The organism is Rickettsia typhi str. Wilmington (genome assembly GCF_000008045.1).
In the GTDB taxonomy this organism is placed as follows: Bacteria; Pseudomonadota; Alphaproteobacteria; order Rickettsiales; family Rickettsiaceae; genus Rickettsia; species Rickettsia typhi.
The window spans coordinates 807,401-922,743 of record NC_006142.1 but is presented as its reverse complement, the minus strand read 5'-3'; the positions used below and the strand labels follow the sequence as shown (position 1 = coordinate 922,743).

Sequence of the window (115,343 nt, the reverse complement as noted above, 5' to 3'; positions counted from 1 at the left end):
ATGATCAAATAGTGCCTAAATCTTCCATTTTAACTTTGCAAAAATTATTTAAAAACTCTAAAATGATAGAAGTAAAGGGTGGACATATTAGTTATTTGATAAATGATAAATTAGATAAATTATTGCAGGAGTATACATTATGACACAACAGGTTTATATAACACATGCCAAAAGGACTGCATTCGGATCATTTATGGGTAGTCTGAGTACAACTCCAGCACCAATGCTAGCTGCTCATTTAATCAATAATATACTGCAAGATAGTAAAATCGAACCTGCTTTAGTAAATGAGGTAATACTTGGGCAAGTAATAACAGGTGGTAGTGGACAGAATCCAGCAAGACAAACTCTGATTTATGCTGGTATACCGCAAGAAGTGCCAGGTTATACGATTAATAAAGTATGCGGCTCAGGTCTTAAAAGTATAGCACTTGCAGCAAATTCAATTATGACATGTGATAATGAAATAGTTATAGCAGGTGGGCAGGAAAATATGTCGCTCGGTATGCACGGTAGTTATATCAGAGCAGGAGCTAAATTCGGTGATATCAAAATGGTTGATCTCATGCAATATGACGGTTTAATAGATGTATTTTCAGGAGTATTTATGGGTATCACTGCCGAAAATATCGCGAAGCAGTTTAATATTAGCCGACAAGAACAGGACGAATTTGCCTTAAGTTCTCACAAGAAAGCTGCTAAAGCACAGTTATTAGGAATTTTACAAGATGAAATCTTGCCTATAGAAGTAACAGTAAAAAAAACTACTAGTTTGTTTGATCATGATGAAACAGTAAGACATGATACAAGCATTGAAATGCTTAGTAAATTACGCCCTGCTTTTGATAAAAATGGTGTAGTTACTGCTGGTAACGCTTCCTCTATTAATGACGGTGCAGCATGTGTCCTGCTTGTTTCAGAAAAAGCTTTGAAAAAACATAATTTAACACCATTAGCTCGTATTGTTTCTTGTGCTTCAGCTGGTGTTGATCCAAGAATTATGGGTACTGCACCTGTGCCGGCATCTAAAAAAGCCTTAAGTAAAGCAGGTTGGAGCGTTAATGATTTAGAAGTTATCGAGGTTAATGAGGCATTTGCAGCACAAAGCATTTATGTAAACCGTGAAATGAAATGGGATATAGAGAAGGTTAACATAAATGGTGGAGCAATAGCAATTGGTCATCCGATTGGTGCAAGCGGTGGACGTATTCTTATAACTTTAATACACAACTTACGAAGAGCTAAGGCTAAAAAAGGCTTAGTGACTTTATGTATCGGTGGTGGTCTTGGTATGTCTATGTGTGTTGAAGCAGTTTAAATATTAATTATTGTTCTATTGAATGTATGAATTAATTACTTTATTTGCTACAGTTCTAATATATCTGATTTTTAATTGCTCTACAATCTAATAAAATGTGTTATTGTATTTTGTATACGTTGTTTACGCTTTTCCGGTACAATAATTAATGAGAGATATTTTACAAGACAAGAAATTGAAAAATTTAGTATATATAATAATGTTCTAATAGAGTAAGTATTTCACGAAGCAGAAGAATATGATATTATCAAAAGCAAGATTTTAGTTAAAACTTTAGATTTTTGATTAATATTTTAGTTCAAAACTTAATAAGTGATAACAAATATCTGTGCTGCAATATGTTAAAGAAGAATTATTATAGTTTTTTCTGAGACCATGAGATGTTGTATGCAGTAATACGGAACAATTTGTGTCTGAATAAGCAATTACCAAATAGCTCGCTAAAGAAGAAAAGTTTGATTATATAGATGTTTTAAAGCATAAAAAGTCGGTATTCACTATTATAGCCATTTATACTGCAATCAGTATGTTGATATGGTTCATTAATTATTTTCTTGCCACTATACAAGACTTTTCCACTTAAACGTTTGGAATAGGTAAAATCACTTTTTTGATTATATAGCAAATATCTATTTAGCTCGTGCTTCAAATGTAGCAGTTTTAGAAGCGCCTAAGTGCAAAATAAACAATCTTAATTAACTTATATACCACAAATTTTTTATCATTAATTATGATAAACTTGTTGTATGATTTGTCTAATCTAATCACAATTCACAATACAAGAAAAATATCGCCATATCGTAAGGCTTCAAACTATTTTCAACAATTTTTATTGGATGAGGAAAAAAAGAATGATAAGAATGATGCAAATCATAAATAATTCAATCTCTTAATCTGTTAGTTAATAATCAATTTCAAGATAAAACACATGTGCGTTACTGTATTATTTCATATGATTATAAATTCGGTAAAAGGTAAAGAGAATTAATCCAGGAAATGGTTTTATACGTGATATATGTAGAAAAAGTAGGATAAAGTAATAATTATAATAAAAGCTCTCAAACACTTGAAATTGATTAGATAATGCAATTATTAATTTTGTTTTAAAATATAATTCTTGCTATGAGTACAAATGAGATTTAATTAAGTTTTAAAATATGCAGAATCAATATAAAAATTAATATTGGGCATATTAAGACTTTAAGAGATTGAAAATTCGATACAATACAAAAGATTAATGATGCGATTGACTAACTAGCTTTTTAATAAAAACTTCATATGAAAATTATTTTTTTGATATGGGATTTGTGTGTTTTTAATATGTGTAATATTGCTTGACACAATTTCTTTATTGTTATACCTGTGGATACCTAGAACTCACTCTGATTAAATGTTTATTATTACCAAATCAAATTATTTATTGATGCATCAGTGCATATCACTCAACAATACGAAACTATTGTGATTTTAAAAATCTGTGAAAGTGTAATTATTCAAGTTGGAATCATAAAGCGCAATGATAGTTGTTTTCATTTATTGGTTTATGAACAAAAACACGATATATAAATATGTAATAAATTATTTTTGCTACTAAGTGTTAGAAAATTACTGTGGTTATAAAAATAAAAGAGCTAAATGTAGATGTCTTGCTCAGACAAATTTACATTATTACATTTATACAGAATTTATAAAGATTATATATCATTATTTAATGTAAAATAATTCAAGAATTTGGATATACATTTGAATTTTAATGAAATGAGAGTTTCATATTTGCTTGATCAATATGCAAGTAATTTAATATGCAAAAGCTAAATTATTAAATGTGTTGTTATTAGCATAGTTAAAAATAATCTTGATATTTCATTTTAAGCTTTGTTAAAGGTTAAATATCTTTGATGATAAAGTTCTAGCGAGATAAAAAGAATTGATTCACTTTTTAGGTTGGCGGAGAGAGAGGGATTCGAACCCTCGATACGGTATAACCCGTATAACGGTTTAGCAAACCGTCGCCTTCGGCCACTCGGCCATCTCTCCTATTATTACTTATGTCTTATATCATCTAATAAGCAAAATTTCTAGAGTTATTTAATAATTTTTCTAACTAAATAGCCTCATTCTACGGTTTTATAGAAACTTCGATAATAAACGCTTTTTTAGAATAATATGTGAATCATTGAAAGTAGATGTACTAATAACTAGATAAACAATCTAAACTAAAAATGTATTATTTTGTAAATTGTGTTATCGTAACAAATATTACAAAACTTGTTCGGTTATGTAAGCAATAGATTTGGTATCCGTTATATTTATCTCATAGCTCCTTATAATATAATTATTATCACTAAAAATACCAAATAGAATTGAATCTTCTCTGAAATAATCTTTTATTTTTAAATAAAAATATTCCAAGTTATTACTTGAATATAGAAATTATTATAATCTTTATGCTTGAATCTAATTTATAATATGTTGTCAAATTAGTATACTAAGTTTCGTTTATCTCTAAATTTTGAATCTACAAAATAAAATTGATAAATTGGATATATATGCTCTATATATTAAAACTGATCATCAGCATGATTTTTAAATATTTAAAGTTGTAAGGTATTAATTTTAGTTTTCATGAGATGCGCTTAATCATTAATTAATATTAAATTTCATTATTATTTAAAAATTATCCCTTAGCATATTTATAATCAAACTGATATGAATATAAGTAATAAGATAAAAGTAGTAATATTATAAATATTAAACTTTTCTATACTTAATCTTGATGTAGCAATTTTACTGAAAAATCATACTTGATAAAATGTCAGTGTATCATTTTTTCTTTAAAACACTAAATTTCAATAACATTCGATTATTAAATAGTGAGGCCAATAGTTAGTGAACAATTCTTACAATTGCTTCCAAAACGCTAAAACTAATTGCTATAAATAATATTATGGAGTTAATTTCTAAACTTTATATTAGATATTAGATGTATTATTTGTTGATGTTATCTAAAAAATTCTTTAGTTCTGCTAAATTGCTAATATTACTTAATTTATATGGATAATTAATTTTTCGTAGCATATTTGTTAGCACGTTTCCTGCTCCTATTTCTACTATATGGGTTACATGTAGCTGATTAAATAGCTTTAAAGTTTCACGCCATCTAACTCGTCCGCATATCTGCAGAATTAAATTTTGTTTTATTTCTAGTGGATTGATTGTGAGTTTTGCTGTGTAATTTTGGATTATCGGTATTATAGGCTTATTAATTACAGCTTTATCAAGAGCTATCCTCATTTTTTCTTCTGCTGGTTTCATTAAACTACAATGAAAAGGTGCGCTAACTTTCAGTTTGATTGCTTTGTAACCTAAATCTTTAATTATGCTGATAGCATGATCGATATCTCCTACTTTACCGCTAATAATTATTTGTCCATCGATGTTATCGTTGGCTATTTGACATGAATTTATTTTTTTTATATCTTCTAATAGTGCTACGACTTTTTGAAGTGGAATATTAATACAAGCAGCCATAGCTCCTACACCTTCAGGGCATGCTGCTTGCATAGATGTACTACGTACATTGAGTAGTGTGGCTGCTGTTTCAAGATTAATACTTTCTGTACTACATAAAGCACTATATTCACCTAGCGAATGACCAGCAGCATAATCGCAAAGACTATCCAAATTTTTACCTGTTTCAGCTTTGATAATATTTATTATTGCCATAGATACTGCCATTAATGCTGGTTGTGCATTAGTGGTTAATGTAAGTTCTGCAGAAGGTCCATTAAAAATTATATCAGTGAGTTTCCGGTTTAATACTGTATCAATTATTTGAAAAGTTTCTTTTGCTGGTTTAAGATTATCGTATAAATCTTTTCCCATGCCGATCAATTGTGATCCTTGACCTGGAAATATAAAAGCTGTTTTCATATTTTTTATTATCACTTAAGTTTATTAATATCAAACTATTTTAAGAATTTAAAAAATTTTTTTATTGTGACGCTACATATACTTTTTTACAAAAGTATTAATTTTTCTTAGCTTTATAACTTAATTATTTTCAACTAGTACTATAAATTAAACTAAGAAAATATCAATCTGGAAATAGTTGTGAAGTTAAAGAATATTTTTAACAACTTAGAAAGTATAATTTGTGATCTGTTGCTTGATAAAAAAGTTATTTGCTAAAGAGGAATTAGAAGCTTGAATATATCAAGCAACTAAGGATATGAAAAGCTATATCAAAAAGATTTAGTTATTTTTAATAATGTTATTGGAATTGAACAAAATGCTCGCTTGCTTGGATAAAAAGTTATTAATTAAAAGAAAAAGACTAAAACTATTAAAATATTATAGCAATAATGTTTATACCAGCTTATTTTGTTTATATATTATAGTGTGATATCCATAAATCGGATGATTACTTTATCTATTTTAGAAATCGCTATTTCAATAAAAATCTTATTAATTATAACAATTTCTTTCTTCTTTAAGATAAAATTAAATACTAAAACTCTATTATATATCTTACATACTTTGTTAATTAAGTATTTTTATCTTCCTTATGGAAATCATTTTTTCTAAAAAATTCAATATGTAAAGACAGTCAAAAAAAATTTTTATCTAATTTTCTTTAGATAAAAAAATTTCTGCATCATCATTTTAAAATAAAAACCTAAAAAGTCATTAAACTGACTAAGAATTATTCTATAGGATGGGATGTAATCAAGAATGAAGTAGTTTATTGCAAGACAAGTTATGCAAAAAAAAGTCACTGCTTCGTCTGAAGTGCTCAAGTGTTAAGCTCAAGATACCTCAAGATACATATAATGATATATTTTAGCACCTAAACAAATAAAGCAATAAGACCACACAAAGCGTATTTAATACTATTATAGATTAAGAAATTGATGTATTGATTTATATATTTTAGTGCAGTTATTTGATAATATGGAGTGCATAATTTTTACATAGAGTAGTTACGGCTCAATTTATTGCTTTGCATTGTTCAGTTAAGAATAATATCTTTCATTATTGTTAGGAAATTGTATAACTTTTTAAAAAGTGCTATACTTAAATTCTTGTTTTTCTTTTTATTATTTGATATAGCAGCTAATAATTAAGCAATTGATTGAAAGTTTGTGTAGCTATTTTATGCCAACAATTTTCAGGTACGTTATCTTTATTACTAAAACCGCATATAATAAGTTGATCTTGTGCTCTAGTCATTGCAACATAGAGTAATCTCATATATTCCTGTAAGTCTTTCAGTTTTTCAGATTCTTTTAGTTCTTGTAAAAATGCAGGAGTATCTTCAGCATTCAGAGAGAAAAACATTTGACCATTATCATCCCAAATAAATTTATTGTTTCTGATAGGTAAAGTAGTAGAATCACATAATATCACAAATGGTGCTTCAAGCCCTTTAGATCCGTGGACTGTCATTACTCTTATTTTATCTGAATGTTCCATATCACGTTTTATATAGATCTCGTTATTTTCAAACCAAGCAATAAAACCTTGGAGTGAATTATCTATAGCATTTGCATAGTCTTTACTTAATGTTAATAGCTCATTTATCATATCATCGTTATTATTACCGTAAATCGCTCGTAAATTTAATCTATTCACAACCAAATCAAAAAAGTCTTCTGCAGATGCTATTTTATAAATTTTAATTATGGAATCTAACTTATTATAGATATCTGTATGTGTAGAAAGTACTTCCCATAAAGTATGATCATTTTTATTTACAAGAAGAGTGTATAATTTTTGCTCACTTATTCCAATAATTGGTGATTTGAGTAAGCAAGCAAGATTTAAATCATCATCAGGTAATAACACAAATTTGGCTGCTGCAATTAAATCTAGTATAGGTAGATTTTCTTTCAGATTAATTCTATCGCTTATCTCAACTTTAAGCTTAGCTTTATTAAGCTCTTTAATTAGATTTTGACTAAATTTGTCTCGTTTCCGTACTAATATCATAAAATCTTTTTCTGATATTTGGCTTGCAGTAGACGGCAATATTTTTTTACTTTCTATTTTCTCTTTTATGAAATTCACGATTTTTTCTATCAGTAAATCGGCAGCAGATTTAGCATTTTTATCATCTTCAGGCAATATCCAAAAAAACTCTTTTTGTTTGTTATTTGTTACTAAGGGCCAAACTGTTACACTACCTTGATGTATACGTAATGATGATATTAAAGGATTGTCAGCAAGGAATAAATTCGGGTAGTTATATTTTATATTGTTCAAAACATTGTGAGTAAATTGTAAAATCTCTGGACATGATCTATATGAATATTCAAGTGTAATATTTTTGAATTTCTTATTAGTGCTTGTAAGGTTTATTTTTAGTTGCTCATTTATTAAGTTGAAATTGTGAAGATTAGCTCCTTGAAATCTAAAGATAGACTGTTTTTCATCACCAACTATAAAAATACTATTATTTGGTTTCTCTGCCGCATTAAACTTTGTTATTAAAGTAGTGATAATATTCCACTGTGTCGTGCTTGTATCTTGCGCTTCATCAATAAGGATATGATTTATCTCATTCTCAAGTTTGTGAAACAACCACTCATGCGTAGTTTTATTATTGAGTAATTTTTCGGTGTAGTAAATTAGATCATCGTAATCGAGTAAATTATTTTCTTCTTTATATGAATCATATTTTTTTAAAATAATATACGCAAGTTTAGTCAGTAAATTTGTATGATATTCTAGTTCCTCTATACGACGCAACTCATCCAAATGATGAATTTTAAAGGTAATTTTTTCTAGCTCTATCAATAATTGAGGATATTTTTTTGTTAATTCTTTTGATAAAAGCCTTTTACGTTTTTCCCCATCTTTGGTAAAAAATAGCTTTTTTGGTTCTATTTCTAAGTCATATGCTGTAAATAAACTTTCTACTTTAGCATATATATTATTTAATTGCTTTAACGCGAATCTTTTATTAGATATTTGTTTAGGAATTTGCTTATTTATAAATAATTTTTTGAATTTAATTTTCTGCTCAATGATTTCAGTAAAAATATCTTGTAGTGTCATTTCATGAAATCGGTTAAGCAAAATTTGAATTAATTTATTATGCTCATCGCTTAAGTAGATTTCATTTTTGATCTTTAGGAAGATATCTTGTAATTTAGTTTCTTCAAGAATTTTAAATTCTGGTGTTATGCCTGCTTCTAATGGAAAAGTTTTAAGAATTTTTTGACAAAAAGCATGAATTGTATAGATATTTAAAGGTTCATGGCTATTTAATAATTTATAGTATAAAGTTTTTGTGTTTTCTATTTCTTGTGCTAACGGTTTATTGCCGCTCATTAAAAAGAGTTCATTTGCTAATTTTTCTGTATCACAAAGCGCTAGATGTTTAAGTTTGCTATTAATTCGTGCTTGCATTTCTATTGCTGCAGCATTAGTAAAAGTAAGACATAAAATATTTGTAGGTTCTGTACCTGTTATTAACAGACGCAAGAATCGATCGATTAGTATTTTTGTTTTACCAGTACCTGCTGATGCCGATACCCAAACAGAAGTATTAGGATTGGATGCCTGTTGTTGTAGATTACTCATTTATGTATTGATTTTTTACTATTAGCTTAGTCCATTTTATTAGTTCGTTCAGTTTTTTTGATCTAGCGATTTAAGTTACTTATTAACATGCCATAGTCATATCACTACTATAAATCATATATATTACGATTAAAGTAATAGCTAGACCAAACAAAGTTATTGCATATTCTAAATAGTCATTTTTGATCGATGCTAAATGATTTCTTCTGCAATAATATAAAAATTCTCTAGATTTAACTCTAAAGCTTTAGATACTTCTTTTAGATCTAATGTTAGTAATACATTATTTTTTATATCAATTAGCTGGTAAGTAGTTGAGTGTTTTTTCAGATGGCATAATAACTTCGATAATTTCATCTCGCTGATCATTTGTAGCATTCATGATAATATTTTTATTGCGATTACTAAACCAACCTCATACTATAACTTGATCTGCTATAGTTTTAAAATGAGTAACTAAATAGTATCCGTCTTTTTTCATAGACATTAATCTTATACCATATAAGTATATGTCTTTATTAGGTAAAAATTTATCTGTGATTTTTATTTTATGATAAAGTAAATTGTATTGCATTTTTTCTGAATTAATTCCATGTAAGATTATACGCGATTGCATTGAGTTCAAAAATAATTTTTTCTTTTAAACGACTAAGCTGCCAAAATCCTAAAGAGATGAGTATTATAAAAGTTATTAGTATAAGGCAATTTATTTTCATAGAGTAAAATCTAAATCGTAATTGTTATTGCATTACAAGTAATTTACGAAACCATATTGTGCAACATTGATACACTTGTTATAGCCATTTTATAGTGTCACAATAACGTTTTTTAGTCGCAAGCTGTATTTTATATTAAGCCTGTATTAAAATCTTATCTATGAACTCTTTATGTTTTTGTAATTCTTCTTTAGTAGGCTTAACCACAATACTTCTTTTTATTTTCTGAACCTCTATACACTTAACTGTTAAGTTGTTTATTTCATTAGGTTTATCAATCATCTTAAAAGTAGATTGTCTACCTCCTGTGAGTGCCACATACACTTCTGCAAGTAATGCTGCATCTTTTAAAGCTCCATGAAGTTGCCGACCTGAATTATCAACTTTAAATCTTTTACATAATGCATCAAGACTATATCTTGCTCCAGGAAACATACTCCTTGCCATAACGAGAGTATCTATAGTATTCGTTAGTTCCAAAAATTTAATTTCGGTTCTCTTTAATAAAGATAATTCATGATTTAGAAATTTAATATCGAAAGGAGCATTATGAATAATAAGTGTACTATCTGCTATAAACTTTAAAAAATCATTGGCTATTGTATGAAACAGAGGTTTATCTTTTAAAAATTCTCCTGAGATACCGTGAATCTTATAAGCTTCGAAAGGCATATCGCGTTCAGGATTAATATAACAATGAAAATGCTTGCCTGTTAATACCTTATTCACCATCTCAATTGCACCGATCTCAATGATGCGATGACCTTGTTGCGGATCAAGTCCCGTAGTTTCAGTATCTAAAATTATTTCTCTTAAACTTGACATTCTAAATTCTTGATTAGCTTTGTTATTTGTTTTTCCAAATCTAACATATCAACGCCGCTATTTATAGCAAAATCTGCTTTTGCAATTTTACTATCTTGTGAGAGCTGGATTTCTTTTATTTTATTATAAATATTTATATCAAATGAAGCCCTTGTTATGGCTCTCTGCATTCTTATTTCTTCAGAGCAATATATTGTTACTACAAAATCAAAATATTGATCAAATTTAGCTTCATACAGCAGAGGTATTTCAGAGAACACAAATTTATAATTAGTATTTTCTTTTTTAAATAAAATGAGTTTATCTATTAGTAATGGGTAAATAAAATTTTGTAGTTTTTCTCTAGCTATGTCATCGTTATAAATTAAATTACTGATTTTTCTAATATTGAAATACTTAAGTTCAGGGAGTAATTTTAAAATCTGAGTTTGCAAAACTATATCTTTATATAGTTCCTTTATACAGTTATCTGCACAAAAAGTTTTATATCCTTTTTCTGATAAATAATTTAAAATAAAAGTTTTACCTGATGCATAGCTACCTGTAATACCTATTGCTAACATTTTGTTATAAAAATTTTATGTTTATTAGCAAGTTTTATAGTTAATTCTTCTTCGACTATAATTACTTTGTTTTTTTGAATTGCTAAGCCTTGATAATTATATTTAGCAAGATTCTTTATAGTATTAGGACCGATTGTTGGCATATCTAATCTATTATCTTGACCCAATTTTGGTATTTTTACTAATACACCACCATGAGATTCCCCATGAGATTTGTTACGTAAATCTGCACATCTCACTATTAAATTATCTGTCCCTTCAGCAGCCTCTATACCAAGTATATAGCCATTTTTAACTATAACAGATTGGGCGATATCAAATAGACTTAGATGATTTAATACTTTTATTCCAAGCTCAATATCATTTTTATCTGAACTTGTAAGTGTGGTATTGGTTATAATATTTGAGTTACATTGTTGATTTCGATATATTTCATTACTTGAAATTACTTTAAAACCATAACTTTCAAAAAACTCTGCTACTATTTTTAATAAACTATCATCGCCTCGAATTGTTTGTCCAACTATTTTAAAAAGTAATAATCCACCTATTTTATCTACAGCTAAATTTTTAAAATTTGGTCTATTAATTCCTCCTATAAAAATAATATTTTTTACATTATGATCCTTAAAATATCTTATAGCTTCACCAACCATACCAATTTTGAAAATTTTATATTCAAAATCTTTGATCTGTTTTATATTAGTTTCGTCTTTAATGGCCGCTATATAACACTTGCCACCTTGCTTTATATAGTTATATGCTATTAAGTGAGGTAGTGAACCTCTGCCAGCGATCATTCCAAGATTTGGTAGCATAATTAAGTTTTAAATTTAGCATTCTAAACATTTATTATAAGCTAATTTTTAATATAAATCTAGAATTCTTATTTTACCTTTACATTTTAATCAAATTCAGTAATAATATTTGGTGCTAATATAGCTATAGTAATAAACGTAATTTAGAATAGAGGTTGCGGACTCGGGGGCAGTACCCGACGCCTCCACCAATATTCGATGAACTCCAAAAATTTGCTGCGTCATTTTATTAAGTGCTGTGGTCTTTATGTGTTAAGTAACTGCTCACGCTTTTTGTAGTTGATCTATATATGTATGATTTTCGGTTTAAATTGAATTTAATTTTGAGAAATGCGCGAAGTTTACAAATGAATATATGAGCTATGAGCATCACGAACAATTGATAAAATGAAAGAGTAATATTAAATAAAGTAAAGATAAGTAGAATTTTTTGGGGGCGAAATAGGATCGACGTGCCTAATAAAAAAATTGCTTTTACTCGGTATGATCCCACCGATGGCTTTTGCCATATGGGTCAAAACAAAGAAACGCAAACGATAATAAGCGTTATGTAGGTGTTGCCGCTTTAGCTGCAGCTTAATCCTACGCGGCTTGGGATTTGCCGGGCAACAGAAAAATCCCATGCGTATACCAGTGTAAAAATTATATTGCATAAAAACTCTTGGTATAGTCATTGTGAGCTAACGTATAGAACATAGCAATCTCATAAGGTAGTGCTTTTGAAATTGTTTAATCACAAATTATAGTTTTTGTTCGCAATGACCTAAACTGTTAAACTTCGTTTACCTATTTTTTTACTAACTATGAATATTGAATATAAAAAATTTGTGAATGAATATATGCTAGAATTTGTGAAAAAAATTCTAACAAAAATTCAGTATGAAAATTTATATTGGGATCAATTAATATACATATCGTACAGAACTGATAACCCTGCTGTAATTTTACCTTCAAAAGTTAAACAGGCATACCCAAAGAAGATCACAATAGTATTGCAATATCAGTTTGAAAATTTAATAGTAAAAGATAATGGTTTTTCTTTAACGGTGAGTTTTGACGGTGTTAAAGAAATAATTTACATACCTTTCGATGCACTTATTAGCTTTGTTGATTCCAATAATAATTATAGCTTAACTTTTAATCAGTCATTAAATATACAAGAACCGCAACAATATGAAAAGGCAATAAGTAATAATAAAAGTTATAAAACTTCATTATCTTCAAATCCAAATGTTATAATGTTAGATAAGTTTCGTAACTCTTCTAAACCTAAACCTAGTTAATATCGATAATATGGATTCCAAAGTAGTTATATATACTGATGGTGCATGTTCAGGTAATCCTGGTCCGGGAGGATGGGGAGCTTTATTAAAGTTTAATGATGCTAGTAAGAAAATATTTGGATATGAGTTAGTTACGACTAATAATCGTATGGAAATGACTGCAGCACTTGAAGCGTTAAGGGTGTTAAAAAAATCTTCTATAGTTGAGATTTATACAGATAGCAAGTATTTGCAACATGGTATTACCGTTTGGATTCATAATTGGATGAAAAATAATTGGTGTAAAAATAACAATGAACCCGTTAAAAATGTTGATTTATGGCAAAAACTATACTCAGAATTGAGTAAACATACTATTATGTGGAGATGGGTCAAAGGACATGCAAGTAATAGCGGTAATATTGCTGCCGATAAGCTTGCAGTGCAAGGACGAGAAACTGCTATGGAAATTTTAAAATGTCGTGGATAGATAAGTTTTTTATTACTTTTTTTTATACAAAAGTAGGTGAAGATGAATTTTTGAATCAATATTATGAAAGCAAGAATAATATTGATTATTTAGGGCGTTCACGGAGGTGTGTTATTTATAAAAATATCAATGAATCGACAAAAATTCCGCCAAGTTGGTACGCTTGGTTACATCATTTAGTAAATGAGATACCTAAAAATGTTCAGCTTTTTCCATGGCAACAAAATAAAAAAATAGTTAAGAAGCTGCCTAAAACATCAAATCTTAAATATAATAGATGGCAACCATAATGAATTAATAATATATAAACAATGCAACAGAACATCGTTGAAACAATTGTCGGCTTTTTAGTCTTAATTATTGTCTTACTATTTTTAATTTTTGCATACAAAACAGGGACGTCAATAATTAGCTCAAAAGGTTATCAGGTAACTGCTAATTTTCAGAGCGCAGAGGGGATAGCAGTAGGAAGTGATGTAATGATCTCAGGTATCAAAGTCGGTAGTGTCACGAAAATTACTCTAGATCCAGATAGATTTTATGCGAGTGTATATCTAAATATTAATGATGATGTTAAAATACCTAAAGATTCTAAAGCACAAGTAGTAACTAATGGATTACTTGGCGGTAAATATATTGCAATTATTCCGGGTAATGGAGATGAAAATTTATCAGCTAATGAAGAAATAAGATATACACAATCAGCAATTAATATTGAATCATTAATTAATAAAATTGTTTATTCATTTGGTAATAAATAGTGTAGTAAAGTGCATTTGACAAAAGATAATAATAGTTAAAAGTATCAGTCCACTATATGGATCAAAAATTGATGTATTTTCATTAAATCAATTTGTTGTTTCGTAGAATCAAATCAGTGGATCTTTAGTTATAGTGTAAATAACAACTGATATGATATCTAGTATGTTGCCACGAATATATGTAACAATTACTTTATGTCAAAGCTTGGATGAAATAAAAATATGCTGTATTATGTGTAAGTAGAAGTAATACACAATAAAAAGACATTATAATGTAACCGCATCTAGTTTAGATTCGGTTTTTTTATTATTTAAGCTATTGTAAAGTTTTGATAATAGTAGTATCGTATATTGTAGGCAAATAATTTGTTTAGTAAGTATAAATAATAAAGGAGTAAATTATGAAAGCATCAAACTCTGTTAAAGAAGATGTCGAAGGTATCAAAAAAGATATTGAAAGCTTAGTTTCAAGATTATGTGATTTAAAAGGTAAAACCGGAGATATTCTAGATGAACAATTAGGTAATTTATCATCTGTTCTAGAACATTATAAGGATAAAGGCATAGAGAAAGGAAAAGCTAATTTAGCTGATTTATGTGAATCGACACGTAATAACCCCTTGCGGAATCTCGCTTACGCTTTTGGTGCAGGCGTATTGCTAGCTATTCTTATGAAATAGGTAATTTAATGTTAAAATCTATAATATATGAATTATTAAAAAGTAGCATCAAGCAAGAAGAACAATCTTATAGCAAAACATTTTTCTATTTTTTAAATATTTTAGGTTTAGTTTTAATCATTATTGCTAATTATTGCTATAGTTCAGATAGTATAAAATTTTATTTTCTGATGCAGATCGGAATAATTTCGATTATATCTTCTATGGTCATTGAAGCTGTTCGGTGTTATTTAAAATACAAAAATAGATGTCGTTATTTAGATTGTTTAAGATCAAACAGTAGAGTGTTTGTAGGCAGTATAAGTAAAACCTTGATTGACTTAGTCTCAACTAAGACCTTAATAAGGTATTTGCCTACTATAATTCGCTATGTTCCCAGTACTGTAATAACTTTTTTAATATGTACATATATTAAGCGTAAATTCTTAAAAAATTTTACATATACTCGATGAACTTCAAAAATTAGGTATGTCATCTTATAAGTTGACATATTAAGTATAAGATTTATTGCTCGACTTAACTTTGTTTTTTTGAAATGCATCTTATCACACTATTGATTTTACTTGGAATATGTCTTGTAAATTTATTGAGATTAAAAGTAACTTTTGAGTTTTAAATAACACTAACTTAATTAATAAAGGAAGTTTTATCGTTAAGTTCACTCTTAAATCAATTATTGATTTTTCTTAATTTTTAGAAAAATCTCTTTTAAAGTGGATGAAGTGTTTAAGCGTGCTTTATTGTTTTGGTATTATGTAAGTAAGATAAGTTGTAATATGTAAGCATTTTAATAATTATTATTATGTCCATTTTAGAACTCAATGCTTTATTCATGGGTTTTTATCAAATCATCAAAAATAGTTGAAATACTTTTTCAGTAATGAGTAATGCGTTTAATTGCTCCTCATTGTTAAGTAGAGCTTTGTATTTATATAATATAATAAGCATATAATAAGCATTTTGAATAGCTATTTCAGTTATTTGAATAATAATATTTTTTGATCCAGATATCATTTTTAAAGCCTTATTAATAATTTGTTCTTTGTCATAAGATAATGGACAAAATGATAGCGGTAGCATGTAAGACATGCAATTAAGATAGAGTATGAATTTAGTGATTGAAATATTTTAAATATTGTAGCATTGGTTATATAGTATTTTGCTTTTTAATCTATACCTTATTACTATATTGCTATGAAAGTTGATGTGTTGTTCTAATAAATAATTCAATGCTTTTTTGTTGTAAATTCTAAGATTTTTGAAGTGTTATTAACTATTCTGTTTTAGAATCTTATTCATTTGACAAAGAATATTATTAAGTTGTGCTTCATTTTCGTATTTAAAACACTAATTTCTATTGACTTTTATATAAAACAGTATCTGATTCTTTACAATTTGATTTTTTGTAAAGAATTTATGATAAAACAGTGTGCTTGTTTATGAATATGCACATTGAATATTTAAACTAATGCTTTATGTCTGTCTTCTGATAGTACAAATGAGCTTAAAAAACTGCTCGACATATAGTACAAATTCTATCCCTTTTCTTTTTATCTTTTATATAATCATAATTTACAATACAATCATCTACCTAGTACATCATTGCAATTATTTATTATAAAATCTTTTGTGATTATTTTTGGGTTTTGTGCTATATTCTAGCACTTTCAATATTTCTTATTCTGTTCTAATTTGGTAAATGTTACATGCTTTATATGTGTGTAATGACTTTTTTGGTTTAACTTTAAGTATTATTTTAAATTATGGTAAATAGCAATTATTATTCCTACAGAGCTTGAATGAAAGCAGTATCCTTTTATATTTAAAAATATTTTTCATTGATCTTTTATTTGAAAATAAATAGATAAGTGTACAATATAGCATCTTCAATAATTTGATAAGTGTAATAATTTTTTTATTTGATAAATAGATTTTAGTGTCCCTTTGCAATGATTTTCACCTAATGTAGTTCAACCTTATATTTTGTTATTTCTTTGTATATCGTTTCTTTAATTAATTCTAGATCTTCACTATGCACTAAGCATTATTGATCATGTAGAGGGGTGAATGTTTGCGTGTAATACAAACTCTGAAAGCATAATTGTTATCTGAATTTTGTAAAAATTAGTAATGGTTGCATAATTGATACATTTGATCATATGCTATTTTAGCGCGTGGCGCATTCTTTTTGATTGCATACATCAGTATTTTTTACTGTATTGTTTCAATATTGAAGTTTATTAATTAGTTTTAGCACGCACTAAAATTGGCAACTTTTCTTTCCAAGAGTTTATCTCTGCTATAAAAATTAGCTTTGTTTATATTAAGTTTAAAAATTGTAAAATAATTTTTTAACTTTCAGAACAATTACTTAGTAACATTGTATTAAACAAAAATTCTGTTTTATTATTTGTTATTGCTGTAATTTATGCTGATTTTCATTCCAGTTCATAGAATAGTAAATTTATTAATATTTTAGCTCTGTTCTTGCATTTTAAGCTGTTCAATGCTTTTCATACTCTTCATCTATAATTAAATTTAGAAAGTTTCTTGTTCTTTTCTCGATTTCAATTCTTGAGCATCAGTATATCTACATAACAGAGCGCAATTATTATTTAAGAGAAGAATTATTAACAACAAGGCATACCTTATGTACAAAGCAACAATATCAATATAATTTAGTGAAAGCTATTTATAAAATTTTAAATAGCAATTCTCTTTTACAGGAGTTGATTAGTGTATATAAATCTCAAGGACCAATTACTATTTTTCAGCAACTCTTTATATAGACTCAAATTAGTTGCAACAGCAACATATCTTAGTTAATATATCCATATTATCAATACTTTTAATTTATCACTATTAAGATCTTTAATCTTGATTGTTATATTTTATATTACAGGATAAATATTAGTATGCTAAGATATTACTTTTAAAAATATTATTACTGGTGTCAAAATTTTCTTTTACTATTCATAGTAACTATAAAAAAGCTAGAAGTGGTGTGATTACCACTGCTCATGGTAAAATTCGCACACCAACTTTTATGCCAGTTGGGACTAGAGGTACAGTTAAGGCAATGTTGACTGAATCGGTAGTTGAGACCGGAGCAGATATATTACTTGGCAATACTTACCACTTAATGTTGCAGCCAAGTGCTGAGCGTATAGCATATCTTGGTGGTTTGCATAAATTTATGAATTGGGATAAGCCTATACTCACTGATTCCGGTGGTTTTCAGGTAATGTCGTTATCGAAGTTACGCAAGATAACTGAAGAGGGGGTAAGCTTCAGATCTCATATTAATGGTAATAAATATATGTTAACGCCTGAGTATTCCACTGAAATACAATATTTACTCGGTAGTACAATAACTATGGCACTTGATGAATGCACGCCTTATCCTTCAACTTTTGAAGAAGCCAAAACTTCTATGAATCTTACGACTAGATGGGCAAATAGATCACGTGATGCTTTTGTTAAGCGCGAAGGCTATGCACAATTTGGTATTATTCAGGGCAGTGTTTATAAAGAATTACGTGAGCAATCGGTGAAAGATTTAGTAAAATTCGATTTTGATGGTTATGCTATAGGAGGGCTTGCAGTAGGTGAGGGGCAGGAACTTATGTTTAAAGTTCTTGATTATGTTTCTGATTTTTTGCCACAAAATAAACCACGTTATTTAATGGGAGTTGGGAAGCCTGCTGATATTATTGGTGCAGTTAGTAGAGGTATAGATATGTTTGATTGTGTAATCCCAACTCGTTCAGGTCGTAATGGTCAGGCTTTTACAAAATATGGTACAGTTAATATACGCAATAGCAAATATGCTGAGGATAAAGCGCCGCTTGAGTATGATTGTAAATGTCCTGCTTGCACTAATTACACGAAGGCTTATTTGCATCATTTAGTTAGAATCCGTGAGATACTTGGTCCTATGCTAATGACATGGCATAATTTAACATATTTTCAAAATCTCATGAGTCGTATTAGAGCATATATTAAACTAGGTAAAGATTTTGATTTTGTAAATTAAAATAAAAGTAAAAGTGTTTGTTTTATCGTATGATTTAGCATAACTTGTTTTATGTCATTCTTAAATTGCATTGTTGTGCAGTAAAACCTACTGTATTACACTTTGTAACCAAGTTATCAATTAAAATAATAATATTAATCATTATGCAAAATATTGATTTAATATCTGAAAAAGAAGCTAAAAAATTATTAGAAGAACTCGCTGATAAAATAGCGATGTATAATCATGCTTATTATATAGAAGATAATCCGTTAGTCTCAGATTCGGAGTATGATCAGCTATTTAATCTCAATCTTAAATTAGAGAATACATTTCCTCATTTAGTTTTAAGCAATAGTCCTAGCAAGAAAATAGGGGCGAAAATCACAAATAAATTTGCTAAAGTTATACATCAAGCACCTATGCTATCTCTTAGCAATGCTTTTGATGAAGAGGATATAAGAGATTTTTTAGAACGTATAAAAAATTTTTTACGCATTAATGAGTTTACTCCTATATTTTGTGAACCTAAAATAGATGGTTTGTCTTTTTCTGCTATTTATAAGCATGGGTTGTTTATAACTGGAGCAACAAGAGGTGATGGATATGTTGGTGAAGATATAACGATTAATATCAAAACAATAAAAAATTTCCCGCATAAAATAGATAATGCTCCTGAGTTTTTAGAAGTACGCGGTGAAATTTATATTGAGAAACAAGATTTTGTTAATCTCAATAAAGAACAAGAAGCGCAGAACAGAGGGAAATTTGCTAATCCTCGTAATGCTGCAGCAGGGTCTATTCGTCAACTTGATGTTGCTATTACAGCTCAAAGACCGCTAAAATATTTTATATATTCAGGTGGGGTAACTGAGAAGAATCTTGCGTCTACACAAGAGCAATTACTTGCAAAATTGAAGGCGTTAAGTTTTAGCGTTAACGAAATATCTAAACTTGCAAGCTCTGAAGAAGAAATTTTTGCTTTTTATGAATATCTCAAAACAAATAGGCATAATTTACCTTATGAAATTGATGGGGTAGTATATAAGCTCAATAATTTTGCAATGCAAAATAGAATGGGATTTATTGCACGATCTCCACGTTTTGCTATTGCTCATAAATTTCCTGCTATAATAGGACAAACAAAGCTGCTTTCCATTACGGTGCAAGTTGGTAGAACAGGTATGTTAACGCCTGTAGCAGAACTTGACCCTCTAGAAATAGGTGGGGTCGTTGTTAGTAGAGCAACACTACATAACTTTCAAGATATTGCACGAAAAGATGTGCGTATTAAAGATTATGTATTTTTGCAACGTGCTGGTGATGTTATTCCTCAAATCACAGGCGTTGATATAAGCAAACGTTCGAATGATACTGTAAAGTTTGATACTCCTGTATTTTGTCCATCATGTAATTCTAAATTGCGTTATGTGTCTGAAGATATTATTATACGCTGTGATAACGGTCTTAACTGTCCTGCTCAGAATTATGAGCGTATCTGTCATTTTGTATCAAAGAATGCCATGGATATTGCAGGACTTGGACGTAAGCAAGTCGCATTTTTAATAGATAAGAGGTTAATTAGTAATCCACTTGATATTTTCTTTTTAAAAAAGAAAAATGAAACAAACTTAATTAGACTAGAGAATATGGATGGCTGGGGTAAGAAATCAGTAGCAAATCTTTGGCAAAATATAGAAAAATCACAAAAAATTAGCTTGCAACGGTTCATATATGCTCTAGGTATTAGGCATATCGGTGAACAAAACGCAAAATTACTTGCTAGAGAATTTGTGAGCTATAATAATTTTATAGCTCAAATGGAATTGCTGAGCAAAAACGATTCTGATGTTTATCAAAAGCTAAATGATTTAGAAGGGATCGGTGATAAGATGCTAGTAGATATTATTGATTTTTTTTACGTTAAAGAAAATATACAACTTATCAAAAAACTTGGTGCAGTATTAAATATCGAAGATTATAAAGAGACTAGAGAACAAAATATTTTAACAGGTAAGATATTAGTATTTACTGGTAGTTTAAAAACGATATCTAGAGTCGAAGCTAAAGAAATAGCTGAAAAGCTTGGTGCTAAAGTTGCATCTAGCGTATCATCAAACACGGATTTATTAATAGTAGGTGTGAACGGGGGAAGTAAGCTTAAAAAAGCTAAGGAGCTTAATATTAAAATTATTGATGAAGCAGAATGGCTTGCATTCATAAAATGCTTAGAAAAAGAAGTTTAGTATAAGATAAGAATCAATTAATCTGAGAAGTAATTATAATCAGAAACTAAGACATTATTAGATTATCAAGATTCTTTCTAAAGAAAGAAAACACGTATTAGTAAAGTCAATTACTTTAAGCGACCAATCCTGTTCTTTTTTATAAACCTGTTATAAATAATAATAGTTACGAGCCACTAATTAGGTTTATTTTTTATAATTAGAAAATTATTCAGATCAAATTATCTATTAATTGTATTCGTTATGGTTCTAAGCAATTAGAAGTCTTATAAAACTATTATCAACTCTAAAATCTTGATGTATATTAGTGCTATTAAAGATTTGATGTCCTTTAAGAGAATAGGGGATTGATTTTTCTTGATACGCCTTTTGATATCAAGCATGAGTTATTGAAAGTACTTACAAAAATTAAACTACGAGTTCTTAATAATCACGTCTTAATTTGCTATCACTATCATTATATTTGCTCAGTCATTTTTGCCACAATTGCAAAAAAAATCGTATTTAAAAACTATGATGGAATATGTGCTTTTAAATAGTATTTAAAATATGATTAAGTATGGATTAATGTTAGTCAACAATCAAATGTGATATCACGAATTAATAGAAGATTTAAGCGAGATTTTAAACTTTAAATGACATATATTTATCTTTAATATTTTCTATATCTTTTTACTGTTTATAATTTTGCTTATTCAAGGTCGTAGCAGTATTAAATAATACTACATTATTTTGTAGTACTGCATCAAAATGAAGGAAAAAATATAAATCAGTTATGCGGATTGAGTAATATAATATCGCTTAACAAACAAGAATAGCAAATCTATAATATGCTAAAAACTTTAATAATGAAAAGATTGTGTTGCGATAATTCTATAATAAAAATCCACAAGATTTCATTAAGCAGCAGTAATAAAATAGCAAGAATAAAGGTAGGTGTAACAAAACTCAATTCAAAATATAAATTTTTTCGCAACAGGCCACTAGCTATTTGGTATAAAAGTAAACTCATATATATAATATCTTGGCATTTTAACTAAGCTTGATAAAATAATTAGTATGATACCTCTTATGATGATGGAATATAAGCCAGAAATTACTAGCAATTATGGAATTATGAAACGCAATTATAAAAAGAAAAGAAAAAAGAAATGTTCCAATAGAGGTATTGATTTACAAGCTAAAAAAGCAACTTAGCTATTGTAGCAGTCAATGAAATTATTATAAAAGATGCAAGTAGTTTGTATTATATGTTTGACTTTATTTTCAATTGCTGTAAATCATAAACTATGATCAAACTTTTATATCCTCAATTTTGGCAGGAGCGAAATATTATAGCTTATTTGCTTTTGCCTATAAGCTTAATATATCAATTTTTAAGTTATTTACGAACTAGTTTAGCATGTCCGGTTATATTACCTGCTAAAGTTATTTGTGTTGGTAATTGTAGCGTAGGAGGCACAGGTAAGACTCAGATAGTAATTTATCTAGCTAAATTACTAAAAGCTAAAAATGTATCTTTTGTTATAATCACTAAGGCTTATGGCAGTAACATTAAAAGTACAACTATAATACAGAAATGGCATACAGCATTAGAGGTAGGAGACGAAGGTATAATGCTCGCAAAGTATGGAACAGCTATTGCAGCTAAACATATTAAAGATATTTTACCGTTAATTAATGAGCTTAAACCTGATGTAATAATAGTTGATGATTTTTTACAAAATCCTTACCTTCATAAAGATTTTACTATAGTCTCAGTAGATAGTCAAAGACTTTTTGGTAATCGATTTCTAATTCCTGCTGGTCCTTTAAGACAAAATCCAAAGCAAGTCCTTGATGCAGCGGATTTAATTTTTTTAGTAAGTAGTAACCAAGATCAAATACCAAATGAACTTACTCCTTATATAGATAAAGTCATAAATGCTCAAATAGTACCTTCAAATAATATAGACAAAACTAAAAATTATTTTGCTTTTAGCGGTATTGGTAACCCGCAGCGTTTCTTTTTAACTTTAGAAAATTATAGATTAAATATAGTAGGTCATAAGACTTTTCCTGATCATTATAATTATTTACAAGCAGATTTAGAAAATTTATATTCATTAGCTAAAGAGCATAATGCTATCTTAATTACTACAAGAAAAGATTATGTTAAATTTAATTATTTAAATAATAAGATTATTTGCTTAGATGTCGAATTATCTATCAACAATCCTGATTTATTAAATGAAAAAATTTTTAAAAAAGCTTAGATACTTAATTGAGTATTTTATCGTTATTATATTCCTGAAAGTAATAGGAATATTTGGTATAGATAAAGCGTCAGATATTTGTAGTTTTATAGCAAGAAAAGTCGGTATATTATTCGCTGTTAATAAAATTGCTAAACGTAATATTAAAGCAGTATTCGGTGATATGTATGATGTTGAAAAAATCATAGATCAAACTTGGGATAATTTTGGTAGGTTTATTGGTGAATTTACATATGTTGACAAAATGGATGAATCTGAGTTAGAGCGTAGAATCGAAATAATAGGTAAAGAAAATATTCAGAAACTTGAAGATCAACCTTTTTTACTATTTAGCGGTCACTTTGCTAATTGGGATATTAGTCTTAAGGTTCTTAAGAAATATTATCCGAAAGTGGCTGTAATTTATCGGAAAGCCAATAACCCATATGTTAATAAGTTGGTTAATGAAAGCCGTGCAGGTGATAAATTGAGACTTATACCAAAAGGTTCTGAAGGGATCAGAGCTTTAGTTAGCGCTATCAAAGAGGGTGAATCTATTGTTATGCTTGTTGACCAAAAAATGAATGATGGCATTGAAGTACCATTTTTAGGGCGTCCCTCTATGACTGCAAGTGCTATTGCTAAAATTGCTTTACAGTACAAATATCCGATTATACCTTGCCAAATCATTAGAACTAAAGGAAGTTATTTTAAAGTAATAGTGCATCCACAATTAAAGTTTGAGCAAACCGGCGATAATAAAGTCGATTGCTATAATATTATGTTTTATATTAATCAAATCCTAGGAGAATGGGTGAAACAAAATCCTGCTCAATGGTTCTGGTTTCACAATAGATGGAAGAAATAATATGGGATGTATTACATAACTTGGTATTATCGTTCTACAAGAGATGTAGTGTACAGCTATTAATAGCTCTACTCTTTATTTTGTAAATTTCTTGCGCTTAAAGTTGATCTGTATATTATTAAACTTCATTTCACTTTCAAGTGTTACTCTATACTACAGTATGTAATTTTTTTCTTGATGGTATTTTTAGCATTTATTAGATGATAAATCTGCTTAACTAATCAAGTAAAAACGTAGTTTTAAAATTTATCTTTTGATACTCAGATAATCACCGTATTAAATCTATCGAATATTGGTTTTAGTTTGTTAAAATCTTGTTCTGCAATAGTACATCCATGTGTATCGTATTTCAGATAATATTATGTATTTTCCTTTTAAATCAAATAGTCTCATGACTTTTTACATATGAAGAAATTTTTTTCGATATGTAATAACATACTTTAATTTATTTGATACAAAAATATTTAATTTCTGAAATTGTTTTTCATCATTATTTATGATAACTTACATATACTAAGTTTAGTTTTAGGTTTTATGAGAACTAATCACTACAGTGTCAGTCAAAGTTTTCATACAATTCTTTCAATTATTACTTCAGAGCATTAATATTTCAGATTAAATAAAAAATCTCATTAAGACGTCGTCTGTTAAAAGTAATAACTTAGAAGTTAAGGATAGTGAATACCAAAAATAGTAATATTAAAATTTAATAAAGGAATTTAAAAGGTGATAAGGTATATAGATAAGTTCTTGTAAAACACTTGATGATTTCAAGTAAGAAAATATAACATTGAACATTAAAAATATTTAATAAAAATGTTACCGTTACTTTTTGAAATAGTATTTTTTCGATTCACATACCAAGAACTTGATAAAAGACAGTGAGGTGCAAACTAGATAAATTTAATAAGACCTGATACTTACTATCAGGTAGCACAAAGCGTTGTATAGATAAAAAGGAAAGATCAGAAGTGGACAAAAATTTATAGCTTATAGCTTTATGTAAAAGTAAAAATTGAAAATGCAAAAATGCATTAACGCTTAGTAGAAAATTAGTAACAATATTATTATGTGATTTATTAACGGAATATTCTAATTAACATTTTAGTTCTGGATACATAAACAATATAAGGTATAATAGGTATTATTTATGACTATTACAAAAAACAAAATTTCACTTATGTTAAACTCAAAATTGGGTTTTTCAAATAATTTGTGTGAAGAAATAGTTAATACAGTTTTTTCGAATATTTTAGAAATAGCAAAAGTGCAAAAATTAACTTTAAAAAATTTCGGTAGTTTTGAAGTTAAACAAAAAAAACAACGTCCTGGCATAAATTTCCATACTAAGTCGCCAGTAATGATAGCATCAAAAAAGAATTTGCGTTTTAGTCCTTCTGAAAAATTAAAAGCTTTAATTAACAAATCTATGCGATAACGATAAATTATTTAGTATGATTTGAACAACTTTATTTTTATATCAGTGTATTAGCGTAGATGTGAATTGAGTTAATATTATTATACCATAAACTTGATTACGTGATCTATAGAATTTGTTGTATCAGATTTGGATGTCAAAACACGTTGTGACACAACGAAAAACTTAATATGTGCTTAGCTAGGTGATCTATATAATAACACATGTATTTAAGAGTATATGACAAACAATAAGCTCACAAAAAAATATTATGCTGCTAGTGAAGTGATCAGGATTTTAAATATTGCTTTACATAAATTAAGATATCTAGAGACCAAAATACCGAATTTATCTCATTATAAAATAAATAATAGAAAATATTATACTGTCCATGATATTGATCTTCTTCAAAAATTTTTGTTTTTAAGCAGAAGAGAGAAACATTCAGAAGTATGTGGGTATTCAAATATACAGTGTGCTTCAGACAGGTCTCGACAAGATAAATTTCAAGGTAAGTCTGCAGAGTTTATATTAAACTTACCTGTTCAGCAACAGCAAGACTCGCGCAATGCGTTTATGTTGAGCTTGATTGATAATACTGTATTGAGTAGAATCGACATATTACTTACAAACTTTCATAATTTATCTATTCAAATAAAAAAAATTTTGTTGATTCCTTGATGACTTTATAGTATTCGCTATATCATAATTTAAAGGAGGTTGTGATGAAAATAAGACAAACAGCAAAGCCCGTAATTATAGGCATATCTGGGTCTGAATTAACCGATGCTGAACGAGAATTATTTGAAGCGCATAATCCTTTAGGTATCATTTTATTCCGTCGTAATATTAGAAAGAATGAGAAAGGTGAACAGGATAAAGCAGCGCTTATAAAGCTTATCGAAAATATAAAAGAAGTATTAGGTGATAATACTATCATTGCTATAGATCAAGAAGGTGGTATGGTAAAAAGGCTTATCGCCCCAACTTTTTATGATGCGCCTGCAGCTCAAAGTTTCACTGAATTACAAACATGTAAATACAATTATAGCACAATAGCCAAAGAGTTAAGAGAAGTAGGTATTAATCTCAATTTTGCACCAGTAGCGGATTTAATCCACGATGGAGCAGATAATATAATTAGTGATAGAAGTTTTGGCAAAGAGCCGGAAATAGTCGTACCTTTATGTTTATCTGCTATAGAAGGGTTACAAGAAGAGAAAGTAACTGCTTGTATCAAACATATTTCAGGGCATGGTAGAGCTACGGTAGATAGCCATATAGAGTTACCTATTATTGATACCAGCCTAAAAACACTAGAAGATACAGACTTTAAAGTATTTAAGGAGTTAGCGAAGCACGATTATATTAAGCTTGCTATGACTGCGCATATAATTTATACATCTCTTGATCCTGACAATCCTGCGACTTTATCCAAAATAGTTATTGATTATATTAAAAATAATATTTGTTTTAAAGGGATTATTATTTCCGATACAATCGAGATGCACGCTTTGAGCGGTAGTATGACAGATATTACTAAAAGAGCTTTAGATGCGGGAGTAGATATAGTACTTGAGTGTACTGTGGAATTTAACAAAATGTCTGAAGTTTTAGGTAGTGTTGCAGAAAATTCGATAGATAAATTTTCTGATTTATTAATTTTTTAATGCTATTTATTTATTGCTAAGAGGTATTGTGGCATAGATTGGAAAATGGCATTTGTATTAATCTAGTAACTTGTTTATTTAGTCCAGTAAATCCAAGGTTAATATTAGTATTTTAAAATGGATTCCATGAATAAATCATAGAATAATATTCAAATATTTAAGAGATGGTCGTACGTACAATTATCTTACAATAGTACTTCTAATATAATCTAAGTTAAACAATTTTATGAAGTAACTATTAATCTGTTTTATAATTTTTAGTTAAAGATTAAATTGTTTGCATAGTTATGCACAGTCTTTGAGATTTAAGTTCTAAAAACTATAGGAATATAGGCATATTATAGAATTTTATGTGGCATGAGGTGGATGTGATTTGCGATATTATGAATCTGCTGAGCAAAGATTTAGATAAAGCAGATATAGAACATGAGATATATATGCGTCTTAAAGAACCTTATTCTGTTTTAAAAAAGATGAAAAGGAAAGAAGTACATATTTATTCATTGAAAGACTTGATCGCATGTAGGATTATAGTTAAATCTAAAGATCTATGTTATAATGCTTTGGATGTAGTTAAGAATTCTCCGTATTTAGATTGTTTATACACCAAAGATTATATTAATAGACCAAAAAGCAACGGATATCAGTCTCTTCATAATATAATGCAGCTTTTACACTCTAAACGTACGGTTGAAATACAGATCAGAAGTAGAGATATGAATCAATATGCTGAGTTTGGTAGCGCAGCTCATTTAAATTATAAAGAAGAACAAGACCGTCATTTTAAAAAAGCTTTTGACATTACTAATGATACAATGCTTTCTAAAGCGCGTCAAATGCTGAAGCAATTTGCAGGATTAGAAGAGCAAATTGTAGAATATGAAAAAGAAATTATGTGTATTTGGCTAAATACGATGAAATGGTGAAATGGCAGAAATAGAAGTGCTAATAATAAGGAGTATAAGGTTTATTATTGTGATAAGCTGTGATTGTGTAGATTAGTAAAACTATTGTATGTAACCTAGTGTGTTTAATTACTGGAGTTAGTTCTTGGTATAATTCTTGCACAACTTTATTTCATTCTTTTGTATGCAGTATTAGTAAAACTCGGAATCTATCTTTTTTATTTAAAATTTATTTGTTATTATGGTGTTGTAACCCTAGATAGTAATTTGTGTTCGTGCAATAAAATGCTTGATCCCGTGTTCAAGATACATGATTACATATGTAAAATTGATACACAATGGTAACTCATTATCACAATAATCAACTATATTTTAACACAAATGTGATAAAAATATAACATTTATTAAAACTTTATAAAAAAACTACTGTGATGCTTGTAATTATGTACAATATATAGTACAATTAGCCCGTAGTTTAGAAACTATTAAAACAAAATATTTAGGTTATTTCCTTATCAAATGTGGGATATCTTGACTCATATTTGATTAATTTGTTTTAATACTAGATACTAAATTTTAACTTAAATATGGGAAAAAATTATGGCTCAAAAACCAAATTTTCTAAAAAAAATAATTTCCGCAGGATTGGTAACTGCTTCCACGGCTACTATAGTTGCTGGTTTTTCTGGTGTAGCAATGGGTGCTGTTATGCAATATAATAGAACAACAAATGCAGCAGCTACAACTGTTGATGGTGCAGGATTTGATCAAACTGGCGCTGGTGTTAATCTTCCTGTCGCTACAAATTCGGTTATTACTGCTAATTCTAATAATGCTATTACTTTTAATACTCCAAACGGTAATTTAAATAGTTTGTTTTTGGATACTGCAAATACTTTAGCAGTAACAATTAATGAAAATACTACCTTAGGGTTTGTAACTAATGTTACTAAACAGGGTAACTTCTTTAATTTTACTATTGGTGCTGGTAAAAGTCTTACCATAACAGGTCATGGTATTACTGCTCAACAAGCTGCTACTACAAAAAGTGCTCAAAATGTTGTTTCAAAAGTTAATGCTGGTGCTGCTATTAACGATAATGATCTTAGCGGTGTAGGATCAATAGACTTTACTGCTGCGCCTTCTGTATTAGAATTTAATTTAATAAATCCTACAACTCAAGAAGCTCCTCTTACACTTGGTGATAATGCTAAAATAGTTAATGGTGCTAATGGGATATTAAATATTACTAATGGGTTTGTTAAGGTTTCAGATAAAACTTTTGCTGGTATTAAGACAATTAATATCGGTGATAATCAAGGTTTAATGTTTAATACTACTCCTGATGCCGCTAATGCTTTAAATTTGCAAGGAGGTGGTAATACTATTAATTTTAATGGAAGAGACGGTACTGGTAAATTAGTATTGGTCAGTAAGAATGGCAATGCTACTGAATTTAATGTTACAGGAAGTTTAGGCGGTAATCTAAAAGGTGTTATTGAATTTGATACTACAGCAGCAGCTGGTAAGCTTATCGCTAATGGAGGTGCTGCTAATGCAGTAATAGGTACAGATAATGGAGCAGGTAGAGCTGCAGGATTTATTGTTAGTGTTGATAATGGTAATGCAGCAACAATTTCCGGACAGGTTTATGCTAAAGACATAGTTATACAAAGTGCTAATGCAGGTGGACAAGTCACTTTTGAACATTTAGTTGATGTTGGTTTAGGCGGTAAGACCAATTTTAAAACCGCAGATTCTAAAGTTATAATAACAGAAAACGCAAGCTTTGGTTCTACTGATTTTGGTAATCTTGCAGTACAGATTGTAGTGCCTAATAATAAGATACTTACAGGTAATTTCATAGGTGATGCAAAAAATAACGGTAATACTGCAGGTGTGATCACTTTTAATGCTAATGGTACTTTAGTAAGTGGTAATACTGATCCAAATATTGTAGTAACAAATATTAAGGCAATCGAAGTAGAAGGTGCCGGGATTGTACAATTATCAGGAATACATGGTGCAGAATTACGTTTAGGAAATGCTGGCTCTATCTTTAAACTTGCTGATGGCACAGTGATTAACGGTCCAGTTAACCAAAATCCTCTTGTGAATAATAATGCGCTTGCAGCTGGTTCTATTCAGTTAGATGGAAGTGCTATAATTACCGGTGATATAGGTAACGGTGCTGTTAATGCTGCGTTACAAGACATTACTTTAGCTAATGATGCTTCAAAAATATTAACACTTAGTGGGGCAAATATTATCGGCGCTAATGCTGGTGGTGCAATTCATTTTCAAGCTAACGGTGGTACTATTCAATTAACAAGCACTCAAAATAATATTTTAGTTGATTTTGATTTAGATGTAACTACTGATCAAACAGGTGTTGTTGATGCAAGTAGTTTAACAAATAATCAAACTTTAACTATTAATGGTAGCATCGGTACTATTGGCGCTAATACTAAAACACTTGGAAGATTTAATGTTGGGTCAAGTAAAACAATATTAAATGCTGGAGATGTTGCTATTAACGAGTTAGTTATGGAAAATGATGGTTCAGTACACCTTACTCACAATACTTACTTAATAACAAAAACTATCAATGCTGCAAATCAAGGTAAAATCATAGTTGCCGCTGATCCTATTAATACTGATACAGCTCTTGCTGATGGTACGAATTTAGGTAGTGCAGAAAGTCCACTTTCTAATATTCATTTTGCTACTAAAGCTGCTAATGGTGACTCTATATTACATATAGGTAAAGGAGTAAATTTATATGCTAATAATATTACTACTACCGATGCTAATGTAGGTTCTTTACACTTTAGGTCTGGTGGAACCAGTATAGTAAGTGGTACAGTTGGTGGACAGCAAGGTCTTAAGCTTAATAATTTAATATTAGATAATGGTACTACTGTTAAGTTTTTAGGTGATATCACATTTAATGGTGGTACTAAAATTGAAGGTAAATCTATCTTGCAAATTAGCAGCAATTATATTACTGATCATATTGAATCTGCTGATAATACTGGTACATTAGAATTTGTTAATACTGATCCTATCACCGTAACGTTAAATAAACAAGGTGCTTATTTTGGTGTTTTAAAACAAGTAATGGTTTCTGGTCCAGGTAACATAGCATTTAATGAGATAGGTAATGGAGTTGCACATGCTATAGCAGTTGATTCCATTTCTTTTGAAAATGCAAGTTTAGGTGCATCTTTATTCTTACTTAGTGGCACTCCATTAGATGTGCTAACAATTAAAAGTACCGTAGGTAATGGTACAGTAGATAATTTTAATGCTCCTATTTTAGTTGTATCAGGTATTGATAGTATGATCAATAACGGTCAAGTTATCGGTGATCAAAAGAATATTATAGCTCTATCGCTTGGAAGTGATAACAGTATTACTGTTAATTCTAATACATTATATGCAGGTATCAGAACTACTAAAACTAATCAAGGTACTGTTACACTTAGCGGTGGTATACCTAATAACCCTGGTACAATTTATGGTTTAGGTTTAGAGAATGGTGATCCAAAGTTAAAGCAAGTAACGTTTACTACAGATTATAACAACTTAGGTAGTATTATTGCAACTAACGTAACAATTAATGACGATGTAACACTTACTACAGGAGGTATAGCCGGGACAGATTTTGACGGTAAAATTACTCTTGGAAGTATTAACGGTAATGCTAATGTAAAGTTTGTTGACAGAACATTTTCTCATCCTACAAGTATGATTGTTTCTACTAAAGCTAATCAGGGTACTGTAACTTATTTAGGTAATGCATTAGTCGGTAATATTGGTAGTTCAGATATTCCTGTAGCTTCTGTTAGATTTACTGGTAATGATAGTGGTGTAGGATTACAAGGCAATATTCACTCACAAAATATAGACTTTGGTACTTATAACTTAACTATTTTAAATTCTGATGTAATTTTAGGCGGTGGTACTACTGCTATTAATGGTGAGATTGATCTTTTGACAAATAATTTAATATTTGCAAATGGTACTTCAACATGGGGCAATAATACCTCTCTTAGTACAACATTAAACGTATCAAACGGTAATGTAGGTCAAATAGTTATTGCTGAAGGTGCTCAAGTTAATGCAACAACTACAGGAACTACAACCATTAAAATACAAGATAATGCTAATGCAAATTTCAGTGGTACACAAACTTATACTTTAATCCAAGGTGGTGCCAGATTTAACGGTACTTTAGGAGCTCCTAACTTTGATGTAACAGGAAATAATATTTTCGTAAAATATGAATTAATACGTGATGCGAATCAGGATTATGTGTTAACACGTACTAACGATGTATTAAATGTAGTTACAACAGCTGTAGGAAATAGTGCAATTGCAAATGCACCTGGTGTACATCAAAATATTGCTATATGCTTAGAATCAACTGATACAGCAGCTTATAATAATATGCTTTTAGCTAAAGATTCTTCTGATGTCGCAACATTTATAGGAGCTATTGCTACAGATACAGGTGCTGCTGTAGCTACAGTAAACTTAAATGATACACAAAAAACTCAAGATCTACTTGGTAATAGGCTAGGTGCACTTAGATATCTAAGTAATTCTGAAACTGCTGATGTTGGTGGATCTGAAACAGGTGCAGTATCTTCAGGTGATGAAGCGATTGATCAAGTATCTTATGGTGTATGGGCTAAACCTTTCTATAACATCGCAGAACAAGATAAAAAAGGTGGTCTAGCTGGTTATAAAGCAAAAACTGCTGGTGTTGTAGTTGGTTTAGATACTCTCGCTAATGATAACCTAATGATTGGTGCAGCTATTGGTATCACTAAAACTGACATAAAACACCAAGATTATAAAAAAGGTGATAAAACTGATATTAAGGGTTTATCCTTCTCTCTATATGGTGCCCAGCAGCTTGTTAAGAATTTCTTTGCTCAAGGTAGTGCAATATTTACCTTAAACAAAGTCAAAAGTAAAAGTCAGCGTTACTTCTTCGATGCTAATGGTAAGATGAACAAGCAAATTGCTGCCGGTAATTATGATAACATAACATTCGGTGGTAATTTAATGTTTGGTTATGATTATAATGCACTGCAAGGTGTATTAGTGACTCCAATGGCAGGGCTTAGCTACTTAAAATCTTCTAATGAAAACTATAAAGAAACTGGTACTACAGTTGCAAATAAGCGCATTCACAGCAAATTTAGTGATAGAATCGATTTAATAGTAGGTGCTAAAGTAACTGGTAGTGCTATGAATATAAATGATATTGTGATATATCCAGAAATTCATTCTTTTGTAGTGCACAAAGTAAATGGTAAGCTATCTAAGGCTCAGTCTATGTTAGATGGACAAACTGCTCCATTTATCAGTCAGCCTGATAGAACTGCTAAAACATCTTATAATATAGGCTTAAGTGCAAATATAAGATCTGATGCTAAGATGGAGTATGGTATCGGTTATGATTTTAATGCTGCAAGTAAATATACTGCACATCAAGGTACTTTAAAAGTACGTATAAATTTCTAATCATTATTGATGAGTTTAGTGAGTTTATAACTTGATCAAGAAAAAAGCCCATTTTTTTTAAACTGGGCTTTTTTCTATTTACTTATGTAATGAGGTCTTACTGTATACGTAGTATTGCAATCATTGATACTAAAGTCTCTTTCATTGTCAAAGTAATATTGCAATCTAGAGAATAATTTAACAAAATTGTTTTCCACATTACTTTATACTGCAATATAGTAAAAACTACTCCAGACAATAATATTTACTCACATATTATGTCATCTAGGGCACTTGAGCTTTACATTTGTTAATTAATAATAAAAACTAAATATCTTAAGCTATTAATACTGAAGTGACATTAATGCTGCCTTTATAGAGGATATGGCTGATGCAAGTGTTAATCTCTAATCGGTTAGGTTTATGTTATCTTATCGAAGATCTGAAATACTCAAAAAAAAGCTAAAACAATTTTCTTTAATGATCTAACTAGAGCTAGTAATAAAAAGCATCTATTCCTGCATTGGGTGTACTCGTGTTACTTAATAAAAACAAGTATGATATATGTTTATGAAACTTCTGAATATATTGTATGCAAAAATATGTAAAATGTGTATATAAGTAATATGTACTTTGACTCTATTAAATTTTGCTTTACCTCAGTAGAAATGCTGTAATAATTAGATAAGAAAATTTTGAGCTAATCATCTTATCAAAATTTTTAATCTTAAATGAAATTAGTCAGAACTTTTCCTGATTAATGCAATAACAAAGCCGGCAGTAGTCAAAATAACTCCAATCCAAATAAAACTAATCATTGGCTTATAATATATTTTAGCGTGAATTATCTTACCATCTATATTACTTAAAACGGCGTAAAGATCATATAATAAGTAAGAATATATATCACTTTCTTGTGATAAGTTTTGCTCTATTATATAGAATCTATTTTCTGGTTTTAATATAGTTATATTATTCTTATGATCTTCAAGCCAAAATTCAGCGATTTGTCTATAATAATTTTTACCTTGAGCAAACTTAATATTTTGTAATGTTACTTTGAATTCGTTGAAAGTTTCACTTGTGCCGACTTCTCCGATGAAATCCATTACACTTTGTAATAATGAATTCATGGTAATGCTGAAAGCAATGAGCGCAACACCAAAATGCCCAAGTATCATACTAGTGCTACTCGCTTTGAGACTTTTTCTAAAGTAATTAGTTTTAACCAATAGATAATGAACATTATGAAGCATCAAAAATATAGATGTTATTATAGTTAAAATCGATATAATGCTAAATTTTACTTTTAATGATATTAAATAAGTAATTATGAGAGATAATATTAGAATTATAATATGTTTTTTAATAGAGCTATTAGTAGTAAATAATCCTATAGTACAAAGAATAGGGATAACAAATATAATAAAATTATTAATAAAAAATGCTTCATTAATAATAATTGATTTATCATTAAATAAAGCGTAAATTGTGGGGTAAAGTGTAGCACATATTAAGACGATAAGACTAAAGAGAAAGAATATATTGCCTATGAGTATAGCTTTTTCTATTATTGTCATCTCGCAGTTTGAGTGTGTGCTACAGTTAAAAGTATTATAAATTGTCTTTTCAATACTGCAATTAAACCGTAGGATAACATATAGTCCTCCAATTCCTATAATCAAAAATATCCAAAGTAAGTATATTACTCGCTCAGGTGAGAATGCAAAAGAGTGGATAGAATTAATAAAACCGGAACGTACTAAAAAAGTGCTAAATATTACTAATAAGAAAGTGATTATAGATAACATTATAGTCCAGTGTTGCATTCTATTTGTTTTGGTAGTCACTATGATGGAATGATGTAACATAATGCCTGATAACCAAGGAAATAGTGAAATATTTTCTACCGGATCGAAAAACCATAATCCACCCCAATTGAGTTCTCTATATGCCCACCACGAACCAATGCTAATTCCTATAGTAGTAAATAAGATACCACATCCAGCAAATATTTTGAGAAGACGTATAGATGTAATATGGTAGCTTAACTGCGTTCTCTTGTAGAACGTGTAGTATCCTGAAAGATCATTATCACGTCTCGATATAAAAGAAATGAGAAATATAGCACAAACAATAGTAAATGGTACGGCGTAGCTAACATAGCCTAAATAAAGTATAGGAGGATGGATACTCAAAGCAATATCTTGTAGCATTGGGTTTAAACCTAATCCTTCTTTAGGAACGAAAGAAAACATATAAAATGGGTTAGAAGTAAAATAAATAAAACTACTAAACAATAATTGTATAGCTGATAGAATAATAATAGATGAAAATTTCAGCATCTTATCTTCAAGGTAGAATATATAACAGCAACTAACGATTTGTAATAAACAAAACCATAATAACATTGAGCCTTCATGGCTTGACCAACTACCTGATATTTTATATATTAAAGGTTTTAAAGTACTAGAGTGTAAAAAAACATTTTGTAGTGAAAAGTCAGAAGTGATAAAAGCGTATACTAAAGTAGCAAATGCAAGTATAGAACATAATGAACTTGCGTAAAAAGCGAGAGCTTGTGTCATACCTTGGCTTATGCATTGTATCCATGGAAAAAACTTAATGCATATATTATTGCGATGTTTTTTTTTGATAAAGTTATTAATCCAAGGTATGATTAATAGTGTTGATATTCCACTTAAGCACATTGTTGTTAGTAGTAAAAAATTACCAATTTTACTCACTGTTTATTGTGCCCTCAGTCATAGGTAATACAGTAATTTTGACGCTATCAATCTTATTCGCAATTTTCTTTAAAATAATTATTTTCAAGTTAAATATTTCAATAACTTCTCCTTGATTTGGAATTCTAGCAATTTTATGGATTATTAATCCTGCTATAGTATTTGCATCTTCATCCGATAAATTCCAATCAAGTTCTCGGTTAATATCTCTAATAGTCGTAGTACCTTTTATAATGAACTCTGTATTAGATTTCTTAATAATTTCATTATTCAGTCTATCATGTTCATCGGTAATAGGCCCTACAATTTCTTCTATAACATCTTCTAGAGTAATAATACCTAGTAGAGTACCATATTCATCTACAACACAAGCGAAATGATTATTACGTTCTCTAAAGGCGTGTAACTGGTCTACTACAAGTGCATTATCCGGGATAAACCAAGGTGGAGTTAGAAGTGTATTAATATCAACTTTTTTATCATCATTGTTATTTTCGTATAATGCTTTAAGCAAATCTTTTAGATTGAGAATTCCTATTATATTATCTCTATTATCTTTCCACAAAGGTATGCGTGTATGTGCACCAGATAATAAAGTTTTAATGATTAGTTCATGAGGTAAGTCTATATTCAGAGCTATAATATTGCTTCTGTGTGTCATAATTTCTGATACCGACATATTGCGTATATCTAATATCCCACCAAGCATATTACGCTCGGATTTATAAACTCCACCTTCTTGATGGTAATGCTCGATTACGCCTCTTACTTCTTCGGTACTTGAGATTTGAGGATTTAAGTTAATACGGAATATAAAACAAAATATTTTTGTAATGTAATCAAGAGCAATATTAATAGGTTTGAAAAGCTTTAAAAATATTACTATCGTTGAAGCCATTTTTAATGCTAGTTGTTCAGGTTTAGCAACTGCTATTGCTTTTGGTACTACTTCGGCAAAAACAATAATTATGAAAGCCATAACTCCGGACGCGACTATTGTTCCGTTATTACCGAGTAAGCTAATAAAGAGAGTCGTCGCAATAGTAGTACAAATAGTATTTATTAAACTATTACCTATTAATAAAGTGCCTATGACTTTTTCTTTTTTCTTAAGTAATCCTAAAACTGTTTTAGCACGCTTATTACCAGTGATTTTAAGTTTATGTATCTTCCCTGGGGAAGAAGCGGTAATAGCAGTTTCAGTAGCTGCAAATAAAGCAGATAGGGAGATCATTATTATAATAACAATCACAAGTATTGTAGTCATTCTTTGTTAGAATATAAATTAACTATAAATAATTATATTAATAATTATAGATTTTTCCTAATATTTTTTTAACTTATACTAAGATGTATTGTAATACGTAATCCTATAAAAGCTGCGGTACTTACATATTCAGTATATACTCTGCTCATGTTCATTTCTCATTAAAGTATATTACTGCTTTTGATACGAGTATATTTACTCATCTAGAGTTATCATTTATCTTATAATACTGTACTAATGATTGTACTTGATTTTTTGTGCAGCATTTGTTTTTAAAGTGCTCATGCTTTTTGTACTTGTTATTCGTCTCATCAGTAATGTATTAGTTTTATACTTGCTTAAATTTCTACATTGTTCTTTTAGATTTTTTTAGTAGTTAAAATTTAACCTTTAGCAAATTTTATTGCAGTAGCTCATACTAAAGCTTTGCAAGCATTTACTGATTGTTTAGTTTTTAGATCTCTATTCTTACAAGAAAATAAACTTCATAAATATTCTGTTGCTTTTGAATTGAATGATTAACTATATTCATCATTCAAAAAAAGTGTAAACTACTTTGCTTATCTTTACTGTAATTTATAATTTGTATCTTGTATGCAGCGGTCTAATTATAGATTGATTATTTATTAATCACTAAGTTTCATCTAGCATGAAGATTATCTTTTAGTATACTAGACTTTTCTCAATATGCTATTTTTTATCTCATCAGTGTATAAATATTTGTTATAAATATCGGTTTGGCATTTTAGTGCCTTACGTATTTAACGAGTGATGTTTTGAGTGCTATTAGTGGTTTAATTAATTATTTTTCACTTTTGTATAAATGCTTAATTACATATTTTGATTTTTAGACTGCTTTATTAGTATTATTAACGAAAGTTTGTTGCTAGAAGATATAATAGTCAGTTATTGTTCTTCTTGTATTATTGGCTTTGCGTACTTAATTTAAATTATTGATTCTTGAGCTTGAGATTCAAATTTTTTACTAATGTTACTTTTTATCTTTAAAATAGTTAAAGATTTTTGCAAAAAATCCTTGAGATTTTGGTTGTTTTTCTTTAGGATGTGCATATGATATTGTTTGTTCTACTTGTATATCCTTATTGTTATCATTTATCACTTTCTGTGTATTGAAATGAAAATCAATATAATTTTTCTCAGCTTTACCTAAATCTTTGTTAAATTGTCTGGATATTTGTGATACATATTTTTTAAAGTTTTCAGCAGCATTATTGGGATCTTTTAGTATTTCGTGAATTTCAAGTTTCAAACTGTAAATGTGATCTTCAGAAGTAATGCCGAATTTAGCAGTGATAAGATTTGTTGCTTCATCTACAGAAAGAGGCCAAGTTTCTATAATTACTCTATCATCTTGGTTTTTGGCTATTTTTATTAATTTGTCTAATTTTGCTTTTTTAGGTATTGTACCGGAGAGCATATGATTAGTTTCATGTACAAGATTATTAAAAACAGATGTTACTAAACTTATATCTGTAATTGTAGTGGTTTTATCTTTTGGTACGATACCATCGGCTATAGATAAATTTTGATCTGCTTCATTTGTAAAAAAAACATGATCAACTTTTTCTATAATTTGTTTCCAATAAGATTTTAGTGCAGAATTTTGTGGTAATGCATTATATTTATCAAAAGTAATAGTAGTTTTTATATTTAAATTTTGTGCATTAATTAAATCTTGTGTACCAAAAATTGGTTTTACATTATTATTACTAATTTGAATATTAAAAATTGGTATTTTACACTCTTTGCATGATTTTTCTAAGATTTCTGAAAAAATACGTTCTTTATCTGATATATTTGATTCTTTGTTTACTTGAAGTGGGATAATATGTAGCTTATTCAGAGCTTTTTGATTGTTTATTTTATCTAATATTTGATCTTTATTGCCAAATAAAAGAGTAAATATAATAGGCTCAGACATGACTAACCTTTATTAAAAGAATATGCATTTCTATCAAAATTGCTAATTAATTTATTATTTTGAGATACTTTGTATAAGATTTTTATGGGATATTATCCATATCTTAACAAAACCTTAGAATTGGGAGCAAAAAAGTCAGATATTAAATCTTTTTAGCAATTTTTAAAGACTATATTTTTAATTATTAAAAGTTTTGAGATTTAAATCAAGCTATATTTAATAATCCATTCTTTAGATTATATAATTTATCCATTTTATGTGCTAACTCATGGTTATGTGTTACCATAATAACTGTAGTATTTTGTTTTTGTGCAACTTTTAAAAATAAATTAAATACTTCATTTGTGCTTTTTGGATCTAAATTACCTGTTGGCTCATCAGCTAAAATAATTCTCGGCTTATTAATTAAGCTGCGAGCTATAGCGACCCTTTGTTGCTCTCCTCCCGATAATTCTCCAGGCATATTATAGAGTTTTTTCTCAAGTCCTAAATCATCTAATATCTTTGTTGCATCTCTTATTGCTTCTTTTTGATCAAGACCTCTAATCAATCTTGGTATGATAACATTTTCAAGAGCAGTAAAATCTTTAAGTAAATGATGTTGTTGATAGATAAAACCTAAGTAATAAAGACGAATTAGATGGTATTTTTTATACTTGCTATTTGGTATTATGACTTGACCGTTTGTAGGCTTATCAAGTAAGCCTGCAATATGTAGTAAAGTTGATTTGCCACTACCTGAAGAACCGATGATAGCGATTAATTCACCTTCATTAGCAGTTAGATTAAGATCATCTAGTACTTTAACAATAGTGTTGCCTTGTTTATAATGTTTTGAGATTTTTTTTAAAATGAGGACTGTATTATTCATATCTTAGGGCATCCACAGGTTTTAATTTTGAAGCTCTATAAGAAGGATAAATTGTTGCAAGAAAGCACAATATTATAGATAAAGAGGTAATTAAAATAATATCATCAGTTCTGACTTTTGAAGGTAAACTATAAAGAAAATAAATAGCTGCCTCGAAAATTTTGGTACCTGTGATATGCTCCAAATAATTTTTGATAGTTTGAATATTATAAGAAAAAGTAACACCAAGGATTACACCTAATGTTGTACCAAGTAATCCTATAAACATCCCGTTATAGATGAAAATAATCATTATTTGTTTGGTACTTGCTCCCATAGTTCTCAGAATTGCAATATCTGAAGTTTTATCTTTAACAAGCATAAATAAGCTTGAAATAATATTAAATGCAGCAACCGTAATAATGAGAGATAGAATAGTAAACATAGCAGTACGCTCAACAGAAAGTGCACTTAAAAATTGTGAATTTAAGGTTTGCCAATTAAATACATATAAATTTGGGCCTAATAATGATTGTATTTTATACGAATATTGAATAGCTTGATCTGGGTCTAGACTATTAATTTCAATTGAATTAATATCATTACCAAGAGATAAGAAATTTTGTGCTGCAGTAAGCGGCATTAATATCGTTGTCAAATCATAATCATACATACCGCTATTGAAAATTGCAATGATTTCAAATTCTTTTGATCTTGGTATACTTCCAAAGGCAGTAGAAACTGAATTTGGTGAAATTAATCTCAACTTTTCCCCAACAGTTACACCTAAATTGCTTGCTAATTGTTCTCCAAGTGCTATTACGTTTTTGCCATGAAAATTATCAAAACTACCAAAATTTACATTTTTAAAAATTCCATTTCTTAAACTTAAATCATTTAATTTTATACCTTTAATGAGCACACCGCTATTATTACTCTTACCCAGAGCTAGTGCTTGACCGTGCGCAATGTATGTTACATGCTTTATATAATTTTGTTTTAAAAGTGTCGTTTTAATCTCTTCATAATTATCAATATTACCACCTTGCCGATTTATTATTATATCCCCATTTAACCCGATAATATTTTTAGTAAGTTCTAGATGAAAACCATTCATAACAGACATTACTACTATTAATGCTGCAACGCCAATCATGACTCCTACTAAGGAAAAGGCAGAAATAATAGAAACAAACTTTTCATTTTTCTTAGCTCTAAAATATCTCAAAGCTATATTGAAGCTAAAATTATTATTGATCATTTTTGTTATACAATGGTTTATTAAAAGGATCTATTAGTTATTTTATGTTATATTTCTGGGCTATGCAATTAGTCTAAGTCGTAACAGTATATTCTATAATTGCTACACTATCTCATAAATTTCAAAAATTTTATCGTACTTAAATAATTGATTTAATGTTACTAACCCAAATAATGTCACTATGGATATAGTAATGCCAATAGGAGTAAAAGTACCGTTATATAAAAATCCTACTAGTTGCAGCCCAAATGCAGTTAAAATCAATCTAGCTGCAGTAAAAATAGCCGTCATACGAGCTTTGCCGTCTGCAACAGCTTCTAAAAGCAACGGCCATAATATGTTAATCGGATATATCACACCAAGAGATAATAATAAAGTAACTATTGTTATAGTTAAAGGATTATTAATATTATATACAATTAATATGCTATTTCCTAGTAAGAATAATATTATGAATATAACTCCAAAATAGAAACAATTTTTAATACCGAATTTTTTAAAGCAATAACCACTTGAAAAGCTCATTATTGAGAATAAAGCTGCCATTGCTCCTTGATAAAGTCCGAAATATTCTAGAGTTACACCTAAATCTTGCATGTATAAAATGGGTGCAATTCCGATAAATATCCAATATCCTTGTGCAAGAAATATCATTGTAAGTATATAATATATAGCTTTAGGTGATTTAAAAATAGGTATATATTCTTTTAACGAAATACGTGTTTTTTTATTAACTTGTCCTTTTGGAATAAAAAATATACCAAGAATTAAACTAATCAAACCAACTGAAAGTAATAAAATAAAATTAGCATGCCACCCCCAAAATAAATTAACATAGCTACCTATAACAGGTGCTACTGCCATAGAAAGTGCAATAGTACCATTTAAAACGCCCATTAATTTTTGCTGTTCTTGTATCGAATAAATATCGGCGAGTACGACGTATACGAGTACTGCAACTGATGCTATCCCACATCCTTGAAAAAATCTTCCAAATAATATAGTTTCATAATTATTTGCAAATACACAAAATAAACTACCAAGATTAAAAATTAGTAAACCGAGTATAATAATTGGTCTGCGTCCGTATTTATCTCCTAAATTACCGACTATAAGTGAAGTAATACAATAAGCGATTAGATTCACACCGAGTAGTAACTCTGTCATAAAAGTTGAAAGGTTAAATGTATCTTGTATTTCAGGAAAACTTGGTATAAATAAATCTATTTCTGATCCAGCCAGTATTTCCATGATGATTACAGTAATAAGTAATTTCATAAGTTGTTGTTAATTTTATGTTAAAGATTATTGTATCAAAAAGTCTAATCGATTTCATCTTCATCTATGTTATGCATTATTAATTTTTATGTTATCTTCTTCTCTTCTGAGCCTGTGTTGTATCAAAAATAAAAGTATTTTTATTATTTTATTATGGACCGTCTGAGCAAGTTATATCATGATACATTAGATTTTATCAATAATACGCAACAATCGCTTAGTAGTCATGATAGCAAAGCAACACGACACATTAGTTTTTGAGATTCTTATAACACACAATAATTTTAGTGTATTCTTTTCCGTAAAATAAATGAATTATAGTTAATTATCTAACAATTTTTATTTATTAGGAGTATATACATGATACTGTAACAGGAAGACTAAAGGGAAGTGAAAGCAGAAATTTTTAGTGATATATTAGAATAATTACTCTTAACATGCGAGACTATTAATTAAATAAATTTTAAGGTTAATTAAACTTACTTCCTTAACAGTCCCATGTCAATCTTAAAAATTAATAATATATTATACTACTGATTAATCCCCAAAGCTTGTTTTTGAGCATCAGTAGCATTTTCCATTACCCACTTTTGGACATCAGGACTTAACATATTATACTGACTTGCTGTTAAACTAGCAACCCAAGCTTGTTGATCATTAGTACTCATAGCGTGTATTTGGGTTGTGGTGACTGAAGCCGGGTCAGGTATTTGCATTGATGAAGCAAATATTGGGCTTGCAAAAGCTATAATTAATAAAATCTTGAATAAATTTTTCATTTTATAAACCTTTTTGTTTTGTGTTTGTGGTATTAATTATAACAAAGCTATAGTAGCTTTCAAGCTAAATTACATTAAAATTTAAATTTTTTATATTATGGCGCTTTGATTGTAACAAATATATCAATTATATATAATATTGATACATTAATGTGTACATTATGTTCTTAGTCTTATGCACCACTCAATCTTTTTTCACTGCTCTTTATGTATCTAGATATATGTCATTTTATATAGTTAACTGCTCTCGACAAATATTGCGATAGATTTCTGAGTTTTTAGATAAATCATAATGTGATCCTGCAGTAACTACCTTTCCTTTATCTATTACTAGAATATAATCAGCAGATTCTATGCTACTAATCCTGTGAGCAATTGATATAATAATGTTTCCTTTCATTATTTTTTTTATAGCGTTTAATAATTTCTGTTCGCTCATTGTATCTAAAGCGCTCATTGCTTCATCAAGAAGTAAAATTTTCGGTTTACGTAATAATGCTCTAGCGATAGCTATCCTTTGTTTTTGCCCACCTGATAATCTAACGCCTTTTTCACCTATTTTTGTATTGATGCCATCATGAAGTTTATTAGAAAATTCTTCTATTCCTGTTATTTTTATTATCTCATTTATTTCATAGTCACTTGCTTTATTATTACCGAATATAATATTTGATTTTATAGTGTCGGAAAAAATGCTAGCTTCTTGTGGTACATATGCAATGAATTTACGAATGTCAGTAGGATTTATACGAGAGATATCTTGATTGTTAATAAGAATAGTACCATTGTCTTGACGATAAAAACGAAGTAGTAACTGTATCAAAGTACTTTTTCCTGCACCTGATCTACCTACAATACCAACAAACTTATTGGCATTGATCTTCAAAGACATATTATTGATAATTTTTAAATTAGGTCTTGAATTATAGGTAAAATCTACATTTTTAAATTCTATTGATACTGTATCAGGATTATTTAATGCATAATAATTATTATGTACTATGGATATCTTATCTATAATTGTTATTATTCTCTCAAGTGCTGTAGTAGGTAAATGTATTTCACTTAGTAGCTCAAAAATACCGCCAGAGCTAACCCCTGCAATAATTGCATAATAAATAAATGATATAATTTGTCCTGCGGATAAATCTCCTTGGACTATATCCGAGGCACCAATCCAAACAATTAAAGTAATTGTGAGAAATATCACAGCTATTGAAATTGCAAAGAATAAAGCACGAATTTTTAAACGTATTTTGCAGTATATTAAATAGCTTTGTAGTTTAGTATCAAAATCAGAAATTTTGTTTATTTGATGATTAAAAGCATAAATAACTCTAATATTATTAAAAGTTTCATCAATATCCGAGACTAAAAGTGATTTAGATTCTAGAGCTTTTTTCGACAAAGACTTAACATGTTTACCAAATTTAATTAAAGGAACTAATAAGATAGGAATGGTAACAATTACTATTGAAGCAAGTTTAAAGCTTTCAAAAAACATTAAAGTAATGCCACCGATTAACATTACAGAATTACGAATAAAAAAAGATAAGAAATTCACTATGAGCGTAGCTATTTGATCTATATCATTTGTAAGACGTGAAATGATGTCGCCAATTTTTAATTCTTCATATTCTTCAATTTCATAATTAATTAAATTACTATAAGCTTCTTTACGTATTTGATTAACTATCTTTTCAGCAACATTATTTATGAAATATGAGCGAAAAAAACTAGCGACACTTAAAATAACAATTAATAAACAGATATATAATATAGATTTATTAACCGATAAAATATTATCTTCAGCTAAACCTTTATCAATTAAATTTCTAAACACACTACCGATGAGCAATAATGAAGCTGATACGCTAAGTAAGGAGATCATAACAATGATCAAGTCTTTTTTATAGAACCTTAAATATTTAGCTAGTCTATATAAAAGTTTGATATCCATAAGAAACTATAGGTCTATGGCTCGTTTTTTTTTGTTATTTTCTTGATACTGAACACAGAATGAAAAATAGTATTTTTCCAAATCTATGAAATAATTTCTGTTCACAATTATTCTATATTAGTCATCAAATAACAATTGCAAAATATGGGGCGAGTGACGGGATTCGAACCCGTGGCCCTCAGAACCACAACCTGATGCTCTAACCAACTGAGCTACACTCGCCATAAAATTAACAATGTTAATCTAGATTATCAGAAGTATTTAGTCAAGAATATTTATTCTATTAACTTATATTTGACTGTATCATATAGGCATTAGGATAACAATCCTAAATGATTAGGTTTCTCTCATTGCAATTTATATTACTAAAACTTTAAAACAAAAGGAAGTTTACAAAATTTGTAGCGCGATAAATATATATGTTTTTTAGCAATTCACATGAAAAATATTGTAAGAATTAAAAGAAGCTTAGACTTTAATGAAAGAAAGTTATATAAATAGTCATTAATGTATTACTTTAGCAAAGTCTAGGCAATAGTTTCTTGTCTATGTTTAGCGTTTCTAAGTGTGTGCATTAAACTTTAGTGTTTGAAGCACTTAGAGCATAATTTTAGCGGTCAATAATGAAAAAATCAGTTAATTTGCTTAGTGGCGGAATAGATTCTGCTACGGTTCTTGCAATAGCGAGTGAAATGTGCTATGAAATTCATGCTATGAGTTTTAATTACGGGCAACGTAATCATGCAGAATTACAGAAAGTTAAAGAGCTTATAAAAAAATATAATGTTAAGCAGCATAAGATTGTTGATATAGATTTACGAGCTTTTGGAGGTTCTGCTTTAACAGATGATAATATAGATATCCCGCATTATCATAGCATAAACGAATTGCCGGAAATTGTCCCGGTTACTTATGTTCCTGCACGTAATACAATATTTTTAAGTTATGCGCTCGGTTTTGCAGAAGTAATAGGAGCACAAGACATTTTTATAGGTGTTCATACAAGTGATTCAGCAAATTATCCTGATTGTCGCCCTGAATATATTAAATCTTTTGAAAAAATGGTAAATGTAGCAACAAATATGGGAATACAAGGTAAAAAAATTACTATTCATGCGCCTTTAATTGATATGACTAAGGAACAAATAATTAGAACTGGTCTGAAGCTTGGTGTAGATTACAAAAATACTATATCATGTTATACACCTACTGAAGATGATTTATCTTGCGGTAATTGTCTTGCTTGTATTATAAGGCTTGATGCTTTTAAAAAGAATAATATACAAGATCCAATTAAATATGTATGATAAATATCAGATATTTGCATACCACTTTTCCTGTGTTTGATTTAGACAATATAGTACTAAGGGAATTAGCAGAAAGTGATGTACAAGATTATTTGTGTTATATGAGTAGGTCAGAAATGGGTCTTTATATAACCGAGAGTAATAGACCTAAAGACTTAGAAGAGGCGAGAAAAGAAATATGTTATTGGTCTAGTTTACATGCACTTCATAGGAGTTTTTATTGGGGGATTGCACTTAAAAGTGATAATAAATTAATAGGTACTGCTGGTTTTAATATAATAAATCTAGAGCATCATAGAGCAGAAATAAGTTATGATCTAGATCCTAATTTTTGGGGGCAAGGTATTATGTTAAAATCTATAAATAATATTTTAAAATTTGCAGATTGTATAGGTATTATAAGAGTCCAAGCAACAGTAATTACAGATAATTTTCGTTCGGTTAATCTTCTTGAGAGATGTGGTTTTTCTAAGGAAGGCATCCTTAAGAAATACGAAATAATTGCAAATGAGCATAAAGATTATTATATGTATGCAAGAGTAGTATGAATCATATTTTCATTCCACTACTTAGTGGTTGGATCTCAGGATGTAATTTTTAACAACAAACTCCCACCAAATACGTGGGATTACAATAGGTATAAACTAAAAAAAGAAAATTAATGGTAGTAGATGCTGATAAAAAAGAATTAATTTGTTCGTTTTGCAGTAAAAAACAACATGAAGTAAAAAAACTGATAGCAGGTCCTGCAGTATTTATTTGTGATGAATGTATAGATTTATGTACAGATATTATGAAAGAAGAGAGCAAAGTTGCGTTAAAGCAAATTACTGCTTCAATTCCAACGCCGCAAAAAATATGTAAAATTTTAAATGATTACGTAGTTGGGCAAGACAAAGCTAAAAAGATTTTAGCAGTAGCGGTTTATAACCATTATAAGCGACTTGAATATGTACAGTCTGGTAATAATGATGTCGAGCTTAATAAGTCAAATATCTTACTGATTGGTCCTACTGGTTCAGGTAAAACTTTACTCGCTCAAACGCTCGCTAAAATTTTAGATGTGCCTTTTACTATGGCAGATGCTACTTCTTTAACGGAAGCGGGTTATGTTGGGGAAGATGTTGAAAATATATTACTACGCTTATTAATATCAGCTGAATTTAATATAGCAAAAGCACAAAAGGGTATAATTTATATTGATGAGGTTGATAAAATAGCTCGTAAATCGGATAATCCTTCTATTACGCGAGATGTGTCAGGTGAAGGAGTACAACAGGCATTACTTAAAATTATGGAAGGAACAGTTGCTTCTGTACCTCCTCAAGGTGGTAGAAAACACCCACAACAAGATTTCGTACAGTTAGATACTTCAAATATCTTGTTTATTTGTGGTGGTGCTTTTATGGGGATTGATCGCATTATTAGATCAAGAACTAATCATAGCTCTATAGGATTTGCAGCTAACATAAATATCGATAAAGAGAAAAATAATAATGAAGTTCTTAAATCTCTAGAGATTGAAGATTTAACTAAATTTGGTTTAATTCCTGAGTTTATCGGTAGGTTACCAATTGTTACTACTTTAGAGGAGTTAGACAAAGAATCTTTAATTACAATTCTAACTAAACCTAAGAATGCTATAGTAAAGCAATATCAAAAGCAATTTGAGCTTGATGATGCTGAGCTTGTAATTGAATATTCCGCTCTAGAAGCTATTGCTGAAAAAGCTTTAGTTAAGAAGACGGGTGCAAGAGGTTTACGTTCAATACTTGAACATCTTTTATTAGATAGTATGTATAAGGTTGCTGAGCTTAAAAAACAGCGTGTTACTCTTACAAAAGAGGTAGTAGATGGCTTAATAGAACCAGTTATGACATCTATCATTTCTACCAAATTAAATAAAAAGCAACAGATGATTGAGGATATACCGGCGTAAAGATTATTTTTTCTCTATGTCATGCCTTTGAGATATTGTTAGTGAGATAGTACAATACATTTGTCCTTTTAGTATTTTTGTCTCATATTTAAGTGAGCTAGAATGATAGCTGTAGAATTAACACTAATTTATGAGACAATTTATCATCATCTAGTATTGTAAATAAAATTATTATGAAAAAAAATAATAATTAAACTGAAATAATAGTACGCGTCGGTAGACTTTTTGAATACTTCAAGTTCTATATTGCGTCATTGCATTGTAATCAATATAACTAGAATCCATAAACAATATCGCATTATGTATCCAAGGTAAGTTTAGATAAACCATAAATTCGAAAATTATCACTAAGTATATTTAATAAGTGCAAGTTATATATTTCTTTTCTTTCAAATCACAGGTTTATTACATAAAAATACAATACAAGTTGTTAGTGCCTATAAAATGGGCAAGCTACATAGTTTTGATAAAAGCTATTATTTAATTCTATAGCAATTAATATTAAGATAAGCAATATATTGAATATTGTTTAAATATCGGACCAAGTGTATCTAGCAATAATATTGGTGTAAGATATGTTAATAGTAAGTATAAGCTAAAAAAAATTTGTACACTAATATTGTCATACTTATTTTATTTTTGATAATTAATAGAATGCATATTAAAGTAGCTTGCACATTAATATATTAATCCTTACATACTAGCATCATAATCAAAAGTATTCGGAATAATTCTGACCATAAATATTCATAAGATATTTTTCTTTTTCGTATGACCTAGCATGCATATATATAATGGTTTCAGGTTTAGTTGCAAAACATTGTTACAAGTTTCTAGGGATTATAGAAATAAGTAGGATAAAATCTTTTTTATCAGCAATATTAGATTTAAGAATGATATGCAAGAGAATGTATTAAAAATCCCATAATTTAGCTATCCTAATATAGAGACATTTTCTCAATCAAATTTAAATTTCTTTAATTGTAACTATTCTTTGTCCAACTATAATTTATTTATTTTCTTTTGCTATTTATATTTAGTAAATAATTACTTAAATCATCAATGATTAAACTAATAAAGTACGGTTTATATTAACATAAATAGAGATCAGATTCTGATTTTTTGTATTTTAAAATTTTTGTAAATATCAACTGCTTTTTTAGTTTAAGTTTAAGTAGTGTTTTTCTGATCTATCCCTAGAATTTATACTATATACAGTACAAGACTGAAATGCAAATTTCAATATTATTAGCATTATAATACACCTGATACTAATAATGTTATTTAGTCTATGTTTTCTAGTTCTGTAGTGTCTAGATTTCACAATATATAACTTTTGGTGGTAGTTGTTGTAGCTTCAGAATTCTCAGTATATTACTTATCATCCTTCTCTAATAATTTGAGCTAATATATAATTAAATAAATATTTTCTACTGTTATTAGTATTATCATTGACATGATTCAGATGCTGAAATTTTTATATCATTAATTAAATAATATTCTAAAATATGTTGTGTCCATAACTATGGTCATTATTTTTGTACTAAAATACTATTCTAATAATAAAATAGCGTGGTACTAGTGTGCTTTTAATGTTATATCATAATAAAATTATTATAAATACTTGTATATAAAAGGATTGAAAATATATTAATATGCTTGTATATTCCGTATTTTAACTTAATTTTATTTTAATTAATTGAATAATTGAAATTATGAATAATACACTAGAAGTTGTTAGTAATAAACTAGAAATAATAATTAAATATTATCATGATATATCAAATTTAGGCATAAGATTATATAAAACTACTAAAGCACTCGTGAGTTTTGATTTAGGTGAGGTATTTAAAATATGGTTCTGTGATAAAAATTTTAAGGATTTAAAGAAAGTAGATCAAAGTGTTTTTTATACTCAATATTTAGAAACAGTATTAAGTAAAATAGCTGCTACAGGGAAGTATCAAGATAAGAAGATCAGTCATGAACAATGGCTTAATTGTTTTGAAACGATAAATAATCAAGATGATTTTTTACATACAAAGCTAAAGCAGTTAATAGGAGTAGAAAACAAAAATATAATTGATTCTATGTTAGATGGTATCGGTGATATAAAGTCGCTAGAATTTAATATCATTTTTACTAAAGTCCAAGTATTTTTAAGCGATAATTTAGATAAATTTGAAAACTTGGTGAAAGTAGCAAAAAAAATTGATTCTATTGTATATCCTCTAACTAGAGAGTATTTTTTATACCGCTATTTAGCTAAATCAATATTAGTAGCAAAGACTTTAACTTTACATTCATCTTATGAAGCCGAATTTAATATAGTCAAAAAAACTCATTTAAATTTTGCAAATTATCTTAATGCATTAGAGCAAAGTCTTACTAAAATAGAGCAAGCTACTGATAAATATAATGAAGAGCACAAAATTGCTTCTTGGTTAACTGCTAAATCAGTTTTAGTGGGCAACCATTCAGGTAAAATAGCAGCTACTTATGCTAGTCTTGTAGGTTGTGTAATCGCGTTACGTTCGTATGTAATTGATGAAAAAGATCCTTGGTATGAATTATGTGCTTTACCTCCTACTATTCTTGCTATGCTACAAATTTTGTCATCTTTTCCTGGCACAGTCTTATCAAATAGACAAACTAAAGAGATTAATAATAATATGTTTCAGGAATTAAAGAATAGTGACCAAAATGCACAGGATATCAAATTTTTATTTGATTGCACTCCAAGTTTTGCGAATGATGCTATAAATACAGCTGCGAGTTGTTTTAGATATGCTTCTAATTTAGGTTTACAGCCTATTGATTTATTAAATAATGATATTGTTAATCGTATAATTTTATATACGGCTTTACGATGGTCAGCAGTTGCAGGAGTAGTGGAAGAACAAAGTAAAGTTACAAATTTTATGCAAACTAAATTAATTAAATTTTTGCATCATGAAATTGTACCTGCTTTAATTGAGAATAAGAAATTTACATCTAAAGAAATTGAACCATATTTTTATTTACTATATAAGCATTCTGCACAAGATAGTGATACGCAAATAAAACTGCAAACAATATATCATAAGCTTACTAACAAAGATATAGATTTTAACAATATTAAATTAGATATTAGCACCTATCATGGATGGAAGAGTGTTGTTATGTGTTCGGCAGTGGCAACACTTATTTTAGATTATATCTGTTTTTATTTTCGTAATCCAGAATTAGAATTTTATGAAGATCCAATGTTTTATGCATCTACTTCTGTTAAATTTATGCGCCTTGCTTCTTTATTAGTATCAACACATTTTGGCAATAAACTTATAGAAAATATTACAAGTGAAAAATTAGCTAATGATATATTTTTTCAAAAGTTTTACTATAATGATGCAGCAAGATTGACTGTAGCGATAGTACCATTAATAATGTTTGAGTCAATTAAAGATTTAAAAATTTTAAGTCTTGCAACTTTAATAGATGTTTTAACAACTGCTATATCAGATTTAAATGTTGGTAATGCGATTAGTAGTGCAGGCAAGAATATTGCTGAGAAAACTGCTACTACCCTTACTTGGCTTAATAAAATTGCATCAGGTGCGAACGATGATATAGTTATTGATATTGCACATACAGAAGAATTACAACCACTAGGTTGTGTAGATCAGTTTGATTGATTGGCTCTTTTGCATGCTTTTTAGAGAAGATGAATAAGATTTTTTGTATGAAATACGCAGCATAGAATACGTAGCAATATTATAATGGAGTAAAAAGTTGAACAGTTCAGTTATCCTCTATGGAAGTAGATCTTTCACGTAAGTATAATGTACCCTCACAATTCCAAATATAATTGTATCTTCAGAATGCAGTGTTTAATGTATTTAAAAGCTGAGGTGAGCTATGGTTATACTAATATTTTGCGTATATTCAAAACGTTTTTGAGTACTTTTAAAAAAGTGTATTAAGTAATAAGTAGTTTTTTATAAACACTACACTATGGCATATCTTCTTTAAATACATATTATTGTAAATATAATAACAATATTTTTTAATATGTTGCATTATAGCTTAATAAAGCTATAAAGTGTATTAACTTTTTTTCTAGTGTGATATAATGATTTTCTAAAGTTTGTACAATTTGATTGTAATATGCAATAATCACATTTATCAATCTTATTCTAAATCTTTAGTTATATTACCTTATGATGTTTGACCTATTTGATATTTATCTACCTAATATTACTATGTAATAAATAAGCTTGCAAAAGTTTTGCGGTAATATCTCAATATATGTTTGCTTTTGAAAAAGTAACAACAGGGCGCTACTAATGAGTTTTTCATTTTGGTATAATTGTAGATTTAGTATTGAGATTATTTTTGCAGTTTGATGCTTTTGATATAGAGACAATTTATTAGATTTCTTGTTATGTAGCACATAGTTTTTTCATACAGTGACAATGAAAGACACAAAATGCTGTTGTTTTGTTTGGTATATTCAAGGTATTCTTATTTGTTAATGACTAACAGTTCTCCTATTCATAACACAATAATCATATCATTATTATTATGATCGCTATATAACAATTTTTTGTACGTTTTTATGTCTAAAATATCAGTCCATAGCTTAATTAAACTTACACATGATAACATGTGTATTGTCTTTTTTAGGAGCTTTCATTGTAGATATACATCAAATAATGTTTCGATATATTTAATTACATATTATTCTTCTATTTGTGCTGGTTTTCTACATCTACTTCAATAATTTCTGATTTCGCAGAAACGATCTGATAACGCTCTAGGGTCGCAGGTATTATTTTATTTCCTGAATCAATACCAAGTTTTTGAATACTTTTCACTCTTGACATTACATTACGATTAAATGAAGCAGCGAATTTATCATAATTGGTCACCATGTTTTGTAGGTTATAACCAATTTTTTTGGAATAATCAGCGATAGTACCTATAGAACTTAACAATTTTCTCACTTCTTCAATTATTACCTTATAATTTTCTGAACGACGATTATCGGTAATTTGAAATTTTGCAAATGATAACATATTCATCAATCCTGCAGGACCTACAGGAAAAATATTACATCCCCAAGCTTTTTGTAAAAATTCAGGATTAGCTGCAATGACTTTCTCAACCGCTTGTTCAGTCGGCAAAAACATTAAAGTAATAACATTGTTAAAGTTTTGAGTCTTTTTGTTTAAATTAGTTAAAATATTTTCAGCATAGTCTTTATTAGTTAGAGTCTTCAAATGATAGTTCATAGTTTTACTAAGATGTACACTATTATCCTGAGAGTCTACTAGAAACTTTGAGGCTTTGGAATCAATAACCATTAAATTACCTGAAGGAAGAAAAATGATTGCATCAGGTCTTAGCTTGACACTATCTGATGTAGTGAGACTGTATTGCATTATAAAATCTAAATTAGGACGTAATCCTGAAGATTTGAGGATATTCTCAAGTGTAATTTCGGAAAGTAACCCTGCCCCGATAGGAGAAAGTAGTGATTGTTTGATCAAATCAACTGTACCTTTTGATTGCTCAATATCTTTATTTAATGCTCCTACCATCGTAATTAATCGTTCAAGCTCAGTATTAAATTTTTGAGAAGCGGTTTCGATATTTTTCTCGGCTAGCTCTCTTGTTGTATTATTTTCCATTTTATGAATTTCGATTAATTGTTTAGATAAATCCTTACCCAAATCAAATAATGCAGCTTTAGCTGAGGCAAATGACTCTTCTCTTATTTTCTCTGAATCCTTGATCATTCGCTCTTGATACTCTAATTTACACTTTAATTGTTCAATTTTTTGTAAATACGTTATTTTTTCTTGATTCAGTAATTGATTATTATTGTTAATTTCTAGGTTTTGTTCTGATAAGAATTGTAACTGCATTTTGAATGTTTTAGTTTTTATATAAAAGCAAATTATTAAAGCGAATAAAATAAGTAGCATAGTCGTAGTGAGCAGTAATAAACCAGGCATGTGTTTTGTAATTTATATGACAATTTTTTGTTATAAGTATTAGAATAGTTATTATCAATTCAACATTTAATGATAATCCATATCATTATAAATATTAGCTGAATTCACTATATTTACTTTATCTTTTAAAGGTCCAAACGGTTGAGCTGGCTTTAACAATTCTGGAGTAAGTATAAATTTAGTCTTTTTTTCAATATTCGATAAAAAAAGTAAATGAAAACTATGAGGACTGTATATTATTGCATATTTATCCCATTCTGGATATTGTCTATTTAGATTTCCTATAGGATCAAATGGACCATAAACTTCTATATTACCAAACTTATATTTTTTTAAAGGATATAACTCATTCTCATAAAAAAAGTCATTTGGATATTGATCATATAAAATATGAACAAACTTATCCTTTTCCTTATGAAATATGAAAATATCTAAGCATCTTTCTCCGCAAATTACATAAATTTTATTATGTTTGATACGATATCCTAATTGCTTAAATTGTGGTAATATTTGTTGAAAATGTATTTCATCTTCATGCATAATACCGATATCTAAATCATCATCAAAAGGAATGATGCCTTGATGTCTAACAGCTCCAAGCAGAGTACCGCTTTCTATCCAATACTTAATATTATTCTTAGTAAGTAACTCATGAGTATCTTTCATTAGCTGATAAAGGCTAAGTGCTTTTTTTTCACTAATCCTATATCTTTTTACTTGTGCATCACTTAAGGTTACATATCTCCATTCATGTTGTAATATATAAGCATAAAACAATACCCCTGCAAATATAATTAATATTAAGCCTATAATGTTTTGCAATGATAATAGATTTTTTGTATCACTTATTCCTAAATGGAATTTAGACGTGGATTTGGTACTTGAATCATCAAATACGTTTTTGTATGCAGACGTTCTGCATTCCTTATATCCTTTAAATCCATCTTTATTCGCTATATTATACAAAAAGTTTAATATTGACTTTAATTTTATCATCTTTCATCTCAAATTGTATTGCTTCTGCTGATGTGACGTTTTTTAAATCTTCTACTAATTCTGTAGATAATATTATACCGCTAACTTCAAGCAATTTTATTGGTGCTTTTATAGATAGATTGTACTCAGCTTTAAATTTTCTGACGATATCTAGTATTGTAAGCAGTCCTTCTGGTCCTTGTACATCGATGTCATAGTTTAAGTCACCATAATTAACCCAGTTACCTTGAATGTGAATAGAATTTTTGCTATATAATATTTGGTATAGTTCTTCGGTAATATGAGGCATGAAAGGAGCAAATAGTTTCAGTAAGGTTTGCATCACATGATATGAAGTTAATATGCTACTATATTGTCCTTGTGGGTTTTTATTCCCTTCGTCATAGCTTCTTGTTTTGCTTATTTCTAAATAATTATCACAAAATATAGACCAAAAGAATTTTTCTGTTAGATAAATCGCGTTTGCATATTCGTAATTTTGTAGTGCATTTGTAGCTAGTTTAACTAATGCTACTAGCTTATTAATTATCCACTGATCAAACTCGTGAGTAATTTTCTCTTTTATAGCACACAAACTCACTTTTTTATCTTCACTTGTCAGTTTATCAAAATGTATAGAAACAAATTTAGCGGCATTCCATAGCTTGTTTACAAGTCTTTTTCCATTTTTCATTATGTCTTCTGAGTAAGCAGTATCAGCTCCAAGCTTTGAATTTGCTGACCAATAACGTATTACGTCAGCACCATATCGTTCTAGCAATTTTTCAGGGACTAAAACATTCCCCTTCGATTTTGACATTTTACTGCGATCTTCAGCTAAACACCAACCACTTACCATGATATTTTTCCATGGTAAAATATTTTGATGTAAATGCGATTTCAGGATTGTATAAAATGCCCAAGTCCTAATAATTTCATGCGCTTGTGGTCTTAAATCCATTGGAAATAATTTATCGTGCCTTACTTTATTAATTGCGAAATCTTCAGAGATACCATAGGTAGAAAGTTGAGGTGAAACAGAACTTGTTGCCCAAGTATCCATAACATCTAAGTCAGGATCTACTTCCTCCTTGCTATAACCTATAGGTAAATCTTTTAGTGGATCAACAGGTAGTTGTGAGATATCAGCATATAAAATTTTACCTTCTTCACCAATCCTTTTAGAGTACCAAATAGGAAACGGTACACCGAAGTAACGTTGGCGACTTATGCACCAATCCCAGCTTAGAGAATTAATCCAATTCTCTAAGCGCATTTGCATATTTTTAGGATACCAGTTTAGTTCGTTTGTTCTTTTAAGTAATGCTTCTTTATGAGTTATTGTTTTAATGAACCATTGTGTAACGGTTAATATCTCAAGAGGAGCACCTGACCTCTCTGCACATTTTACAGTTTGTGTAATTTCTTCTTGTTTAGTAAGTAAATTCTGTTCTTTTAAAATATCTATTATTTTTGTACGTGCTTCTTTAATTGTCAAACCATCTAAATCAATTTTATGAGGGAAATTTATTGTACCTTTTTTAGTGATAATGGTTTTTAAAGGTAGATTATGTGATTTCCACCATGTAATATCTGTTTGATCACCAAACGTACAACACATTACTAGTCCTGTACCTTTATCTTGTTGTACTAAAGGATCAGCAAGAATTGGAACTTTCTCATTAAAAAGTGGTGTTATAGCTGATTTATCTGCTAGATGCTTATAACGTCCATCATCAGGGTGATAAAATACTGCTACACACGCTGGTAATAACTCAGGTCTTGTAGTAGCTATAGTAAGCTTGTCTCCTTGCTCAGTTTTAAACATAATATAATTCATAGAAGAGATTTTCTGCTTATCTTCAATATCGGCTTGGGCGAGAGCAGTACCATCTACCGTATCCCATAAAATCGGTTGATTAGCACGATAAACTTCTCCTTTATGTAGTAAATCAAGAAAAGACATTTGTGATATTTTCCGTGATAATGGACTGATAGTCTGGTACTCTAAACTCCAATCAACCGATAACGCTATTTGTTTGAATAAATTTCTAAACTTTGCTTCTTCATTCTGTACAACCTCTTGGCAAATTTTTATAAATTCGTCTCGCTCCATATTATAAGCTTTAATCTGCTTCTGCTTTTCAACAAGTCTCTCGGTTGGTAGCCCATTATCGTCAAAACCAATAGGATAAAAGATATTTTTACCTATCATACGTTGAAAACGTACAATAAAATCTGTTTGCGTATAGCTATAAATATGTCCGATATGTAATTGCCCTGACACAGTAGGTGGTGGTGTGTCCACTATGTATATTCCTTCTTTTGACATATTTGGATTATACGCATAAATTTGTAGCTCTTGCCAAATGTGCTGCCACTTTTTCTCATTTTCGATAAAATTGTAATGCTTTGGAAATTCTTTCATATTTTTTATTCGTGTTAAGAATATTATTATAAAGATTATGTATGATTATTACAAGATGTGTTGTTTTGCTTTGATTTAGAGATTTAGCATTTGTACATCAGGTCACTGTAATTTTAAAAATTACTTATTTTATATATTGAACAGATAAAAGTTTCTTTAATATCTCTAACCTAATCAATCATAGAAAATTTAATCCTTTTAGTCCTTGATCTTTGACTTGAGAACACATCTGTTTTGCTATATTACTACTTTGTTATGAATTTTCTTATTTTATACCATGACTCCTTGCAGCATATTTATATGTATAGGAGATAGTTTTCGTAATAGTACACTTTTGCGGTAATAGATGTTGATTAAATACTTCTACTCATTCTGATTGTTTGTTAAGTATTATGTATAATTAAAATGATCTAAGTTAAATATGACTTTTTCTTGCGCCAATACTTTAGTATGTCTAAATACTTATTTCGTAACAATTTCATGATCTGAAATAATAAATAAATTCTCAGCTCAAGTAATTTATTTCTTTGCTATTGTCTTATCAGTAAATAAATCCCTCAAAATTTTTTTGCAGTTGTAAGTTAACAACAATATTGTCACCTATTCTTATTCTATAATAATTATATTAGCATATAACCTCAAAACCATCTAATAATCAATTCTTAATTGTAATCTTTGTATTAATTTATATTCTATTACACTATATCTTTTGAAGATTTCTATGTATAATTGTTGTACTCTATTAATCATACTTGAGTTTTTAGTTATAAAGATTTAGTAGATTTATTTTTGTTGTGTATTTTAATTCTCTATTTTTATTTAAACTTAATATGCTAATTCTAAATAAACTTTTAATTATCTTTAAATTAATGCGTGCAGATAAGCCGGTGGCTTATTTGCTAGTCTTTTTCCCTGCTTTATTTGGGTTATTGCTAGCAAATCCTGCTAACATGGAGTTCTCTTATTTATTACCGTTATTTATTTGCGGTAGTATAACGGCTAGAAGTAGCGGATGTATTATTAACGATATATTTGATCGCAAATTTGATAAGTATGTTGCAAGGACTAAAAAGCGACCTTTGGCTAGTGGTACTGTATCTGTATCTTATGCTATTTTTATACTATCGATTCTTAGTATTCTCTCACTTTGTATCTTGCTACTTTTAAACAAAACAGCCATATATACTGGATTCTTTGCAGTAATAATGATTATTCTATACCCATTAATGAAGCGTATTATTTACTTTCCGCAAATCTTTCTAGGTTTTACATTTAAACTAGGAGTATTAGTAGCTTATGGAGCAGTCCAGGACAAACTTGATATGGCAGCAATTATTATGTATTTAGCATGTTGCTTTTGGGCGATTGGATATGATACGATTTACGGATATATGGATATAAAAGATGATAAGAAAATAGGAGTAAAATCTTTAAGCATATATTTAGAGGATAAGAATCCTAAGTTTTGGCTTTATATATGTTATATAGGTTTTATATTGTTATTTATTATAGCAGCAAAAATTGCTAACTTTAATATCGATTATTTACCTGTTGCAGTTGCTTTAATTTTACTAACATTGCAAGTAGCAACTCTTGATATCAAAAATCCTGTGAATTGTATAAAAAGATTTAGCGCTAATAATTATGTAGGTGTACTTTTAATTATGGCGTTTTGTTAAATTCTTATTGTGATAAGTTTGATAATTTTCTTATAAAATAAGAATCCAATTTTTATATGTTTGGATTATTGTTTTTGTCGGACGTTGTAGCTACTCTGCTAACTGCCCATAAGGTTATCATTGAGACTATCGCTATATAAATTCCAATTGATAAGGAATTTCTCGTTATATGCCATAGCATAAGGCAAATTGATGGTGTAAGGCGTCCTATTAGTGAAGAACCGATACTGCTGCCGATACCTACCAACATGTATTTGTCGTTAGTTTTAAATAGATTATTGAGCCAGCAGTTTAAAGGTGCTAAGAAGCTTACGCCAAGTATTATAATCCAAATACGTACAAAATGAACGTACCATATAGATGCATTATTCAAGAATAACCATAAAGGAATTATGCTTAAACTCATCATAATAAGAGTGCCATTTAGTATTTTATGATAATTTAGTTTTTTTGTTAGATGACCTATTATTGGAATCATAAGCATATCAAAAATCAGAAACTCGGTATTAAATTTTATCATTTTTGCAATAGATATATTCGTAATAAGTGGAATAAAGCTATTCATAAAAATGAAAGGCACGCTGTAGCTCATATATGAGAACCCTACAGCAACACTAATACGTAAGATACTTAGCTTGTTGTTCCAAATTGTGGTGAGATCGTTTAAAAGTTTTATTTCTGTAAAAGCACGCATCATCATAATATTATCACGTGGTTTGATCACGAGCTCAAGATTATTTATTAATTTGTTAGGTTCTGTAATTAAGTCGAAACTTGTCTCACTCTTTCTTAGAAAAGAACCTATGAATCCTGTAAGACCACCAAATATAAAACATAACCGCCAATATTCATTATATTTTACATTTAAAACTATGCTACTAATAAATGAAGCAAGAATAATACCTAACATAGTTGAGGTTTGATAAAGGTATGAAGCTTTAAACGCTTTTTTTTCTTCTTTATTTTCTAAAATAACTAATTGAGCAATTGCGCATTCGCCCTCAGAATATATTCCTTGTAATATCCTAAGCACAACTAATAATAGTGGAGCACACCATCCTATTTGTGCATGAGATGGTATCAAGCCTATCAAAACAGTAGTGAACGCAATTCCGATTAATGAATGAGATAAAGCAAAAATACTCCCATATTTTTTAGCAATAACGCCAAAGAAATAAGACCCTATAGGGCGTGTAAATAAAGATGTAGCAAGTACACTATAGGTAAGAATTAAGGCAACAACTTTATCATGATTCGGGAAAAAAAAACTTGCAAGTAGTGGTGCTAGAAATCCATAAAGTGCAGTATCGAAATGATCCATAGCATTACCGATTATGATGGAAAAATCCCTTTTGGTTAACGAATTGCTCATTATAAATAGATCACTAAGTGTTTCAGTATGTTTTAAACTTCTTCATACCCATAAAGTAATAATCAACAATTGTAGTGCAAAAATGTTATTAATTTTATTCCAGTGATATTTTAAAAAGAAAATCATCAATAATATGCATTACTGTAGTCTTCCATACTAATACGTCTGTTCCTTTAATATCTTTATCTAGTTTATACATAATTAAGCGTTCTTTATCAAAATATTTAGTATAAAGTTTTTTAAATTATATTAAATTAAGTTTTAAATGTAATACTTGATTAGGAGAAGATATATCTAAGCCTTTTACTTATTCTTGTTAGATTTTGATTGATTCTATAGTTAATTTTTTCTACAATGTTTTCTTGTATTAAAATTCATGATAGTATCATTATTTATCAGTGATATGTTAGTAGTATATATTTCAAGTAAAATATTTGTTATCTATGCTTGCTCTAATAATTAAGTAGTTATTCAAGTAAGTATATTGTGCAATCAAAAAATAATAGTAAATATTTTTTAAAAAGATATGATTATGCTTTAGTTTTTAAAATAGCAATTTTTAATGAACAAATTAACACAAGGCAAGTTTATTACCTTTGAGGGCATGGATGGGATAGGAAAATCTACCCAATCTAAAATGCTCTATGAGTATTTAAAATCTCAAAAAATTCCTGTTATTTTAACTCGTGAAGTTGGTGGTACTTTTGTCGCCGAAAAAATGCGTGAAATTTTAGTACATGAGGAATTATTACCGATGTCTGAGTTATTACAGGCTATGGCAGCACGTTATGATCATATGGTACGTAAGATTATACCTGCTCTAAAAGATGGATATATAGTAATATGTGATAGGTTTATTGATTCGACTGCTTGTTATCAAGGATTAGAGCTAGAAAACGGTATAGATTTAGTCTATAGTTTGCACACAACTTTGATGCCTTCTCTTATGCCAGATATTACATTTTTTATCGATGTAGAGCCAGATACTGCTATTAAGAGAGTGAATTCACGGAATATGAGTAATAAATTTGATAGAAGAAGAATAGATTTTTATAAAAAAATCTATTCTTGCTTTCAAGAATTAAGTCATAGATTTCCTGAGAGAATCAAAACAATTAAGGCTTCACATTTAAACCCACTTGAAGTACACGAGTTAATACAAAAGCATTTATGAAAAATACTTACTATATTACTACCCCTATATATTATGTTAATGATGTTTCCCATATTGGTCATGCTTATACTAGTGTTGCAAGTGATGTGATTGCCCGTTTTATGCGTTGTTGCGGTAAGGATGTAATGTTTTTAACAGGTACTGATGAACATGGACAGAAAGTAGAAAAAGCAGCTATTAATAAAAATATTGATCCTCAATCATTTACTGATAAGACATCACAAAATTTTCGTGATCTTATGGTTGCAATGAATATTTCTAATGATGATTTTATTAGGACAACTGAAAATAGACATAAAAAAGCTGTAGCAGTTTTTTGGCAGAAATTACTAGATAATGGTGCAATCTATGAAGGATTTTATGAGGGTTGGTATTCAGTGCGTGATGAGGCTTTTTATGATGAATCAGAGATCACTGAAGATAAATTAGCACCGACTGGAGCACCTGTTGAATGGGTTAAAGAGCCAAGCTATTTCTTTAATCTTGCAAAATGGCAAGATAAATTACTTGAGTTTTATGAGCTAAACCCTGATTTTGTCAGACCAATATCAAGGCGTAATGAAGTGATTAGCTTTGTTAAATCAGGTCTAAAGGATTTATCCATATCACGTACTACTTTTAATTGGGGGATCAAAGTTCCAAATAATGAAAAACATGTGATTTATGTTTGGCTTGATGCGCTTGTTAATTATATTTCAGCACTTGGTTATCCTGATCAACAAAGTAATTATAGTAAATTTTGGCCTGCTAATTTACAAGTAGTAGGTAAGGATATCTTGCGTTTTCACGCTGTATATTGGCCTGCTTTCTTAATGGCTGCAGAAATTTCACCGCCGAAGTCAATTATGGTTCATGGTTGGTGGACTAATGCGGGACAGAAGATTTCTAAATCTCTTGGTAATACCATTGATCCGATTACATTAATCGATGAATTCGGTGTTGATCAGGTGAGGTATTTTCTTATGCGTGAAGTAATTTTTGGTGCAGATGCTAATTTTACTCGTAATAATTTAATTACACGTATTAATAGCGAACTTTCAAATAAAATAGGTAATTTATTACATCGTATTGTATCTTTTGTGTATAACAATAATGATGCTAAAGTGCCTTTGATTAAGTCAGGTGTTATAGATAAAATATATGAGCTCCCGATTTTAAAAACCGCAATGAAATTTGCTCAAGAGAATATTTTATTGATGGATAAAATAGAGATTAATAAAATTCTTGAAAATATTATTAATTTGGCTGAAGATGCAAATATCTATATTGCTAATGAAGCGCCTTGGAATTTAAAAAAAACTGATTATGATAAGATGTTAGAGGTGTTATATACTCTGCTAGAAGTACTACGTTATGTTGCAATAATGCTTCAGCCTTTTGTACCAAGTTCCGCAAATAAAATGCTAGATCAGTTAGGGGTTGCTAAAGAAGAGAGATTATTTAAGCATCTAGTACGTGATCATGCTTTAAAAGCAGGTAGTAATATTTTAGAGCCTAGTATAATTTTTCCAAAAATTTAACTAGTAATATTACGGTTTACGGTTTGTACATGGTATCAAAAATACTATTTAAATCGCTAATTTATTGTCTGGATTTAGATATCGTAGTAAAGCCATGGTATTACCATTATTAATTGTATAATATGTTAATAGATTCACATTGTCACCTTAATTTACTTACTAATTTTTCATCTTGTGATTCGATCATGATATCTAGTAAAAATATTAAAACAACTAATGCTAGTTGTCTTTTTGATACTGAAATATATGATGCGGTATTTTTAGATTCTTGCATTCAAAGAGCATTAGAAAATAATGTACAGTATATACAAACTATCTGTACTAAGCTTGAAGATTTACCTTGTATTTTAAAAATAGCTGAACAATATAAAAATGTTTTTGCAAGTGTTGGTGTGCATCCATGTGAGGTTAATGAAAAGAAAAGACTAGTTACAGCTTTAGAAATAATAGCACTTACCAATTATAAGAAAATTATCAGTATAGGTGAAACAGGACTTGATTATTATCATAAGCCTTATAATAAAAAATTACAACGCGATTCATTTATAGCACATATACATGCATCATCAGCTACTAATCTACCTATTATTGTTCATACAAGAGAAGCGGATGAAGATACTATTGATATTTTAACATCAGAAATGCATAACAGCAACTTTCCAGGTTTAATACATTGCTTCACCTCGTCAAAGAATCTAGCGGCAAAAATGTTGGATATAGGTTTATATATTTCAGTCTCAGGGATTATAACTTTCAAGAATGCAACAGATTTGCAAGAAATAGTTAAATATATACCACTTGATAGGTTATTAATAGAAACAGATTCCCCTTACTTAGCTCCTACACCTATGCGTGGCAAACAAAATGAACCAGCATTTGTTAGATATGTTGCCGAGAAAGTTGCTGAACTCAAAAATATCACTTCACAAGAAGTAGCAAGTGTTACCACTCATAACTTCAAAAGATTATTTTCAAAATTTGCAAAGCATGCTAGTTTAATTTGAAAAATTTGCTACGTTGTTTCTTACTGTTAATCCAAATATACTAGTGTGTATGCTGTTGATATAATCTGAAGATGAATTGTTATTTTAAATTAAATTACACCTGTCTTCTCTGCTAATTTACTACTAAATCATCAAGATTGACAATTTAAAGTTACAAATAACACATATAGAATCATAATATTAGTTATTAATTTTAAATATTGTGAAATGGAGATGATATAGTTTTATTTTAATAGTTCATGCTTGTTAGAAAAAATTAGAAATTAAAATATGTCTTATAGCTTATTAGCAGAAATATTTTTAATATTGACACATTTTATAAAAACTAGTACTTGCTTTCATATTAATGCACGTGTAACTGAATTCTTTAGTAAAACAAAAATAATCTTTTACATATAGACCATTATTATCACGTATCTATAAAAACTTAGTTGTGAATTCTAAAATTAATATTACTAAATGAATTTTTGATGTTAAACTAAATATTATTAATTATTTTTAGATTTGGAGATTATTATGCATTGTGATTTAAGTACTAATTATACATATTATATTTTAGAGTGGCTTAGAGCACAAATTGCTCCAATGCATTTAGGTATAAAAATTCTAAAAGAATTATATGAACATGAGCATCTAGAAGATAACGGTTTTGCAAGAATTATACATGCGTATTTAACGCTTTGTGAACGCATGACTAGAAAATATTCAAAACCTGAATTTAATATTCTTGAAACAATTATTGGTGATAAAACCTATAATATTAATGAACAAGTGATTTTTAAAAAACCTTTTTGTGAACTAAGGCATTTTCAAAAAATAGGTCTTAAAAAAGAACTGCCTAAATTATTAATAGTAGCACCTATGGCAGGACATCATGCTACTTTACTTAGATCAACAGTACATGCATTATTACCGTATACTGATATTTATATTACAGATTGGACAGAAGCCAATTATGTTCCGCTTGAAGCAGGGCATTTTGATATGGATGATTATATTGACTACCTTATTGAGTTTATAAATTTTATAGGACAGAATATTCACGCTATGGCAATTTGTCAACCTACTGTTCCACTACTTGCGGCCATTAGTTTAATGTCAGAAAGTAATAGTCCAAATGTGCCGAGTTCGATGATTTTGATTGGTGGTCCTATCGATGCTAGAAAAAATCCAACTGCAGTTAATGAATTTGCTCTCAGTAAAAGCTTAGAATGGTTCTGTAAGATGCTTACAATGCAGGTGCCGCCAAACTATCCAGGATATGGTAGAAAAGTATATCCAGGTTTTCTCCAACTCGCCGGATTTATAAGTTTAAACTTATTACGTCATATAGATTCACATTTAGAATTATGGCAAAGTTTATTAAATTCTGATTATAAAAAAGCTGAGCATATTATTAAATTTTATGATGAGTATTTATCAGGTATGGATATGCCAGCAGAATTTTACTTACACACTATAGATGAAGTATTTCAACAATTTTCATTAGCAAGAGGTAAATTTATTTCTGAGAAGCGTCCGATTGATTTAAAACATATTACTCAATGTGCTTTACTTGGCATTGAAGGAGAATTAGATGATATTGCAGCAGTAGGTCAAACAAAAGCTGCTTTAAAACTTTGTGCAAATATATCTGAATCAATGAAAAGATACCATTTACAAAATGGTGTAGGGCATTATGGAGTATTTAGTGGAAGTAAATTTAAACAGTTTATAGTACCGATTATTAAAGAGTTTATCTATGATTTTGATAAAACTAATGTCCAGAAATTGAAACTTAAGTAAATATAAAAATAGTTATTGTAAGCAGATATTATATGCGTGGATCAATAAAAAACAAAATATGTTACTATACATGTCTTAACAGCATAGTATCACAGTTTTAACACCTCAATGTCATGTAGGTAAAAGTATTAATCTATATCTATGCTAAAAAAGCTTAATGTGTAAGCTTCTTTATGATATTAGTCCTTTTAGGATAATTCTTGAACCGTAAAAGCGCTTGATTTACACTGTTGCTACTAAGAATGATATGGAAAAAACTCATATGTTACTATAGTCCTGATCACAGGATGGTAGCAGCGACAACACAGTAATAACATAATATATAAATCTATATATAAATAATGCACCAAACAAATTTTGGCTTTAATAAAGTAGATTACACTAAAAAACAATGGTTAGTAAATAACATTTTTTCTAGGGTAGCTGATAAGTATGATTTAATGAATGATTTAATGAGTATTGGACTACATCGTCTGTGGAAAAATGAGTTTATTATGCAAATTCCAAATCTTAACTCTAATATATTAGATGTTGCTAGCGGTAGTGGTGATATTGCTTTACAACTCGCTAAAAAAGCAAAAGCTCGAGGTAATAATATTTCTCTAATTTTAAGTGACATAAATGAAGAGATGTTAAATAATGCTAAAAAGAAATCAATTGATCTAAATCTATTCCAGAACATGAAGTTTATTGTAGCAAATGCTGAAGAATTGCCATTCTTAGATAATAGTTTCGATTATTATACTATAGCATTTGGTATTAGAAACGTACCTGACATTAATAAAGCTTTAAAGGAAGCTTATAGGGTATTAAAGCCTATGGGGAAGTTTATATGTCTTGAGTTTTCAAAAGTAAAAGAAGGCATCTTAAAAGATTTTTATAAATTCTACTCATTTACTATTATACCTAGTATAGGTCAAATAATCGCACGCAATAAAGAAGCATATGAATATTTGGTTGAAAGTATAGCTTTATTTCCATCACAAGATGATTTTAGAATAATGATTAAAGCATCTGGTTTTGAAGAGGTACATTATAAAAATTTGAGTGGTGGAATAGTTGCTATTCACAGTGCATATAAAATATGATAAGTAATTTTTTAAATTTAATACGTATTTTTCGTATAATCAGTAAAAGACAAATTCTTATTGATTCAAGAAGTCCTAAATATTTTAGATTTATAGGTTATATATTAGCTTTGTTTTTTGCTCCAAGCTCATTAATAAAAAAATCACGTGAAGATTACGGTAAACGTTTAACAGCTTGTTTAACTGATCTTGGGCCTATTTATATAAAATTTGGACAAACTCTTTCAACAAGAGCAGATTTAGTAGGAGCAGAGATAGCATGTTACTTAAGATTACTGCAGGATAAACTACCTCCTTTTGATGGAGTGGTGGCTAGAAAATTGATATATAAATCATTCACTCCTTATTGTAAGGAGCAACAAAGCGCTAATGCGGTCATCTTGTCACACAAACAAAAGGTTGAAACGCATTCTACAAATACTTGTAATGCAGCTCTTCCTTTCCGACACTTCGACAATAATCCAATCGCTGCTGCCTCAATCTCACAAGTACATAAAGCGCAACTTATCACTGGTGGATATGTAGCATTAAAAATTCTGCGTCCTGATATTCGTAAAAAATATAATAGAGATATTAGATTACTATATTTTTTTGCAAAAATTATCTCAAAATTTTCTAAAGCAAAAAGGCTAAAACCTATTACAGTAATCGATAAATTTCATGAAACTATGAAATTTGAGCTTGATTTGAGGTTAGAGGCAGCAGCCGCTTCTGAGCTTAAGGATAATATGCGGAATGATATTAATGTTATAATCCCTAAAATATATTGGGATTTAACGTCAGAAAATATACTAACTACTGAGTGGTTGGATGGAATTTCTATATATGATATTCCGCTACTAAAAGGAATGAACTTAGAACCAAAAAAAATAGCTCAGGATTTTGCTGTAATGTTTTTCAATCAAGCTTACAGAGATGGATTTTTCCATGCAGATTTACACGCAGGTAATATTTTAGTGAATAACCAAGGGAAGATTATTCTGCTTGATTTTGGAATTATGGGTAGACTTAAAGAAAAAGATCGTTTATCAGTTGCAGAAATTCTGTTTGCCTTTTTAAAACGTGATTATAAATTAGTCGCTAAAGTACATTTAAGAGCAGGTTATATTCCTGCAAATACTGATTTAGATTTGTTTGCTAGAAGTTGTAGAGCAGTCACTGAACCTATAGTAGGAATACCAACAAAAAATATTTCAATTGGCAAGTTGTTGACGCATTTATTTAAAATCACAGAAGATTTTGGTATGGAAGTACAGCCAGATTTATTGATATTACAAAAGACTTTAATAATGGTGGAAGGGATAGGAAGGCAGTTAGACAGTAATGTTAATATGTGGCAGCTAGCTGAACCTTGGATTAAAAAATGGGCAGTAAAAAATCTCAGTCCTGAAGCGAAGTTATTACGTTTGATCAAGCACTACTTTAACAGTATAAATGATATTACTTAAAATATAAAATCATTAATAATCATTAATATTATAATTTGATATTTTAAGAAATTATTATAAATCTCATAGATTGATTTATTAAGTATCTTTTTTTATTGATTGTAACAATGATAAATTTATATTGCCTACAAATCAAGAATAATAAGACAAAAGTATGCTAAAAGGTAATATAGAATAGGTAGAGTTTGAAAAATTAATTGCTGCAGATATTCTGTTCAATACTACTAACTTTTATTAAGAGAAGAGATGGTCAAAATATCTTTATTTATGAATTAACGATAGTAGTTGATTGTTTTATTATAATTATAATCTATATAACTAATAGTGAATTAAATCAATTTTGTATTACACCCAAAATATATTATATCGGTAATGTAGGGTGCAGGTAGGTTTAAAACGTGAATATAGTGTCTGTACTAGTAACAATCTTTTTATGATTACAACTAGATTTAAATATATCTATTCTGATATAGAGCCTAGATAATCATTTTATTATTTGTAGATCTTCACATGAGATCTTTAAATTGGCTTAAGTTAATAATTATAGTTACAAAACCATTACAAGATAGTGACTTGTACTTGTAAATGTAAAAATTCTTTTGCAATAAAATTATTTTAGCTCACTCTTATTTAAATAGCTTCAAGATATATCATTTAGTGTTACTAAAATATTTAACTTTATACATAAGGATTTTTGTTTTTTACATAAGTAAATCTGATAGGAATACCATGCATATCAAAAGTATCGCGCATATTATTTACTAAATATCTGGTATAACTATCAGTAATTTTTTCTGGATTATTAGAAAATAGCTTGAAAGTAGGTGGACGTGTTTTTGTTTGTGTCATATATTTTATACGTACTCTTCTGCCACATTTTTGTAGAGGTAATGTATGTACTTTTGTAGTAAAATTAAGCCATTCATTTAATTTTCCAGTCGTTATTTTCTTATTCCAAATTTTATAAATTTTAAGACAAGCATCTAGAACTTGCTCGATATTTTGTTTATTTATAGCTGAGATAAATAGAACTGGGACACCTTTAATTTGCGGTAAATGAGTATTTATCTGATAATAAAATTCTGCCTGAAACGCTTCTTTTTCAGATTCTTCAACTAAATCCCATTTATTAACTACTATAATTATACTTCTTCCCTCATTTATAATATGGTTTGCAATATTTAAATCTTGCTGTTTTAAATGAGCTAAAGCATCAATCATTAAGATTACGGTATTAGCAAATTTAATAGCGTTAATAGTATCTGATGTTGATAATTTTTCTAAAGATGCTGTTATGGTAGATTTTTTACGTAGTCCAGCCGTATCAATCAATTTAATATGAGTATTTTTATATTGCCAATCAATTTCAATCGATTCACGCGTAATTCCTGCTTCAGGACCTGTTAATAATCTTTCATCATTAATAATAGCATTTATAAAAGTAGACTTCCCAGCATTAGGTCTGCCACTAACTACTATCTGCAAACAATCTCCCCTGAACGGATCTGCTATATTTCGCTCAATTGATTCTTTTATAGATAATTTAGCAATAATTTCGTCATATAAATCAATTAATCCTGTGCCATGTTCTGCAGAGATAATTACAATACTATCAAACCCTAATTTGTAGTACTCTTTATCAAAATCAAAAGCTTTTTCACACTTATTAACTACCAATATACAATGCTTGTTGTATTTGCGAACAAAGCTACTAAGTAGCTTATCATCAGGTAATACTCCACTTCTACCGTCAACCATAAGGCAAATTAGATCTGCCTCTAAAATTGCTTGAGTAGTTTGTTCCATTAACCTCTTTCCCATATTATCAGGATTCTCTTCCAGTCCCGGGGTATCAATTAACAAAAATTTAAAAGAGCCAATTTTGCCATCGGTATATTTTCTATCTCTAGTTACACCTGGCAAATCATGAACTATAGCCTTTTTACGTATGCTTAATCTATTGAAAAGTGTTGATTTGCCTACATTAGGACGACCAACTAAAGTAATGATTTTTTTAGTCATTATTAATATATTATTATGGTTAAGAAAAGAATGAATAATGCTCTGATAAAACCTACTACATTTGCTATTATAATATATGTATTTATTATTAATATGTTGTATATAAGCCAACTACAAAGAATACTAATACTTATAGTGCACGCTAGTATAGAAACGGAATTTGAATATGTGTAAGCACAAATCTTATAAATCTGTACATAAAACATAAAATTGCCAATTGTACCGACAATAGTTATATATTGTCCATAAAGTTTTCCTGCCGTATATTTTGTTACAAAAAATGGTCGATGTCATACTCTTGTGTGTAGTGCATGTCCCAAAAACAAATTGTTTAGTGTTGCCTAGTGCGATTATACCAATATTGTTTATAAACAGAATAAAAATAAATACTGAATAATTTTAGTATTTTATACCGGATTTAGTGGAGAAGCTACTACAAAAATTTGCAATTATCGGTATATGATCTGAAGGTTTTTTTTGAGTCCTAAAATTATAATCCATATAGCATTTTTCTAAATAGTCAATTGTATTATTACAACCAAGAATCATATCAATTCTCATACCTTTATTTTTTTCAAAACAACCTGCTCTATAATCCCACCATGAAAATTCTTGTTTATTCGGATGCATTAATCTATACAAATCCTCAAATCCAGAATTAAGAATAGTACGTAATTTTTTTTGTTCAACCTTAGTACAACAGGTAGTTTCAGTTAGCACCTTAGATGAATATACGTCTATATCGAACGGAGCAATATTGAAATCACCACCTATGATAGTTTTTTCGTAACAAGATTTTTTAGTGGATAGATAATTGATAAAATTATCATAAAATTTAAGCTTTTCTACAAATTTATTGCTACTGACAAATGAACCATTAGGAGCATAGAGTGAGATGATATTACTATATCCTATAGATAATGATAATTTTATTTCTATGAATCTTGCTTGATCACTGCAGTAATTATTCTGAAAGTCCTTAATGATTTTATCAGCTGGAAATTTTGAAATTATAGCAACGCCGTTATATGATTTTTGTCCATGAACATAAAAATGATAAGGTAAATCAGATAATTCATCAAAAGGAAATTTTTCTGTTTCGCATTTTATCTCTTGTAATAATAAAATGTCCAGATTTTCTTTAGATAAAAAGTTACGCAATAAATTAAGTCTTGTTTTTATGGAATTAATATTCCAAGTAGCTATTTTCATTTTATTTTTGTATCTTTTAATTTTTAATTATAGCCTTTCTACTCAAGAAGATCAAAATGATAGTCTAAGAGACTAGTAATAAATGCTCCAGATTACTACAATTATTGAGTATTTTATTGTATAATAATTACTATCGTAGATATCTAATAATACGCTAAAAGCTATGTGCTATAATACAGTTATTAACCACTCTTAATATTCTCTTAATTGAATGTGCATTAATAATAAAATCTCGTAATATTGCACTGAAATTAGCAGTAATGAAAGAAAAAAATAGCCTAAAACAAGTTATAGGTTTAATTTTGTAGATAATAACCATGGCAACTCCTAATAATTATAAAAGTTGCTTGCCTAAATGAACTGCAAATTGCAACTATATTATTTAATAATTGTTCTAGATAATTTTTTCCGTGCACTGTTTATTATAATAGTTTAATCATTTAATAATTGTAAAACATAGTAACACTACTATAAATTATAAAGATGCAATAGAAATAAGAAGGAGTATAATATCGATTTAACTGTAAATGTCCTATATCGTGTTTTAAGACCAAGTCTAGTATTATACAGTTACTAATAGACGGTAACAACGCAAATCAAAATGTACCGAACAACGTGCTATTTTTTTCTAATACTCAAGATAATTCTAGAAAAAGCCAAAGCAAGGCAACTAAATAAACTTATAATATATAAACCAACACTAATCTATAGATTTAGATAATAGAATATTATTAGGTATGTCTTAATAATTTTTTTATATTCGTTTCTTTCAGAAAATCATCTATAGCAAAATTAAATTGTTCAACTATATTTAAAGATACAGTTTTTTTCTGAACATTAAGTAGTGGAATTTTACATTTAATGGTATTTCTAATATATCACTAATTTATTGTACTTCCTAGAAGGATTAATTATACTGAAAATTCCATCACTAATGAAACCGTCAATTTCTTGATTGATTATTCCGTTTATCAATTCAATATTATTTTGATATATTCGATAATATTTTGATTTCTTTCATTATATAAAAACCTCGTACTCGTAAATTTAGGCACTCCGTATACAGTACATTGTACTATCACTAACTGAAGATTAAATATATTTGTGCTGTTAATACATGAACATTTTAGAAATTTAACTTTGTGCTATAAGTGATTCAATAATAAATAATGATAATTCTTTAAGCCAATAAGGCTTTAAAAATAAGCATAATTACTACTATCAGTAGTATAAATGTCTCTTGCTATCGTGTCAGCATTGTATCTTTGAGTATCTAATTTACATTGATACCAGTTATTTTGATTGTATTCAATATTGATACCTATTTTTTTGCAATAGCATTCATTAATTCTATGTCCATATCAGAAACGGTAATATGGACCCGTTTTAAGGATGTGAAGTATTGGTAATGCTGATTTACATACCATGCATTTATCAAGGTTTTTCTTTTTCCACATATTAAAGTTGCTTGCTGTTCATGTTCATTTATGTCAATGTTTAAAACATGAAAATTTTTAGTAATTAGCAATAATTTGTATTGTATGTATTTTTTAAAACAGTATATTACTAAATAACTTTAACTTAACTGGATCTCGCATTCAAGTCGTGGGATGATAATACTACATTAATTTCACCGTCAAAAAATTTAATATTTAGACTCTGCTCATTTGTAGCAGTAGATTTAGAAGATAAGAAATTTCCTGCGTCTCCTGTAACTATAGCAAAACCTCGTTTTAATACGTTATGATAATCCAGGCTTGCAAGTAATGTACTGTTTAATTCTAATTTATATTCAAAGTTTTTCAAAGTATTATTTACAGATTTTAATAGATAAGCTGTTTGATGTGTTAATTCTAATATTTTGTAATTGATGATTTTAGCATAATTGATCCTTTCTTTAGCAAAAGATTTAAGCTTTGTTTCTTTGAGAGCAATACAGCGTATTAAAACATCTAGCAAATTAAAACCGGTTTCGTCTAGTAATTGTTGCCTATTATTTATATAATATGCGAAATATCTGTGTATTTTATCGTAATTTACTATACTTTGTTCGTGATATTTAATTAATCGGTTAGTATTATTCAATAATATTTTCTCATAAGATTGGATAGTATTATTCAAAATAGATCGTACAGGTACAGCAAATTCTGCAGCAGCAGTAGGTGTTGGGGCTCTTTTGTCTACTGCTAAATCTATTAAAGTATAATCTGCTTCATGACCTACTGCAGAAATAATAGGAATTTTTGAGTTATAAGCAGCACGTACTAATATCTCATCGTTAAATGACCAAAGATCTTCTATAGAACCACCACCTCTAGCAACAATTATCACACTTGGTTTATGTATCTCTTCTAAATTGTTAAATCCTTCAATCGCTTCAGCCATTTCATGGCTAGAATTTTCGCCTTGCACGCTAACCTGCCATATTATTATCCGAGTTGGACAACGTTCACGAATACGATGAATAATATCTTTAATAACAGCGCCTGTTATTGAAGTGATAACGCCTATTTTATCCGGTAAAAAAGGTATAGGAATACGTTTCTTATTAAATAGTCCTTCTTTTTCTAAACGAATTTTGCGTTCATTAAGAATTTGTATCATAGCTCCAAGCCCTGCGGGTTGCAAATTATCTACCGATAATTGATAGCGTGAATTACCTGAGTAACTTGAGAGTTTACCACCAATGACTACTTCCATGCCATCATTTAAAGGAAATTTTATTTTAACAAGAATAGGACGCCAACAAGTACAAGCTAAAATGGCAGTATTTTCTTTTAAGTTAAAATAAGCATGACCTGAGCTAGATATTTTTAAACCAGAAATTTCTCCTTTGACCTTAATATGGCCAAAATTATTTTCTATTAATTCTTTAATTTTATTAGAAATCTCACTAACTGAAAACTCTTTAGGTACTTGATTTGCAATGTCATTGTCTATCATGGATATTATTTCATCACGTGAGTTTATTTATATGAGTATTGTATTACATATTTTGTATAAGATGCTATGATTGTGTTGTGGATATTACATAATACTTAATACATAAAATAACCTTCCACTGTAAAAGAGCAAGTAAAATTTTTAAATATTTGCTATATTAATAATAGCTTGCTATTATTTCGTACTATTGAATATTTAGATAACATAATAAATGTAAATGCGACTAATATACCTAATTATTATCGTACTATTTCCTCTAGTTAGTTTTACTCAACAGTTTAAGCAAAATCAAAGCGTTAAATATGATCTAATTGCAGACTTCGTGTTCGTAGAGTATAATGAAAGTAAGAATTTGATATATGCTAAAGGTAATATAAAAATTATTACTGATGAGTATTTATTGACGACAAATAATTTACTTTATGATGTAAAAAACGATATTTTATGGGCAGAAAATATTCGTATTAAGGATAAACAAAACAGAATAATAGAGGGTGATAAAGCAGTTTTAAAAAATGAATTTAAGCAAGGTATTATATCTGAATTCATTTGTCTGGCTGGTGATAATAATCTCTTAATTGCTAAACTTGCAGAAAGAATAGATGAAAATAACCTTAAGTTGTATGATGCCGAATTTACCCCTTGCGATGTTACTTGTAATAGCAAACCTATTTGGCAAATTTCAGCTCATGATACTTATATTCAATCAGCAGATCATAGAGTAGTTTATAAAAACGTATTTTTTGAAATATATGGTGTGCCGGTTTTTTACTTACCGTATTTTTTCCATCCGACTCCTACTGCGCCTGCAACTTCGGGATTATTAGTACCTGATGTGAAAAATCAAGGATTTGGTATTCCAATATATCTGCGTGCAAAGCCTAATATTGATTTTACTCTTACTCCAAGAATTGTTAGTAAATATCAAACTTATGAGTTAGAAGCGCGTTATCGTCTGAATGATACTGATAATATGAGCTTTCAAGGTAGTTATGGGCAGTTACCTTATTTGCTCAAAAAAGACGGAAGTGTAGTAAAAAATAGAAAAGTATCTTCTTATCATTATATAGCAAGTGGTAATTTTATTAGTAGAGATCAAATTTATGATTATGGTTTTAGAATCGAACGTACATCAGATAAAGCTTATTTAAAAAATTATTATAATAACTACTCTTCATATTTAACTTCTAAAATATTTTTATATAAAATTCATAATGCTGATTATTTTACGATGGAAGTATTAAGTTTTCAAGGATTGGGTAGTAATGATAGTAAATATACTGATCCGTTAGTATTCCCGAAAATCAATACAAAAAATGTGATACATCTTGATGATAATGGTGACAGCTATATCGTTGTTGAAAATAATACGTTAATGTACAAAGCAAGGATAGGAAACCAAATTGCTCGTACATCTTTACAATTATCATTTATACATCATGTACTAACTTCTTCAGGACAAATTTTAAATTTTATAGCAAAAGATAGAGGTGATTTTTATCTTGCTAGGAGTGTTTATCTAGATAAACAAAGAAAAAATCAAGCATTTCACAGGAATATACCGGAATTGCAAACTTTATGGCGTTATCCGTTAGTAGGTAATATTACAAAAACGATAAATTTACTTATTGAGCCGATCGTTTCTTTTAGTATTGGACGTAAATTATCTAAGCAAGATAAACAATTTGTTATAATTGATCCTGTTAAGTATGAATTATCAGAGAAAAATATCTTTTTATCAAATCGTTATAGTGGTATTGATTGTCATGATTTCGGTAATAGATTAAGTTATGGCGTAAATGCTAGTATTGCTCAAGAAGACAATTATTTAAAATTATTTTTAGGTCAGTCCCGTAATATACGGTATAGTATAGATTTGCATACTGATGATACAGAAAATGTAGGGCAGATACTAGGTAATCTTTCTAATAATTTAGAAGTGTTTTATAACTTCCGGCAAGATAGATATTTTCGGCCTATTAGAGATGAAGTTGGCGGTAATTTTAACTATAATAAAATAAACTTTTTAGGTAGTTTTATTCAGCTTACCAATCTTAAAAAATATTATTCTGTAGAAAATATAAAAGTGTCAAATAATAGAGTGCGACAATTTTATGGGGAAATAAATTATCAGCTAGCAGAAAATTGGAATATAGGCTTTGCAACACGCATTGATCTCTCTAGACGTTCTCCAAATCTATTTACTCGAACTATTAGGGTGACATATGCTAAAGATTGTGTTAGAATCACTACAAAGATTTATTCCGATTATCTAGCTGATGGGAGTAGAGGAATCAAAAAGACTACATCTTCTCCTACTGTTGCTGTGAGTTTAAAGGTTTTGAATATGTGAGTTTAGCATTGTGTTTGTGTGGATAGTTGTTTTTGTTGTTATTGTCAAGAGTTAAGAAATGTTGCAATCAAGAAAAAGTAATATAAAGTGCTATTTAGAAATTTTGAACTGGATTGTTTCGTTAATTATTGCGTAATTTTCAATATGTTGCTATCCATATTAAATCTATGTTAATTATTACGTTATGTGAGACGAGAAATATGCATAAATTATTATTAATCATTACTGTTTTTTCCACTTTTAATGTAGCGCAAGCATCATTAACTAGTATAGTAGCATCAGTAAATGATAAACCTATTACTTTTAATGAGTTCCATGCTAGAAAAAAAATGATCATGGTACTAAATAATGTAGAAAATTTAACTTCTGATCAAGATAAGCAACTGAGTGACTTAGCAATCAACAGCTTAATTGATGAATCTTTACTTTTTCAATATGCAGGCGATAGAGAAATCCAGCAAGACGAGATAGATAACGCTATTAAATCTATTGAAGATCGTAATAAAATGCCTCATGGTTCTCTTCTTCAGTATCTAAAAAATAAATCTGTAAATCCTGAGAGTTTTATTTTTCAAATTAAATCTGAGTTGATTAAAATGAATATTTTATCAAGTTTATCACGATCAGTACAAGTAAGTAATAAAGAAATAGATGTAGCAATTTTATCTAGTGATCAAAAAGATGTAGAAATTTTAATGCAAGTATTCAGATCTAAAGATGGTAGTAATAAAGCATTTACAAAGATGAATTATTTAAAAAATCGGTTAAAAAAATGTTCTGATGTTAAAAAAACTCTTTACGATAAATTTGCTACTATGCAACTTATTACAAGTAAGCTTAGCAAGCTAGGAGGAGTAAAGCAAACTATTGTAAAGGATTTAATACCTGATAAAGCTAGTAATGTTTTTGAGGTAAATAATAAGTTCGAAATAATATTAGTGTGCAGTAAAAAAATCTTAAATGTTACTGTAGATGAAAATAATTATGTAGTAAACTTCCTAACAAATAAAAAGATTTCGCAAAAAGCACAAAAAATATTTAAAAATATGCGCAAAAAAGCTGCTATAACTATAATGTTCCCATCTTAGGTTATTGTCACAACAAAAGTAATAGTTATTTTTATAATGGATTGCATTATCTTGCCCCATCAAGTTGATAATGAGTCTTGTTGTTCATGTAAACGTTTAAAATAAATCCATGCTTCCTTCAATCGCAAAACATGCTGCATCTCATCAAATTAATCCTCTAAAAAAACATGGACAAAATTTTATTTTTGATAGTAGCCTATGTGATAAAATTATACGTGCTAGTAACATTTCAGAAAATAGCAAAGTGATAGAAATAGGACCTGGCGTAGGAGGGTTAACTAGGTCAATTTTACATAAAAATCCTAAATCCTTAACTGTTATAGAAATCGATGAGCGCTGCATACCACTACTGAATGAGATTCAAGGATATTATCCTAATCTCAATATTATTAAACAAGATGTCCTTAAAATAAATTTAACTGATTTAATTTATGATAAAGTAACTGTAATTTCTAATTTACCATATCATATAGGTACTGAGTTAGTGATTAGATTGTTGAAAGAAGCGAAACTAATTACTAATATGATATTAATGTTGCAAAAAGAAGTAGTAGAACGTATTTGTGCTATGCCTTCAACTAAAGCATATGGTAGATTATCGGTAATATGTCAGATCGTAGCTAAAGTTGAAAAATGCTTTGATGTCGCACCTACTGCTTTTTATCCACATCCTAAAGTATATTCTGCGATAGTTAAAATAATACCTTTAGAAAATCCACCGTCTATTGCTTTGATAAATAAAGTTGAGCAAATAACAAAACTTGTTTTTGCAGGACGACGTAAAATGATCAAATCTTCACTAAGAAATCTTGTACCTAATATACATGAAGTATTAACTCAGTTGAAAATTAACAATAATGATCGCGCTGAAAATCTTACTCCTAAAGATTATTTAAGAATTGCTATGCAGTTATAAGCAAATTTAATTTATAATTAAAAGCTTTTTAGTGAGAATTAATAAGATTTTTTAGGAATAGTTATTCATTTTGCAAAATATTCTTAGAATTTATAGCAAAAAAGAATTAAATTATCGGTCTAAATTTGTTTACTCATAACCTAAGATATTATAAGCTTCAATTATTCAGCTTGATCTAATTTTTTTGGTTCTACCTCTCGCTGTAATTTATACTCTGCTGCTTTCTCTTCTATATAGTTAAAGAAGAAATAACAAAATGTTAAAAAGCTAGTTAAAATGATTGTAAAAGTTATTAATATTAATTTAAGTTCTTGTTTAGAGTTTTTAGCTTTTAATTGTCTTCTTTCCTCTTCATCAATTATAAACTTAGGTAATATATTGGATTCTTCTTTATTTTGCATGTGTTACCTTATATTCAGTTCATTAAAAATTAATGATAGAGTAATATCATTTTAGTAAATTACGATATTAAGATACTTAAAATATGTCAACAATTTTTAATCATTAGTTGTGATTAAATATCATATCAACAATTGATTATTTACTAACAGATCAAGTTGTAATTATTGATTTTTCTTAATTTTTAGAAAAATCTCTTTTAAAGTGGATGAAGTGTTTAAGCGTGCTTTATTGTTTTGGTATTATGTAAGTAAGATAAGTTGTAATATGTAAGCATTTTAATAATTATTATTATGTCCATTTTAGAACTCAATGCTTTATTCATGGGTTTTTATCAAATCATCAAAAATAGTTGAAATACTTTTTCAGTAATGAGTAATGCGTTTAATTGCTCCTCATTGTTAAGTAGAGCTTTGTATTTATATAATATAATAAGCATATAATAAGCATTTTGAATAGCTATTTCAGTTATTTGAATAATAATATTTTTTGATCCAGATATCATTTTTAAAGCCTTATTAATAATTTGTTCTTTGTCATAAGATAATGGACAAAATGATAGCGGTAGCATGTAAGACATGCAATTAAGATAGAGTATGAATTTAGTGATTGAAATATTTTAAATATTGTAGCATTGGTTATATAGTATTTTGCTTTTTAATCTATACCTTATTACTATATTGCTATGAAAGTTGATGTGTTGTTCTAATAAATAATTCAATGCTTTTTTGTTGTAAATTCTAAGATTTTTTTGAAATTTATTGCAAGAAAGGTTTAAAAATTAGTTTCTTTCATATTATGCTTTAAAATATAAATATGAGATAATTAAAAATTAATGTGCTTGCATTAAAGCAAAGATCGATGATGTAGTTCTGAGTTATATTTATGGTACAATCATCGGTGAAATTAATTTGCTTTAACAATTTCGTGATTAATTATTGTAAGAAGATCAAAGCAATGTGTTAATTTGTTTATTGTTAATGTTTATAAACTATAATGGAATACTATAAATATTGATACAGTACAGGATGTAGTGATATTACACTGCATTATCTCGAAGAAAGTTATTGTATATGATGTGAAAATTTATTACATAATATTTATGTATTCCAAAATAATACAGAAAAATATAAGCTCTAGCACAATGCGAGTAAATAATATTTAGATTTTTGCCTATCTAATATTCCTTGTTTTTCCATTTTGTGGTCAAGTACGTTATTACAGCTTTTAAATTTTGCTATAGTGCATACTTATATAGTATGAGTATTATCAGGTTTTGATTTTATACAATTAAAGATTTGAGAATAAAATGATATTTATCTTTGTTAAATAAAGATTATACCTAATATTGTAATGTGCTTGATATTATTTAATAGAGCGATAATAAGCTTCAATTGCAATTTAATAATAATTAAAAACTATACACACTTTACATATTCTTTAAAATAATCAGGTTTAAGTTCAGGTGCTTTATTGTAAGTTGTAAGCAACGTGTCATAATGACAAATATTCTTCAATAGATTTACAAACAATACGAAAATGATTTTTTATCAAAATACAAACCTTAAAATTTTTAAAAGTGTTTAAAATATTTAACAGTATGTAATTATCACTCAAGAAATTTATCAAAATTATATAATTTGCTTCAAATTTTGTTGCAGCACAAAAGAAAATAATCGCAATAGACTCAATAGGTATGTTACAGAAAGGCAGAAATAACTTTTTATAATAGAAACTGGAATATTAGAACTTCTAAAGCAAGATTTAAATTTTACTATTAAAGTAGAGCTAAATTATATTAGATCAAAATTTTATAGCTAATATAACAGTCCATTCTGATATAGAACAGTAACTATTATTAAGTGATAAAGATGTAATATAGTACCAAAAAGTTATCTTAATGTTTCAAAATGCAAAAAGCCAATGTAGTATTTTATCATAGCAAACGCCTCCTTAAAATAAGGAAGCTTTGTAGACACTGAATATGTTTATATTGAATACACATACTACCTACAGTTTTTCAAGAAAAAGTGCAAGTACTTATAATAATAAGGGGTCAAAAGTGTTATTTGTACTGTATTATAGGCAATAAATTATTATCCCAATGTTTTATTGCAGAAGAATTATTTGTATACTGAACATTAGTAATGAAAAGTACTTTTTAAATGTAAAAATTAGTAGAATATAATGATTGAAACACTCAAAAGTGAGTATCTAATATTGAGAATATAAGACAATTTTAAGGTGTTTATATAGAAAAAGGTAGTAGCAACATTTGTAAAAATAGTATTTGAGCAAAATATCTTTGCTTTATGCATCACTCAATATATTTTGAATCTAAAACTTTTTAATTAGGACTAAATACTAAACTGTTAGAAGAAATTAAGAATACGAAGAAGATAAATATAAACAACTTACCACTCATGTTATAGATTGTAGAGCTTAATAATAAGTTTTATCAAAGAAATGATAAAGCTACGACTTAGATGCGAATTTATATTAATCATTGTGTTGGATGCTAAGATTAAACGTGTGTACTAGTTTATTCATTAGTAAATTTGTCTAATTATAGGCTTTTAATGGTACCCACGGCCGGACTTGAACCGGCAAGAGTTTACACTCCACGGATTTTAAGTCCGTTATGTCTACCATTCCATCACGCGGGCAATTGTTGATATTAAGACTGCACTTGCTCAGTGGAGAGATTAATAAAAAAAAAATAAAAAAGCAAGTACTTTTATCATTAATTATTAGTCTGATATAAAAAAGTTTTAAAGCTAATGTACAATAGTGAGTTTACTCATGAATTTATTAGTTAATTAACTTAAATAGTGACAAAATAGTAATAATATGATAGATTAGATTGAGAAAGCAATACTTTCTATTGCATGTTATTGACATGTTTATTGACAAATACCTTAAGGTAAGGTAGTTTTGCATAATGAATTTATCACCTATTATATTAGGTGAGGCTTAAAATTTGAGTTTCAGTTATTATAAGTGTGTATTTAAGTTCAAATAAGTAATTTCTATCGAATAAAGGTTTTTATGGCTACAAATATAGTAGGTAAAGTTAAATGGTATAATTCTACAAAGAATTTTGGATTTATTGAACAGGATAATGGCGGGAAAGATGTATTTGTACATAAATCAGCTATAGAGGCAGCAGGTTTGCATAGCCTTAAAGAAAGGCAAGAAGTAATTTTTGACATTGAAGAAAAACAAGGCAAAGCCTATGCTATTAATCTCAGAGTTAAATAATACTAAAATCAGTTATCATAAATTGTTTATAATTTGTGATATCTTATAATTATCTTTATCAATATAGTATGTCTTATAATAACCTAATAATTATTAGTAATGGCATGAATATGTCTTTAATCTCATATATCATGCTGGTTTGAATAAAAATAGTTTCATTATCGTTTTATATATTTAGTTGGTATCTTGTAATCTAGTTTAAGCATATCTTTTTTTTGATTCAGGATAATTATATGTAGTTATTTTACTAATAACTAATTTTTTCTATAAATAAATCTTATGGGATCATCATTTCTACTTTTCCTATGAGAGGGCATTTCCTATGTCCTGTTCTCGTTAAGCAATGTAGTATGTAAGAGTTCTCATCAATAATATGCATATTTTGATTTAAAACTATATTGGATTATATAATGAAAAATTTTAATTTATCTGAAGAATTAATTATTGCTCTTGAGACAATGAATATCACTGAGCCAACTGAAATACAAAAGCAATCTATCCCGGTTGCAATGTCTGGGGCAGATATACTCGCTTCTAGCCAAACAGGTTCAGGGAAGACCCTTGCTTATTTATTACCTTTAATTGATGCATTTATTAAAAACAAAACCACTGCTTTAATTCTCGTTCCGACTAGAGAATTAGCGACGCAAATACACAGTACTTTAAATAAAGTAACTATAGCCTATAAAATTAATAGTGCAGTTTTAATAGGTGGTGAACCGATGTTTAAACAATTTATGCAATTAAAAAAAAATCCGAAAGTTATTATCGGCACACCAGGACGTATTATCGAGCACTTAAATAGGAGAAGTTTAAAAATTGAGCATATAGGTATAATAGTACTTGATGAAATGGATAGAATGCTTGATATGGGTATGAAGGAACAACTAGAAGACATCAATAAATTTTTGCCAGAAAAAAGACAAGTGTTAATGTTTTCTGCGACTATGCCAAAACATATTATTGCTGTTTCTCAAAAATATTTAAACAATCCAGTACGTATTATGGTAGGCGCTACTAATAAAGCAGCAGCAGAAATAAAACAGGAATTAATGCATGTTTCTAATAAAGAAAAATTTAGTGAATTAACTAAACAACTTGGGAATAGAGTAGGATCGGTAATTATTTTTGTGAAGACTAAACGCTCTGCAGATCAATTGGCTAAAATGTTAAAATATGAAAATCATAAAGCAGAAGCTATACACGGTGATTTAAGTCAGAGTCAACGTGCAAGAGTAATTTTATCATTTCGTAAGTTAAATCATAGAATAATGGTAGCAACTGATGTAGCAGCACGTGGACTTGATATTCCTCATACACAGCATGTTATTAATTATGATTTACCTATGTGTCCTGAAGATTATTTACATAGGATAGGTAGAACTGGTAGAGCAGGTGCTATCGGGCATGCACTGTCTTTTATTTCTCCTGATGATGTTGTGAGATGGCGTGCAATTGATCGTTTAGTCAATAAAGGTGAATCTACACCACGTAGTACGTTCAGAAGTGATAAAAAAAAACGCAAAAGATCATTCGATAAAAGAACTAGTATTGGTGACAATAAGAAATTTAATTCTTTTGATAATAATTGTAGAAGAACCTTTGACTGTAACAGGTATCGTAGTACGATTTGATTTAATGCATAACTGTTATATTACTCACAATTTTATTTTTACTTTTGTTATAATTCATTTTATATAAGGAGGATCAATTCATAAATTTTAAGTGTGTACAATTTCAATCTATATTTAATATTTTATTTATATTAATAATTTCTTTTCCTGGTGGTTTAATTTATTTACTTACTGGTTCAACACTTTCTTTTTGGCTTCGAGAATCCGAATTTGATAAAATTACTATTGGGCTTTTCGGTTTAGTTAATTTTATTTATATATTAAAGTTTTTATGGGGCCCTTTACTTGAAAAAATAAGTTTTTCCACTTTAAGTAATAGAGGTTACAAGTATTGTTTAGTCATCACGCTGATTAATTGTATTGTTTGTGTATATGTTTTAACAAGTTTTAATCCTAATACTAATTTTACACCTTTTGTTTTGTGCTTAATAGTTTTAGCGTTTTTTTCCTCTATTTATGATATGTTAATTCAATCTTCGCAAATGTTATTGATTACCGATAAAAATTGGGGCATAAGTGAAGCAGCTTGTACTACTGGTTTTAGAATTGGTATACTTATATCTGGTTCTGGAGCTTTATATTTGTCCACTATTATATCTTGGCAGGATGTTTATCGCACGATGGCAATTTTATGTATACCGTCGTTACTGTTAATTATATTCTATCCGCTTAAATTTAAAGATAAGATGATTGCTAATGATTTTGATAAGTTTTTTAGTGCTTTTTATGACTTTATCAAGAAACCAAAATGGATAGTAATTATTAGTTTCATGCTTTTATATCGTCTTCAAGATAGTTTTCTTTCAATTATGCCTAATATGTTTTATCTCGATATTGGTTATACTAAACAAGATTTAGCTATTGGTTATAAAGCATTTGGTATGTGTGCTGCTATATTTGGTGGTGTTATAGGTGGATTTTTATGTCGAAAATATGAATATTCTTACTTACTGAAGAGAGTATTAATATATCATGCTTTATCTAGTCTATCTTTCATATATCTTTATTTTTTGAACCAGGATATTATAAGTCTTTATATAGCTGTTTTTTGTCAAGAATTTACTAAAGGTCTTACTATGTCACCATTTTTTTCTTATCAGCTAAAATGTTGTAGTTCTAGATATTGCATAACTCAAATTGCTTTAATTACATCTATTACCAATGTTGGCACTATATTGATAGGTAGTATATCAGGATATGCAGCGACTTATCTTGGATGGAGTTATTTTTTTATCGTAGCAGGATTATGTTTTATTCCTGCTTATATATTAATTCTATATTTACCTAAAACTATAAATAGTGTATAATTTAAATTATCATTTATTAACAAATTTATTATTGTAATTATGTTTATTCAAACTGAAGACACTCCAAATCCTGATGCAATAAAATTTTTCCCTGGACAGGAAATAAGTATTGATCAGCCGGTGTTTTTTAGTGAGCTTGCTGAAGTTAAAGGAAGAAGCACACTTGCAGAGTCGCTATTCCATATTAATAATGTGAAATCAGTTTTTTTTGGTAGTGATTTTATAACAGTCACGAAACACGCTGGAGGTAACTGGCAAGTTATAAAGCCTGAAATTTTAATGGTTATTATGGATCATTTTATTTCAGGATTTCCTGTATTTAACGAAAACACTAAAATAGATAATGAAAAACATAATATTGATATGCTTTCAGAAATAGAAAAGCAAATCATCGAGACTATTGAAACTAGAGTGCGTCCATTCGTTACTCAAGATGGTGGTGACATAATATATAAAGGTTTTGAAAGCGGTGTAGTAAAATTAGCACTTCGTGGTGCATGCCTTGGATGTCCTAGTTCTACTATTACCTTAAAAAACGGCATTGAATCAATGCTTAGACATTTTATACCAGAAGTGCAAGAAGTTCAGGCTGTAGAAGAGGATTTTGAGTAATGATAATCTATTCATTATTTAGTAATACCTTTAAAAAAATGTTTAATATCAATAATATAGCATAAATACTCTAATTTAAACTTGCAATCTCTAAATTAGGCTTATTATTTAAACTAAAAACTTTCATAAGAAAACTTTTTATTATTAGGTCATCTATATTACTAATCCGTTGCTGAGTTTTAAAAAATGATATTGATTATAAGTTCCTATTATTTAATACATCTATTGTCATGTGTTCTTTAAGCTTTATAATTTTAGAATTATGTGATTATTTTGTATATTTGAAATAAAAAATAGTTTGATTTATTATAAAATATATCTTTGTTTCTGTATTAATTACAATATATTTTATAGCTATATTTTTATCAAAAAAAAGTTAGATAGAGTTTCTATTAAATAAGATAGTGTGTACTAAAACTTGCATTTAGTACATTGTTTTGATTGAAATCTAATTCGGTATAATATGTTATTCTGTTAATATCTAAAGCATACATCCAAATAGCTTTTATACCTCTTATAAAATTTTTATGTGTCTGCTTAAGATTATAGTATCAATTTAACAAGATAAAGCATAAATTTTGGTATCTGCATCATTTGTGATGCTATTATAAATAATACTTATACTATTTTGAAATTATATTATCATTGAGGTTAATCTAATCGCGTTTTTTTCTCAAAAACGCTGGTATGTCATGTATATCAGACTCTTTATTATCTTGATCTAGAGTGTTCACAATGACGTTTTTGCGTTCTAAAGTTTGATTATTTGAAGCACGAAGCGAACCCCATATCTTCCATAAAAATGATGATTTTTGTGAGTTATTTTCAGGTTTATTGACAGCATTTACATGCAATCGTAGTTCTTGTTCATTTTCAGTATAATTTTGCTTTATTGAAGAGTCGGTAATTTCAATATTTTCAGTACTGTAGTTATTAAACGCAGGAATTTCTTCTATTTGTGTATGTTGTATCATAGATTCATTATAAGTTTCTTTAGGCACTGTATTGGTATTTTCATCTATTGCGAGTTTATATTTTGGCACTTTATCGGCATCAATACCTGTTGCAACAACTGATACTCTGATAATACCTTTGAGTTCTGGATTAAATGTTGAACCAAAAATAATATTAGCGTCAATGTTATCTACTTCTTCTCTAATTCTATTCGCAGCGTTATCCACTTCAAATAATGTCATGTCAGGACCGCCAGTAATATTGATTAATACACCTCTCGCACCGCACATTGAACTATGATCTAGTAATGGATTTGAAATTGCAGATTCTGCTGCTTTAATAGCTCTATCTTCCCCACTATCTTCACCTGTACCCATCATTGCTTTACCCATTTCGCTCATTACTGCTTTAATGTCAGCAAAATCAAGATTAATCAGTCCAGGCATAATCATTAAATCTGTAACTCCTCTAACGCCTGCATGTAATACATCATCTGCCATTTTGAAAGCATCAGCAAATGTTGTTTGTTCATTAGCAATACGGAATAGATTTTGGTTCGGTATTACAATTAAAGTATCAACGAATTGCTGTAATTCAATTAGTCCTTTATCAGCCGTTTTCATACGATGACCACCTTCAAAATGGAAAGGTTTAGTTACTACCCCAACCGTAAGAATTCCTAGTTCTTTAGCAATGCGTGCAATAATTGGTGCAGATCCGGTACCTGTACCACCGCCCATACCTGCTGTAATAAATACCATATTGCTATTTTCTAGTGAACTACGAATTTCGTTTTCTGATTCTTGAGCAGCAAGTGCGCCAACCTCAGGTGATGCGCCTGCTCCAAGACCTCTAGTAGTAGAAACGCCTAATTGTATTTTGTTAATGCATAAAGAATGTTCAAGGGATTGTGCATCAGTATTCGCTACCACAAAATTAGCGCCTTGTAGATTAGCATGAATCATATTATTGACTGCATTACTACCTGCACCTCCGACACCAAAAACAGTAATAGTCGGCTTTAATACTATATTTTCAGGAGCTTTTATATTTAAAATCATTATAATTTTTATATAATTAATTTTTAAGTATAATCAAAGATGAAGGCTGTGTGAAGAAAAATTTAATTAATATATACATATTATTTAGAAAAAATTGCTTTAAAATTTCCATGTCTTTCCTAGCTAAAAGAGTACATTAAAAAAACTCAATAAATTGCGCTATTGATTTTACAAACTTATTGTATATACACTTTGTATTACTTGATTTGTGCAGTAAAATGTGTTATGTGTTATTAGTGTCAACGCCTTAGCATATTATGCAAATTCGTAATTTGTTACAAGTCGTGTATACATATAATGACATTATATTAATATTAATAGTTTAAAATATCTTTAGTCTCTAATATTAAGATTAAGAAATCATTTTTTCAGGTATAACTATTTTATCAAATTCTTCTTCTGATAAAAAATTGAGTTTTTTAGCTGCTTCTTTTAAAGTGATCCCATACTTATATGCTTCTTTAGCAATTTTTGCAGCATTATCATAGCCTATATGTGGATTAAGCACTGTAACAAGCATTAGAGATTTATCACGTAAAGCATTAATGCGTTCTATATTTGGCTCTAATCCTTTAACACAGTGTGTAACAAAACTATTTACGCTATCAGATAATAGTTCTATAGATTGTAGGATATTGTATATTATTACTGGTTTAAATACGTTAAGTTCAAGATGCCCATTTGAGCCGGCAATAGTCACAGTTACATGATTACCCATCACCTGAGTGCACACCATTGTTAATGCTTCAACTTGTGTAGGGTTTACTTTACCTGGCATAATAGAAGAGCCCGGTTCGTTTTCTGGTAAATGTAGTTCACCAAGACCGCATCTTGGACCGGAGCCGAGGAGTCTTATATCATTTGCTATTTTCATTAAGCTAACTGATATAGTATTAAGAGTTCCTGAAAACTCTACTAATGCATCATGTGCGGCTAAACTTTCAAATTTATTAGGAGCAGTCTTAAATGGTTGTTGAGTAAACTCTGCAACTTTTTCAGCAAATTTTATATCAAAGCCTATTTTTGAGTTAATACCTGTACCGACTGCTGTTCCACCTTGAGCAAGTAGATAAACTTTTTTTAGTGCATCTTCTATGCGTTCTAAAGCATACTCTATTTGTGTAATATATCCTGAGAATTCCTGTTTAAGAGTTAAAGGAGTTGCATCCTGCAAGTGAGTGCGTCCTATTTTTATTATTTTATCCCAATCTTTTGACTTGTCTTGTAAATATGTAAGTAAATTATTCAAAGCTGGTATAAGCTGCTGTTTAGTTGCAAGTACAGTTGCTATATGCATAGCTGTTGGAAAAGAGTCGTTGGAAGATTGCCCTTTATTAACATGATCGTTAGGATGTACTGGAGATTTACCACCTTTTTTACCAGTTAATTCCTCATTAGCAATAGAGGCAATAACCTCGTTCATATTCATGTTTGTTTGTGTACCTGATCCTGTTTGCCAAACTACTAAAGGAAAATTATCTTCAAATTCGCCTGCTAAGATTCTATCAATTGCTTTATCTATACTTGTAGCTATTTTATATTCTAAATCACCAAATTCATAATTCACCTGTGCAGCACATTTTTTTAAAATAGCAAGAGCATGAATTAAAATTTTCGGCATTTTTTGCTTGCTTATTTTAAAATTGTTTAAAGATCTTTGAGTTTGAGCGCCCCAATAAAATTTTTCTTCTATTTGAATTTCTCCAAAAGAGTCACTTTCGATTCTGTAATTTTTCATAAATTGTGCAATTTTTTATCTATTGTGTTATAAAATTATTACTTACTGCATTCAAGTCTAATTTCTTAGCTAATTTAGCAAAGCTGTAATATTCTCTGTTAAAGAAGCTGTTTAGATTCTAAGCATAAAGATTCGATATACTTATTTATCATAAGATTAAGATTAAAACTATAAATTTTTGCTAATATAGGTTATATAGGTACAGAAAACCCTATATAATCGAAATATATAGGTTTAGTAATTAATACTTACCTTATGGTATCATTATTAATCCTGCATGAAGTTTATTAATTGTCAAAGAAATTGTTTAAGATTTTAGGCGTTGTTATTATTTCTGCTCTAAGTACATTTATAGATCTGTCTAATTAGTTCAAAATTCTCAACAATTTTTATTGTATCACTTTATGATGACTTTTTCCTTAAATTAATCGATGTAATAAAATAATAAAAGTTTATAATTTCAATATTTAAATTGAAGTCTTAAAAAGATTTATGTAATGAATGAAAAATTATAGAAGCAGCATTTGCAACATTAAGACTTTCTACACTCTTCGAAATAGGTATTTTAGCTAAATAATCACATGTTTCTTTAACTAATCTTCGCATACCTTTATCTTCTGCGCCAAATACTAATGCTATTTTGTCGGAAATGAATTTATCAGTAAAGTATTCATTCGCATAACCTGTTACTCCGATAATCCAAAAGCCACGTTTTTTAAGATAATTCATATATGAGCATAAGTTAGTTACCTTAATGATAGGTATTAATTCTAAAGTGCCGCATGCTGCTTTCGCAATGCTACCGCTTTCATTTGGAGAATTATCTTGAGGTAATATTATAGCATTTATATAAAAAGCAGCTGCACTGCGAATAATTGCTCCAATATTCTGTGTATCTGTTATTTGATCTAAAATCACAATTTTACATTGAGGGTTATTGATATCTATGTCGTCTAGATTATAAGAAAAAATTGGTCTTACTTTTGCAGCTATGCCTTGATGCGTTTGGTGTTTCAGTAATTTAGATATAATATAGTTATTAACAATTTCATAAGGTCTAGTACCTATTAATTTTTTATTTATATCAAAAATTTCCCTAGTGCATAAAATATTTTCAATTTGACGTTTTGGATTATTGATCGCAGAAAATACAGGATGTTTCCCATACATATAATAACTATTTTGATAATTAAGCTGTTTATTTTGCATCTTATTGAACACCATCATTAATTTGTTCTTGACAGAAATTACTATTTATTATAGAAAGTTACAACTAAATAAATGTGCAAGCTGCTATTTGTTTATTTGATGATTCGGCAAAGTTTATTAAGTCCTAATACTATATTTGTATTTTACAGTAAATTACTCTATTTAATACAGTAAAGTTTTTTAGGAGGGGTGGCCGAGTGGTCAATGGCAGCAGACTGTAAATCTGCCCGCGTAAGCGTTCGAAGGTTCGAATCCTTCTCCCTCCACCACTTAATGGTTTAGGGAAATATATCTATTTAACAGATATATTAATTTATATGTTATTTTTTTATAAATGAATTATATTTATTAATAGTGTCCAAATGCGGGTGTAACTCAATGGTAGAGTTCCAGCCTTCCAAGCTGGCTGTGTGGGTTCGATTCCCATCATCCGCTCCAGAGTAGTGGTAACAAATAAATTTAGCAAAGAAATGCACTTTAAAACTTGTATTAAACCTAAAAATTGTAGAGAGTAATAACTATGGCAAAAGCAAAATTTGAACGTACTAAACCACATGTTAATATAGGTACTATTGGTCACGTAGATCACGGCAAAACTTCCTTAACCGCAGCAATCACTATAATACTTGCTAAGACAGGTGGAGCAAAAGCGACAGCGTATGATCAAATTGATGCTGCTCCTGAAGAAAAAGAAAGAGGTATTACTATTTCTACTGCACACGTAGAATATGAGACTAATAATAGACACTATGCACACGTAGATTGTCCTGGACATGCTGATTATGTAAAAAATATGATAACCGGTGCCGCTCAGATGGATGGTGCAATATTAGTGGTTTCTGCTGCTGATGGGCCTATGCCTCAAACTCGAGAGCATATATTACTGGCAAAACAGGTAGGTGTACCTGCTATGGTAGTATTTTTGAATAAAGTGGATATGGTTGATGATCCTGATCTATTAGAGCTAGTCGAGATGGAAGTACGCGAATTATTATCAAAATATGGTTTTCCTGGTAATGAAATACCTATTATTAAAGGTTCTGCACTTCAAGCTTTAGAAGGAAAGCCTGAAGGTGAAAAAGCTATTAATGAGTTAATGAATGCAGTAGATAGCTATATACCTCAGCCTATAAGAGCTACAGATAAACCTTTTTTAATGCCAATAGAAGATGTATTCTCTATTTCAGGCAGAGGTACTGTTGTAACTGGTAGAGTGGAGTCAGGCATAATTAAGGTAGGGGAAGAAATTGAAATAGTAGGTCTAAAAAATACGCAAAAAACGACTTGTACAGGTGTAGAAATGTTCAGAAAATTACTTGATGAAGGACAATCTGGGGATAATGTTGGTATATTATTACGTGGTACAAAAAGAGAGGAAGTAGAAAGAGGACAAGTACTTGCAAAACCTGGTAGCATAAAACCGCATGATAAGTTTGAAGCTGAAGTGTATGTGCTGAGTAAAGAGGAAGGCGGACGTCATACCCCGTTTACTAATGATTATCGCCCACAGTTCTATTTTAGAACAACAGATGTTACCGGTACAATAAAATTGCCTTTTGATAAGCAGATGGTTATGCCTGGAGATAATGCTACTTTTTCAGTAGAATTAATTAAGCCGATTGCTATGCAGGAAGGGTTAAAATTCTCTATACGTGAAGGTGGTAGAACAGTAGGAGCCGGTGTAGTCACTAGAATAAATAATTAATTTATTTTATAAATACCTATTATTTAAAAATAATAGGTATTTATATTTTACTATCTAAAAAACATCTTGCTGTTTAAATATTAGGTTTAATGAATGAAAAATAAAATCAAAATTCGTTTAAAGTCGTTTGATCACCGTAGTCTTGACCAAGCTACAAAAGAGATAGTTAGTGCTGTTAAAAGAACGTTTGCTACTATTAATGGTCCTATTCCTTTACCTAGAAAAATTGAAAGATTTACCGTCAATAGATCTCCTCATGTACATAAAAAGTCAAGAGAGCAATTTGAAATTAGAAAGCATAAAAGATTATTAGTTATAGATGATCCGAATCCAGCGGTTGTTGATGCGTTAAGTAAAGTTGATTTAGCAGCAGGTGTTGATGTAGTGATTGAATTAGAAAATGGGGAATAAATGAGAACCGGTATAATTGCTCAAAAAATTGGTATGACTAGTGTTTTTAATGATAAAGGAGAACGCATCTCTTTAACATTAGTAAAAGTTGATGGTTGTCAAGTGGTAGGGCATAAAACTCTAGCAAAACATGGATACAATGCTTTGGTTATAGGTGTAAAAGATCAAAAAATATCTAGAGTTACTAAACCTATGAAACAAGTTTTTGCTAATGCTAAAATATCTCCTAAAACTAAATTAAAAGAATTTAGAATTTCTGAAGATAATTTCATTGATATCGCATCAATTCTAGAAGTAGACCATTTTAGTGTAGGGCAATTTGTTGATATAACTGCAACTACTATAGGTAAAGGGTTTGCTGGTAGTATGAAAAGACATAATTTTAGAGGTCTTGAGGCTTCACATGGTGTTTCTATATCACATCGTTCACACGGTTCTACAGGACAAAGGCAAGATCCAGGTAAGGTTTTTAAAGGAAAAAAAATGGCTGGTCATATGGGGTGTAATCAAGTTACTATCCAAAATTTAAAAATATTTGCTATTGATACAAATCGTAAGCTGATTATGATTCAGGGTAGTATACCTGGTCACAAAAATTCGTATCTTTTAGTAAAAGATGCTATAAAAAAGGCTTCAATAACTATCTAATGAATATTTAGAGATTGTGATATTGTGTGAATGTAAAAGCTTTTTTATCAATAAGGTATTTACATGAATAACTATGAAAAAATATTTTATGATTTATAGTATAAAAAATTATCAGAAGATTATTTAATAATAATTTCTTAGATATATTTATTGAGATTGAGGATTTAAAATTAACAAAGCGCCATGCAATATTAAATGATATAACAGTTTTGTATAAAACTGCATAAGGTTAAATAAAGATGAAAACTAAAATATTAAGTCTTGCTAATGAAGAAGTTGGTGAGATTACTTTAAATAAAGATATATTCGCTGTTGAGTTTATCAGAGATGATATAATAAAGCAGGTTATCGATTGGCAGAGAGCTAAAGCAATGTCCGGTAACCATAAAACTAAAACAGTATCAGAAGTATCAGGCACAACAAAAAAACCTTTTAAGCAAAAAGGTACAGGCAATGCACGACAAGGTTCTCTTAGGTCTATACAGATGCGTGGTGGTGGTATATCACATGGTCCTAAGGTACGGAGTCATGCAATAAAATTACCTAAAAAAGTACGAAAACTTGGTTTAATTCATGCTTTATCTGAGAAATGTGCTGCAGGAAAATTATTAATAATAAATTCTTTAAAGTTAGAGAAGCCTAAAACGTCTGTTCTTGTAAATTTATTAAATAAATTTCAAGGTCAGAGTTTTTTTATAATTGATGGAAATAAAGTAGATACTAATTTTTCTTTAGCTACAAAAAATATTTATAATACGTTGATTGTTCCACAAATAGGAGCGAATGTTTATGATATCATACGACATGAGTATGTACTCTTATCACAAGAAGCTGTGAGCTTTTTAGAAGAGAGGTTAAGATGAGTGTATATAAATACTACGATTTAATTAAAAAACCTATTATTACAGAAAAAACTACAAGTATTTCTGAGCAAAATAAATATACTTTTTATGTAAATAAGTTTGCTAAAAAATTGACCATTAAAAAGGCTATAGAAGCAATATTTAAAGTAAAAGTAAAAAAAGTAAATATTTTAAATATTCAGGGTAAGAAAAAAAGATTTAAAGGAATTATAGGGACTCAAATCAATCAAAAAAAAGCTATTGTTACATTAGAAAAAGACCATAATATAGATTATGCTGGAGGAATTAAATAAATGGCTTTAAAAAATTTTAATCCAATTACTCCTTCTCTTAGAGAGCTAGTTCAAGTTGATAAAACTAATTTATGGAAAGGTAGACCTTTAAAATCTTTGACTAAAGGTATGTCAAAAACTGGTGGACGCAATCAGCAAGGAAGAATTACTTCTTGGCATAGAGGTGGTGGGCACAAAAAATTATATCGTGTTATTGATTTTAAAAGAAAGAAAATAGATATTTTTGCTGTTGTTGAAAGAATAGAGTATGATCCTAATAGGACTGCTTTTATTGCTTTAATAAAATACGATGATGGAGAATATTCTTATATTTTAGCACCGCAAAAATTATCTATAGGTGATAGAGTAATTTCAAGTCAAGCTGCTGATATCAAAATAGGCAATTGTTTACCTTTAAAATCCATTCCGATCGGCACTACTTTACATAACGTTGAAATGAAAGTTGGCAAGGGTGGACAGATTGCACGGTCTGCAGGTACTTCAGTAGAATTAGTTGGTAAAGATTCAGGATACGCTCAGATTAAATTAAGATCAGGTGAATTTAGACTAGTACCTTTAGATTGTAAAGCTACTATAGGTAGTATATCTAATCCAGATCAAAAAAATATTAATTTAGGCAAAGCAGGTAGAAATAGATGGCTTGGTTGGAGGCCACATGTTAGAGGTGTAGCAATGAATCCTATTGATCACCCTCATGGAGGTGGTGAAGGTAAAACTTCAGGAGGTCGTCATCCTGTTACTCCTTGGGGATTCTCAACTAAGGGTAAAAAGACGCGTAAAAATAAGCGCACTTCAAAATTTATTGTAAAAAAAAGAAAATAGATTTTAAATTAATTAGGTATTAATATGGCACGTTCAATATGGAAAGGGCCTTTTGTGGATGGTTATTTAATAAAAAAAGTTCAAAAATTAATGAAATCAGGTAAATCTGAAATGATTAAAACTTGGTCTAGAAGATCAACGATTTTACCTCTTTTTGTAGGATTTACCTTTTCTGTCCATAATGGAAATAAATTTATCCCGGTTTATATAAATGAAGAAATGGTTGGAAGAAAATTAGGTGAGTTTGCTCCTACTAGAACATTTCATGGTCATGGAGCTGATAAAAAAGTTAAAAGAAAATAAAGATTTGTATGATACAGGAAAATAAAAATTTTGCTACAGCAAAAGCTAAGTCTATTAGAGTAAGTCCAAGGAAGCTTAATTTAGTTGCCTCCTTTATTAGAAATATGAAAGTATCTGAAGCATTAATACAATTAACTTTTTCTCCTAAAAGAATTGCAAAAATTGTAAAAGATTGTTTACGATCTGCTGTTGCAAATGCTGAAAATAATTTAGGTTTAGACATAGATAGGTTAATTATTACTAAAGCTACTGTAGGTAAGTCGGTCGTAATGAAAAGGATTATGCCGAGAGCAAAAGGAAGAGCAACTAGAATAAATAAGTTTTTTAGTAATCTTGATATAACTGTTACAGAAAAAGAGGATAATTAAAATGGGGCAGAAAGTTTGTGCGCATGGTTTTAGAGTTGGACCTACTTTAATTAAAGATTGGGATTCAATCTTATATGCAGAAAAACATTATAAAACTCTTTTTATACAAGACCTCAAAATTAGAGATTTAATAAATAAGTGGTTTAATCAAGCGCAAATTAGTAGAGTTTTAATCGAACGTCCTTCTAACAAAAGTATTATAATTAATATTAATGCAAAAAAACCAAATATTATTATAGGTAAAAATGGTAGTGAGATTGATAAGCTAAAAAAAGCTATAGAGAATATGACTTTTTTAAAGGAAGTTTATATAAATATTCATGAGGTTAGAAAATTTAATATAGATGCTGCTATAGTAGCTCAAACTATAGCAGCGCAGCTTGAAAAAAGAGTTTCTTTTAGAAAAGCTATGAAAACAGCAATTCAGGCTTCATTTAAGCAAGGTGGACAGGGTATAAGAGTAAGTTGTTCAGGGCGCCTTGGTGGTGCTGAGATTGCTAGAACTGAGTGGTATATAGAAGGTAGAATGCCATTACATACTTTAAGAGCTGATATTGATTATTCAACAGCTGAGGCTATAACAACTTATGGGGTTATAGGTGTTAAAGTGTGGATTTATAAAGGTGAATATAAAGAAAATAAAAGATATAATTAATTTTAAGTATTCAAATGTTAGCTCCAAAAAAACAAAAATTTAGAAAAGCTCATAAAGGTAGAGTTATGTCAAAAGCAAAAGCAGGGATGACACTTGCTTTTGGATCATTTGGCCTCAAATCTATAGATGGTTGGCGTGTTACTGCAAGACAAATAGAAGCAGGAAGAAAAGCTGCTACTAGATGTATGAAAAGACAAGGTAGATTATGGATTCGAATTTTTCCGGATGTGCCAGTTTCTAAGAAGCCTGCTGAGGTAAGAATGGGTAAAGGTAAAGGTGCACCTGAATTTTTTGCAGTTAGAGTTTCGCCTGGAAGAATTATGTTTGAAATTGAAGGAGTAGAAGAAAATATTGCACTTAGAGCTTTGGAACTTGCAAGTGCCAAATTACCTGTTAGAACAAGGATAGTGAGACGTTATGAATGATTTAAAATTATTAAGGAGTAAGTTATCTACTGAAACAATAGAAGAGCTTTATAAAAACCTTAATCTTTTAAAAAAAGAATTGTTTAATTTAAGATTTCAACAAGCTTTAGGAGAATTAAAAAATACTAGTAGGTTTTCGTTAGTAAAAAAGTCTATAGCACGTATTAAAACTGAGTTAACAAAAAGATCTAATAGTGAGGAATATTAAAATGCCGAAAAGAGTGTTACAAGGCGTGGTTATAAGTTCAAAAACTGATAAGACAGTTACAGTAAAAGTAGAAAGAAAGTTTAAGCATCCTATTTATAAAAAATTTGTGAAAGTATCTAAAAAATATGCTGCTCATGATATAGAAAATAAATATAGAGAAGGAGATAAAGTTAGTATAGTTGAAAGCCGTCCTATCTCAAAAACAAAAACATGGGTAGTAGTAAATGTGGAATAACCTTTGACTTAATAATGTAGATTGTTTATTTTAACTCTCGTGTATAAAAGGAAGTAGTTTATGATTCAAATGCAGAGCATTTTAGAAGTTGCAGATAATTCTGGTGCTAAAAAAGTTATGTGTATTAAAGTTTTAGGTGGTTCTCACCATATGATGGCAAAGCTTGGTGATGTTATAGTCGTGTCTATTAAAGAAGCTATACCAGGTGGTAAGGTTAAAAAAGGTGATGTTTATAAAGGTGTGATCGTTCGTACAAAGACAGGAGTAGTAAGATCTGATGGTAGTACAATAAAATTTGATAAAAATGCTTTAGTGCTTTTGAATAAACAAGATGAACCTATAGGAACCAGAGTGTTTGGCCCTGTTACAAGAGAACTTAGAGCGAAAAAATATGTTAGAATAATGTCGCTTGCAGAGGAAGTGTTATGATTAAATTAAAAGTAAAAAAAGGTGATGAAGTTATTGTTGTTACTGGAAAGTACAAAGGGAAAAAAGGTAAGGTATTAAAAGTTTTTATAGATGAAAATACAGTAATTGTTTCTGGAGTAAATTTAGTAAAAAAGCATACTAAACCTAATAAAATGAGTGAAGGTGGGATAATAACTAAGGAATCACCTATACATATCTCAAATGTTGCACACATCGATCCAAAAACTGGTAATCCTACTAAAGTAGCTTTTAAATTCTTAGAAGATGGGTCTAAGGTTAGAATAGCAAAAAAATCAGGAGAAATTATTGGGAAGGTAGGTAATGATGTTAAGATTTAAAGAATTATATAAGAAAAAAATTATTGAAAGCTTAAAAAAAGAATTTTCTTTTAAAAATCAACATGAAATACCGCAAATTAAAAAAATTGTTATAAATATGGGCGTAGGTGAAGCAATAGCAGATTCCAAAGTAATTAATAATGCACTAAATGATCTTACTTTGATTTCAGGTCAAAAGCCGATTGTAACTTTAGCAAGAAAATCTATTGCAACCTTTAAGTTACGTGAAAATATGAAAATAGGTTGCAAGGTTACATTACGTAAAGATAGAATGTATGATTTTTTAGAAAGGTTAGTAATTGTTGCATTACCGCGTGTTAAAGAATTTCGTGGCTTTTCTTATAAGAGTTTTGATGGTAAAGGGAATTTTACTTTTGGATTAAAAGAGCAGATAGTTTTTCCTGAAATTAATTACGATAAAATCGATACAATAAGGGGTATGGATATTACAATCGTTACATCTGCTAAAACAGATCAAGAGAGTAAGTTTTTATTATCTGGATTTAATTTACCTTTTTATAATTAATTTTTAGGATATATATAATGGCAAAAGTAAGTGCTATACAAAAGAACAAAAGTAGGCAAAAAAAATCACAACGTTTACATAATAAACGTTCAGCACTAAAAAGTAAAATTTATGATAAAAGTCTCTCATTAGAACAACGTTTTTCTTTGATAATTGCACTTGCACAATTACCTAGAAATTCATCATCTACTAGAATACGAAATAGATGTGAGCTTACAGGTAGACCAAGGGGTGTTACAAGAAAATTTGGTATATCAAGGAATAAGCTTAGGGAATTAATTGGTAGAGGTTTAGTCCCTGGTGTAGTTAAAGCAAGTTGGTAAAGTGGATAGGTAAATAATATGTCAATGACTGATAATGTAGCAGATATGTTAACTAGAATTAGAAATGCTTATAAAAGTAAATTAATAAATGTTTCGTTTCCAAGTTCTAAAATTAAAAATTCGATTTTAGATGTGTTGCAAAAAGAAGGTTATATAAAAGATTATGTGATCACTCAAAAAAATAATATCAGTTATACTAAGGTGGCTTTAAAATACTCTATAAATGGTGAGGCTTCTATATGCGAAATTCGTAGAGTGTCAAAGCCTGGAAAAAGGGTATATTCTGCTATTAAAGATTTGAAAGGATATTATAATAATATGGGAATATATATTCTTTCTACTCCTTACGGTGTTATGTCTGATAGAGAAGCTCATATTAAAAATGTTGGTGGTGAAGTAATTTGTAAAGTATTTTAAGGTAAAAAATGTCACGTGTTGGAAAATTACCGATTACTATACCTGAAGGTGTAAAAGTTGGTTTAAATGATTTAGAAGTAAAAATATCCGGTCCTAAGGGTGAATTATCAAAAACTTTTAAAGGTAATATAGCTATTATAATGGAAGAAAATAAGCTTGTTGTAAAACCTTTAGCTGTAAACAAAAATGCACGTTCTATGTGGGGTACTGCAAGGAGCATAATATATAATATGGTCACTGGAGTTAAAGAAGGTTTTAAATTAAAGCTTGAAATTAACGGTGTCGGTTATAGGGCAATGGTAAAAGGTAAATATTTAAATTTGATGCTTGCTAAAAGCCATAATACAAAAATTGAAATACCATCAAATATTAAAATAGATCTGCCTAAGCAGAATATTATTCTTCTTGAGGGAATAGATAAAGAAAAATTAGGCCAATTTGCTTCAATTATTATAAAACAGAGACCACCTGAGCCTTATAAAGGTAAAGGAATTAAATTTGAAAATAAATTTATACAGCGTAAAGAAGGTAAGAAAAATTAAATTTAAGAGTAAAATATGCGTAGTGCTAAGTTAAAATTTGAAAAAAGGAAAAGTAGGATAAGACATAAAATATCAAGAACATCTAATAGAGTTAGATTATCGGTATTTAAATCGGGTCGACATATATATGCACAAATTATTGATGATTCTAAGTCTATAACAATTGCGTCTGCTTCAACTTTAGATAAAACAATAAAAAAAATAAAGAAATCTCATTGTAATGTTGAAAATGCTATCAAAATTGGTAGAGAAATAGCAAAAAAAGCTAATTCTGCAGGTATAAAAGAGGTAGTATTTGATAGAGGTGGGTATAAGTATCACGGTATTATAAAAGCTTTAGCTGATGCAGCTAGAGAGAAAATAACATTTTAGGTTATAGGTTGTAATAATGTCTAAAGTTAAAAAAAATGAAGAGGCTTTAAGCGAGGTTTTAGTTGATGTCAATAGAGTTACCAAGGTAGTAAAAGGTGGTAGAAGATTCGCTTTTTCTGCTTATGTAGTTGTTGGTGATAAAGCTGGAAGAGTAGGAGCTGGACACGGGAAAGCTAAAGAAGTAAATGAAGCTCGAGGAAAGGCAAAACAAGCTGCTAAAAAGCGAATGATGAAAGTCCCATTATATCAAAATAGGACTATTCATCATGATGTTGTTGGTAAAAGTGGAGCTGCTAAAGTAATTTTAAGAAGAGCTAAAGCAGGTACAGGCGTTATAGCTGGCGGGTCTATGAGAGCAATTTTTGATTCTTTAGGTGTACATGATATTGTTGCTAAATCAATAGGTTCAACTAATGTTTATGCAATGATTTCTGCAACATTTGATGCATTAAATAAGCTTGCCTCACCAAAATCTATTGCTATAAGAAGAGGTAAAAAAGTACATGAAATATCTGTCAAATCTTATATTCAAGTTAATAAATAAATTTAATGAATAAATGTTTCATAAGTAAGGCTAAGTTATGAATAATAAGGTTAATAATATAAAAATTACTCAAATTAAAAGTGCTATAGGCTGTAAGTATGATCAAAGATTAACATTAATTGGGCTTGGTTTAAATAAAATTAATAAGAGCGTTATTCTTGAAAATACTAATTCAATCAAAGGAATGGTTAAAAAAGTAAAACATTTATTAGAAATAAAAAATATGTAATTAGAGTTTTTAAATGAAATTAAATGAATTATATAATAATATAGGTGCTAAAAAAAATAAGAAAAGAATAGCACGCGGTATTGGTAGTGGTAAAGGTAAAACTGCTGGTAGAGGAATTAAAGGTCAAAAATCTAGATCTGGTGTTGCAATAAAAGGTTTTGAAGGTGGTCAAACACCTATGATTAAAAGGTTACCTAAAAGAGGATTTAAGTGTATTTCAACTAAAAAATATAATATAATAAATATTTACAATATTGAAAAAGCATTGACCGATGGTCGTTTAAGTACTAATAATATTATTACTAAAGAAAAGTTAATAGAAATTGGTTTAATTAATAATAAAAATTTAGTAAAGTTATTATCTATTTGTAGTGATGATTTTGCTTCTCCTTTATCATTAAAATTAGATGCTTATTCTTCTAAAGCGAAGTATTTAATTGAGAAAGCAGGTGGACAATTATTATAATAATATGGGGCAAAATTTTTCTAAAAAATCCAGTAATGATTTAGTTAGTCGCATTATTTTTACTATTTTTATGCTAATCATATGTAGAATTGGATCTTTTATACCTATACCAGGTATAGATTCAATTGCTTTAAATAGTGTGGCTGAAAAGAATCAATTTGGAATACTCGGAATGTTCAATATGCTATCTGGTGGGTCGCTAGGTAGAATGTCTATTTTTGCTTTAGCAATTATGCCATATATTACCGCATCAATTATTATCCAATTAATGTCGGTTGCATATAAACCTTTAGAAAATTTAAAAAAAGAAGGAGAATCTGGTAAACGAAAAATAAATCAGTTATCGAGGTATTTAACAGTTCTGCTTGCTTCTTTCCAGGCTTATGGTGTTGCTCTAAGTTTAGAGTCGATGGTTACAAATACAGGTCCTGTAGTAATTTTAGCTGGGTTTTTCTTTAGAGTTACAACTGTGATTACTTTGGTTGTAGGTACAATGCTATTGATGTGGTTAGGTGAACAAATTACACAACGTGGAATAGGTAATGGTACATCTCTAATTATATTTATAGGTATTATTTCTGGAGTACCTAGTGCTATTATTAGTATGTTTGAATTATCAAGAAAAGGAGCATTGTCGCCTTTAATAGCAATAACTGTTTGTATCGGAGTAGTTTTATTAATCGCTATAATTATTTTCTTTGAAAAAGCACAAAGAAAATTATTAGTTCAGTATCCTAAAAGACAAGTAGGCAATAAAATTTATGGAGGAGAAGCAACTCATATGCCTCTGAAATTAAATACTTCTGGTGTAATACCACCAATATTTGCTAGTTCAATTTTACTATTTCCTACTACACTTGCTAATTTTTCTAATAGTAATTCAGAAACTATGAGTATGCTTTCTTATTACTTAGGGCATGGAAAACCAGTATATATTTTATTATATGTAGTACTAATTATGTTTTTTAGTTTTTTTTATACTGCAATTGTATTTAATTCTGAAGAAACTGCTAATAATTTAAGAAAATATGGTGCTTATATTCCTGGTAAAAGGCCCGGGAAAAATACATCTGATTATTTTGATTATATACTTACAAGACTTACAGTGATAGGTGGGCTATATTTAAGTATAATATGTGTAATTCCGGAGCTATTAATGAATAAATATGTAATTTCTCTTTCTTTAGGAGGTACAAGTTTTTTAATTGTAGTGAATGTGGTACTTGACACTATGACTCAAATTCAAACTTACTTATTTAGTAGTAAGTATGAAGGTTTAATGAAGAAAATAAAATTAAAAAATTAAAAATGAGCTTAAATAGTGATAGTAATTTTTTTAGGTCCTCCAGGAGCTGGAAAGGGAACACAGGGCAAAAAGATAGCTAAAAAAATTGATTTACCACATATAGCAGTTGGTGATATATTTAGAACAATTATTAAAACATCAACTAGTGAAGCAGAATTAATTAATAATTATGTTAAACAAGGGGCGCTAATCCCTAATGAAATAGTTAATCAAGTAATCAAAATTTTTTTATTATCCTCTCAATATAAAAATGGCTATATATTAGATGGATATCCACGTAATTTAGAGCAAGCAAGATTTTTTGAATCATTTATAAAAAAAGCACAAATTAAAATAATATATTTTGATGTTGCGGATGAATTATTAATTAAAAGAGTCTTGGGAAGATATAGTTGCAAAAATTGTGGTAAAATATATAATGTCCATTTCTTGCAGCCTAAAACTGATTATGTATGTGATGTCTGCAGTTCTAATGTATTTGACTATAGGAGAGACGATAATGAGGAAGTAATAAAAAAAAGAATTGAAGTATATAAAACTGAAACATATCCATTAATAGATTATTATAAAAATAGTGGTAATTTTTATATAGTTAATGCAAGTAAAGATGAACAAGAAATAGAAAATGATATACAGAAAATACTAAAAATAAATTGACTTCATTAAAGATTTTTATATTATTTTCTAGTTATTAGTAAAATTTGGAGATTATTTGTGGCAAGAATTGCAAGTGTTAATATTCCTGATAATAAACGTTTAGTTGTGAGTTTAACTTACATTTATGGTCTTGGTTCAACTATGGCAGCAGAGATTTGTAATAAAGCAAAAATATCGAGAGATAAAAAGGTTAAAGTACTTACTGATCAAGAGTTAATACGCTTACGTAATATTATTGAAAATGAGTATAAAGTTGAGGGTGATTTAAGGCGAGAAGTTACGCTGAATATTAAAAAGAAGAAAGATATAAGATGTTATCAAGGGCTTAGGCATATACGTAAATTGCCTGTTAGGGGGCAGAATACGCATTCTAATGCTCGCACTAGAAAAGGTAAAGCTATTGCGATAGCTGGAAAGAAAAAAACTGTTAAATAATAGTTTAAGTATAGAGTATAAATAAATGAATCAGACTATTAAAGTTAAAAAAAAGAAAAAAACTATTACTCTTGGTGTTGTACATATCCGAGCGTCATTTAATAATACTATAGTAACATTTACTGATATCCAAGGTAATACTATTTCTTCTGCATCAGCAGGTGGCAATGGTTTTAAGGGGGCAAGAAAGGCAACTCCTTATGCAGCTCAAGTCACAATTGATAAAGCATCTGAAAAAGCAAAAGAATGTGGTTTAAAAACTATTTCTATTAGGATTGGCGGTCCTGGAGCACAGCGAGAATCAGCAATGCGTGCTTTATTTGGGCAAAATTTTGTAGTTACATCAATTTTAGATGTATCGTCTATTGCTCATAATGGAGTAAGACCGCCAAAAAGAAGAAGAGTATAAGAGAATCATAGGTATTAAATGTTATCATTAAGTAAAAATTGGAATACTTTAATTAAGCCGAATAGAGTCACGTATGAAAATTTCCCTGAAACAAATAATAAAGCTAAAATTATAGTTGAGCCTTTAGAAAGAGGTTTTGGTTTAACTCTTGGTAATGCTATGAGAAGAGTATTACTATCTTCTTTACAAGGAGCTGCTATTACTTCTATAAAGATTCCTGCTATAGAGCACGAATTTTCTTCTATACCTGGTGTACAAGAAGATGTATCAGAAGTGATTTTAAACATTAAGGGTATTGAAGTAAAAATGCATGTTTCGGAAAAACGTATCATGAAATTAAAAGCAACAGGACCTTGTGTTGTAACAGCAGGTATGATTGATACAGGGCATGATGTAGAAATACTGAATCCAAATCATGTAATTTGTAATTTAGCTAAGAATAAGCAGCTTGAAATGGAATTAACATGTAAAGTTGGTAAAGGGTATGTACTTAGCACAAATAGCTATGAGGATAACTTACCTATTGGTGAAATCGCTATAGATGCTTTATTTAACCCAGTAAAGAGTGTTACTTATAAGGTTGAAAATACTAGGGTTGGTCAAGTTACTGACTATGATAAGTTAATTATATTTGTAGAAACTAATGGTGATGTATTACCTGAAATGGCTGTAGGGTTAGCGGCTCGTATTTTACAAGAGCAATTACAATTATTTATTGCTTTTGAAGAGCAAGAAGAAGATAAGCAAGTAAAAACTGATTCTTTACCATTTTCGCCATATTTACTTAAGAGAGTTGATGAATTGGAATTATCAGTGAGATCTGCAAATTGTTTAAAGAATGATAATATAATATATATAGGAGATCTAGTAAAAAGAACGGAATCTGATATGTTGAGAACTCCAAATTTTGGTAGAAAATCTTTAAATGAGATTAAAGAAATATTGGCAAAGTTTAATTTAAGGTTCGGTATGGATGTGCCAGATTGGCCACCGGAAAATATTCAAGAATTATCTAAACGTTATGAAGATTCTTATAATTAAGGACTAATAAAAATGCGACATAGAATTAAAGGTAGAAGGTTAAATGTAACGAGTAGTCATAGGCAATCAATGCTTGCTAATATGGCTGTGGCACTTGTAATGCATGAGCAAATTAAAACTACTCTACCAAAAGCTAAGGAATTAAGACCTTACATTGAAGCTATAATTACTAAAGCTAAAAAAGCTGATTTAACAGTGAGAAGAAGCGTTTTATCAAAAATAAAAGATAAAAAAGCAGTAGAAAAGATTATAAATATTTTAGGTGTCCGATATAAAGATAGACCTGGAGGTTATACTAGAATAGTAAAGTCTGGATTCCGTTATGGTGATTTAGCACCGATAGCGTATATTGAATTTGTAGATAGAGATATTAATGCTAAAGGTAAAAAAATGTATCAGGATGCTAGTGAAGAAATTAAAAATTAAAATATAAATGGACTAGGTAATGGCTAATCATTCTTCAGCAAAAAAAGTTGTTAGACAAACAATAAAAAGAACGCTAATTAATAAAAAAAGATCTAGTGCAATAAAAACTTTTATAAAAAAAGTTATGTATGAGATCAGTCGTGGTAATAAAGAAGATGCCAATCTAGCTTTATCTGTTGCGCAGTCTAAGATAATGCAAGGTGTAAAAAAAAATATAATTAAATTAAATACTGCTTCAAGAAAAATTAGTAGATTATCAAGACAAATAAAAAATTTGCACAAAAGTGAATAATTTTTATTTAATTTGATATTAAAATTTACATTTATAAATTATCAATAATTTTTACTAAAAACAAACATGGGCGATTAGCTCAGTTGGTAGAGTATCTCGTTTACACCGAGAATGTCGGCGGTTCAAGTCCGTCATCGCCCACCAATTGAAAATTTTTAGTATATCAATGGACACATCATTCAATGTATAAAGCTTAAACTCAAGCTTCTCAAGCTTAGAAATAGTTCAATCTATTAAATAAATAGTATTTTTGCATAGTGGTATTTTAAACTAAGTACTATTAGTTAGTAATTTAATGTCATTATAAGAAAATGATAAAGTAATTAATGAGATAATTTGTAATCCTAGAGTTGTAGCAAATTTAATCTCAATTTAATCATGAATTAGTATTGATAGAGGGAAATATATAATATAAACAGACTAAAAGTTATTGTATTATTAAAAAATTCATATATAAAAAATACAAAGTTATTTACTAATTATTATGTCCATTATGTCCAATACATCTAAGTTAGAAAATCATTATAATAAGTTGTTAAAAGATATCATGCTTAAAACATTAGAGCAGAATAAAACTGTAGAAACCTATTTAATACAACAAGATTTTAGTAGTGCTTTAGATGAACTCCAACAAATAAACGAAAAGCTTGCAGAATATTGTAAAGTTTTTACATTGCTTGAAATCATTAAAACTGAACTAGATGAAGAAGATAAAGTATATAACTAATTTTAAATGTTAATCTAGAATCGCTTATTGTATTAAGTAACTAGAATTAAAAAAAGTATTGGTAAGTATATGCTTTATATTAATATTTATGTACTAAATAGAAGAAATTGTTACTAATTAAGTTTGAGTTAAATGTTAGTGTGATTAATAAGTAAAAAATTTGTCTGTATTACTGATATATATACACTTATAAGCAAAATAACTCAACATTAGTTATGTTAATGAAAATAGTATGATATTTTCAGTGTTAAAGCAATCTAAGTTAGCATACACCACACAAATATAAATGTTACAATAGGCAAGAGTTTAGTAATTTAGATACTTTTCATTAAATATAATCCTGTTATTACGATTGTTTATATAGATATAGATGACATACATGGTACTCTATAATTGTGCCTATTAAAACGCAATGCATATGACTTACTTTTGCATAAGGAGAAATAGCCATCATCATATAAGAAAAGGAAATTTTAATAGTAGTATCATGATTTTATATTGCTAACATATATTATCTTATATCAAACCTAGTATATTGAGATATTTGCTCTCGAAATAAAAGTATAGAGCAAAAAGAAAAAGATAAAATACGTTAACTAATATCCTATTTCAGCAATCACAGTGTATCGCGTACACAAAATTAAAATACTCTCACAAAGTTCATACAGATTGTAAGCCTATAGTATGTTTTTGTGACCTATTGATTTTTTTATATTCCTAATCATATTTTGTTCTTATAGTTATTTAAAACTTCTTTTACTAATGAAATTGTTATTTTTCTTTTAGAAATTAAAGCAAAATAGTTAATATTTTCTAATATTTCTATGATTTTAGAATATTCCCTAGGCAAATTTACTAAAAGCAAATCTATTATTTGTCTTGATATTGTTACTGAAGAAATGGAAAAATGCTTAAATATTAAGATTTTAATTAATTCATCGTCAGGTGAATTTAATAAAATACTCAGTACTGATTTGATACGTGAAGATAAATCTGGTAAAGTAAAATTATCATTTTTATCTGATGAGGTAAGTAAAAGATATTTTTGTTTTTCATTAATAATATTAAATATGTGAAGCAATGCTGGTTCTTGCCAGCTTTCAATGTCTTCAATAATAAAAGTATTATTCTTTTCTAGAATTTCTTCATTTAAAAAAATATCTTTAATAATATATGCATTGCTTAAATTTTGCCAGATTTTGGTTAAATAAGTTTTACCTGATGAAGAAGGTCCTTTAATTAATAAAGTAAATTTATAAGGATTTACGCCAAAGCAACACTGCCAATTTTTTATAATATTATAAGCTTGAGCATTAGAACTAGACACGATAAATTCATCAGGATGATATTTATTAGAAGTAGTAAAACGAAATATATATTGCTGCACTATATAAGAATTTTTTAGACGTCTGTTCTATAGAACTTACTAGATTTATAAAATTTAATGAGATTCAAGAGTAAAATCTTTGTAATGCCTGCAATTGGTATAGCAAAAAATATTCCAATAATTCCAAATAAACTGCCGCAAGCAAAAATCGCGAATATAATCCAAAGAGGATGTAAACCTATTTTATCTCCGATAATTTTAGGGGTTAAAATATAAGATTCACCAATATTCCCAATTAGATAAATTATCATTATATATAGTAATTTGCTAGTGATGCCAAAAGTTAAATAGCCAATAATTAGAGTTAAAAGAAATGATATAAAAGTACCAAGGAAAGGAATAATAACTAAAAATCCTGTTAAAATACCAAGTAAAAGAGCAAGATCAAGACCTATTACGGTAAATGCAATGCTATAGTAAGTAGATAATAATAAGCAAATATTTAGTTGTCCCCTTATGTAAGAAGATAATAAATTATTAATTGCCGATAATATTTCTAGGATTTTTGGTCTCGTTTTTATAGGTAATAATGATTTCATATTTGCAATAATTTTATTCCAATCACGTAGGAAATAGAATAATATTATAGGTATAAGTAAAAATAAAACAAATATGTTAATCGTAATAATGGTGTAACGCCAAAAATTATTAGCAATACTGCCAAGTATAGTAAATATACTATTTATAAAATTACTCAAAGAATGCTTGATTTTATCAGCGATATCAGGTTCAATTGAATAAATTTTTTCCATGATTGGAGGTAATATTTCTGATTGTAAATAATCTTTATATTTTGGGATATTATTGATCAAAGTAAAAATTTGTCCATAAATTATTGGGACTAAGATAGTGAATATTAAGAAAAATATGCTTAAAAATATCAGATACATTATGCTTGATGCAAATTTATTTGATATTTCAAGTTTTGATTCAATAAAATATATAGCAGGTTGTAGTAAGTAAGATATTATAAATGCAATAAAAAATGGTTTTATTGTGTCTGGAATTAGCATAAAACTGCTTATAGACAGCGTCAAGAAAACTAGCAAAAATACAGCGGTTCTATTCATATTATTCTTCTCATTTTCTATATAAAAGATCAACTTCAAAAAGTGCCAAGAGTTTACAATACAAGGCATGCGATATACTTGTTAATACATGGGTACTTCAGTTTTTGTAGAACTAAAACACAAATTCTTGAAGTTCTATCTTAGTATTAAGGTTTTTTAACTACTTGTACTGTAGCAGGTCGAAGTAATCTGTCCCTAATTTTATACCCTGATTGCATTAAAGTAATAATACTATTTGGTTTATGATCAGGATGCTCTATATGGGAAATTGCATTATGTACATTATAGTCGAACATTGAACCTATTTCTGGCTTGATTTCTTCAATATGATGCTTATGAAAGATTTTATCTAGCTCATCTTTAGTCATCTGCACACCGGAAATAATATTCGTGACTTCTACATCAGCATTGGATGGTTTATGTGCTAATGCTCTTGAAAGATTATCACTAACATTTAGTAATTCTTTAGCAAATGTCGCAATTGCGTAATCTTTTGCTTCGTCACGTGCTTTTTCTAACCGCTTTCTTGTATTATCTATTTCTGCAGTAGTCCTAATGAGCTTATCTTGTAGCTCTTTAATCTCGGCTTTTAAGAGTGCTATTTCTTCGTTTGCTACTACTTGAGTTTCTATGTTAAGATTTTCTTCTTCTATATTATTGTTTTCTATATTATCGTCTTTCATAATATTTTATATTAGTGTTCTTTTTTAAGATATATATAGATATAATAAAATTTTTTTCAACGGTATAATCGTTTAATTTGAAAAATTTGCTACATTATTTTATTTTTATTCCTTGCTTACTAAATATGTATGTTGCGATCAATAAACAATTTTGCTCTTTTTCAAATTTCCCTTCGTGTACCGATTCTTTAATATTAGGAGTATAAATTATATTATGAGACAGTCAGGAAGAAAAAGCAATCAATTACGCCCTATTTCATTAGAATTATCTCCTCTTATTCATGCAGAAGGGTCATGCCTTATTAAAATCGGTAATACGCATGTGATGTGTAGTGCTACTTGTGAAACTACTGTACCGCCATTCTTAAGAGGGCAAAATCGAGGATGGATTACTGCTGAATATGGTATGATTCCAGGTTCTACATCAAACCGTATAAAAAGAGAAGTGGCACTCGGGAAACAGGGTGGCAGAACTCAAGAGATACAGCGTTTGATAGGTAGGGTGATGCGATGTGTAATTAACTTGCAAAAACTCGGTGAGAGGCAAATTATCATAGATTGTGATGTTATTAATGCTGATGGTGGTACTAGAACTTCAGCAATAACAGGAAGCTACATAGCATTGCATCTAGCTATTAGATTGTTGATGAAAAAGAGGATTTTAAAAGTAAACACGTTAATTAGTCAAATTGCAGCTATTTCTTGCGGTATATATAGGTAAAATGTAGTTCTAGATTTAGATTCTTTAGAAGATAGTGATGCGGAAGTTGATAGTAATTTTGTGTTGGCATGTAATGGCAATTTAATTGAAGTACAAGGGACTGCAGAGAAAGAACCGTTTTCTGAAGAGCAGTTTTTAGCAATGTTAAAACTTGCTAAAAGTGGAGTTGTAGAATTATTTAAATTGCAAAATCAAGTGCTGATCGCGGCTGAATAATATGGTTTTTCATTTCCAAATTGTAAAAATATGTTATACATTACATTTTAACACTGGATTACTTAGTCAATATTGTATACTTCTCTTAGAGTAAGACTACTACTTGGTCTTAAGATTACTGATCACTACCTATTTTCAAAACGTGATGTATTGATTAGCTACAATTATCATTTGATTTTAATATTTCTACTGTTTTGTACAAGGAGTATCTTTATATTTAATATGTATTTTAAATTTTCAAATTATTACCAAAAATTTCATTCTTCAAAAATCTCATTTTTTGCTCAGTTTATAATTTAGTATACTTAAAATTTTTGAAAAGTAATTATTCTTATATACTGATCTTATTTAGTGAATGGTTATTTGTATATATGCAGATGCTACTGTAATCAAGTCTCATAATGAAATATGTGCAATCGCTTCACAAAACAATGCAACATATGAGATTGTAGCTCTAAGAGCTAAGTATTATAAGTATTTTCAATTAAAAATGCTAGTAGAGCTTTACTTATTTATAAAGTTTTAGTGCCATTATATGAAGAATTAAGTAAGTGAATGTCACTAAAATATTGCATTAATTCATTACCTACAAAATAAGCTATAAATTATCATCGATATGATAATTATCTAATAATTAATCCTAATATAATATTGTCTTAGTTTAATAAGATACTTGTCCTAAAAAGTAACCAAGTACTAAACCAATGTTCATCATTATATTCTAGTAGAATATAATGATGAATGATAAACATAAACCTTAATATTTAAAGTCTTAATAAAACTTTTTTCTAGAATATGCTTGTCTTTAAGCTAAGCTCAATCTCAATCACAATGAGAATATTTTTCCAATATTAGTTATAGTTTAAATATATCTGGCAAGAAATTAAGTTTGCTAAAACTGTTTACCAAACGGATATATTAGATAATCTTTGTAGATGTGATGCTTATATTAATGTCATAGAAGGTGCAGCACTTTGATATGATTTACTCATATAACTATAATAATCATTTATTCTTGATTCCGATATCATGGAAGAAATACTGAATCATTGATATAATTTGCTAACGATCACATTGGATTAATGTAAACATTTTTTATATTTAAAGTATAATCAATATTATTATTTTAATAATTTAAATTTGTATTGGTTCATACTACCAATTATTGCAGTATGTACTTTCCTTGTATTATTGTTAGGAATCCAATAATTAATTATATGATTTATTAATGGTATTTCTCGGTTTTATATCTTTATGAGTAATAATCTGTATATATAAGTAATTAAAAGTTAGAAAGTAAAATTGCAAAATTAAAATAACTTTTATAGTGTATTACTGTTTTACACTGTATAAAGCCGTATTTATAATAATTTTTGGTACTTTCAAATAGAAGTAAAACTAAATAGTGGATTAGTTTAGAGTATTTTGAAAAAATATACCTCTAATAAAAAAATTTTCTTTCCCCCCTTGAACTAACAAAAATAAAATATATATAGTATGTACATTTAAAGATTTAATAATTGGAGGTTAAAATGTCTTTTAAACCATTACATGATAGAATTGCAATAAAGCCTATCGAAAATGAAGAGAAAACTAAAGGTGGAATTATTATTCCAGATACAGCAAAAGAAAAACCAATGCAAGGTGAAATAGTAGCTGTAGGTAACGGTGTACTTAATAAAAATGGTGAAATTTATCCTTTAGAATTAAAAGTAGGTGATAAAGTTTTATACGGTAAATGGGCAGGTACCGAAATTGAAATAAAAGGAGAGAAACTAATCGTTATGAAAGAAAGCGATGTATTTGGTATTATTAATTAATTATTTAGGAGAAAAAAAATATGACAACGAAACTTATTAAACACGGTTCAAAAGCCCGTGAACAAATGCTCGAAGGTATTGATATACTTGCAGATGCAGTAAAAGTGACTTTAGGTCCAAAAGGTAGAAATGTACTTATCGAACAATCATTTGGTGCACCGAAAATTACAAAAGATGGTGTGACTGTTGCAAAATCGATTGAGTTAAAAGATAAAATTAGAAATGCAGGAGCTCAGCTATTAAAATCAGCTGCTACAAAAGCTGCAGAGGTAGCAGGTGATGGTACTACTACTGCTACGGTACTTGCGAGAGCTTTGGCTCGTGAAGGTAATAAGTTGGTTGCAGCAGGCTATAATCCTATGGATTTAAAGCGTGGTATGGATTTAGCAGTAAATGCAGTAGTAGAAGAAATTAAAAGATCTAGTAAAAAAATCAATAGCCAAGAAGAAATTGCGCAAGTTGGGACTATATCTTCAAATGGTGATAAAGAAATCGGTGAAAAAATTGCTAAGGCAATGGAGGAAGTCGGTAAAGAAGGTGTGATCACCGTTGAAGAGGCAAAGAATTTTAGTTTTGATGTTGAAGTTGTCAAAGGTATGATGTTTGATAGGGGTTATTTATCGCCATA

The 115,343-nt window shown here is 28.9% G+C and carries 95 protein-coding genes, 6 tRNA genes, 1 other RNA gene and 6 pseudogenes (2 of these 108 running past the window's edge); 73 read left to right on the top strand and 35 right to left on the bottom strand.

The window, feature by feature from the left end; genetic code table 11:
- Positions 1 to 143, top strand: the end of a protein-coding gene (locus RT_RS03565; protein ID WP_011191156.1) for an alpha/beta hydrolase family protein. It extends 877 nt beyond the left edge of the window; only the last 143 of its 1,020 coding nucleotides appear in the window; its start codon lies off the left edge, out of view; the stop codon is at positions 141 to 143.
- The gene (locus tag RT_RS03560) at positions 140 to 1,318 is read left to right on the top strand and encodes an acetyl-CoA C-acetyltransferase (protein ID WP_011191155.1); all 1,179 of its coding nucleotides are present in this window, start codon (positions 140 to 142) and stop codon (positions 1,316 to 1,318) included. The genes RT_RS03565 and RT_RS03560 overlap by 4 nt, the downstream gene beginning before the upstream one ends.
- A gap of 1,945 nt (positions 1,319 to 3,263) precedes the next feature.
- On the opposite strand, the gene RT_RS03555 is transcribed toward RT_RS03560, so the two are convergent.
- From RT_RS03555 to RT_RS03520, 7 genes and pseudogenes are all read right to left on the bottom strand, one after another.
- A tRNA-Ser gene (locus RT_RS03555) sits at positions 3,264 to 3,355 on the bottom strand.
- Positions 3,356 to 4,306: 951 nt separating this feature from the next.
- Positions 4,307 to 5,251, bottom strand: a complete 945-nt coding sequence (fabD, locus tag RT_RS03550) for an ACP S-malonyltransferase (RefSeq protein ID WP_011191154.1) — start codon at positions 5,249 to 5,251, stop codon at positions 4,307 to 4,309.
- Between the two features lie 1,182 nt (positions 5,252 to 6,433).
- A complete protein-coding gene (locus RT_RS03545) occupies positions 6,434 to 8,905 on the bottom strand; it encodes a UvrD-helicase domain-containing protein (protein ID WP_011191153.1) in 2,472 nt (823 codons plus the stop codon).
- Positions 8,906 to 8,987: 82 nt separating this feature from the next.
- Positions 8,988 to 9,621 (bottom strand): annotated as a pseudogene (locus RT_RS04500) (SURF1 family cytochrome oxidase biogenesis protein).
- A gap of 135 nt (positions 9,622 to 9,756) precedes the next feature.
- Positions 9,757 to 10,446 carry a DNA polymerase III subunit epsilon gene (gene dnaQ, locus RT_RS03530; RefSeq protein ID WP_011191152.1) on the bottom strand — a complete coding sequence of 230 codons (690 nt, stop codon included), beginning with the start codon at positions 10,444 to 10,446 and terminating at the stop codon, positions 9,757 to 9,759.
- Entirely contained in the window at positions 10,434 to 11,009 is a 576-nt protein-coding gene (coaE, locus tag RT_RS03525; protein WP_011191151.1) for a dephospho-CoA kinase, read from the bottom strand. The genes dnaQ and coaE overlap by 13 nt, the downstream gene beginning before the upstream one ends.
- Positions 11,003 to 11,827 (bottom strand): LpxI family protein, encoded by an 825-nt coding sequence (locus RT_RS03520; protein WP_011191150.1) that lies wholly within the window; start codon positions 11,825 to 11,827, stop codon positions 11,003 to 11,005. Before RT_RS03520 ends, coaE begins: the two co-directional genes overlap by 7 nt.
- Positions 11,828 to 11,901: 74 nt before the next feature.
- On the opposite strand from RT_RS03520, the gene ssrA reads away from it, so the two are divergent.
- From ssrA to RT_RS04440, 7 genes are all read left to right on the top strand, one after another.
- Positions 11,902 to 12,451: a transfer-messenger RNA gene (ssrA, locus tag RT_RS04340) on the top strand.
- Positions 12,452 to 12,630: 179 nt separating this feature from the next.
- Positions 12,631 to 13,110, top strand: coding sequence for an SspB family protein (locus tag RT_RS03515; RefSeq protein ID WP_011191149.1), 480 nt, complete (start codon positions 12,631 to 12,633; stop codon positions 13,108 to 13,110).
- Between the two features lie 10 nt (positions 13,111 to 13,120).
- The gene (rnhA, locus tag RT_RS03510; RefSeq protein WP_011191148.1) at positions 13,121 to 13,579 is read left to right on the top strand and encodes a ribonuclease HI; all 459 of its coding nucleotides are present in this window, start codon (positions 13,121 to 13,123) and stop codon (positions 13,577 to 13,579) included.
- On the top strand, positions 13,567 to 13,869 hold the full coding sequence (locus tag RT_RS03505; RefSeq protein WP_011191147.1) for an NADH-ubiquinone oxidoreductase subunit NDUFA12 family protein: 303 nt from the start codon (positions 13,567 to 13,569) through the stop codon (positions 13,867 to 13,869). Before rnhA ends, RT_RS03505 begins: the two co-directional genes overlap by 13 nt.
- A gap of 21 nt (positions 13,870 to 13,890) precedes the next feature.
- Positions 13,891 to 14,340, top strand: a complete 450-nt coding sequence (mlaD, locus tag RT_RS03500) for an outer membrane lipid asymmetry maintenance protein MlaD (protein WP_011191146.1) — start codon at positions 13,891 to 13,893, stop codon at positions 14,338 to 14,340.
- Positions 14,341 to 14,741: 401 nt separating this feature from the next.
- Positions 14,742 to 15,020 carry a hypothetical protein gene (locus RT_RS03495; RefSeq protein WP_011191145.1) on the top strand — a complete coding sequence of 93 codons (279 nt, stop codon included), beginning with the start codon at positions 14,742 to 14,744 and terminating at the stop codon, positions 15,018 to 15,020.
- A gap of 8 nt (positions 15,021 to 15,028) precedes the next feature.
- A complete protein-coding gene (locus RT_RS04440) occupies positions 15,029 to 15,472 on the top strand; it encodes a hypothetical protein (RefSeq protein WP_011191144.1) in 444 nt (147 codons plus the stop codon).
- Positions 15,473 to 15,863: 391 nt separating this feature from the next.
- Here the strand turns inward: RT_RS04440 and RT_RS03490 are convergent, their stop codons facing one another.
- The gene (locus tag RT_RS03490) at positions 15,864 to 16,100 is read right to left on the bottom strand and encodes a hypothetical protein (RefSeq protein WP_014419457.1); all 237 of its coding nucleotides are present in this window, start codon (positions 16,098 to 16,100) and stop codon (positions 15,864 to 15,866) included.
- 1,870 nt (positions 16,101 to 17,970) lie between these two features.
- Between RT_RS03490 and tgt the strand changes: the two genes are divergently transcribed.
- The 5 genes from tgt to RT_RS03470 all read left to right on the top strand — a co-directional run bounded on the left by tgt (position 17,971) and on the right by RT_RS03470 (position 24,383).
- Positions 17,971 to 19,056: a tRNA guanosine(34) transglycosylase Tgt gene (gene tgt / locus RT_RS03485; protein WP_011191143.1), complete on the top strand. Its 1,086-nt coding sequence runs from the start codon at positions 17,971 to 17,973 to the stop codon at positions 19,054 to 19,056.
- A 143-nt stretch (positions 19,057 to 19,199) separates the two neighbouring features.
- Positions 19,200 to 21,281: an NAD-dependent DNA ligase LigA gene (gene ligA, locus RT_RS03480; protein WP_011191142.1), complete on the top strand. Its 2,082-nt coding sequence runs from the start codon at positions 19,200 to 19,202 to the stop codon at positions 21,279 to 21,281.
- A 1,059-nt stretch (positions 21,282 to 22,340) separates the two neighbouring features.
- Positions 22,341 to 22,478 (top strand): hypothetical protein, encoded by a 138-nt coding sequence (locus RT_RS04535; protein WP_014419463.1) that lies wholly within the window; start codon positions 22,341 to 22,343, stop codon positions 22,476 to 22,478.
- Positions 22,479 to 22,570: 92 nt separating this feature from the next.
- Positions 22,571 to 23,536 (top strand): tetraacyldisaccharide 4'-kinase, encoded by a 966-nt coding sequence (gene lpxK / locus RT_RS03475; protein ID WP_011191141.1) that lies wholly within the window; start codon positions 22,571 to 22,573, stop codon positions 23,534 to 23,536.
- Positions 23,511 to 24,383, top strand: a complete 873-nt coding sequence (locus tag RT_RS03470) for a lipid A biosynthesis lauroyl acyltransferase (protein WP_011191140.1) — start codon at positions 23,511 to 23,513, stop codon at positions 24,381 to 24,383. The genes lpxK and RT_RS03470 overlap by 26 nt, the downstream gene beginning before the upstream one ends.
- Positions 24,384 to 24,646: 263 nt before the next feature.
- Here the strand turns inward: RT_RS03470 and RT_RS04610 are convergent.
- Positions 24,647 to 24,782 (bottom strand): annotated as a pseudogene (locus RT_RS04610) (peroxiredoxin); the annotation flags it as partial.
- A 751-nt stretch (positions 24,783 to 25,533) separates the two neighbouring features.
- Between RT_RS04610 and RT_RS03465 the strand changes: the two are divergent.
- The 5 genes and pseudogenes from RT_RS03465 to ompB all read left to right on the top strand — a co-directional run bounded on the left by RT_RS03465 (position 25,534) and on the right by ompB (position 33,913).
- A complete protein-coding gene (locus RT_RS03465; protein WP_011191139.1) occupies positions 25,534 to 25,821 on the top strand; it encodes an HU family DNA-binding protein in 288 nt (95 codons plus the stop codon).
- Between the two features lie 219 nt (positions 25,822 to 26,040).
- Positions 26,041 to 26,268: pseudogene (locus RT_RS04605) on the top strand (hypothetical protein); the annotation flags it as partial.
- 257 nt (positions 26,269 to 26,525) lie between these two features.
- Entirely contained in the window at positions 26,526 to 27,470 is a 945-nt protein-coding gene (locus RT_RS03455) for a glycoside hydrolase family 3 N-terminal domain-containing protein (protein WP_011191137.1), read from the top strand.
- Between the two features lie 368 nt (positions 27,471 to 27,838).
- Positions 27,839 to 28,410, top strand: a pseudogene (locus RT_RS03450) (bifunctional (p)ppGpp synthetase/guanosine-3',5'-bis(diphosphate) 3'-pyrophosphohydrolase).
- Between the two features lie 565 nt (positions 28,411 to 28,975).
- Entirely contained in the window at positions 28,976 to 33,913 is a 4,938-nt protein-coding gene (gene ompB, locus RT_RS03445; protein ID WP_011191135.1) for an outer membrane protein OmpB, read from the top strand.
- A gap of 716 nt (positions 33,914 to 34,629) precedes the next feature.
- Here ompB and RT_RS03440 read toward each other — a convergent pair.
- From RT_RS03440 to RT_RS03400, 9 genes and pseudogenes are all read right to left on the bottom strand, one after another.
- Positions 34,630 to 36,480 carry a heme lyase CcmF/NrfE family subunit gene (locus RT_RS03440; RefSeq protein WP_404814608.1) on the bottom strand — a complete coding sequence of 617 codons (1,851 nt, stop codon included), beginning with the start codon at positions 36,478 to 36,480 and terminating at the stop codon, positions 34,630 to 34,632.
- A 151-nt stretch (positions 36,481 to 36,631) separates the two neighbouring features.
- The gene (locus RT_RS03435; RefSeq protein ID WP_011191133.1) at positions 36,632 to 37,906 is read right to left on the bottom strand and encodes an HlyC/CorC family transporter; all 1,275 of its coding nucleotides are present in this window, start codon (positions 37,904 to 37,906) and stop codon (positions 36,632 to 36,634) included.
- 1,000 nt (positions 37,907 to 38,906) lie between these two features.
- Positions 38,907 to 39,848, bottom strand: a pseudogene (locus RT_RS03430) (hypothetical protein); the annotation flags it as partial.
- A 205-nt stretch (positions 39,849 to 40,053) separates the two neighbouring features.
- Entirely contained in the window at positions 40,054 to 40,719 is a 666-nt protein-coding gene (locus tag RT_RS03425) for an ABC transporter ATP-binding protein (protein ID WP_011191131.1), read from the bottom strand.
- Entirely contained in the window at positions 40,712 to 41,959 is a 1,248-nt protein-coding gene (locus RT_RS03420; RefSeq protein ID WP_011191130.1) for a lipoprotein-releasing ABC transporter permease subunit, read from the bottom strand. The genes RT_RS03425 and RT_RS03420 overlap by 8 nt, the downstream gene beginning before the upstream one ends.
- A 102-nt stretch (positions 41,960 to 42,061) precedes the next feature.
- Complete coding sequence (locus RT_RS03415) at positions 42,062 to 43,237, bottom strand: multidrug effflux MFS transporter (protein ID WP_011191129.1); 1,176 nt, start codon at positions 43,235 to 43,237, stop codon at positions 42,062 to 42,064.
- A 530-nt stretch (positions 43,238 to 43,767) separates the two neighbouring features.
- Positions 43,768 to 44,016 (bottom strand): DUF2673 domain-containing protein, encoded by a 249-nt coding sequence (locus tag RT_RS03410; protein ID WP_011191128.1) that lies wholly within the window; start codon positions 44,014 to 44,016, stop codon positions 43,768 to 43,770.
- A 229-nt stretch (positions 44,017 to 44,245) separates the two neighbouring features.
- Positions 44,246 to 45,976, bottom strand: a complete 1,731-nt coding sequence (locus RT_RS03405; RefSeq protein WP_011191127.1) for an ABC transporter ATP-binding protein — start codon at positions 45,974 to 45,976, stop codon at positions 44,246 to 44,248.
- A gap of 145 nt (positions 45,977 to 46,121) precedes the next feature.
- A tRNA-His gene (locus tag RT_RS03400) sits at positions 46,122 to 46,198 on the bottom strand.
- A gap of 401 nt (positions 46,199 to 46,599) precedes the next feature.
- Between RT_RS03400 and queC the strand changes: the two genes are divergently transcribed.
- The 4 genes from queC (at position 46,600) to RT_RS03380 (ending at position 52,896) form a co-directional block, all read left to right on the top strand.
- Positions 46,600 to 47,283 carry a 7-cyano-7-deazaguanine synthase QueC gene (queC, locus tag RT_RS03395; protein ID WP_011191126.1) on the top strand — a complete coding sequence of 228 codons (684 nt, stop codon included), beginning with the start codon at positions 46,600 to 46,602 and terminating at the stop codon, positions 47,281 to 47,283.
- Complete coding sequence (locus RT_RS03390; protein WP_011191125.1) at positions 47,280 to 47,831, top strand: GNAT family N-acetyltransferase; 552 nt, start codon at positions 47,280 to 47,282, stop codon at positions 47,829 to 47,831. The genes queC and RT_RS03390 overlap by 4 nt, the downstream gene beginning before the upstream one ends.
- 113 nt (positions 47,832 to 47,944) lie before the next feature.
- Positions 47,945 to 49,222 carry an ATP-dependent Clp protease ATP-binding subunit ClpX gene (gene clpX, locus RT_RS03385; protein WP_011191124.1) on the top strand — a complete coding sequence of 426 codons (1,278 nt, stop codon included), beginning with the start codon at positions 47,945 to 47,947 and terminating at the stop codon, positions 49,220 to 49,222.
- Positions 49,223 to 50,937: 1,715 nt separating this feature from the next.
- Positions 50,938 to 52,896: a hypothetical protein gene (locus RT_RS03380; RefSeq protein ID WP_011191123.1), complete on the top strand. Its 1,959-nt coding sequence runs from the start codon at positions 50,938 to 50,940 to the stop codon at positions 52,894 to 52,896.
- 1,053 nt (positions 52,897 to 53,949) lie between these two features.
- Here the strand turns inward: RT_RS03380 and RT_RS03375 are convergent.
- The 3 genes from RT_RS03375 to RT_RS03365 form a co-directional block, all read right to left on the bottom strand.
- Positions 53,950 to 55,221: a DNA recombination protein RmuC gene (locus RT_RS03375; RefSeq protein ID WP_011191121.1), complete on the bottom strand. Its 1,272-nt coding sequence runs from the start codon at positions 55,219 to 55,221 to the stop codon at positions 53,950 to 53,952.
- A 66-nt stretch (positions 55,222 to 55,287) separates the two neighbouring features.
- Positions 55,288 to 56,217 (bottom strand): LicD family protein, encoded by a 930-nt coding sequence (locus RT_RS03370; RefSeq protein WP_011191120.1) that lies wholly within the window; start codon positions 56,215 to 56,217, stop codon positions 55,288 to 55,290.
- Positions 56,180 to 58,624, bottom strand: a complete 2,445-nt coding sequence (locus RT_RS03365; RefSeq protein ID WP_011191119.1) for a valine--tRNA ligase — start codon at positions 58,622 to 58,624, stop codon at positions 56,180 to 56,182. Before RT_RS03365 ends, RT_RS03370 begins: the two co-directional genes overlap by 38 nt.
- 830 nt (positions 58,625 to 59,454) lie before the next feature.
- Between RT_RS03365 and ubiA the strand changes: the two genes are divergently transcribed.
- Positions 59,455 to 60,303, top strand: a complete 849-nt coding sequence (gene ubiA, locus RT_RS03360; protein ID WP_011191118.1) for a 4-hydroxybenzoate octaprenyltransferase — start codon at positions 59,455 to 59,457, stop codon at positions 60,301 to 60,303.
- A gap of 52 nt (positions 60,304 to 60,355) precedes the next feature.
- Here the strand turns inward: ubiA and RT_RS03355 are convergent, their stop codons facing one another.
- Positions 60,356 to 61,675 carry an MFS transporter gene (locus tag RT_RS03355; protein WP_011191117.1) on the bottom strand — a complete coding sequence of 440 codons (1,320 nt, stop codon included), beginning with the start codon at positions 61,673 to 61,675 and terminating at the stop codon, positions 60,356 to 60,358.
- Positions 61,676 to 62,237: 562 nt separating this feature from the next.
- Here RT_RS03355 and tmk point away from each other — a divergent pair.
- The 6 genes from tmk (at position 62,238) to ubiB (ending at position 69,694) form a co-directional block, all read left to right on the top strand.
- Entirely contained in the window at positions 62,238 to 62,849 is a 612-nt protein-coding gene (tmk, locus tag RT_RS03350; protein WP_011191116.1) for a dTMP kinase, read from the top strand.
- The gene (gene metG, locus RT_RS03345) at positions 62,846 to 64,369 is read left to right on the top strand and encodes a methionine--tRNA ligase (RefSeq protein ID WP_011191115.1); all 1,524 of its coding nucleotides are present in this window, start codon (positions 62,846 to 62,848) and stop codon (positions 64,367 to 64,369) included. The genes tmk and metG overlap by 4 nt, the downstream gene beginning before the upstream one ends.
- Positions 64,370 to 64,491: 122 nt before the next feature.
- Complete coding sequence (locus tag RT_RS03340) at positions 64,492 to 65,373, top strand: TatD family hydrolase (protein ID WP_011191114.1); 882 nt, start codon at positions 64,492 to 64,494, stop codon at positions 65,371 to 65,373.
- 516 nt (positions 65,374 to 65,889) lie between these two features.
- Positions 65,890 to 67,158 carry a polyhydroxyalkanoate depolymerase gene (locus RT_RS03335; protein WP_011191113.1) on the top strand — a complete coding sequence of 423 codons (1,269 nt, stop codon included), beginning with the start codon at positions 65,890 to 65,892 and terminating at the stop codon, positions 67,156 to 67,158.
- Between the two features lie 341 nt (positions 67,159 to 67,499).
- Positions 67,500 to 68,246 (top strand): bifunctional demethylmenaquinone methyltransferase/2-methoxy-6-polyprenyl-1,4-benzoquinol methylase UbiE, encoded by a 747-nt coding sequence (gene ubiE / locus RT_RS03330; protein WP_011191112.1) that lies wholly within the window; start codon positions 67,500 to 67,502, stop codon positions 68,244 to 68,246.
- Positions 68,243 to 69,694: a 2-polyprenylphenol 6-hydroxylase gene (gene ubiB / locus RT_RS03325; protein ID WP_011191111.1), complete on the top strand. Its 1,452-nt coding sequence runs from the start codon at positions 68,243 to 68,245 to the stop codon at positions 69,692 to 69,694. The genes ubiE and ubiB overlap by 4 nt, the downstream gene beginning before the upstream one ends.
- A 678-nt stretch (positions 69,695 to 70,372) precedes the next feature.
- Here the strand turns inward: ubiB and der are convergent.
- The 4 genes from der to xseA all read right to left on the bottom strand — a co-directional run bounded on the left by der (position 70,373) and on the right by xseA (position 75,871).
- Positions 70,373 to 71,716: a ribosome biogenesis GTPase Der gene (gene der / locus RT_RS03320; protein ID WP_011191110.1), complete on the bottom strand. Its 1,344-nt coding sequence runs from the start codon at positions 71,714 to 71,716 to the stop codon at positions 70,373 to 70,375.
- Positions 71,717 to 71,718: 2 nt separating this feature from the next.
- Positions 71,719 to 71,952, bottom strand: coding sequence for a hypothetical protein (locus RT_RS04595; protein WP_081420751.1), 234 nt, complete (start codon positions 71,950 to 71,952; stop codon positions 71,719 to 71,721).
- A gap of 163 nt (positions 71,953 to 72,115) precedes the next feature.
- Positions 72,116 to 72,928 carry an exodeoxyribonuclease III gene (gene xth / locus RT_RS03315; RefSeq protein WP_011191108.1) on the bottom strand — a complete coding sequence of 271 codons (813 nt, stop codon included), beginning with the start codon at positions 72,926 to 72,928 and terminating at the stop codon, positions 72,116 to 72,118.
- Between the two features lie 1,581 nt (positions 72,929 to 74,509).
- Positions 74,510 to 75,871 (bottom strand): exodeoxyribonuclease VII large subunit, encoded by a 1,362-nt coding sequence (gene xseA / locus RT_RS03310; RefSeq protein WP_011191106.1) that lies wholly within the window; start codon positions 75,869 to 75,871, stop codon positions 74,510 to 74,512.
- 217 nt (positions 75,872 to 76,088) lie between these two features.
- On the opposite strand from xseA, the gene RT_RS03305 reads away from it, so the two are divergent.
- The 3 genes from RT_RS03305 to rsmA all read left to right on the top strand — a co-directional run bounded on the left by RT_RS03305 (position 76,089) and on the right by rsmA (position 80,228).
- Positions 76,089 to 78,224 carry an LPS-assembly protein LptD gene (locus RT_RS03305; RefSeq protein WP_011191105.1) on the top strand — a complete coding sequence of 712 codons (2,136 nt, stop codon included), beginning with the start codon at positions 76,089 to 76,091 and terminating at the stop codon, positions 78,222 to 78,224.
- Between the two features lie 200 nt (positions 78,225 to 78,424).
- Positions 78,425 to 79,312 carry a SurA N-terminal domain-containing protein gene (locus RT_RS03300; RefSeq protein WP_011191104.1) on the top strand — a complete coding sequence of 296 codons (888 nt, stop codon included), beginning with the start codon at positions 78,425 to 78,427 and terminating at the stop codon, positions 79,310 to 79,312.
- Positions 79,313 to 79,421: 109 nt separating this feature from the next.
- Positions 79,422 to 80,228 carry a 16S rRNA (adenine(1518)-N(6)/adenine(1519)-N(6))-dimethyltransferase RsmA gene (gene rsmA / locus RT_RS03295; protein ID WP_011191103.1) on the top strand — a complete coding sequence of 269 codons (807 nt, stop codon included), beginning with the start codon at positions 79,422 to 79,424 and terminating at the stop codon, positions 80,226 to 80,228.
- Positions 80,229 to 80,389: 161 nt separating this feature from the next.
- On the opposite strand, the gene RT_RS03290 is transcribed toward rsmA, so the two are convergent.
- The 3 genes from RT_RS03290 to RT_RS03280 form a co-directional block, all read right to left on the bottom strand.
- A complete protein-coding gene (locus RT_RS03290) occupies positions 80,390 to 80,629 on the bottom strand; it encodes an RP671a family tick cell line-upregulated protein (RefSeq protein ID WP_011191102.1) in 240 nt (79 codons plus the stop codon).
- A gap of 332 nt (positions 80,630 to 80,961) precedes the next feature.
- A complete protein-coding gene (locus RT_RS03285; protein ID WP_014419457.1) occupies positions 80,962 to 81,198 on the bottom strand; it encodes a hypothetical protein in 237 nt (78 codons plus the stop codon).
- A gap of 2,009 nt (positions 81,199 to 83,207) precedes the next feature.
- Positions 83,208 to 83,293, bottom strand: a tRNA-Leu gene (locus tag RT_RS03280).
- Between the two features lie 382 nt (positions 83,294 to 83,675).
- On the opposite strand from RT_RS03280, the gene RT_RS03275 reads away from it, so the two are divergent.
- From RT_RS03275 to RT_RS03260, 4 genes are all read left to right on the top strand, one after another.
- Positions 83,676 to 83,888 carry a cold-shock protein gene (locus tag RT_RS03275; RefSeq protein WP_011191100.1) on the top strand — a complete coding sequence of 71 codons (213 nt, stop codon included), beginning with the start codon at positions 83,676 to 83,678 and terminating at the stop codon, positions 83,886 to 83,888.
- A 410-nt stretch (positions 83,889 to 84,298) separates the two neighbouring features.
- Positions 84,299 to 85,522, top strand: a complete 1,224-nt coding sequence (locus RT_RS03270) for a DEAD/DEAH box helicase (RefSeq protein ID WP_011191099.1) — start codon at positions 84,299 to 84,301, stop codon at positions 85,520 to 85,522.
- A gap of 80 nt (positions 85,523 to 85,602) precedes the next feature.
- Positions 85,603 to 86,829: an AmpG family muropeptide MFS transporter gene (locus RT_RS03265; protein WP_011191098.1), complete on the top strand. Its 1,227-nt coding sequence runs from the start codon at positions 85,603 to 85,605 to the stop codon at positions 86,827 to 86,829.
- A 39-nt stretch (positions 86,830 to 86,868) separates the two neighbouring features.
- The gene (locus RT_RS03260) at positions 86,869 to 87,441 is read left to right on the top strand and encodes a NifU family protein (RefSeq protein WP_011191097.1); all 573 of its coding nucleotides are present in this window, start codon (positions 86,869 to 86,871) and stop codon (positions 87,439 to 87,441) included.
- A 656-nt stretch (positions 87,442 to 88,097) separates the two neighbouring features.
- Here the strand turns inward: RT_RS03260 and ftsZ are convergent.
- The 3 genes from ftsZ to rlmB form a co-directional block, all read right to left on the bottom strand.
- A complete protein-coding gene (gene ftsZ / locus RT_RS03255; protein WP_011191096.1) occupies positions 88,098 to 89,456 on the bottom strand; it encodes a cell division protein FtsZ in 1,359 nt (452 codons plus the stop codon).
- 352 nt (positions 89,457 to 89,808) lie between these two features.
- The gene (gene fumC, locus RT_RS03250) at positions 89,809 to 91,194 is read right to left on the bottom strand and encodes a class II fumarate hydratase (RefSeq protein ID WP_011191095.1); all 1,386 of its coding nucleotides are present in this window, start codon (positions 91,192 to 91,194) and stop codon (positions 89,809 to 89,811) included.
- Positions 91,195 to 91,674: 480 nt separating this feature from the next.
- Positions 91,675 to 92,403 carry a 23S rRNA (guanosine(2251)-2'-O)-methyltransferase RlmB gene (gene rlmB / locus RT_RS03245; RefSeq protein ID WP_014419455.1) on the bottom strand — a complete coding sequence of 243 codons (729 nt, stop codon included), beginning with the start codon at positions 92,401 to 92,403 and terminating at the stop codon, positions 91,675 to 91,677.
- A gap of 183 nt (positions 92,404 to 92,586) precedes the next feature.
- Between rlmB and RT_RS03240 the strand changes: the two genes are divergently transcribed.
- The 33 genes from RT_RS03240 to RT_RS03080 all read left to right on the top strand — a co-directional run bounded on the left by RT_RS03240 (position 92,587) and on the right by RT_RS03080 (position 108,818).
- Positions 92,587 to 92,672: transfer RNA gene (locus tag RT_RS03240), tRNA-Tyr, on the top strand.
- A gap of 95 nt (positions 92,673 to 92,767) precedes the next feature.
- Positions 92,768 to 92,841 (top strand) — tRNA-Gly (locus RT_RS03235).
- Between the two features lie 82 nt (positions 92,842 to 92,923).
- Positions 92,924 to 94,108, top strand: coding sequence for an elongation factor Tu (tuf, locus tag RT_RS03230; protein WP_011191093.1), 1,185 nt, complete (start codon positions 92,924 to 92,926; stop codon positions 94,106 to 94,108).
- Between the two features lie 93 nt (positions 94,109 to 94,201).
- A complete protein-coding gene (rpsJ, locus tag RT_RS03225) occupies positions 94,202 to 94,519 on the top strand; it encodes a 30S ribosomal protein S10 (RefSeq protein ID WP_011191092.1) in 318 nt (105 codons plus the stop codon).
- A complete protein-coding gene (rplC, locus tag RT_RS03220) occupies positions 94,520 to 95,167 on the top strand; it encodes a 50S ribosomal protein L3 (protein ID WP_011191091.1) in 648 nt (215 codons plus the stop codon). It abuts the gene before it with no gap.
- 239 nt (positions 95,168 to 95,406) lie between these two features.
- The gene (rplD, locus tag RT_RS03215; protein WP_011191090.1) at positions 95,407 to 96,030 is read left to right on the top strand and encodes a 50S ribosomal protein L4; all 624 of its coding nucleotides are present in this window, start codon (positions 95,407 to 95,409) and stop codon (positions 96,028 to 96,030) included.
- Positions 96,027 to 96,323 carry a 50S ribosomal protein L23 gene (rplW, locus tag RT_RS03210; protein ID WP_011191089.1) on the top strand — a complete coding sequence of 99 codons (297 nt, stop codon included), beginning with the start codon at positions 96,027 to 96,029 and terminating at the stop codon, positions 96,321 to 96,323. Before rplD ends, rplW begins: the two co-directional genes overlap by 4 nt.
- Positions 96,324 to 97,145, top strand: coding sequence for a 50S ribosomal protein L2 (rplB, locus tag RT_RS03205; RefSeq protein WP_011191088.1), 822 nt, complete (start codon positions 96,324 to 96,326; stop codon positions 97,143 to 97,145). It begins immediately after the preceding gene.
- Positions 97,146 to 97,169: 24 nt separating this feature from the next.
- Positions 97,170 to 97,448, top strand: coding sequence for a 30S ribosomal protein S19 (gene rpsS, locus RT_RS03200; protein ID WP_011191087.1), 279 nt, complete (start codon positions 97,170 to 97,172; stop codon positions 97,446 to 97,448).
- An 8-nt stretch (positions 97,449 to 97,456) separates the two neighbouring features.
- On the top strand, positions 97,457 to 97,816 hold the full coding sequence (rplV, locus tag RT_RS03195) for a 50S ribosomal protein L22 (protein WP_011191086.1): 360 nt from the start codon (positions 97,457 to 97,459) through the stop codon (positions 97,814 to 97,816).
- 1 nt (position 97,817) lies between these two features.
- A complete protein-coding gene (gene rpsC, locus RT_RS03190) occupies positions 97,818 to 98,471 on the top strand; it encodes a 30S ribosomal protein S3 (RefSeq protein WP_011191085.1) in 654 nt (217 codons plus the stop codon).
- A 14-nt stretch (positions 98,472 to 98,485) separates the two neighbouring features.
- Positions 98,486 to 98,896: a 50S ribosomal protein L16 gene (gene rplP / locus RT_RS03185; protein WP_011191084.1), complete on the top strand. Its 411-nt coding sequence runs from the start codon at positions 98,486 to 98,488 to the stop codon at positions 98,894 to 98,896.
- Entirely contained in the window at positions 98,889 to 99,104 is a 216-nt protein-coding gene (gene rpmC, locus RT_RS03180) for a 50S ribosomal protein L29 (RefSeq protein ID WP_004596213.1), read from the top strand. Before rplP ends, rpmC begins: the two co-directional genes overlap by 8 nt.
- A 1-nt stretch (position 99,105) precedes the next feature.
- Positions 99,106 to 99,339 carry a 30S ribosomal protein S17 gene (rpsQ, locus tag RT_RS03175; RefSeq protein WP_014419454.1) on the top strand — a complete coding sequence of 78 codons (234 nt, stop codon included), beginning with the start codon at positions 99,106 to 99,108 and terminating at the stop codon, positions 99,337 to 99,339.
- 60 nt (positions 99,340 to 99,399) lie between these two features.
- Complete coding sequence (gene rplN, locus RT_RS03170; RefSeq protein WP_004596218.1) at positions 99,400 to 99,768, top strand: 50S ribosomal protein L14; 369 nt, start codon at positions 99,400 to 99,402, stop codon at positions 99,766 to 99,768.
- Entirely contained in the window at positions 99,765 to 100,106 is a 342-nt protein-coding gene (gene rplX, locus RT_RS03165; RefSeq protein WP_011191082.1) for a 50S ribosomal protein L24, read from the top strand. The genes rplN and rplX overlap by 4 nt, the downstream gene beginning before the upstream one ends.
- Positions 100,093 to 100,632, top strand: a complete 540-nt coding sequence (gene rplE / locus RT_RS03160) for a 50S ribosomal protein L5 (RefSeq protein WP_011191081.1) — start codon at positions 100,093 to 100,095, stop codon at positions 100,630 to 100,632. Before rplX ends, rplE begins: the two co-directional genes overlap by 14 nt.
- A gap of 17 nt (positions 100,633 to 100,649) precedes the next feature.
- Positions 100,650 to 100,955, top strand: a complete 306-nt coding sequence (rpsN, locus tag RT_RS03155; RefSeq protein WP_011191080.1) for a 30S ribosomal protein S14 — start codon at positions 100,650 to 100,652, stop codon at positions 100,953 to 100,955.
- An 18-nt stretch (positions 100,956 to 100,973) separates the two neighbouring features.
- Positions 100,974 to 101,372: a 30S ribosomal protein S8 gene (gene rpsH, locus RT_RS03150; protein ID WP_011191079.1), complete on the top strand. Its 399-nt coding sequence runs from the start codon at positions 100,974 to 100,976 to the stop codon at positions 101,370 to 101,372.
- A gap of 8 nt (positions 101,373 to 101,380) precedes the next feature.
- Complete coding sequence (rplF, locus tag RT_RS03145; RefSeq protein WP_011191078.1) at positions 101,381 to 101,914, top strand: 50S ribosomal protein L6; 534 nt, start codon at positions 101,381 to 101,383, stop codon at positions 101,912 to 101,914.
- A 15-nt stretch (positions 101,915 to 101,929) separates the two neighbouring features.
- On the top strand, positions 101,930 to 102,286 hold the full coding sequence (gene rplR / locus RT_RS03140; protein ID WP_011191077.1) for a 50S ribosomal protein L18: 357 nt from the start codon (positions 101,930 to 101,932) through the stop codon (positions 102,284 to 102,286).
- A 16-nt stretch (positions 102,287 to 102,302) separates the two neighbouring features.
- Positions 102,303 to 102,830, top strand: a complete 528-nt coding sequence (gene rpsE / locus RT_RS03135) for a 30S ribosomal protein S5 (RefSeq protein WP_011191076.1) — start codon at positions 102,303 to 102,305, stop codon at positions 102,828 to 102,830.
- Between the two features lie 37 nt (positions 102,831 to 102,867).
- A complete protein-coding gene (gene rpmD, locus RT_RS03130; RefSeq protein ID WP_011191075.1) occupies positions 102,868 to 103,059 on the top strand; it encodes a 50S ribosomal protein L30 in 192 nt (63 codons plus the stop codon).
- Positions 103,060 to 103,072: 13 nt separating this feature from the next.
- Complete coding sequence (gene rplO / locus RT_RS03125; RefSeq protein WP_011191074.1) at positions 103,073 to 103,525, top strand: 50S ribosomal protein L15; 453 nt, start codon at positions 103,073 to 103,075, stop codon at positions 103,523 to 103,525.
- A gap of 4 nt (positions 103,526 to 103,529) precedes the next feature.
- The gene (gene secY, locus RT_RS03120) at positions 103,530 to 104,831 is read left to right on the top strand and encodes a preprotein translocase subunit SecY (RefSeq protein WP_011191073.1); all 1,302 of its coding nucleotides are present in this window, start codon (positions 103,530 to 103,532) and stop codon (positions 104,829 to 104,831) included.
- A 15-nt stretch (positions 104,832 to 104,846) separates the two neighbouring features.
- Positions 104,847 to 105,488 (top strand): adenylate kinase, encoded by a 642-nt coding sequence (locus RT_RS03115; RefSeq protein WP_011191072.1) that lies wholly within the window; start codon positions 104,847 to 104,849, stop codon positions 105,486 to 105,488.
- A 57-nt stretch (positions 105,489 to 105,545) separates the two neighbouring features.
- Entirely contained in the window at positions 105,546 to 105,923 is a 378-nt protein-coding gene (gene rpsM, locus RT_RS03110) for a 30S ribosomal protein S13 (protein ID WP_011191071.1), read from the top strand.
- Between the two features lie 25 nt (positions 105,924 to 105,948).
- Positions 105,949 to 106,332 (top strand): 30S ribosomal protein S11, encoded by a 384-nt coding sequence (gene rpsK / locus RT_RS03105; protein WP_004596242.1) that lies wholly within the window; start codon positions 105,949 to 105,951, stop codon positions 106,330 to 106,332.
- Between the two features lie 18 nt (positions 106,333 to 106,350).
- Entirely contained in the window at positions 106,351 to 107,373 is a 1,023-nt protein-coding gene (locus RT_RS03100) for a DNA-directed RNA polymerase subunit alpha (RefSeq protein WP_011191070.1), read from the top strand.
- A 12-nt stretch (positions 107,374 to 107,385) separates the two neighbouring features.
- Positions 107,386 to 107,799 (top strand): 50S ribosomal protein L17, encoded by a 414-nt coding sequence (gene rplQ, locus RT_RS03095; protein WP_011191069.1) that lies wholly within the window; start codon positions 107,386 to 107,388, stop codon positions 107,797 to 107,799.
- 19 nt (positions 107,800 to 107,818) lie between these two features.
- Positions 107,819 to 108,091, top strand: coding sequence for a 30S ribosomal protein S20 (rpsT, locus tag RT_RS03090; protein WP_011191068.1), 273 nt, complete (start codon positions 107,819 to 107,821; stop codon positions 108,089 to 108,091).
- Between the two features lie 68 nt (positions 108,092 to 108,159).
- Positions 108,160 to 108,235: transfer RNA gene (locus RT_RS03085), tRNA-Val, on the top strand.
- A gap of 349 nt (positions 108,236 to 108,584) precedes the next feature.
- Positions 108,585 to 108,818 carry a hypothetical protein gene (locus RT_RS03080; RefSeq protein WP_011191067.1) on the top strand — a complete coding sequence of 78 codons (234 nt, stop codon included), beginning with the start codon at positions 108,585 to 108,587 and terminating at the stop codon, positions 108,816 to 108,818.
- Positions 108,819 to 109,539: 721 nt separating this feature from the next.
- Here the strand turns inward: RT_RS03080 and RT_RS03075 are convergent.
- The 3 genes from RT_RS03075 to grpE form a co-directional block, all read right to left on the bottom strand.
- The gene (locus tag RT_RS03075; RefSeq protein ID WP_011191066.1) at positions 109,540 to 110,205 is read right to left on the bottom strand and encodes an HdaA/DnaA family protein; all 666 of its coding nucleotides are present in this window, start codon (positions 110,203 to 110,205) and stop codon (positions 109,540 to 109,542) included.
- A gap of 14 nt (positions 110,206 to 110,219) precedes the next feature.
- A complete protein-coding gene (locus RT_RS03070; RefSeq protein ID WP_011191065.1) occupies positions 110,220 to 111,275 on the bottom strand; it encodes an AI-2E family transporter in 1,056 nt (351 codons plus the stop codon).
- Positions 111,276 to 111,421: 146 nt separating this feature from the next.
- The gene (grpE, locus tag RT_RS03065; protein ID WP_011191064.1) at positions 111,422 to 111,958 is read right to left on the bottom strand and encodes a nucleotide exchange factor GrpE; all 537 of its coding nucleotides are present in this window, start codon (positions 111,956 to 111,958) and stop codon (positions 111,422 to 111,424) included.
- A gap of 214 nt (positions 111,959 to 112,172) precedes the next feature.
- Here grpE and rph point away from each other — a divergent pair.
- The 3 genes and pseudogenes from rph to groL all read left to right on the top strand — a co-directional run.
- A pseudogene (rph, locus tag RT_RS03060) lies at positions 112,173 to 112,895 on the top strand (ribonuclease PH).
- Positions 112,896 to 114,427: 1,532 nt separating this feature from the next.
- Complete coding sequence (locus RT_RS03055; protein WP_011191062.1) at positions 114,428 to 114,715, top strand: co-chaperone GroES; 288 nt, start codon at positions 114,428 to 114,430, stop codon at positions 114,713 to 114,715.
- Between the two features lie 20 nt (positions 114,716 to 114,735).
- Positions 114,736 to 115,343, top strand: partial view of a chaperonin GroEL gene (gene groL, locus RT_RS03050; RefSeq protein ID WP_011191061.1) — the 5' portion only. 1,045 nt of this gene lie beyond the right edge of the window; only the first 608 of its 1,653 coding nucleotides appear in the window; the start codon lies at positions 114,736 to 114,738; its stop codon lies beyond the right edge, outside the window.

Bases quoted from the DNA above. Each gene is read 5' to 3' on its own strand.
- RT_RS03505 (WP_011191147.1), top strand. From the start codon at position 13,567: ATGTCGTGGATAGATAAGTTTTTTATTACTTTTTTTTATACAAAAGTA.
- RT_RS03305 (WP_011191105.1), top strand. From the start codon at position 76,089: ATGCGACTAATATACCTAATTATTATCGTACTATTTCCTCTAGTTAGT.
- RT_RS03370 (WP_011191120.1), bottom strand. From the start codon at position 56,217: ATGATAAAATTAAAGTCAATATTAAACTTTTTGTATAATATAGCGAAT.
- RT_RS03515 (WP_011191149.1), top strand. From the start codon at position 12,631: ATGAATATTGAATATAAAAAATTTGTGAATGAATATATGCTAGAATTT.
- RT_RS03465 (WP_011191139.1), top strand. From the start codon at position 25,534: ATGACTATTACAAAAAACAAAATTTCACTTATGTTAAACTCAAAATTG.
- xth (WP_011191108.1), bottom strand. From the start codon at position 72,928: ATGAAAATAGCTACTTGGAATATTAATTCCATAAAAACAAGACTTAAT.
- RT_RS03300 (WP_011191104.1), top strand. From the start codon at position 78,425: ATGCATAAATTATTATTAATCATTACTGTTTTTTCCACTTTTAATGTA.
- RT_RS03545 (WP_011191153.1), bottom strand. From the start codon at position 8,905: ATGAGTAATCTACAACAACAGGCATCCAATCCTAATACTTCTGTTTGG.
- rplC (WP_011191091.1), top strand. From the start codon at position 94,520: ATGAGAACCGGTATAATTGCTCAAAAAATTGGTATGACTAGTGTTTTT.
- RT_RS04535 (WP_014419463.1), top strand. From the start codon at position 22,341: ATGATACCTCTTATGATGATGGAATATAAGCCAGAAATTACTAGCAAT.
- rplQ (WP_011191069.1), top strand. From the start codon at position 107,386: ATGCGACATAGAATTAAAGGTAGAAGGTTAAATGTAACGAGTAGTCAT.
- ubiE (WP_011191112.1), top strand. From the start codon at position 67,500: ATGCACCAAACAAATTTTGGCTTTAATAAAGTAGATTACACTAAAAAA.
- xseA (WP_011191106.1), bottom strand. From the start codon at position 75,871: ATGATAGACAATGACATTGCAAATCAAGTACCTAAAGAGTTTTCAGTT.
- RT_RS03055 (WP_011191062.1), top strand. From the start codon at position 114,428: ATGTCTTTTAAACCATTACATGATAGAATTGCAATAAAGCCTATCGAA.
- RT_RS03335 (WP_011191113.1), top strand. From the start codon at position 65,890: ATGCATTGTGATTTAAGTACTAATTATACATATTATATTTTAGAGTGG.
- rpsT (WP_011191068.1), top strand. From the start codon at position 107,819: ATGGCTAATCATTCTTCAGCAAAAAAAGTTGTTAGACAAACAATAAAA.
- RT_RS03070 (WP_011191065.1), bottom strand. From the start codon at position 111,275: ATGAATAGAACCGCTGTATTTTTGCTAGTTTTCTTGACGCTGTCTATA.
- RT_RS03375 (WP_011191121.1), bottom strand. From the start codon at position 55,221: ATGCCTGGTTTATTACTGCTCACTACGACTATGCTACTTATTTTATTC.
- RT_RS03435 (WP_011191133.1), bottom strand. From the start codon at position 37,906: ATGACTACAATACTTGTGATTGTTATTATAATAATGATCTCCCTATCT.
- RT_RS03410 (WP_011191128.1), bottom strand. From the start codon at position 44,016: ATGAAAAATTTATTCAAGATTTTATTAATTATAGCTTTTGCAAGCCCA.
- rpsK (WP_004596242.1), top strand. From the start codon at position 105,949: ATGAATCAGACTATTAAAGTTAAAAAAAAGAAAAAAACTATTACTCTT.
- RT_RS03355 (WP_011191117.1), bottom strand. From the start codon at position 61,675: ATGAGCAATTCGTTAACCAAAAGGGATTTTTCCATCATAATCGGTAAT.
- rpsE (WP_011191076.1), top strand. From the start codon at position 102,303: ATGTCTAAAGTTAAAAAAAATGAAGAGGCTTTAAGCGAGGTTTTAGTT.
- tuf (WP_011191093.1), top strand. From the start codon at position 92,924: ATGGCAAAAGCAAAATTTGAACGTACTAAACCACATGTTAATATAGGT.
- rpsH (WP_011191079.1), top strand. From the start codon at position 100,974: ATGTCAATGACTGATAATGTAGCAGATATGTTAACTAGAATTAGAAAT.
- secY (WP_011191073.1), top strand. From the start codon at position 103,530: ATGGGGCAAAATTTTTCTAAAAAATCCAGTAATGATTTAGTTAGTCGC.
- RT_RS03285 (WP_014419457.1), bottom strand. From the start codon at position 81,198: ATGCTACCGCTATCATTTTGTCCATTATCTTATGACAAAGAACAAATT.
- ligA (WP_011191142.1), top strand. From the start codon at position 19,200: ATGCAAAATATTGATTTAATATCTGAAAAAGAAGCTAAAAAATTATTA.
- RT_RS03365 (WP_011191119.1), bottom strand. From the start codon at position 58,624: ATGAAAGAATTTCCAAAGCATTACAATTTTATCGAAAATGAGAAAAAG.
- rplV (WP_011191086.1), top strand. From the start codon at position 97,457: ATGATACAGGAAAATAAAAATTTTGCTACAGCAAAAGCTAAGTCTATT.
- rplF (WP_011191078.1), top strand. From the start codon at position 101,381: ATGTCACGTGTTGGAAAATTACCGATTACTATACCTGAAGGTGTAAAA.
- RT_RS03380 (WP_011191123.1), top strand. From the start codon at position 50,938: ATGAATAATACACTAGAAGTTGTTAGTAATAAACTAGAAATAATAATT.
- RT_RS03420 (WP_011191130.1), bottom strand. From the start codon at position 41,959: ATGATCAATAATAATTTTAGCTTCAATATAGCTTTGAGATATTTTAGA.
- lpxK (WP_011191141.1), top strand. From the start codon at position 22,571: ATGATCAAACTTTTATATCCTCAATTTTGGCAGGAGCGAAATATTATA.
- der (WP_011191110.1), bottom strand. From the start codon at position 71,716: ATGACTAAAAAAATCATTACTTTAGTTGGTCGTCCTAATGTAGGCAAA.
- rplP (WP_011191084.1), top strand. From the start codon at position 98,486: ATGTTAGCTCCAAAAAAACAAAAATTTAGAAAAGCTCATAAAGGTAGA.
- tmk (WP_011191116.1), top strand. From the start codon at position 62,238: ATGAACAAATTAACACAAGGCAAGTTTATTACCTTTGAGGGCATGGAT.
- RT_RS03455 (WP_011191137.1), top strand. From the start codon at position 26,526: ATGAAAATAAGACAAACAGCAAAGCCCGTAATTATAGGCATATCTGGG.
- RT_RS03470 (WP_011191140.1), top strand. From the start codon at position 23,511: ATGAAAAAATTTTTAAAAAAGCTTAGATACTTAATTGAGTATTTTATC.
- rplX (WP_011191082.1), top strand. From the start codon at position 99,765: ATGATTAAATTAAAAGTAAAAAAAGGTGATGAAGTTATTGTTGTTACT.
- RT_RS03425 (WP_011191131.1), bottom strand. From the start codon at position 40,719: ATGAATAATACAGTCCTCATTTTAAAAAAAATCTCAAAACATTATAAA.
- RT_RS03560 (WP_011191155.1), top strand. From the start codon at position 140: ATGACACAACAGGTTTATATAACACATGCCAAAAGGACTGCATTCGGA.
- rplW (WP_011191089.1), top strand. From the start codon at position 96,027: ATGAGTGTATATAAATACTACGATTTAATTAAAAAACCTATTATTACA.
- RT_RS03495 (WP_011191145.1), top strand. From the start codon at position 14,742: ATGAAAGCATCAAACTCTGTTAAAGAAGATGTCGAAGGTATCAAAAAA.
- grpE (WP_011191064.1), bottom strand. From the start codon at position 111,958: ATGAAAGACGATAATATAGAAAACAATAATATAGAAGAAGAAAATCTT.
- RT_RS03405 (WP_011191127.1), bottom strand. From the start codon at position 45,976: ATGGATATCAAACTTTTATATAGACTAGCTAAATATTTAAGGTTCTAT.
- ompB (WP_011191135.1), top strand. From the start codon at position 28,976: ATGGCTCAAAAACCAAATTTTCTAAAAAAAATAATTTCCGCAGGATTG.
- rpsC (WP_011191085.1), top strand. From the start codon at position 97,818: ATGGGGCAGAAAGTTTGTGCGCATGGTTTTAGAGTTGGACCTACTTTA.
- rpsN (WP_011191080.1), top strand. From the start codon at position 100,650: ATGGCAAAAGTAAGTGCTATACAAAAGAACAAAAGTAGGCAAAAAAAA.
- rsmA (WP_011191103.1), top strand. From the start codon at position 79,422: ATGCTTCCTTCAATCGCAAAACATGCTGCATCTCATCAAATTAATCCT.
- RT_RS03290 (WP_011191102.1), bottom strand. From the start codon at position 80,629: ATGCAAAATAAAGAAGAATCCAATATATTACCTAAGTTTATAATTGAT.
- rplO (WP_011191074.1), top strand. From the start codon at position 103,073: ATGAAATTAAATGAATTATATAATAATATAGGTGCTAAAAAAAATAAG.
- rnhA (WP_011191148.1), top strand. From the start codon at position 13,121: ATGGATTCCAAAGTAGTTATATATACTGATGGTGCATGTTCAGGTAAT.
- rpsS (WP_011191087.1), top strand. From the start codon at position 97,170: ATGGCACGTTCAATATGGAAAGGGCCTTTTGTGGATGGTTATTTAATA.
- rplD (WP_011191090.1), top strand. From the start codon at position 95,407: ATGAAAACTAAAATATTAAGTCTTGCTAATGAAGAAGTTGGTGAGATT.
- RT_RS03270 (WP_011191099.1), top strand. From the start codon at position 84,299: ATGAAAAATTTTAATTTATCTGAAGAATTAATTATTGCTCTTGAGACA.
- fabD (WP_011191154.1), bottom strand. From the start codon at position 5,251: ATGAAAACAGCTTTTATATTTCCAGGTCAAGGATCACAATTGATCGGC.
- rplB (WP_011191088.1), top strand. From the start codon at position 96,324: ATGGCTTTAAAAAATTTTAATCCAATTACTCCTTCTCTTAGAGAGCTA.
- rpmC (WP_004596213.1), top strand. From the start codon at position 98,889: ATGAATGATTTAAAATTATTAAGGAGTAAGTTATCTACTGAAACAATA.
- rlmB (WP_014419455.1), bottom strand. From the start codon at position 92,403: ATGCAAAATAAACAGCTTAATTATCAAAATAGTTATTATATGTATGGG.
- RT_RS03520 (WP_011191150.1), bottom strand. From the start codon at position 11,827: ATGCTACCAAATCTTGGAATGATCGCTGGCAGAGGTTCACTACCTCAC.
- RT_RS03260 (WP_011191097.1), top strand. From the start codon at position 86,869: ATGTTTATTCAAACTGAAGACACTCCAAATCCTGATGCAATAAAATTT.
- queC (WP_011191126.1), top strand. From the start codon at position 46,600: ATGAAAAAATCAGTTAATTTGCTTAGTGGCGGAATAGATTCTGCTACG.
- ftsZ (WP_011191096.1), bottom strand. From the start codon at position 89,456: ATGATTTTAAATATAAAAGCTCCTGAAAATATAGTATTAAAGCCGACT.
- RT_RS03100 (WP_011191070.1), top strand. From the start codon at position 106,351: ATGTTATCATTAAGTAAAAATTGGAATACTTTAATTAAGCCGAATAGA.
- rplR (WP_011191077.1), top strand. From the start codon at position 101,930: ATGCGTAGTGCTAAGTTAAAATTTGAAAAAAGGAAAAGTAGGATAAGA.
- rplE (WP_011191081.1), top strand. From the start codon at position 100,093: ATGTTAAGATTTAAAGAATTATATAAGAAAAAAATTATTGAAAGCTTA.
- RT_RS04440 (WP_011191144.1), top strand. From the start codon at position 15,029: ATGTTAAAATCTATAATATATGAATTATTAAAAAGTAGCATCAAGCAA.
- rpsQ (WP_014419454.1), top strand. From the start codon at position 99,106: ATGCCGAAAAGAGTGTTACAAGGCGTGGTTATAAGTTCAAAAACTGAT.
- ubiB (WP_011191111.1), top strand. From the start codon at position 68,243: ATGATAAGTAATTTTTTAAATTTAATACGTATTTTTCGTATAATCAGT.
- dnaQ (WP_011191152.1), bottom strand. From the start codon at position 10,446: ATGTCAAGTTTAAGAGAAATAATTTTAGATACTGAAACTACGGGACTT.
- RT_RS03340 (WP_011191114.1), top strand. From the start codon at position 64,492: ATGTTAATAGATTCACATTGTCACCTTAATTTACTTACTAATTTTTCA.
- mlaD (WP_011191146.1), top strand. From the start codon at position 13,891: ATGCAACAGAACATCGTTGAAACAATTGTCGGCTTTTTAGTCTTAATT.
- rpmD (WP_011191075.1), top strand. From the start codon at position 102,868: ATGAATAATAAGGTTAATAATATAAAAATTACTCAAATTAAAAGTGCT.
- ubiA (WP_011191118.1), top strand. From the start codon at position 59,455: ATGCTAATTCTAAATAAACTTTTAATTATCTTTAAATTAATGCGTGCA.
- rplN (WP_004596218.1), top strand. From the start codon at position 99,400: ATGATTCAAATGCAGAGCATTTTAGAAGTTGCAGATAATTCTGGTGCT.
- fumC (WP_011191095.1), bottom strand. From the start codon at position 91,194: ATGAAAAATTACAGAATCGAAAGTGACTCTTTTGGAGAAATTCAAATA.
- RT_RS03080 (WP_011191067.1), top strand. From the start codon at position 108,585: ATGTCCAATACATCTAAGTTAGAAAATCATTATAATAAGTTGTTAAAA.
- RT_RS03440 (WP_404814608.1), bottom strand. From the start codon at position 36,480: ATGACACAAGCTCTCGCTTTTTACGCAAGTTCATTATGTTCTATACTT.
- RT_RS03490 (WP_014419457.1), bottom strand. From the start codon at position 16,100: ATGCTACCGCTATCATTTTGTCCATTATCTTATGACAAAGAACAAATT.
- metG (WP_011191115.1), top strand. From the start codon at position 62,846: ATGAAAAATACTTACTATATTACTACCCCTATATATTATGTTAATGAT.
- RT_RS03275 (WP_011191100.1), top strand. From the start codon at position 83,676: ATGGCTACAAATATAGTAGGTAAAGTTAAATGGTATAATTCTACAAAG.
- clpX (WP_011191124.1), top strand. From the start codon at position 47,945: ATGGTAGTAGATGCTGATAAAAAAGAATTAATTTGTTCGTTTTGCAGT.
- RT_RS03390 (WP_011191125.1), top strand. From the start codon at position 47,280: ATGATAAATATCAGATATTTGCATACCACTTTTCCTGTGTTTGATTTA.
- rpsJ (WP_011191092.1), top strand. From the start codon at position 94,202: ATGAAAAATAAAATCAAAATTCGTTTAAAGTCGTTTGATCACCGTAGT.
- coaE (WP_011191151.1), bottom strand. From the start codon at position 11,009: ATGTTAGCAATAGGTATTACAGGTAGCTATGCATCAGGTAAAACTTTT.
- RT_RS03415 (WP_011191129.1), bottom strand. From the start codon at position 43,237: ATGAAATTACTTATTACTGTAATCATCATGGAAATACTGGCTGGATCA.